Source organism: Algibacter sp. L1A34 (genome assembly GCF_009796805.1).
Classification (GTDB): domain Bacteria; phylum Bacteroidota; class Bacteroidia; order Flavobacteriales; family Flavobacteriaceae; genus Algibacter.
In genome coordinates this window covers 576,716-692,058 of record NZ_CP047029.1, presented here as the reverse complement: position 1 = coordinate 692,058, position 115,343 = coordinate 576,716, and the positions used below count along the sequence as shown (strand labels likewise).

The window sequence follows — 115,343 nt, the reverse complement described above, 5'->3', positions numbered from 1 at the left end:
TATACCGATTTAATGCGTATTAGCATCCCTAAAGCTATTGCAGATAATAATTACAGCTTAGATAGTGTAGTGCCTAATAACTTTACTATAGAGCAGGTTATGGAGAAAAATGTAGTTACAGTAACTCCAGAAACATCAATTAAAGATGTAGCTTTAATTTTGGCTAGTAAAGGGTTTCATTCTTTACCAGTTGAAAAGGATGGAGTGTTACTAGGTATTATTACAACTAGGGATTTATTAAACTATTTTATTAAAGAATGTTAAGAATTAGCTAAAGCTTTCAATTGTTTTATTGTTTCTATTTGGTTTTCACTTTTAAATACGTGACTTCCAGCAACAAAAACATCTGCGCCAGCTTCAACTAGTTGTTTGATATTTTTATCGGTAACACCACCATCAATTTCAATTCGTGTATTTAAACCTTGTTCGTTAATCATTTTTCGAAGCTTTTTTACTCTGTTGTAAGTCATGTCCTCAAACTTTTGGCCACCAAAACCTGGATTTATTGACATAAGTAAAACCATATAGCACTTAGGTAGAATATCTTCTAAAACAGAAACAGGTGTTGTAAGGTTTAAAACCACGCCTGCTTTACAGCCTGCATCTTCTATTTGAGTAAGTGTGCGGTGTAGGTGTACTGTAGATTCATGATGAACAGTAATAATATCTGCTCCAACTTTTGCGAATTCTTCAATATAACGTTCTGGTTTTTCAATCATTAAATGCACATCTAAAGGTTTTGTAGCATGCTTTTTAATAGCAGCAATAACAGGCATACCATAAGAGATGTTTGGTACAAAGTGACCATCCATTACATCAATATGAAACCAATCGGCTTCACTGTTATTAACCATTTCTGTATCACGTTGTAAGTTGCCGAAATCGGCAGCAAGCATGGAAGGTGCAATTAATTTAGAAGACATTTTATTTGATTTTGCGTTGTTTCCGCAAATCTAATGTTTTTTATTAGTTGGTAGTTAATAGGTCTTCAATAATTTTTAAAAAGAGACTACTGTTTTCAAAATTGTTTTGCTCTAAGTTTGTAATGTATTTTTGTAAACCGTAAAGTGCATTAATATCTTCAATAACCATATAATTGGTACCGAAGGCATTAAAGCTTAATTGAGAAATGGGATTGTTTAATATTTCGATAATATTTGTATGTCTCGAATCTTTTTTGATTTTTAGATAAACTTTATCTACGGCAGTAGATTGGCCTTCAGTTATTTGAAAAAAAGTATTTTCTTTTTTTACTAAAACTCCCGTAATGTTTTCGGTGTCATTTTTGTTTTGGGTTTCATTGAATAAGGCTTCGAGTTCTAAAATATTTAGAGTTGATTTTATCTTACTTTTATAGCAAATGGTTTTTAGCATTTACCAAATATAGTAATATAAATTTTGTAAATATAAAGAGACGGGTTTTGACAGATTAATCTTTTGTTTATAAAGATGGTAATTCTGTAGTTAAATATTCTGTCTTTTAGTTATTGAGAAACGTTAATAAAGTTTTCAACCATAACAATAATTTGATTTGCGAGCTTGTTTTCTGCTCCACGAAGCCATTCTAAATAGTTATGAAGGTTTTTTATTGCTTGCTTGTTATCTACTATTGTAAAGCCAAAATGATAATCTTGAAAAATAATTTCTTCAATCGAAGTGTCTACTACTTTAAGAACGTGCTGGTGCCTTGGGTCGATTTTAATTCTTTCAAAAACCTCATTAACAGTGTTTTTTTCGCCTTCAAGAACTTGTAAAAAGGTTTGATTTTTGTATATAAGAATACCTGTTATACCTTGCTTTGAATTGTTTATTTTAGCTTTATTATATAATGTTTTTAGTTTTTCTTGGGATTTATGTTCTACAGAATGACTTATATAGCAAATGGTTTTCATAGTTGAGTTGGTTAAACTTTATAGTGGTTTTGCTAAAGTATAAAAAAAATAGTATGAAATAAGAAAATCTCAAATACATAAAAAAATAAACCCGCGGTAATCAGCCGCGGGTTCTTTCATCAATCAAAAAACGAACAGTTATTTTTGTAACTGTTTGTAGTCATTATTTAGTCGTAAAAAAATGATTTTACTAACCTAAATATGTTTTAAGTATTTTACTTCTAGACGTATGTTTTAATCTACGAATAGCTTTTTCTTTAATTTGGCGCACACGTTCTCGTGTAAGGTCGAAAGTTTCACCTATTTCCTCTAAAGTCATTGGGTGTTGGTTTCCTAAACCAAAGTATAAACGAATAACATCAGCCTCACGAGGTGTTAATGTTTCTAAAGCACGTTCAATTTCTGTACGTAATGATTCGTGTAATAATTCACGATCTGGATTTGGAGATTCACCTGAATTTAATACATCGTATAAGTTAGAATCTTCTCCTTCAACTAAGGGAGCATCCATACTTACGTGACGTCCAGAGTTTTTCATCGACTCCTTAACATCATTAATCGTCATATCCAATTCTTTTGCAATTTCTTCAGCAGAAGGAGGACGCTCATGGCTTTGCTCTAAAAAGGCAAATGTTTTATTAATTTTGTTAATCGAACCAATTTTATTCAATGGTAAACGCACAATACGAGATTGTTCTGCTAATGCTTGAAGAATAGATTGACGAATCCACCAAACAGCATAAGAAATAAATTTAAAACCACGTGTTTCATCAAAACGTTGTGCAGCTTTAATTAAACCTAAATTACCTTCATTAATTAAATCTGGTAATGTAAGACCTTGGTTTTGGTATTGTTTAGCAACCGATACTACGAAACGTAAATTAGCTTTTGTTAACTTTTCTAAAGCGATTTGATCTCCCGCTTTAATACGTTGTGCTAATTCAACTTCTTCGTCTGCAGTAATTAAATCAACCTTTCCAATTTCTTGAAGATATTTATCCAGCGATGCGGTCTCTCTATTGGTAACCTGCTTGGTAATTTTAAGTTGTCTCATTATAAAGTATGTTGTTTAGGTTCTCTGTTAAGGTATTCAATAGTTATACGTTTATATAGCAATAAATGTTACAAAAAAAACAAACTATTTTTTAATACCTATATTATATAGACTCGAAAAGGAATAAAAAGTCACATTTTAGCTTCTTAAATTAGTTGGTGGAATGTATTTTTGTTAAATATTATAGCTCAAGATTAAAATTAATTTAAGTTTATAATTTAGATGTCATCTTATGTGTTTTTAGGTCTGAAAATAAATGTAATTTAAACATATAGATGTAAATTTAATGAGGTAATTCATACTTCATTGAAGAGTGATCTATATGGGTTATTTCATTTTGTTGATTCACAAGGATTTAGGTGCGGTCTGGTTTTTTTCAAAATTTAAGAAAGTGTTAATAAATTTGATGAGATTTTCATATATTACGATGTTTTATCAGTTGTATAAAATAAATAGTTACATGGTAATAGTTTAATATTATCCAAGATAATATTGAATACGCAATATTTGCCACCAAATCACTTAAAAGTCTCAATTGGATACGGGCTTTTTAAACTTTAATAATAGAATAAATATTAAATTTGGAGTGCTAGGTAATCAATAATATATTTCTGTTTGAAAACCTTGTTCTGATAAATATTTTAAATTAGAATACCAATGAAAAATAATGTACTTATTGAAGATCAGTATAAAAGAACTAGTTTATTTGAAAAAGAAAATGTGAATTATCTGGTTCACGTTTTAAAAAGATTTAATACGGTACCAAAGATAAATAACATAAACATTATTACCTCTACAAGTGAGCCTAATGCATTTAAAATTGTACCTAACAAATCTATTATAATTGGAACATCATTTTTAAAAAAACCTGTTTTAGCTTTAGTTTATTTAAGATATGGTATTGAATGGCAGCTTTGGTATAAAGCTTTGGGTAGCGAAAAGCATGATACTGTTTTATGCGATATAGCAGCACTTAAAGTAACTAGGATATTTTATAAATTATTGCCAAAAGATGATAAGGAAAAATTAGAATCTCTTGATTCATTTTTAATTAATTTAATTAAAAGTGATGAAGAATTAAATACTGAATCGTTATTGAAGTATGACGAACTGCAAGCTTTTCATGGTTTAAATAATACCAACAAAGTTTTTAAGGATTCTTGGATACCTATTATTGAAAATCTTGCAAAACCAACGGAATATTTATTAATGGACGGTGGTGATCTAAGATTGAATATAGACGAAATTAATTTATTAAATAAATATGGTTGTCGTCCGTTTCCTAGGCCTGATGCATTTACTTTTGCTTCATCTACGGCTTCAAGTGTTTCTAATTTTGCATTTGATAAAACCGATAAAGTTAGAAGTATATTAATAAGAAATAGCTTGAAAAATGGTTTTAGAAATGCCACTATTGAGTTTTCTGAGTTACTAAAAAACAACCTTAAAAAAATATTTAAATTAAATGACGAATGTCAAATAATTTTTTCCCCATCAGGTACCGATTCGGCACTTCAAATAGCGGCCATAACTCAAATTATTTCGAATAAAGATATTACACATGTTTTAGTCGCTTCTGATGAAACGGGTAGCGGTGTACCTGCCGCATTAAAAGGATGTCATTTTGAAAACACAACAGCTTTAAATCATCCTGTTAAAAAAGGTGATAGAATTGAAGGCTTTAGAGATATTGATTTAATTAAAGTTCCTTTTAGAGATGAAAAAGGAGTGTTAAAATCGTCTAGTCAATTAGATGAAGAAGTTTTTAATGCAATTTCTAAAACCAATGAATTGGGAAGGCATGTGGTATTGCATACCATGGATCAATCAAAATTGGGCTATCAATCTCCTAGTGACGAACTTATTCAAAGATTAAATACATTTGATAATTTATCAATGCAAGTTATTGTAGATGCGGCCCAACTTAGGTTAGACCCTACAGATATAAAAAATTATTTAAGCAAAGGATATATTGTAACTATAACAGGAAGTAAATACTTTACTGGCCCTCCATATTCTGGTGCATTAATTCTGCCTAAAAACGTTAGTAAAGTAATAGATTCTTTAAAGGATACGTTACCAAAGGGGTTAACTGAATATTACCATCATTCCGATTGGCCAACTTCATGGTGCTGTTCAAATGATTTATCTAGTGGATATAATTACGGTTCTTACATGCGTTGGAATGCTGCCATTGTTGAAATGGATAGGTATTTTAAAACACCAATTCTTTATAGAAATATGGGTATTGAAATGTTTTGTGATTTTGTTGATGAATCAATAAAGGAAGCTTCATTTTTAGAGCCAACTTATAGTGATGAAACAAAAACTAATAGTTATAATAGTAAAGAGTTTGGAATAAGAAATATCCGTACTATTTATCCTTTCTTTATTCTTAGAAACAATAAAGCATTATCCATAGACCAAGTAAAAAAGGTTTATACATTATTGAATTCTGATTTATCTGATCAATTTCAAGGTTCACCTTTAGAAATTATTAGGCTGGCTGGTCAAAAATGTCATATAGGACAAGCAGTTAATGTAAAGTATAGTAATGATATTGAAAGTGCTATATTAAGAATTAGTTTAGGAGCAAGAGTAATTTCAGAAAGTTGGGTAAATAGGGATATTAGTCTTTACTTTAGAAATATAGAATTGCAAATGAATCAAATTACAGTAATTATTAAAAAGATAGAATTGATTCTTAATAATCCTGAATTATTGAATTAGATAAGATTGTCTTTATATCTGTCTCATAAAAAAAGCCCAGTAAATGTAAATTACTGGGCTTTTTATGTTTTTTAGAAAATTAAAAAATAGTTATTTAATTTCTCTCATTCTAACTATTTATATTTTTGAAGTAATAAATGTTCCGTTGTTTTCTTGAGCTAACGTTCTCATAAAATCTAAATCGGCATCTTCTCCAAAGGCAATAGTGTGAATTATTACATTGTTTGTGTTTACTTTGCGTATTTCTTCAAGTACAGCTTCAGGGCCACTATTTGGTAGACCATCACTCATTAATACTATTTCTTGTACATCATTCATAGATAAAGCTTCTAGAAGGCCTTTTAAAGTATCTGTGCCTCCTTTGGCTTTTAGGTTTTTTACAAAAATATTTGAAGAGGTTCTCGACATATTGTCGGCGATCCTAAATTCTGTAGACTGTTTTGTAACCTCATTACTAAAAGTAAATACAATGAATTTTTTACCGTCAGGCAGGCCTTTTATTGCAGGTATTAATTTACGTTTTACAGCACCTAGTTTAGTCGCTTCTTTAGAGACTTGTTTGCCAAGAAGGCTCCCTACTTTTCCACCAATAATTTTACTTACCTGATTGCCTGCTGTGTCTCCAACTTCTCTCATAACTTGGTCTTTTACGGAGCCTTCGTCTATGCCTTCCATGCTACCAGAAACATCAATAAGGTAAAGGGTGTTAAGGTTTGATGTTTCAATTTTGTAAAAATCATCAGATTTTTTCATAACATAACACGATTGAAATAGCGTGCAAATAGTAATTAGAGTAAATACTGTTAAAGTTTTTTTCATTTTGATTATAATTTTTTTTATTAGTGTTTAGAAATATGTCTTTCCCTAATTATCTTTTAGGTCGAAACGTATTCAGTCAGTTTATTGTTTTGGGTTATTTATATCTTTTTTGCAGGAAAGCAATAGTGTAATGGATAGTATTGATATAATGGTGTTCTTATTTTCTAGAAGTAAAGTTAAATCTTTTAAAGATGAATATTTCTACAAATGAGAATTTAACGTGAAGCATCTAGAAATAGAGCCTTATTGAAGAGAATTCTAGCTAATGCGTTTAGAATAATTCATCAATATAAGTAAGTAAATTCTTTTTTCTGCTTTGAGCTACAGGAATAGAATGATTACCGTTTAGAATAACTTCTTCATTACGTTTGTTAAATGAAGTGATATAGTTTAAGTTAATTAAAAAACTTTGATGTACACGGAAAAAATTATAATTTTTTAGTTTCTCATCAAATGATTTAAGGGGTTTAGAAACTAATATGCTTTTACCATTTGTTAATAAAAAAGAGGTGTAATTATTATCTGATTTTGCGTATAAAATATCTTTTATATCTACAACATGAATAGCATCTGCATTTTTTAGAACTAATTTTTTAGATTCATCTTTATGAGAAATATTATGCATTAATGTGTTTAACTGCGACTGGTAGTTTGTTTTACTAATATCATTTATAACTTTATTTATAGCCGAAATTAATTCTTTTTCCTTATAAGGTTTCAATAGATAATCTATAGCGCTAAACTTAAAAGCATCTATAGCAAACTTGGCATAAGAGGTGGTAAAAATAATTTTAAAATCAATGGTATCAAATAAATGAAGAAATTCGAAAGCATTACCATCAATAAGAAAAACATCTAAAATTATAAAGTCGGGTTTTAGTTTCTTTATTAGATTTGCGGCTTCTTTAATAGTGTTGGAGTTCCCAGCTATATTTATATTTTTATAGCTTTTTATAATGGACGAAGCATAGGAAAATGCTTGAGGATCGTCTTCTACAATAAAACAAGATATAGCGTTCATAGTAGGGCAAAGATAATATATTTATGCGGTTGTAAAACTTAAAAGAACTTGGGTGCCTTTAAGTGTTGTACTAATCGCAATATCGCCTTTAAAATGTTTTGATGTTTTATTAAGGTTTTTTAATTGTTCTTTTATAATTGCCATACTCATAGATTTATGTAATCGATTAGAATCTTCTTTTCTAACTTCAAAACCTTTACCGTTATCGGTTATGGATACATATAAAATGGTGTCATGCTTATAATATTTTATACTAATAATACCGTTAACATTCTCTTTTAGTCCATGTAATATGGCATTTTCCACAAAAGGTTGGGTAATTAATGTTGGTAGCATATCAAAATCTTCATCTATAGAGTCTTCAACGTTTATTGTGAATGAAAACTTATTATTGTAATTAAGTAGTTGTAGAGTAAGATAAGATTCTAGAGCAGTTTTATCATCTTCAACAGTGATAAAATCATCATCAGATTTTTCTAAAACCAATCGTATTAATTTGGAATAACTAGTAAGATAACTGCTGGATTTCTCCTTGTCATTTTGGTATATGAAATTTTGAATACTTTGTAAAGCATTGAATAGGAAATGTGGATTCAATTGAGTTTTTATCAATTTTTGTTGCAATAATACTTTATCTAATTGTTGCTGCATTTTATAATTTTTGAATCCGAAATAACCTAAAACAGCAATTAGTAAAACAAAAAATATCAAGGCTACAAGTAAATAATTTTGTTGCCTTATTGTAAGTGCTTGAAGTTTGTTTTTTGTATCTAGAATATGAATACGTTGCTCTTTTTTCTCCGATTCATATTTTTCGGTTAATTCTGCTACACTTTCTTTTTGTTGCTCATTGGTAATGGAATCCTTAATTTTATCTTTTAAATCGGCATAATGTAAAGCTGTTTTATATTGTTTTAATCCTAAGTAAGATTCTTTCAGGTTGTTGAATATATATGATTTTAAAAGGCCTTGAGCATCAAGACTTGCGCTATCTAGAAAATTTATAGCTTTGGTGTATTCCTTTTTTTTAAGATAAGCATTGCCTACATTATTGTAAGTAACGTTGATTGTGTTAGTGCTGTTGAGTTCTTTTTTTAATGAAATTGCTTTTTTTCCATAAATAATAGCTCGGTTATAATCTGCCCCTTCATTTGTGAAATATATGGCTAAATTGGTATATATTGTAGATAATGTATTTTTGGAGTTGTACTTTATAGCGAGTTTTTCTGCTTTAAAAATACTTTGTGTATATTTTTCAAAAAGTTTTTGGCTATAGTAAATGTTACATAGGTTAACTAAAATTTGAAGTTTTATTACTTCGTTAAAATCACTTAAGGCAAGAGCTCTTTCTAAGTAAGTTTGTGCATTTTTATAGTTTTTTAATGAAGCATTAATAGCGCCAATATTAGAATAAGTACTAACGAGTTGTTTTGTTTTTTTTGTTTGTTCAAGAATTTCTGCAGCTTCTAAATAAAGAGAGAGAGCTTTAGGGAAATCTTGTTTATAGTACTGTATTGTTGCTAGGTTATGCAGTGTGAGTCCTTTAATGTGTTTAGGTAAATTTCGTGTAAGATTTTCTTGGAGTAAGGAATCTGATTTAGAAAACTCTTTTTTGAAAATGAAAAGACTGCTCTGTTGTAAGTGAGATTTTGCTAGTAGTGTATCATTACTTATCAATTTTGATTCTTTTACAGCTTTTTCTGCATAAGAAAGTGAACTATCAATATTTGTTTGGGCTAATTTTTTAGATTTTAATAAAAGGGTTTCTATCTGTTGATATTTGTTAGTCTTTTCTTGAGCATTTATGGTTGAAGGATTAAATACTATTGTGAAAAAGATAATAACGTAACATAACGTTGCATTAATAGAATAATGCCTTTTTTGTTTAATATAGTGAGTGAGCATATTAGGGTTTATAAACTTGATGCAATATAGAAAAAGCCCAATAAAATTAATTATTGAGCTTTTTTTATTTTGAGAAAAATTAAAAATTAATCTTCTTTTTTATCTTCTCTTGGTTTTCTATCGTCACGACGGTTATCACGACCTCTATTGTCACGAGCACCTCTGTTATCACGTCCACCAGAACGTTTGTCATCTCTTGGTGGTCTTGCAACATAACCTTCTGGTTTTGGTAAAATTGCTTTACGAGATACTTTTTCTTTGCGTGTTCTTGGATCTTGTCCAAAATACTTCACATCAAAAATATCACCCATGTTAACAACATCAGATACGTTTTCAGTACGTTCCCAAGCTAATTCACTTACGTGTAATAAAACCTCGTTTCCTGGCGCATCCATATATTCTACAACGGCTCCAAAATCAAGCATTTTAATAACTTTTACTTCGTAAACGTTACCAACGGTTGGTTTAAATAATAAAGAATCTATTTTTGCCATAACAGCATCAATACCTTTACTACCAACTCCTAATATTTCAACAATACCTTCTTCAGTCACTGGATCTTCGTTAATAACGATAGTAGTCTCAGTTTCTTTTTGCATTTCTTGAATTACTTTTCCTCCTGGTCCAATTAATGCACCAATAAATTCGTTAGGAACTCTACGCGTTACCATTGTAGGCGCATGATCTTTAACACTTTCTGCAGGAGCTGCAATTGTATCAGTAATTTTACCTAAGATATGTAAACGACCTGCACGAGCTTGTTTTAGTGCATTCACTAAAATCTCGTAGCTTAATCCTTTAATTTTAATATCCATTTGGCAAGCAGTAATACCTTCAGTAGTACCAGTTACTTTAAAATCCATATCTCCTAAGTGATCTTCATCACCTAAAATATCAGATAATACAGCATAACGATCACCATCAGAAATTAATCCCATAGCAATACCAGAAACAGGTCTTGTCATTTTAACACCAGCATCCATCATAGCCATTGTACCAGCACAAACTGTTGCCATAGAAGACGAACCGTTAGATTCTAATACTTCTGATACTACACGTACAGTGTAAGGACAATCTGCAGGAATCATTCCTTTTAATGCACGTTGCGCTAAGTTACCATGACCAACTTCTCTACGAGATGTTCCTCTTAATGGTCTAGCTTCACCTGTACAAAAAGGAGGGAAGTTATAATGTAAATAGAAATTCTCCTCACCTTCGTAAGATGGCATATCTATTTTGTTAGCATCTCTAGATGTTCCTAAAGTTACTGTTGCTAAAGCTTGCGTTTCTCCACGTGTAAAAATAGAAGAACCGTGTGTAGATGGTAAGTAATCTACCTCACACCAGATTGGTCTAATTTCATCAGTCTTTCTTCCGTCTAAACGTAAACCTTCGCTTAACGTTAATTCACGAACCGCTTCTTTTTCAGCTTTACTGTAGTATCCTCCAACAAGGTGGCCAAATTCAGCCATTTCTTCTTCAGTAAAAGAAGCTTTAACTTCTTCTTTAACTTCAGCAAATGCATTAGTACGTTCTACTTTAGAAGTTCCCTTCTTAGCAATAGCGTAGCATTTATCGTAAGCTAAATCGTGTATTCTTTTTTGTAATTCTTCGTTAACTTCTGCAGTAGCGTATTCACGAGTTTCTTTTTTACCAAAAGCCTCAGCTAAACGTAATTGTGCAGCAATTTGAACTTTAATCGCTTCGTGAGCAAATTTGATAGCATCTGCCATCTCTTCCTCAGAAATCTCATCCATTTCACCTTCAACCATCATTACAGAATCGGCAGAAGCTCCAATCATCATTTCAAGATCAGATTCTGCTAATTGAGCACGTGTTGGGTTAATTACAAATTCACCATTAACACGACCAACTCTTGCTTCAGAGATAGCACATTCAAATGGGAAATCTGATAATTGAATAGCAGCACTCGCCGCTAAACCAGCCATAGCTTCTGGCATAACATCATCGTCATGAGACATTAATTGAATCATCACTTGTGTTTCTGCGTGATAATCTTTTGGGAATAACGGACGTAAAACACGATCTACTAAACGCATAGTTAAAACTTCACCATCACTAGGTCTTGCTTCTCTTTTAAAGAAACCACCTGGGTAACGTCCAGCAGCAGCAAATTTTTCTCTGTAATCTACCGTTAAAGGTAAAAAGTCAACATCTGCTTGTTTGTAATTGGAAACAACTGTACATAATAACATACATTTTCCTGATTGAACAACAACAGAACCATGGGCCTGTTTTGCTAATTTTCCGGTTTCAATAGAGATTTCTCTACCGTCCCCAAGGTCAATAACCTCCTTAAAAACTTTTGGAATCATAAATTTTTTCTTGTAATTCAAGCATAAATATACTCAAATTATGTTAAACAATGGTCGTTGTGTTGTTGTGTGTAGTTGTTGTGTGCGACCAATGAAAAACCTTTTGTCCCAAACTCATTTTGGGATCTAGCTTCTTCTAATTTGAAAGTTATACTCGTTCAAATTGAGTTAATATATAATAAAAAACCACGCTGAAAAGCGTGGTTTTTGTATTGAGATTATTTTCTTAATCCTAATTCTTTTACTATAGCACGATATCTTAAGATATCTTTCTTAATTAAGTAATCAAGTAAGCTTCTTCTTTTACCTACTAACATAACTAAAGAACGCTCAGTATTATAATCTTTACGGTTCTTTTTTAAGTGTTGCGTTAAGTGCTCAATTCTTTGTGTAAATAAAGCGATTTGCCCTTCTGCAGAACCTGTATCGTTTTTGTCATTACCATGTTTTGCAAACATGGTTTGTTTTTCTTCTTTTGATAAGTACATTCTAATATTATTGTAAATGATTGTTATGTAAACTCGAAAGTTTTTCTTTCAAGCGTGCAAATATAGTGATTTTTAGAAATAAAATAAGGTAACAATAAAAGAATTACTGTTAGATTGATGAATTTTGTTTATGTAGTGTTTCGTCTCTATATATTTTAGTTTTAATGTCTGCTCATTTTTTAAGTTTTAGATTTTGATGTTTTTTAGATAATAAACGAGCTGTTTAAGCTTTTATAGTTCTTATAATTAGCTATTTAAATGGCAAATAATAGATGAAAGGTAATTTGTCGGCATTTTATAGTATTTTTCCTCGTTTTTATGATTTAATTAAAAAAAAACATTTAACTTTTATCCTTGTATAAATTAACTTGCATTGTATGGCTATTAGTTTTTCACGACATAAATTATTTGAGAACATTTTTAATTATGCCATGGGCGGTCTTGCCATTGTGGGTATGCGTGGCGAATGGATTAAAGTTAATGATAGTATCGTGAAATATTTAGGGTATTCAAAGGAAGAACTCTATGAAAAAACCTTTCAAGATATTACGCATAAAGACGATCTCTATAAAGATTTAGGAGCTATGCGTGCTTTACTTCGTGGCGATATTTCTAATTATACTATAGAGAAGCGTTATTTTCATCAAAACGGCTCTATTGTTTGGGTGCGGCTTTCTGTGTCGCTGGTAAGAGATGATAATGGGAATCCTGAGTATTTTATCTCTGAAATACATGATGTTTCTCAACAAAAATCTGATCAAGAAGAGTTGAAAATTTTACTAGATTTAAGTAAAGAACAAAATAATAGATTATCAAACTTTGCCGATATCGTTACACATAATTTAAGAACGCATTCTTCTAATTTAGAAACATTAGTTGGTTTTATTGCAGAGGAAGAAGCTACATCTACAGCCTGTAAAAGTGAGAATTTCGAGTATTTAAAGGAATCTATAAAAAACTTAAATGATACGGTATCTCACTTAAGTGAAGTAGCTAAAATAAAATCAATGAATAAGGAGGAAGTGAAGCCTTTAAACCTTCACGAGTATTGCAGTAAAGCAATCTATAATGTTAGTGGTTTAGCAAAAAATATAAAATGTAAGATAGCCAATAATGTAAATCCTAAACATGAGGTTATGGCTATACCGGCTTTTTTGGATAGTATAATTTTAAATTTTTTAACAAATGCTTTAAAGTATAGAGCTAGTGATAGGTTAGCGGAAGTGTTTTTATTTAGTGAAGTAAGTGAGGCTTTTGTTGTAATAACTTTTAAGGATAATGGTTTAGGTATCGATATGAAGACTCATGGAGACGATATTTTTAAAATGTATAAAACATTCCATAAGCATAAAGATGCGAGAGGTGTTGGTTTATTTATAACTAAAAACCATATAGAATCGTTAGGAGGAAGAATTGATGTGAAAAGTGAATTGGGTAAAGGAACGGAGTTCTCAGTATCCCTTAGGAAAGCTGTATAAGGCGTTTTTTAAATTTAAAGAGAATATAAGGTTTTAGTCTATAATAAAAAAGCGAGCCATTTGGCTCGCTTTTTTATTTATGCTCTTAAAGGTTGATTTGTTATTAAATCAACATATTGATTAACTCTGTTTTTTAAATCTTTTCTTAGTGTTATAAAATCTAAGAAACCGTGTTCTAGTAAAAATTCTGAAGTTTGAAATCCTTCTGGTAATTCTTTTCCAGTGGTATCTCTCACAATTCTAGGGCCAGCAAAACCAATTAAAGCTCCAGGCTCTGCTATATTAATATCTCCTAACATGGCGAATGATGCCGTTGTTCCTCCTGTTGTAGGATCTGTACATAAAGAAATATATGGTATTCCAGCATCGGCTAACTGTGCAAGCTTAACAGATGTTTTGGCTAATTGCATTAAAGATAATGCGGCTTCCATCATTCTAGCTCCTCCAGATTTCGAAATAACCATTAATGGTAATTTATTTTTTAAAGAGTAATCTGCAGCACGTGCAATTTTTTCTCCAACAACACTACCCATAGATCCGCCAATAAAAGCGAAGTCCATACAGGCTATTACAATGTCTTTTCCTTTAGATTTACCAACAGCACAACGCACAGCGTCTTTTAGTTTTGTTTTATCTTGAGCAGCTTTTAAACGTTCTGGGTATTTTTTAGTATCCTCGAATTTTAAAGGATCTTTAGAATCTAGATTTTTATCTAGTTCTTTAAATTTATTATCATCAAAAAGGATTTCGAAATATTCTTTACTTCCTATTCTAACGTGGTATCCATCTTCTGGACTTACGTAAAAGTTTTTTTCTAATTCTTCGGCATCTACAATTTTACCTGTTGGAGATTTGTACCAAAGTCCTTTTGGAGTGTCTTTTTTCTCTTCCGTAGTTGTAGTAATACCTTTTGTTTTTCTTTTAAACCAAGACATAGTAATGTGTGTTTTAAAGTTTAAAGCTTTAATATTAAGCCGTTAACTGCGTTAAGGATTGATGCGGCATCCTTTTTGTTTTTAATTGAAATGCAAAGCAATTTTAAGTAAAAATAAAAAGATACAGCGGAAAGCCTGACGGCAAAATTAAACCTTTTTTTAATTTTGTGGTAACGCCTAAGTGATTTTATTGACTTTTACCTTTTAATTATTTGATTTAGAGTATAATACATAAAAAAAGGCTCCGCTAAATGCAGAGCCTTAATGTATGTTAAAAAATAACCTATAATTATAGAGTATTTACGTTGTTTAAATCTTCAAAAGCTTTCTTTAAACGTGCAATAAAAGTTTTTTCACCTTCACGTAACCAAACTCTTGGGTCGTAATATTTTTTGTTTGGAGAATCAGATCCATCAGGATTTCCAATTTGTGCTTTTAAATATTCAGATTTTCCACCCATGTAATTTCTAATACCTTCCATGAAAGCGTATTGTAAATCTGTATCGATGTTCATTTTAATTACACCGTAGCTAATTCCTTCTCTAATTTCTTCGACTGTAGAACCAGATCCACCGTGGAATACAAAATCGATATGGTTTTCTTCAACACCATATTTTTTTGTGATGAATTCTTGAGAATTTCTTAAAATTTTCGGAGTTAATTTAACGTTTCCTGGTTTGTAAACACCGTGTACATTTCCAAAAGCTGCTGCAATAGTAAATTGTGGACTTACTTTGCTTAATTCTTCGTAAGCATAAGCTACTTCTTCTGGTTGTGTGTATAATTTAGAATCATCAACATCAGAATTATCTACACCATCTTCTTCACCACCTGTAATACCTAACTCTATTTCTAAAGTCATGCCCATTTTAGACATTCTTTCTAAGTATGTTTTACAAATTGCGATATTTTCTTCGATTGGTTCTTCTGAAAGATCAATCATGTGAGAACTGAATAATGGTTTTCCTGTTTCTTTAAAGTGTACTTCACTTGCATCTAATAAACCATCAATCCAAGGTAATAATTTTTTAGCACAGTGATCGGTATGTAAAATTACTGGAACACCGTAAGCTTCGGCTAAAGTATGTACATGTTTTGCGCCTGCAACACCACCTGCGATAGCTGCTTTTTGACCTTCGTTACTTAAACCTTTTCCTGCATTAAATTGCGCACCACCATTAGAAAATTGAATAATTACTGGAGCATTTAAATCTGCTGCAGTTTCTAAAACACCATTAATAGTGTCCGATCCAATAACGTTTACTGCTGGTAAAGCATATCCGTTTTCTTTAGCGTGATTAAAAATTGCTTGTACTTCTAGGCCTGTAGCTACACCTGGTTTTATATTGTGTCCCATTTTTAATTTATTGATTAATAATTACTAGTTACCAAAAGTAATCAATTTTTAAATAAAAAACTGCGATTTATTATGTTGAAAATACTAAAGTTATACTAAAACGTTATAGTGAAATCGAAAATAAAAAGGGGTTAAAAAGGGTAGTTTATACCTATGTTATATACAGCATTTGAGAAGTTATATTCTTGAAACCAACGGTTTTGTGTTTCGTTGGATGGATTGTAGGTTTTAAAGCCTACATCGAATCTAAAAACAAAAAAGCTAAAATCGTAGCGTAAACCAGTACCAGAACCTACAGCGATATCTTTTAATGAACTGAAGCTGTCGAAAGTGGCTCCTTCGGTTTCAACATCGTCAAAAATATTCCAAATATTTCCTGCATCGATAAAAAATGCGGCATTTAAATTACCAATTAAATTAAAGCGATGTTCTAAGTTAAAAGCAATTTTTAGGTTAGCTTCATTAAATTCGTTTGTGGTTTGCGAACTCCCTGGCCCTAAGCCATAGGCCGACCAAGCTCTGTTGTCGTTAGGTCCACCAGCATAGAAACTTTTAGAAAATGGTATACTTGTTGAGTTTCCGTAAGGAACAGCGATACCTAAAAAGCTACGCATAGCGATTACGTTTTTAGTACCTAAATCCCAATGTTTTGTGTAATCTAATTCTGTTTTTAAGTACTGAGAAAAAGCAACACCTAAGAGCTCATATCGATCTTGATCGTCTTTTTTAAGACCAATAAAATCCGATGCACTTGCTAATATGTTTCCTGCCGCTTCTAATTTAAATTTAAATATTGAAAAATTTTCATCAAAAATATTGGTTCTACCATCTTTAGTAAAGCTGAAACTGGATGAAAGTATTAAGTTGTTTTCGGTAAGTCTTGTTTTCCGTTCGTCTATGCCTTGAATGGTTGAAACTTCACTGCTAGATATTTCAGATGGTGTAGTATCGGCCAAAGCATAGGCTATAAACTCATCGGCTTGATTATTTGGGTTATCGGAGTTAGGAATGTTTAATTCTTCATCTGGACCAACATAACCAACTTCTTGGGCAATATTGTTTAGTGTTGTGAAAGATGTTGTATAAACTCTAAAATAATTTTTTATGTTCAGGTTGTTGATGTATTGCATATTGAAAATATCCAATTTATCAGTCACTTTACTATTAGGTTGCCATTTAAAACTAAACGCTCCACTAAAGGTTTCTTTATCTAAACCAATATTAGTTTGGCTTGTTGTAGATAAGTTAATGCTAGTGCTTGGCGACATGTATTTTGGAATAATACGCTCGGTATAAAATGGAGAAAACAATCTAGGAATAGTTAGTTTTAAATCGAGACCATATTCGTTAATATCAAAAAAAGGATCGCCTGGGTCGTTTTTATCTTTTGAAGAGCCAATAGATGCAATTCCCGATATTTCAAAAGTTTCGGCACCTCTAAAAATATTTCTTATTTGTAAACTTGGGCTAAGTGAAAAACCGAAATTTTGAATATTACTTTGAGAAACATCCGTACTAAAACCAAAATTAAACTTTTTTAAAGGTGTTAAGCGTATAGTATCTGTTAAGGTGTTGTCTTCATGCTCGTAATACTCAATATTAGGATATTTAAAGGTGCGTAATTCGTTGAGGTGTCTATAAGTTCTAGTTCGGTCTAAATCTTTAAAAATAGTGCCAGCGTTGGTAAACATGGCATCGGTAAGTGCGCGTGGTCTGTATTTTATTTTATCGTAAGCATAAATATTGTAACCGTTGTATTTTATAGAATCTAGAAAAGGTTTATCTCGGTTTTCAAAAGAATAATCGGTAATAATGTTTACATCTCTAATGGTGTAAATTTTAAAAGGTACACGTGTAATTGAATCTTGATTTTTAATAGCTCGATCTTGAATATGGATGCCAACATTCATTTTTTTATTAGTGCCAATGGTATCAATATCCATGGTAATGTAATCTTGAGAGAAATGATACACACCCGAATTCCTTATTTCTGTAGCGATGCGTTCTCGTTCTTGCTCAAAATTAACAGTTCTGTATTGGTCGTTGTGTTTTATTAATGCGTCCTTTTTTATTTTTTGATAAATAGTATCGATAATTGGCGATTTAATGTTTGGAGTAATCGTATCGATAATAAAAGGCTCACCTGTTTCTACTTGATATTCAATTTTAGCGCGTTTATCGTCTGTTTTTGTAATATCATAATCGGTTTTTACATCGAGCCAACCATTGTTAATGTAATAATCATTGAGACGGATTATCGATTTTTTGGTTTTTAACTCATTAACAATAATAGGAGCTTCTCCTGTTTTTTTTAGCCAAGCATTAAATTTTGTCTTCGATTCAATATATTTATTTAACTGCTTTTTTGATAGAAAATTTTCGAGATGTTTTTTCTTGTTTGGTCTTTTATTTAAATCAGCATTTATAATAGAATCAATATTTGGACGTGCTAAATTGTAGACGTGTAACCGCAACGGAACTCCTAATATTGGAATCTTCGTGTTAGGTTTTTGGTAAAGTAAATTATTTAATATTTCGGTGTTTTCTTTTTTACCGTTAACAAGAATGGTGTTTTCAGAAAGTACATGGTCTTCTTCTGCAACGCGTTTTAAACTATCACATGCGGTAATGCAAATAAAGCAAACTAGTAAAATTAATATATTGTTGAATTGAAGTTTCAAAATGTACTCGTCCTTTAATCTTGGTTAAATTTGTTTAAAAATTTTGTTTCAACTGAAAAAATAATTGAAATATACGTTACGCGTTCAAAAATACATTTTTTTCAACTGAAAAATTAATGTCGAGGCCAATGTTACTAATATTTTCTTTTTCTTTATAAAAAATTAGAAAAAGGCATGCTTAGTAAAAGCCAAATAAAATTAATAACGAGTTTAAAGCAAAAAAAATATAGACAAGACCTAGGTTTTTTTGTTGTTGAAGGTGTTAAAACAATAAAAGAATTGTTGGCGTCTAGTTTAAAGCTTCATACATTATATACAACGGAATCTTTCAATATTGATGCCACAGATGAAGTTTTAATTTCTGAAACCGATTTAAAACGTATTAGTTTCTTAAAAACACCTAATAAAGCATTGGCGGTTTTTGAAATCCCTAAACAAACACCTATAGAAACCAAAGGACTTATTGTGGCTTTGGATGATGTTCGTGATCCTGGGAATTTAGGAACCATTATTAGACTTTGTGATTGGTTTGGTATAAAACAATTGGTTTGTAGTAAAGCAACTGTAGATTGTTTTAACCCTAAAGTGATACAAGCTACTATGGGCTCTATTACAAGAGTAAATATTAGTTATGTTGATTTGGAAACGTTTTTAAACGATGTTGATTCGCCTATTTTTGGTGCTTTTATGGATGGTCAAAATGTTTATAAAAAACAATTGCCACAACATGGCATTTTAGTAATGGGTAATGAAGCTAATGGTGTATCGAAAGATGTAGAAGCTTTAATTACTGAAAAAATAAGTATCCCAAGATTTGGAGATTTACAAGCTACAGAGAGTTTGAATGTGGCTATGGCAACTTCAATTTTGATAAGTGAATTTAGACGAGGTTAGCGTTTAGGTATATTATTTATTCTTCGTTCAAATTTTATTTTTCTAACGCCGTGGTCTGTGTCCCATTGTTTAACTTCTTTGAAATTAAATTTCTTATATAATTCAGTGGCTGGTCCATTTTCTAATCCAGTTTCTACAACAAAAAGTTTTGAATTAAATCTTTCAAAAATGAATTCCATTAGTTTTCTTGCAATTCCTTGTCTGAAAAAACTTGGAGCTACAACCAAGCTATTAATATGTGTAAAGTTATTGTTATGTTTAATTTCAATGACCCCAGCAAGTTCTTTATCTTTTAAGTATCCAAAAAACTCTGTTTCACTATTTATATAATTTTCAAGGGGTCTTTTTAAGGGAGGGAAATCAGTAGCATTTAATAATTTTGCCTCTATCTTATATGAAAGTTGAAAAACTGAACGTATTTTTTTAGATACTTCTATATCATTATTTTGGAGTCTTTTAATCATTTTTTTGCAGTAGTTCATTTTAATTAAGCACAACAAAAGAATAACTTAATACTTTCTACTGAAAAGTAAAATTAACAAAAACACCACGAGTTTTCATGCTGTTTATGTTACTTGTCCATGCACTATCTGGATCCTCATCTCTTACCAACTCATCATTTAATCCAAATACTCCACGAATGGATGGTGTGAATTTAAAGTTATATAAATAAAAATCGATGCCAAAACCTAATTCGTAAAATAGAGAATTTTTTACAGTTCTAAATTGTCCGTTTGAATTATCGTTTGGGTTGTCTTCATTGCTTGAAAGATTTAAAGCTGTAGAGAAGCCTCCAACAACAAAAGGTTTAAAATTATTTATCCGTTTGGTAGAAACCTTTAATAATAGGGGTATATGAATGTATGTGGATTTTACTTCACGTATTAAATCACTCGCTCTTGGTTCCGATTCTGTAAAATATGTTGAGCTGTAATTTAATTCTCTTGTAGTAATTAGTAAACCAGGTTCTATACGGATGTCTAAAAATTTATTAATTCGTAAGTTTCCAATTAAGCCTACATTAAAACCGGTAGTGCTTTTTACATAAATATCTTGTAAATCTTGGTTGTAATCAAAATTGAAGTCGTAGTTGTTAAAACCTAAATAATAACCCCATCGAAGCAGTTTGTATTCCGTAGTTCCTCGACCCTGATTGGCATCATAGGTTATCTTCTCTTTTTTGAAAAGCTGTGCATTCGATGTTTGAATTACAAATAAAAATGCTAATAATGCAAAAACCTGCTTCATATTATTACTTCCTAGATTTATAAATTGTTGCCACACCTAAAGTTTGTGGTAAATCTTCAACATCTATAAACCCAATTTTACGTAAAATATTGTTCAAAGCTTCTCCATAAGGAAAAACAGAAGCCGATTCACACAAATATTTATAAGCACTTCTATCCTTAGAAAATAGTTTCCCGATAAGTGGTAAAATATTTTTAGTGTAAAAATTGTAACCTTGTTTATAAGGTGTTTTGTCTGGCATAGAGGTTTCTAAAATTACAAAAGTACCGTTGGGTTTTAAAACTCTGTAAATTTCCTTTAAACCATTTTCTAACGATTCAAAATTACGAACACCAAAAGCTACCGTTATAGCATCAAAGCTATTATCTTCAAAAGGCATACTTTCGCTATCGCCTAAAATCATTTCAATTTTAGAATCTAAAGCCTTCTTTTTAATTTTTGTTTTACCAATTTCGAGCATACCGCTGCTTATATCGAAACCAACAATTCTAGTGGCATTAGTTTCGGCTAAATTAATAGCTAGATCACCAGTACCTGTCGCAACATCTAAGATGCTATCAGGATTAGAGTCTTTAACTATTTTAACAACTTTTTTTCTCCATTTTATATCAATTCCAAAAGAAATCACACGGTTTAGTCCGTCGTAATCACCAGAAATGGTGTCAAACATTTGGGTAACCTGTTCTTTCTTACCTAAATCGCTATCTTTATATGGTTTAATTTTCGACAAATCTTTATTTTTTTTGGCAAACCTACATAATTTATTTCTACTTTATAATATATTAGATAAAGTGAAAAGAAGGTTATACTGTTTTATGTTGTCAAATTTATTAAATTTATCGATATCATTTGGTTAGATTTAAGTTTATAATGCAGATTTCGAATGGATTTCTGCTTTGTTATAAAGTTTTATTTTAAATAACTAATATTAATTTTGCACTATCTTTGCAGCACTTTATAATGAAGAATTACAAATGAAAATAATTATAGCAGGAGCTGGCGAAGTTGGATTTCATCTAGCAAAACTCCTATCATACGAGTCTCAAGAAATCACTTTAATAGATACCCAGAAGGATAGTTTAGCTTACGCAGACACTCATTTGGATATTAGAGTTATTAAGGGCGATGCTACTTCTATTGCTATTTTAAAAGAATCTCGAGTAGAGTCTAGCGATTTATTAATAGCGGTAACAGCAAGCGAAACCACCAATATTACAATTTGTGTTTTGGCAAAGCAGTTAGGTTCTAAACGTACTATTGCTAGAATTTCCAATACCGAATTTATACATCATAAAGATGAGGTCGGTTTTACCAAATTTGGTATAGATGAGTTAATTTCTCCGGAAGCATTGGCAGCATCAGAAATTGAGTTATCACTTAAGCAATCTTCATTTAATGATACTTACGAGTTTGAAAACGGTGCATTAACCATGATTGGTTTAAACTTAAGAAGTTCTGCCTCTTTTGTTGGAAAAACCGTAAAAGAAGCGGCCAGAATATTTCCAGAATTACATTTTGTACCCATTGCTATTCAGCGTTTTGGTACACAATTTACTATTATTCCACGTGGCGATACTAAATTTAAACGTGGTGATCATGTGGTTTTTATAACTTCTAAAGAGGGAAATGAAGAGTTGTGTCGTCTTACAGGTAAGCCTAATCGTGTTATTAAAAATGTGATGATTTTAGGCGGAAGTCAAATCGGTTTTAAAACAGCGAGGTCTCTTTCCGAAAAAGGATTTAATGTAAAGCTTTTAGAAGAAAATAAGGAACGTGCTTTCGATATTGCCGACGAGTTACCTAAGGTTTTAGTATTGCATAGTGATGGCCGAAAGGTCGATTTACTAGAGGAAGAAAATATTAGCGACATGGATGCTTTTATTGCGGTTGGTAAAAACTCCGAAACCAATATCATGACCTGTTTAGTCGCTAAATCTAAAGGTGTTAAAAAAACAGTAGCACTAGTAGAAAATATGGATTATTTCGAATTATCACATTCTATTGGTATCGAAACCTTAATAAATAAAAAGCTGTTAGCTGCAAATAATATTTTTAGATATATTAGAAAAGGTGAAGTCGTTGCCATGACGAAGCTTAGTAACATGAACGCCGAGCTTTTAGAATTTGAAGTTAAGCCAACATCTGCCATTTGTAACAAGGTTATTAAAAATGTCGACTTTCCGCGTTCTGCTATTATAGGAGGTGTTATTCGCGACGGATTGGGAGTTATTGCATTAGGCGATTTTAAAATACAAGCAGGCGATCGCGTGGTGGTTTGTAGTTTATTACAATCTATAAAAGGTGTCGAAAAATTATTCCTTTAAAAATGAAATTTCTGCTAAGTCAGATTTTACATTAAAACAATATTAAAATCCCACATGAAATTAAATTACAAAATCATTTTTCATTTCTTAGGACTATTACTTTTGTTCAATGGCGGGTTCATGTTGTTGTCGGCATTAGTTAGTCTGCTTTATAAAGATGGAGTAACGTTTCAAATCTTTTTAGCGGGTATGGCAACCCTTATTATTGGTGTTGTAGCTATGTTTTTAACAAAAGATCACAACAAAGAAATGAACAAGCGTGAGGGTTACATAGTTGTAACCTTTGGTTGGATTATTATGTCGCTCTGCGGTGCCTTACCATATGTTTTTACAGGTAGTATTCCGAGTTTTACAAATGCATTTTTCGAAACCATGTCTGGCTATACCACAACAGGCGCGTCTATTTTAAATGATATTGAAGCCGTACCAAAAGGTGTTTTATTTTGGCGAAGTTTAACACACTGGATAGGTGGTATGGGAATTATTGTTCTTGCCATTGCTATTCTTCCATTACTAGGTATTGGAGGTATGCAACTTTTTGCTGCAGAAGCACCAGGGCCAAGTGCCGATAAATTACACCCAAGAATTACAGACACAGCAAAACGTTTATGGCTTATTTATTTTGGCTATACAGCAGCCGAAACTTTGCTTTTAAAGTTAGCAGGTATGTCTTTTTTTGATGCCATAAATCATGCTATGTGCACGCTATCTACGGGTGGCTTTTCAACTAAAAATGCCAGTGTTGCCTATTGGAACGATCAGCCTTTAATACAATACATCATTATTTTATTTATGTTTTTGGCAGGTGTTAACTTTGTACTTAGTTACTTTGCTTTTAAAGGAAAGTTTTCAAAAATTATTGAAGATGAAGAGTTTCAAATCTATACAAAATTCATTATAATATTCACCTTAATAGCAGCGGTAATTATTTATTTTCAAGCCGATCCTTCTATATCAAGTATTAATCATCCTATGGTTTGGGGAGAAGCAGAAAGTGCCTTTAGGCATGCGCTTTTCCAAGTATTATCTGTAATTACAACAACAGGTTTTGTATCAGCAGATTATACGCTTTGGACCCCCTTTTTAGTCGTTTTCTTTTTCGGACTCATGTTTCTTGGTGGTTCGGCAGGAAGTACCTCTGGAGGTGTAAAAGTAGTTCGCCATTTAATTTTAATTAAAAACGGGTTTTTAGAGTTTAAACGTACGCTGCATCCCAATGCTATTTTGCCTGTTCGTTATAATAAACGTGCCGTTTCGGGGAATATCGTATTTAATGTGCTTGGCTTTTTTATCCTCTATATGCTGTCTTTTATTATCGGTGCGCTTGTGTTTTCTATGTTCGGAATTCAGTACGATTCAGCAGTAGGTTTAGCCGCGTCTAGCCTCGGAAACGTTGGTCCAGCCTTAGGCGATTTTGGTCCTGTAAACAATTACGCTGCATTACCGCCACTTGCAAAATGGTGGGCATCATTTTTAATGCTTATTGGGCGTTTAGAACTTTTTACAGTACTTATTTTATTCACACCATTTTTCTGGAGAAACCGATAAACATCGTCTTTATTTTATAAATAATTTGGCGTTACCCGAAAAGGGTCGGGCTTTCACTACTCAATCTTTTTGCGAAGCTTTCTGAGTTTTTTCAGGACTACTGCATATATTTAAGTAGGCGTTTAACCTAGTGTTCCGTTTTAATGTTTTTCGCAAAAAGGATTTCAAACATGCCGTTCAATCCCTAACGCGAGTTTTTGCTGAGGTAATTTTTATTACTTTAACTTAGCCTTCAACGCATTCGTTAATTCTTTAACCAATTCAGGATTGCTATCTGCTATATTTATAGCTTCATTGTCTCCACTTAAATAGCTATACAATTCAGCGAAACCATCCTTATGGAGAGTCAATCTATGCGTAGCAGTTCTTATCGTCGAAACATTAGCTTTGTAAGCAACAGCATTATGGCCCGTTGTATTCGGTTTTTCTAATATATTTTCGAGAGATACGCCTTGTGTAAAGTCAGGGATTTTAATTCCGGTTAACTCGCATAACGTAGGGAAAATATCAAGAGTTTCTACAATAGCATTAGACTTAAACCCGTTGTTTTTCATTCTTGGATCAAAAATAATTAATGGAGAATGTAGAGATTCTTCGAACAAACTATGCTTTCCCCAAATGCCATATTCTCCCAAGTGCCAACCATGATCTCCCCAAAGAACAACGATAGTGTTTTTGTCTGCTCCTGTGCGTTTCAATTCATCTAAAATCTTCCCAACTTGGGCGTCGGCATAACTTACACATGCTGCATAATGGCGGCGTAACTCATAAGCAAATTGCGAATCTGTATTTGCATCTTTTCCCCAATTGTTATATTTCATGAATTCAGAAGAATTATGCCAAGTTGTTCTTCCTTTTGGTTTTTGCGGATGTTCTATTTCCGGGAAGGTTATACTATCATAACTATCGTAATAAGATTTTGGAGCTCCGAAGGGTAGGTGTGGTTTAATTATTCCAATAGCTAGAAAAAAGGGGTTTTCAGTATTAGTTGATAAGTTACCGAGTTGTTTTAAAGCTTCATTTGTAATTGCGCCATCAGGATACAGATTATCATTTCCTTCTACAGTTTGATACACATCCATGTTACTAGCGTTTACTCGAATTTCTCCGTTGGCAAGCCCATGCATTGCGCCACGAGGATGTTCCCATTCTGCAACAGGCATTAAATGTTTATTCCAAGCGTTAGGCATTTCAATAATAGTACTGTCATTCCAATCGTCTCCACCTCTTCCTCCCGGATGATGAGATACTTTTCCAACAGAAACGGTAGTGTAGCCTTGTGTTTTAAACCATTCGGGCATACTTGGTTTTACGGTTTCTTTGCCTTGTGTTATTTTTTTGGACCGTATGAATAACGCATCATTACTAGGTGGACCATATAAACCTGTTAGTAAGGTATAGCGAGAAGGTCCGCAACTGGGAGCATTTGCAAAATGATTTTGAAATGAAACACCTGCATTTGCTAACTCATCAATATTTGGGGAGATAATATAATTTGCGCCAAAGCTTTTTAATTCCGGACGCAGATCATCAATACAAATAAGTAGAATATTTGGTTTTAGGTCGGGTTGAGGTTTTTTACAGCTGGTTATCATTACGATGCCTAAAACCATAAATGAAAGAGATGCGATTTTACTTATTTTCATTATTGAAAATTGTTTGTCTGTTATGTTTTTTTTGAAGAGATTTTAACTCATTTAACTTCAGTTGGAAACTATTTTTAATCCTACAATAGAAGCTATTAAAGTTGAAATAAGGAACAAACGCAAAAATATGGTGGGTTCTTCAAATATAAGAGTTCCTATGAATACAATTTCAAGGGGTCTATTCCTGTCCAAATCGCATATCAACCCATTATGAGGATTTTTTAAGTTTAATTCTCTTTTTCTGGTTTTTTTAAATTGCTTATGTTTAGGCTATGGCTAGTAAGGGAATTAAAAGTACAGAACCCCTTATTAGATATAGGTATTGTGTGTGCCCAGCATGGGCATGCTTTTATTTGCGGAAAGGTAAATAATTAATCTATAGGGTGCAAGTCCCTTATGTGCAGGAGTAACGTCTTGAAGCATTAGTAAGTTGCAAGGGTGAAAACCGTGAGGTTTTATCTGAAGGTTATTTGTGATTGATTAATGAGCAAATACCACTACAAAACTCGGTACTGACGAACATAAATTGTATAGAGAGGCATATTTACTCGGGTAAGCAAGCACATCATTGTAACGCCCTAAGACTATCAAAAGTGTAAGTATGTAGATACGGCAGTGATTTAGAGAAAGAAGATGTCATTACCTGGGAGGATTTCCAAAACTACGAGTTGGTTATTTGGAGAAGTCAACAGAGGTTATAGTGCCTATAGGAAACGAGTAGAGTTAATACCTCCGATGGACTCACAAGTAGGGAAGGACTGAACGAAATTCTCTTCAAAATTTGCATAGGAGCACTAGTGGTAGCTTATGTTTAAAGTAGAAAATAGTGCCAAGGGAGAAAAGAGCTTTGGTGTGATGATTTACGAACCGCCGTATACGAGACCCGCACGTGCGGTGAAATGAAGGGTTCACTCCGTCATTTGATGACGGAGCCATCCACCCGATTGTGTGTATGTACTTTTTAATTAACCATTTCTAATACTTCTTTCATGTTTTCTTTCATTTTACGATATTGGAAAATGTCTTCAATAGAAACTACGGTCATATTGTGCTTTTCTGCGAAGCTACAAACCTCGGGTAATTTCGAAATTGTGCCATCTATAATTAGTCAATTCATATAAAACTGAAGATTCTCCCAATCCTGAAATTTTCATTAAGTCAATACTTCCTTCTATAAGTACTCTTCTTTCAAATACTCCATTTTTTCTAGCTAACAAGGGAAATGCGTGACCTAGATGCGACAAGTCTTCAGGTGTTGCATTATGAGAAATAGCAGCTTTAATTGTCGTTAATCTATCTTGCGCAGAAACTCCCGTAGTTACATCATTTTTTGCTTCAATTGATATTGTAAATGCCGTTTGGTTTTTACTCGTATTCTCCCTTACCATTTGATTTAAACAAAGATTCTTACATTTTTCCTCTGTCAAACAAAGACACACTATGCCACTACATTCTCTAATCATCAAAGCCATATCTTTTTCTGTCATTTTCTCGGCAGAAAAATAATATCTCCTTCATTTTCTCGATGTTCATCATCTACTAGTAGAATTCCAAAACCCTGTTGCAACTTTTAAACAGCTTTTTCAACTCTGTCTTTACTGTTCTTTCCAAATTAATTTAAACTTTTCATCATTACTCCTTTAGTTTATTAATATTAAATCTTCGGAGCAAAGCATACATCAATTATACAAGTGAGTTTATTTTAATTGTATAGTTAAGTTTTTTTCTTCTCACATCCAGACTTTAACTGTCGGTTTTGGCGTTTCGCCAAATCAATCCTTTTTCAAGGAGTCGCGGACTCTAACCGCCGGTAAGGAATTACACCCTGCCCCGAAGAAAATTTAATCAAAAATATATCTTATTTTATCATTCTTGTTAATTTACAAACACTTTTGCTCGGCTCTCACTCATTTTTTTGCATTACACAAAACGGCTGGTGTAAGAAGCATTTCTCTGTGAAACCGCTACAAACTTTATTAAATGTAACTCCCTTGAAATTAGGACTATTTTTGCTAGAGACTTTTCATAATTGCCATTACGTCTTCGTTACCCAAACCCATATCATGCGCATGATTAAAACTGTCGAACAAAGGATTTATTAACGGCGCATCCAGTCCGGCTTCTTTTGCCAATCGTAAATCTTTGACCAGATGTTTTAGCGCAAAAGCGGCGGGAAAAGAATTATTTATAATTGATGAAGATTTCAATTTGGTAATGCCGTTGCCGCAGGCTCCTTCATTAACAATGGCAAGCATATCTTCACGACTCACGCCGTTCTTTTCAGCAAACAGAACGGTTTCGGCCAGCCCCTGAAGGTTAAGTCCAAGCAGGTAATTAATCGCTAGTTTTGCAGAACTTCCTACACCAATAGCTCCCAGATGATGCGAAAATTTCCCAAGAACATCAAATATTGGCTTGGCTTTATTGTAGCTCTCTACAGTTCCGCCAACCAGAATAATCAGGGTTCCATCTTGAGCCGGTTTGACACTTCCGGAGACAGGTGCCTCCAAAAATTCAAGCTGATGTTTACTGCTGATTTTGGACAAATAACGGGAGGTATCGGGAGATACCGTACTCATATTGATAATGAGTTTTCCAGGTTGCTCTTTAGCCAGTAATCCCGACTCTCCTTCGAAAACCGCTTTTACCGCCTCATCATTCGACAACATGGTGAAAACCACATCGCAAATTTCAAGCAGATGTTGCGGGCTGTCTGCTGACTTTGCCCCAGACTCTATGAATTCTGTTTCCTTTTCTTTTGTCCGGTTAAATACGACCACCTCAAAGCCGGCTTTTATCAGATTCTTTGCCATTGGATTGCCCATATTACCAAGACCAATCCAACCTAATTTTAATTTATTCATAATTTATGTTTATTATTTGTAATTGGTGCGTGTTGCCTAATGCGTTTATACTGCCATGTATATCTCCAATTGCGTAAATTACCATAATTACTTTTATTTTTATACTGTGTAACCCAAAGCTTATATTAAGTTTGTTTGACTGTTGATATTCATTTAAATTCTAGTATTCTACCTTTGACTTATTCTTTAATTTATTTTCTATGATAGGATATAAGTTGTACGTTGGATAAATATCTGTTGTAAAAGCTTTCCATGCGGTTCTCTCAATAGCTAAATTTACAGCTGATAATTTTGAAGCAGGAAGCTCTAATACAACCACTTGGCCAAGTCCCATAACCACAAACCAATTAACTACAGAAACTCCTTCTGGAGGGAGATTTTCATAAAACCTTTGATTGGTTCTTATTTTTTCAATCTCATTTAAATTCATACTCTGATCATGTTTAAGAAAGACCGTTAATAACAACTTATCATCTTTTTCTTTTTCAAAAATAGGTTTTGAATTAAGTGTCACCTTTGACTTATTTTTCAACTTATTTTCTATGATAGGATACAAATTGTACGTTGGATAAATTTCTGTTGTAAAAGCCTTCCATGCGGTTCTCTCAATTGCCAAATTCACAGCTGATAATTTTGAAGCAGGAAGTTCTAATACAACCACCTGGCCAAGTCCCATAACTACAAACCAATTAACTACAGAAACTCCTTCTGGAGGGAGATTTACATAAAACCCTTGATCCGTTCTTATTTTTTCAATCTCATTTAAATTCATGCTTTGATCATGTTTAAGAAAGATTGTTAATAGCAACTTGTCATTATCTTTGTTAGAACTCGATTTTTGATCAAGTGATTGTGAATAACCGGTGAATTGTAATAAGAATAGTCCGAGTAATAAAATGTATTTCATATTTTATAATTTTTTAGATGTATTGTGGTTTTTTATCAAATTAATCCACCTAGAAATAGAGGAAATGGTTGGCAACGGTTTAGTATAACCAAAGTTGTACTCTGCTAATTTATTACCTCAAGCTTTTCCATTTTTTTCTCAGTTATCATTCTATACTGAAAAATATCTTCAATAGTAACAACCGTCATATTATGCTTGTTTGCAAATTCACAAATTTCAGGAAGTCGTGACATTGTGCCATCAATATTTGTTAATTCACACAAAACAGCAACATCTCTTAAACCTGATATTTTCATTAAATCTATGCTTCCTTCTGTATGACCTCGTCTTTTAAAAACGCCATCACTTTGCGCTAATAGAGGAAATACGTGACCTGGATGTGATAAATCTTCTGGTTTAGCTTTTTCTGAAATAGCTGTTTTTATTGTTTGTAATCTATCCTTTGCCGATACACCTGTAGTTACTCCTTTTTTTGCTTCAATTGATATGGTAAATGCTGTTTGGTTTTTACTTGTATTATTAGTAACCATTGGTTTTAATTGAAGACTTTTACTTTTTTCTTCAGTTAAACAGAGACATACTATTCCACTACATTCTCGGATCATTAAAGCCATATCTTTTTCTGTCATTTTTTCGGCAGAAAAAATAATATCACCTTCATTTTCTCTATTTTCATCATCTACAAGTAATATTCCGAAACCTTGTTGTAATTTTTCAACAGCATTATTAACTCTTTCTACGCTGTTTTTTCCAAATGTTTTTAAACTATTCATCTTTGCTACTTTTAAATTATTAGTATTAATTCTTCTGAGCAAAGTGTACAGCAATATAATACACAACTGATTTATATCAATTGCATAGTTAAGTGATAGACTTTTTCTTCTCTCATCCAGACTTTAACTGTCGGTTTTGGAGTTTCACCAAATCAGTCCTTTTTCAAGGAGTCGCGGACTTTTACCGCCGGTAGAGAATTGCACTCTGCCCCGAAGAAATTCAACTCAAAATTAGTAAATAATTTTCTATTTTAATGAGGATATCAAAACTTTGGGATTTTTTTTGCATTGCACACAAAGTTTGTGTATAGAAATAGTAACTGACTGCGTAGCGCTTTACTTTTAAGTTATCAAGAAAGCTGAAGCGGGATAAAACTCTTGAATTTACGGCTATTATTTTTATACATTATTGGTAACAGTTTGTTTTTTAAAGTAAATAAACAATAATGACAATTTTTTAACTATTTAATCTTTGACTAAATAAATATCAGGTATTTTTAATGAGAATAAATATTAAAGAACTGTTCTGTATCTTTAAATGTTTTGTATTCCCAAAATCCAACAAACTTCAGAAAAGTATGAGAAGTCTAATCCTCCAACCGAAATAGCCTTGTTATTATAGCGTCCGTCTTTTCCATTGTATTTATTTGATAAATCTGTTGCAAGCTGCCATACTTCAATCAACTTTTGATTTATGATTTTATCATTTCAATAGGTATATTCAGGGTCACGAAATCCAGGAGTTCCATTTCCAACAGTATTTCCATCGGAAATTTTCTGATCGTTAGAATTTTCTTTTACAAATTGAAGACTCTCCGTAGAAGTGGGGTTTTCATTCCAATCGCTATGTTGTATTACATGAATACGTTTTGAAACATTTATTTCAGGTAAGTCTAATTGAATAGCTTTTATTAGTCTAGCCGTAAAATCAGATTGACCTGCTTCTGCAATCCAAATATTCCCTTGCTTTATAAGCGTTTTTAAGGCAATAACCTTAACTTTTTCAATTGCGTCTTTAAAATTTTCAATTGCGTCTGTCCAGTTATTTCCAAAGGAGAGTTGAAATAAATCATTAGACGGAACATATAAACCTTCCTGAGTGTCATATGTACCGGCAACTGCATGGTATTGTGTTTTTGAAAATTCGGGATCAGACATCAAAGTTACTAAGGCAGCTACAGTATGAAGGTCATCTACATCTGTTTTACAATCAAATTGTACTAGATAATAAATCTCTTTCTTTTTAGCAACTGATTTAGTAAACAGAAACGAACACAAGAAAAAATCCTGAAGGAATTTTCCAAATAAGTACTTGCCATAGCAATTAATTATACACGTTGGCAGTAGTTTTTATTTTAAATTTTCGAGTAATTTATATTTTTTATTTATAAGTTCTGATCTCTTTTTACCTACAGGTTCTGTTATTAGTTTTGATTGAATTTTAATTAATGTATTAGCGAAACTATAAAATGTTTCCGTTTTGGTAAAGTTTTCGATCCATTTAGCGAAATCATTGAGTTCTTCTTGGCTTTTCGAATATTTTAAATTTTCTACTAGGCTTGAGCATTCCCAATTTGAATTTTCAGATTTACTAAAATCTAGTATGTCATTTCCTAAAAATATATCAATTAAATAATTATTAGAATAAAATGTTTCCAAGGCTTTTTTTTCAGCTAGGTGGATTTTCTTCTTTTTGAAAAGTGTAATTGTCCATTCAAAAAGAAATATTGGAAATCCAGAGTCTTCAGGAAAATTTTTATCAAACCAGTTAAAGTATCTCAAAGCTCCTGAATAATCGTTTAATTTTAAATATAATTCTGGTGGCAGATATCTAAGTCCTCTACCGTCATGATAAAATCCGCCCCAATGCTTTTTGTCTGCTGCAAGTTCACGTTTTATTTTTCCGATTTTATTTTTTATTCTTTCAATCTGTTTTGGGGTCATTTTTTGTTCAGAATTTAATCATGTTTAACGTTAATTTCATTTTTGACATTCAGTTAATTAGCTTTTTTGTAAATCTAATAATTTTATCAAAATTCCGATAGGCTTTTACTGGTAAGCTTAAGGAATTACCGTTTTTTTTGCATGTGGAATTATTGCTAAGGTTGTTGCCAATAGTTTTTTATTCCGATTTCTTACTTATTTCTCGTTTGTAAAATGAATTCAAAAAGGTTTCATCGTATTCCACTCGATTTAACACAGTTTGTTTCATTTTCCTGAATTCATATTCTATATCCTCAACGTTATTCAATTCGAAGTCAAATAGATAAGAATCTCTTTCAAACACACTATAGTTTTTCTTGTTTTCTTTGTTCAAGGTCTCACTATATCTTCTATTAAAATATTGAGTTGCATAATATTTACCATTGTCATTAATTTGAGAATAAGTACAAATATTTTCCTCTTTAATAGTTGTTTCAACTATATCTTTATGGTTCTAATATCCTTCGAAATGTTTTTTAATTTCATCCTTTTTAAGTGTAGTTTCCCGATTTTCAACCACTTTCGTAATTGCAAAATTTTCTTTGGTTAGTTGCGTGTTTGAGCAACTAATTTAGTAAACAGAAACGAATACAAGAAAATCTCGAAGGAATTTTTCAAATAAACAACGACCAAAGCAATTAATTATAGATGGCATTGTGGTGTCGTTTTTTATTCTATTCATAACTATGTTCAACTCGGGTTGCATAAAAGTCATTGGTTGTTTTCAATAAGGCTAAAACTTCGGTTTCTATAAAAACCTGAAGATCTGTTAAATAGAAGTTAATTAAGATGAAAATAAAAGTTAATTAAGGTTTAATTAAGATAGCCTTCTTATTTAACTACTAGTTTTGGGTTATAACATAAAAACAATCTTACCATGAAAAAATTATTACTTACAAGTCTTATTTTAGTTTTAGCAATATCAAGTTTGAGTGCTCAAACCGAATTTGGAGTTAAATCAGGATATTTTAAATCTTTAAGAGAAACTAATACATCATTTGAAGGTGATGGATTAAAAACTGACAAAAATTATAATGATGGTTTCTACATAGGTGCATTCGTAGAATTTTCCATTTCTGAAAGATTTTATATTCAGCCTGAAGTTACTTATGTGAAAATTAAAAATGATTTTGACCAACTTCAAATTCCTATTTTAGCTAAGTATAGAATCGGAAAAAAGTTTAAGGTATTGGCTGGTCCAAATTTGGGATTTTTATTAAACACTAATGAAAATTTTCATTCTTATAATCTTGGTGTTTCTTTAGGTGTATCCTATGATATTACAGATAGGCTTTCCATCGAAGCAAGGTACAATTTAGCATTGTCAAATTCTCTAAAGGATGATTTTAGTTCATCGTCTGATTTATTCGCTGAATTTAATGGATTCCAGTTTGGTCTAGTTTATAGATTTGACTAAAAAATATTACTTTATTTAGGGAAGAGGGAATTAATAAATTATTATTGTCCGACAATTTACTTTACAAGTCAAACTCCAAAATCCGTTGTCTATTTTTTTCCTTTTCCCTAATCGTGAAAGTTAAATCTTTCCAACCTTCTCTAAATACATTGTTTTCCCCATAAGAGACATATTCTGCCGACTTCGTCAACACAATATTCAGCTCTGGCCTATCGGCGAGCCGAATACTTAGTTATTAGCCACAGTTTTTCTTTCAGAATATATTTTCCATATAAAATAAGTAAGTCCTAAAAACCTAACTGAATAATTTAGTGACTTTGACCAACTGAATCGTGATAGAAGTTTATAATATGAATAATCTAAGTCAGTATTGTTATAAAAGTATTGTGTAACTAAAGACGTGTTTGCCATAGTTAAAAATATTAGTAAAATACCCACAGTTAATAGAATATAAATTATCTTTTTAGAAGGGTTTTTGTTTTTTAATATTTGATTATATACTGATACAAAGATTAAAACTGAATTTAATCCAAATATGATATTAATGCTTAATATTATAAATTCATTTTCTATTTTCAAGAGTGTGTATATAGAAGTAAGAATTGAAGTCAAAAGCAGATAGACCCTTTCAAAGACTAAATAACATAATACACTTGATATCTCAATTATTAAAAAGTCAGATTTGTTTTTTTGATTATCTCTTTCATAAACTCTTATCTTTTGCATAAGTATAATTAGTATGAAGGGAGAAAAATATAAGTATAAAACACCTTACTTTTTAAAGCTTAATAGTCACTGGTGTTTGAAATTAAATACCTTTCAACTATGTGTTTTTGGGAGGAATGATGAAGTTTTTGCTGTATGAAAAAAATATACAGAAGAAGGAAAAGCACTTTAATTGATTGAGTTGAAAACTTAATGTTTGTTCTTTGTAAGAAAAATATTTTAAATTTGTTTCTCAATAGATTTCATGAAGCCAATTATTCCAAACGTTGTTTTTATTGTATTAATAGTTTTGTCAACTCTATATTTGACATTCTTAACTTCTAAAGGAGGATTAACAAACAATAAGTATAAAGGATTTTTAAAAAGAATTACCTATAGAGGGAAATTAGTTTTTGTAGTGTCATTATCTATGTCATTGATATTAATTGTTCAAGATTACAATAATTCTAATTTAAACAGAAATGGAGAGTTATTACTTCATGAAGAACAATTTCAAAGAGATTCTTTGATAACAGATGGAATTAAAAAAGGGGTTGATGATTCTAGAAAAAAATTGTTTAAAGATGTATCTGAAGCATTTGCAAATCAAGGGTTAAGAATTGACACATTAAATAAACGTATAGAGAATATAGTAACTACAACAAATATTCTTCCCGTTGAAAAAGACCCTATTCTTCATTTAGATATGGGAGGTAAAGGGATTCATATAATTATGTATGAAAATGATCCTTATTTTAGGGTAGATTTTAGGTGTGATGATGCTGGTTCGACAAATTTCAATATTAAAAGTTACGTTTTAATTCAATTTGAAAATGACAATTATATTCTGGAAAAGCCATATCTATTTTATAAATCCTTAAAATTATCTAACACTTCAACAGCTAGTATGCCTTTAAGTAAAACTGTTGAGAATGTTAAAGAAATGTATTTATATATTTCGGGGACATATACCAATTTAAGTCAATCCAAAAGTTATAATATAGACGATGTTTACCGTTATGAATCTATGACAAAGAATACTAGGGGAATGGTTTTTTCTGATAAGCAAAGAGTTATAAACTTAATAAATCAAGCATTAAAAAAAGATAAATAAAAAATTATCAATTAATAGAATACGTTATTTTCGAAAAGTGATTATTGAATCGATTAAAAATTTTATTTAAAATCCACTTATAATGAAATTTTATATTTTATGTTATTCGGACTTGTTTTTTTCCAAAACTCTATATTTTATAGATGTTTTTGAAGATTTAGGTAGTTCAGTTTTGTTTACTGAACAACCAATATTTAAACCCAAAATCAATATTAATATCAGAAATTAATTCATTTAATCTTGGTGTTTTCAAATGTTTTACAACAATCGAATATAGTTAATAGCCATATTCACACCATAAGGGTAATATAATTATATTTTAATCTATATTAATGATTTATTAAAATTCTAGTTTTGTTTTAAGCTTATTTAAGATGGAAATATGTGAAAGAGATAGGGTTATATAAAAATAATAAAGCTTCCTTTTTAAATCATCAAAAAGGAGGAATACGTTAAAGATGATATTAATATAGTCTCGAATCAAGTTCATCTAAAATCGAATTAATTACTAATTTTCAGAAGAAAATATAATTAACAAAGAGCAACCTTCAAGTTAATTATTCTGTTTAATAAACTGTTAGGCTCAGCAGTGTATTCTTTTATTATAGTTACATTTAAATAATCAAACAATTTTCTTAATCAACACTTCAGCAATTCAGTACAAAAAAGTATCTTTGAAACATTCAAAAATCAACAGATGAACGTACATTTTATAGCCATTGGCGGCTCGGCCATGCACAATTTAGCCTTAGCGCTTCATAATAAAGGATATCAAGTAACAGGGAGCGACGATACAATTTTTGAACCTTCTAAATCTAGATTGGAAGCAAAAGGTTTGTTGCCAGAAATGTTTGGTTGGTTTACTGAAAAGATATCGGAAAATCTAGATGCTGTTGTTTTAGGAATGCACGCGAAAGCCGATAATCCAGAGTTACTAAAAGCACAAGAATTAGGCTTAAAAATATATAGTTATCCAGAGTTTTTATACGAACAATCTAAAAATAAAACCCGTGTAGTTATAGGTGGAAGCCATGGTAAAACGACCATTACTTCCATGATTTTACATGTAATGCATTATCATGATCGTGATGTTGATTATATGGTTGGTGCACAATTAGAAGGTTTTGACGTCATGGTGAAACTTACGGAAGACAATGATTTTATTGTTCTTGAAGGAGATGAGTATTTAAGTTCGCCAATAGATAGACGTCCAAAATTTCATTTATATAAACCTAATATTGCTTTATTGAGTGGTATTGCTTGGGATCATATTAACGTGTTTCCTACCTATGAAAATTATGTAGAGCAATTTAGCATATTTGTAGACTCTATTGTAAATGGTGGAAGTGTAAATTACAATGAAGAAGATCTTGAAGTAAAGCGGGTAGTAGAAGCCAGCGAAAATACGATTAGAAAAATAGCTTACCATACTCCAGAATATACTGTGGAAAATGGTGAAACCTTTTTAGAAACACCCGAAGGGCCATTACCAATAGAAGTTTTTGGTAAACACAATCTTAATAATTTGGCAGGTGCAAAATGGATTTGCCAACACATGGGTATTGATGAAGATGATTTTTACGAAGCCATTGCTACTTTCAAAGGAGCTAGCAAACGTTTAGAAAAAATAGCAGAAAGCAAAAATAGCGTAGCATTTAAAGACTTCGCGCATTCGCCGAGTAAAGTAGAAGCTACTACAAATGCGGTAAAAGAACAATATGCGAACCGAACTGTGGTTGCTTGTTTAGAACTACATACATATAGCAGTTTAAATGCTGAGTTTTTAAAGGAATATAAAGGCGCTCTCGATGCTGCAGATGTTGCTGTGGTGTTCTATTCTCCACATGCCGTAGAAATTAAAAAACTTGCGGCAGTAACTCAAGAACAAATAGCTGCGGCTTTTGAGCGAAAAGATTTAATTATTTATACTAATCCAGATGATTTCAAAACATTTCTTTTTGATCAGAATTTTGAGAATAAAGCATTGCTTTTAATGAGTTCGGGGAATTATGGGGGTTTAGATTTTGATGCTGTAAAAGCTTTGATTGAGTAGCTTTGTAGTTTAAATATAAATTTATATACGTTTAAAACAGTGCCATTTTATAATTATAAAATGGCACTGTTTTTACATAGCGACTAATTTTTTAATGCTTTTAGAATTACAAATTTGTTTAAACTGGAGTTTCTCGCATAGTACATTTATTACTAATAAAAACCAAAGAAGATTTCGTTTTACTTTATCGATGTATAGCTGTTTTTAAGGCCTTAACGAAAGAATTGTTTGCAAAAAGTTTTTTATTACAAAATTTCGCTTTAATTTAATGGCTATCTTTTCTTACATACAAGGGGAAGGGTTTCTTTTTTTAAGAGCCTATTACTAAAAATCTATACATGAAAGTTAATCAAATTTCGTTAAACGAAAACAATTGGTCTCATGGTTTGGCTTCAATAACTGTTGATCCAAATTTAATATTACTTTTTGTGTCACCAGACTTCACCTTAAAACAACAAGTTTTATCGCAATTAAATAGAGATTACCCAAAAAGCACGATAATAGGTTGCTCTACGGCTGGAGAAATTTCGGATGTTACCGTAAAAGATAAATCAATATCTCTAACAGCTATTCAATTTAACAAAACATGCTTAAAATTGGTTTCAGTAAAAGTAGACCAAATGGAATATAGCCAAAAAGCAGGCGAAAAAATTGGTATTATGCTTAATCAAGATGGTTTAAAACATGTTATGGTTTTAAGCGATGGATTAAATATTAATGGTGCCGATTTGGTAATGGGGTTAAAATCTAATTTACCAAATATTAGTATTACAGGAGGTTTAGCTGCAGACGGAGAGGATTTTGGGAATACTTTTGTAATTAGAAATAATGAGATGTTAGAAAAAACAGTTTTAGCTTTAGGCTTTTATGGTGATAGTCTTAAAGTTAATTATAGTTCCAAAGGCGGATGGGATGGTTTTGGAATTGAGCGGTTGGTAACAAAAGCTGATAAAAATGTTTTATACGAATTGGATGGAAAGCCCGCATTAAAAATATATAAGCATTTATTAGGTGAGGATGCCAAAAAACTACCAAGTTCAGGTCTTTTGTTTCCTGTAAGTATGAGGCAAGGAGGAAGTGCCATTGCTGTAGTTCGAGGTATTTCTGGTATTAGCGAAGATGATCAAAGTTTAGTTTTTGGTGCTAATATTCCAGAAGGAGCCTATTTACGCTTAATGAAAGGTAATATTGATAAGTTGATTACTGGGGCAGAGGAATCGGCCATTTCTGTTAGTCAAGGTGTAAAAGAGACTTTAGAATTAGTGATATTAATTAGTTGTATAGGCCGCCGTTTGGTCTTAAAGCAATTGGTGGAGGAAGAAATTGATGTGGTTCGCCATATAGTAGGCGATAATCCAAAAATAACAGGGTTTTATTCTTACGGAGAAATTGCTCCATTAAGCGAGTCTTTATGTGAACTACACCACCAAACTATGACTATAACAACGCTTTGGGAATGTTGAATAAAGATTACCATAGATTGTTAAAGCGACAGCTTACAAAAGCAGGTTTTAACACAATAGATAATCCCGAGATGGTTAGTTTTATACAAACCGTAAATGCCGCATATAATAGTTTTGATAAAGATATTTATCACCTAGAAAATGTTTTGGAACTTAGTTCTACAGAGCTTTTTGCACTAAATGAAGAATTAACTAAGGAGCGTGATAACACGAAATCTAAATTAGAACATGTTGTAGACCATATTGGTGGAATAATATTTGAAACTGATCTTGAAGGAAACTTTACTTACTTAAATACAGCTTGGGAGAAATATATAGGATATTCTTTAAAAGAGACATTAGGACGAAATTATAAAGAGTTTATTCCGAAAAAAAATGTAGAAGAAAACAAAAAGCATTATAATTTTTTCAATAAAAAGAATACCGTTTTTATATTTAAATTACTACGGGATAATAAAACCATGTGGTTTGAATTAAGAGCGAAGCTTTTTAAGAACGCAGAAAAAAAAGCATCTGGGTTTATAGGCACTATAACCGATATTACTAATTTAAAAGAAACAGAAATAGAGCTTCATAAAGCGAGTATTTCTAAAGATGAGTTTCTATCAACCATGTCTCACGAGATTAGAACACCATTAAATGCCGTTACAGGCTTGTCTAATATTTTGTTAATGGAAGATTATTTGCCAGAGCAGGTCGATACGCTTAAGGCTTTAAAATATTCTAGTGAACATCTGCTTGGTTTAATAAATGATTTATTAGATTTTAATAAAATTAAATCGGGTAAGGTTGATGTTGTTGAAAAAGAATTCAGTTTAATTTCTTTTTTAGATCATATAGTTGATCAATTTTCTTTACAAGCTATTAAAAAAGGAATACGTTTTGAGTTGATTAAGGAAAATGAAATACCCGAAAATATTATAGGTGATAAACTTGTGCTTACTCAAATAATCCAAAATTTATTAAGCAACTCGTTTAAGTTTACCAAAAAAGGAAGTATCACTCTTAGTGTTAAAAATCAAGGTGTTATTAATGATATAATTACGCTTGGATTTAAGGTTATAGATACTGGTATAGGGATAACTAAAAGTAGGCAAGTAACTATTTTTGAAAGTTTTGTACAGGCAAGTTCAGAAATTGCTGTTAAATACGGTGGCACAGGATTAGGACTTTCTATTTGTAGACGATTATTGCGGTTTAAAAATAGTGATTTACAGCTTAGTAGTAAATTAGGTAAGGGGTCAACATTTTTCTTTAATATAGATTTTAAGATAAATAATAAAAGTAGTTCTCTAGTCAATAATAAAGTAAATTTAAAACCCGTATTTAAATCATTAAATATAAATGTATTAGTTGCTGAGGATAATAAAATGAATGTTCTTATCTTAAAGAAGTTCTTTTTAAATTGGAATGTGAATTTTACTGTTGTTGAAAATGGTGAAGAGGCTTTCAAGCTATTTAAAAAAGACCAATTTGATTTCGATTTGGTGTTAATGGACTTGCAAATGCCTATCTTAAATGGTTATCAGGCTACAAAGCGTATTAGAAAATTAGAAGATCCTATAAAAGCTAATATTCCAATTATTGCTTTAACCGCATTAGCACAAACCGATGTGAAAGAAAAAACAGAACTTTATAAAATGAATGGGTTTATGGGAAAACCCTTTGAACCAAACAAACTCTATGCCCTTCTAGAAGTATATAGTCGTTCTTCCTAGTTTAAAAAAGCATGTTACTTTATGTTTTACAAAGGTTTTTTTTAAATTCGAAAAAACTAGTTTAAAAAAAATATGTAGATTTATCGAATGGTGGATAAAAAAGAAACGTTTTCTATAAAAAATTGGAGTCAAGACGATCAACCACGTGAAAAATTATTATACAAAGGTAAATCTGCTTTAAGTGATGCTGAATTGGTTGCTATTTTAATAGGTTCAGGAAATCGAGAAGAAAGTGCTGTTGCCTTATGTAAACGGATTTTGGCTAGTACCGAAAATAATTTAAGTGCCTTAGGTAGGCTTTCCATAAAGCAACTTATAGGATTTAAGGGAATAGGAGAAGCCAAAGCCATAAGTATTATTGCTGCTCTAGAATTAGGGAGAAGAAGGCGAGGGGAAGAAGCTCTTGAGAAAAAGAAAATAACTTCAAGTAAATCTGTTTTCGAGCTCATGCAACCTATAATTGGTGAACTTGAGCACGAGGAATTTTGGATTATTTACTTAAATAATTCAAACAAGGTTATTCATAAAAATCAGTTAAGTAAGGGCGGGATTACCGGCACTTTAGTAGATGTGAGATTAGTACTTAAAAGCGCTCTCGAAGTAGGTGCTTTGGGGCTAATTCTCTCTCACAATCATCCATCTGGGACATTAAAGCCTAGTGAAGCCGATAAAAATATCACTGAAAAATTAAAAATTGCCGCACAAAGTTTAGATATAAAAGTGCTAGACCACTTAATTATTACCGAAAAAGCATACTTTAGTTTTGCAGATGAAAATATATTGTAGATTGTCATTTTTAAAAAAATGATTTTCATTAAATATTTGCGTTTTAAGTTCGAAGTATAAAAAACACAGGAGTAAAACGGAAATTAGAAACAATTTGAAATGAGGATTAAAAAGTTATGTTATTAGTATATACCCATAAAATATCACCACGATTAAAGTATGTTTTTAAACATATATGTACAAGAGTATTAGGTATCGAGGTCACTTTTACCACTAAAATCGAAAGTTTTATTGCGCACGATAGTATTAAAATGTCGTACACAAAACAGCCACTTGGTAATGAGTTTTTTATAAAAAGTAACGATTTATTATTTGAGCAAGGTTTAAACGATATCGATATTAATATTATGGATTGGGGACATAGCAAATGCTTTTTTTTCAATGGAGATAAAAGTGCGATTCCTTTTGATGTTTTTGCAGCCTCATTTTATTTGCTGTCTAGGTACGAAGAGTATTTGCCACATGTAAAAGATGAGTTTGGCAGGTTTACAGCATCGGAAAGTTTAGGTTTTAAACATAAGTTCCTCCACCAACCTGTTGTAGATATTTGGGCCTATAAATTTAAAGAAGCTTTAGAGAATCAATTTCCAGATTTCGAATTTCCTGTAAAAACATACAGGATAAAGCCTGTAATAGATGTGCCTAATCCGTATTGCTATAAGTTAAGCGGTATTATGCGAACTTTTGGAGGGACAATAAAAGATGTTTTAAAATTAAGATTAAAAAGTCTTTATATGCGTTTTATGGTTCTCATGAACTTTAAGCACGACCCGTTCGATACTTTTAAATATTTTATAAATAAGCAAAAACAATCAAAGTTTAAGTTTGTTTTCTTCTTCTTATTAGGTGAGTATTCTACTTACGATAAAGGAGCTAATCCTAACAATAAGGCATTTATATCGCTAATAAAACATATAGGAGACTATAGTGATGTGGGGTTGAAGATATCTTTTTTGGCTATTGATGATGCCGATATTTTGAAAAAGGAAAAAATAAAAATCGAAGAAATTATCAATAGGCCATTAAGAGCTTCGAGACAATCTTTTTCTAAATTAAATTTACCCGAAACTTATAGGAATTTAATTGAGTTAAATATAAAGGAGGATTATACCATGGGTTATATAAACGAAATAGGATTTAGAGCCGGTTCGTGTACACCTTTTTTGTTTTACGATTTAGATCATGAAGTACAAACACCACTTAAAATTTGTCCTTATCACGTTATGGATTTTGCTTTGCTCAAAAATAAATCTTTATTAGATAAAAAGAGAGTTTTGAACAATGTGATAAATGAAGTTAAAAGAGTTAACGGTGAGTTTGTTCCTGTTTTTCATAATTATACTTTGGGAGATCTTGCTATATGGAACGGCTTTAAGGAATTGTTTAATGTTATTTTAGATTCAGTAGATAATGAAAATTAAAAATATTACAGATGTATTTTTCGATTTAGATCATACACTTTGGGATTTCGATAGAAACTCTGCACTTACATTCGAGAAAATATTCGAAATAAATAAAATAGAGGTTGAAATAAATCAGTTTTTGGAAAGCTATGTTCCTATAAATTTAAAATACTGGAAACTTTATAGAGAAGACAAAGTATCTAAAGAATCTTTGCGTTTTGGTAGATTAAATGAAGCTTTTTCGGTTTTAGGAGTTGAGGTAGAACACGGTTTGATTAATAAGCTGTCCGATGATTATATTGAATATTTATCAAGCTTCAATTACCTGTTCGATAATACTTTAGAAATTCTTGATTATTTGAATGAAAATTATCGATTACATGTCATTACCAATGGTTTTGACGAAGTTCAGCATAAAAAAATGGCGAAATCGAATATTTTGCACTATTTTGAAACTGTTACAAACTCTGAAATGGTTGGTGTAAAAAAGCCCAATCCTAAAATTTTTAAACATGCTTTGGAATTAGCTAATGCTAAAGCAGAAAATAGTATTATGATTGGTGATAGTTTCGAAGCCGATATTATCGGTGCAAAAAACATAGGTATGGATGTTATTTTTTTTGATATAAATAACATAGTTTTAGAAGAAGATATAAAACAAATAAGTGAGCTTTTGAGTTTAAGGCATTATTTATGATACTCATATACACTAAGGAACGTTTTAAAACCGTTTTAACTCAATATGATAAAAAATATAAAAAGTAAAATAAGTTTATTGCTCGTTATGGGGTTAATAGCGATGTCTTGTACGGAAGCTATAGATCTAGATCAAGTTAATGATTTAGTTTTAACACCAGCGGTAGAAGCTAGTTTAGTTTATTTCGATGAACCTGCAAGTCGTTTTATAGATAGTGGTGCGAATGCTAGTACTATTCAAGATTTTATATCTGTAGAGCTTTTTAACGACCAATTTATTGCTGATAATTTAGAAAAAGCAGAGTTTGTTTTTGAGACTAAAAATACAATAAATAGAATTTTTGAATTACAAGTAGATTTTTTAGATGATACAGGTACGGTACGGCATACTATTATAGTAAATGAAGATGCTGCTCCCGATAATACAGATAGCACAACTACTTATATAGAAGCTTTTGAGGGGAGCTCACTTACTGCCTTAAAACAAACAGTTACTATCAATTTTTCATTACGTTTATTACCAGGAGAAACTATAGACGAAAACACACCTGGAAGAATTCAGTATATATCGTATGCGTCATTTTATTTTAACATAAGCAAATAGAGATATGCGGAAACTAATTTTAGTGTTTACATTACAATTATGCTTGTTTTCGTTTTCTCAAAACAAACAATTGCTTTATGGATTTTCAGAAATTCCACAATCCCTGCTACAAAATCCGGGGGGTAAAGTAACTAACGATTGGTATGTGGGTATTCCTTTGCTTTCACATATTCATTTTAATGCAGGAGTAGTAGGAAGTACGGTTTATGATGTTTTTGCAGATAATAATGTTGATTTTAATGTAAAATTTAGAAAAGCTGTTAATAGCATGGATTCAAACGATTTTTTTAACATCAATCAACAATTAGAAATTTTTTCGGGAGGTTTTGCTTTTGGTAGTAGTTATCAAAAAAACAAATATATAAGTTTTGGGATGTATCAAGAATTTGATATTATTATGTATTTCCCTAAAGATTACGCTACACTTGCAATAGAAGGAAATAAAAGTAATATAAATAGATTGTTTGATGCTAGCGATTTAAGCGTTTCCGCAGAAGCCGTTACTGTGCTTCATGTAGGTTATAACAAAAAGGTGAATGAACAGTTTACTTATGGTGTTCGTGGAAAAATTTATTCAAGTTTAGCAAATATAAATTCAACCCAAAATAAAGGTAGTTTTGTAACCGTTCCTGGCGAAAATAATTATTACGATCACATATTCGATCTCGATTTAAAACTTCAAACTTCGGGAATAGCTAGTTTAACCGATGATGAGAACTCTGACGTAAGTAATGATATTGATGAATTTAAAAAAAGGATTTTATTAGGAGGTAATTTAGGCTTGGGCGTAGATTTAGGTTTTAATTATCAATTAACCGACCAATGGAGTGTTGATGCAAGTTTACTTGACGTTGGGTTTATAACCCATTCTAAAGATGTTGAAAATTATGCTATTAAAGGTAAGTACACTTATAATGGAATAAATCCACTTTTTTCTGAAGCGGAAAATGGACAAACGGCAGATGAATACTGGAGTGGTATTGAAGATGAGTTAGACGAAATATTTACAGTAGATACAACTAAAACAAAATACACCAAATGGCGACCTGTAAAATTTAACGCATCCCTTAATTATGCCTTTGGTGAAAAGCAAAGTAAAGATTGTAATTGCACTATAGACGATACCGGTTACCAAAACGCTGTTGGTGTACAACTCTACGGAATAAAACAACCTAAAAGACCTCAAATGGCTTTAACGGCTTATTATTACAGACGCGTGTTTAATGGTTTGCGCTTAAAAGCTTCATATACGGTAGATTCTTATTCGTTTAATAATCTCGGGCTTGGCATGTCGGCACACATTTGGGGCGCCAATTTTTATGTTATGGCCGATAATTTATTGCAATATAAAAATGTATATGATGCGCAAAGTGTATCTTTACAATTAGGATTTAATTATATATTTAATAAGAAATGAAAACTAGATTTTTAACCACAATTTTTGCTTGTTTATTTATAGCAAGTGCATTCTCTCAAACCGAATTAGATAATTACAAGTACATTATAGTTTCTAAGAAATTCGATTTTTTAAAATCTGCCAATCAATATCAATTGAATGATTTATCGAAATTTTTACTTAACAAATATGGTTTTCAAGCATTAATTGAAGGTGATGCTTATCCAGAAGATTTATCCAGAAACCGATGTTTAGCGCTAGATGCCGATGTGCAGAAAGAGCCAGGTATGTTTAAAACGAAGCTGAAAGTAGAACTAACTAACTGCAATGACAAAATAGTTTATACTTCTAAAATTGGTGAAAGTCGTGAAAAAGAATACAAAAAATCTTATACAGAAGCTATTCGTGATGCCTTTTCTTCGTTTGAAACTTTAGGGTATAAATATATGCCTAAAGCAGGTGCCTTATCTGCTTCAGAACCTAATGTTACCGTAACACCTGCTACATCAAATGAAATAGAAAAATTAAAAGAAGAAATTAAAACGCTTAAAGAAGAAAAAGTGGTTGAGGTTGTTGAAACAAAAGAAGTTCTGGTAGAAACTCCAATTGCTATAACGGAACAAGTAGCGATTACTGAGGTTTCAGCGTCTGGTGTTTTATATGCACAGGCTATTAAAAATGGATTCCAGTTAGTAGATAGTTCTCCAAAGGTACTTTACCGTATGTATAACACGCAATTAAGTGATGTGTTTTTAGTTGAAAATAAATCGGCTATTATCTTTAAGAAGGATAATAAATGGTTCATTGAGCATCATGAAAATGGCTCATTAAAACTCAATCTTTTAAATATTAAGTTTTAAAAAATCTAAAACATTTATATTCAAGTCCGGTTAATTATTAGTCGGTGATAAAAAAAACAGCAACAATATTTTATAAAATATTGTTGCTGTTTTTTTATTTAATAATATCTTTTAATTTTTAAAACCAATTTCATTTAAAAATTTCAAACTAAAACAATGAAAATATTATTTACATCATTCCTTTTTCTCTATTGTTTTAATGCTATTTCTTAAGACGGTAAGCCAAGAGAGATTAGTTTTTCTGTAAAAGAAGAGAAGGCCATATTTACTGGTTGTGAAAAAATTAGTTTAGGTTATAAACGAGATGCGTGTACAAATCAAAAGATTTATGAATTTATCAGTAAGCATATTGATCCTGAAATTGCTGTAAAGGAAGGGCTAAAAGGTAGACATCGTGTTAGAGTATTTATTACGATAGACGAAAACGGAAAGGTTTCTAAATTAGAATCAAATTCTGATAACAAGAAAATTACTAAAGCCATCAAAAAAACATTTAAAAAATTCCCAAGGATGATACCTTATAAAATTAGGAATAAACCAACATCTACCAGACTAATTCTTCCAATAACCTTCATGGGAATATCATAAGGTTTCAGTAAAGTTTCTATATTAAAAGCCTTGTTTTGTGGTGTTAAATTTCATGCAAAAAATTAAATTTTTCTTAAATATAAGTTTTTAAACGTCTAAACTTTTGTTTGTAGCGTAAATCCGGTATTACTTCAATTTAATATCAACTTATTATATGGAATTTAAAACAGACACAAATACTATAATTAATACTTCAAATAAATCATTTACTAGTAAGTTAAATAATCTATTCCATAGTAACGGAAAGACAGGAAGCCCTCAAAACCGAATTGTATTAGCAAGTACGTTTTTAACGTTACTTTTAGGCGTTTGGTTTTTTTCTGTTTTTCATAACGATTTCGAAGAGTTTAACTTAGTAAATATGGGGTCTACGCTAGGTGTTACTTTTGTTTTCACTGCAATGGCATTATTTATTTACAGGGCTTTGTTTTTTATCTATACCGGATATAATTATTTAAAATATAAACCAGTTGAATCTGTTGTAGATTATGAACTCCCTACGGTTACAGTAATTGTACCAGCTTACAATGAAGGTAAACAAGTTTGGGATACTTTAATGAGTTTAGCAGAAAGTGACTATCCTGAAAATAAAATGCAACTTTTAGCTATAGATGATGGTAGCTTAGATGATACTTGGAGTTGGATGCAAAAAGCCAAAGAAAAACTTGGGGATCGTCTTGAAATATGCAAGCAACCAGAAAATAAAGGAAAACGTCATGCTTTATACCGTGGTTTTCATTTAGGTACAGGAGAAATATTTGTAACCGTTGATAGTGATTCTATTGTAACGGAAGATACGCTTAGAAACTTAGTTAGTCCATTTTTAGAAGATGAAGATTGTGGAGCTGTTGCTGGTAATATTAGAGTTTTAAACAATAAAAAAGCAATATTACCAAAAATGCTCGATGTAAGTTTCGAGTTTGTTCGTTCTGCAGAAAGCAATTTAAAATCGGTTTTATGTACACCTGGCGCATTAGCAGCCTATAGAGCTAAAGCTGTTTTTAAATGTTTACCAGAGTGGATTAACCAACAGTTTATGGGACAACCATCGGATATTGGGGAAGATCGAGCTATGACCAACATGATTTTAAAACAAGGTAAACATGTATTGTTTCAAAAAAATGCAGTAGCTTATACCAATGTGCCAGAGGAATATTTAGGCTTATATAAAATGTTTATCAGATGGGGACGTAGTAATGTGCGCGAAAACTTAGCAATGGCTAAATATGTATTTACAGATTTTAGAGAAGGACCAAAATTTGGAACAAGATTATTGTTTATTAGTCAATTTTCGAAACTGTTAATGAGTTATCCATTATTAATTTTTATGCTGTTTTTTGTACTAGTTCATCCTTTATTATTTTTAGGGTCTACACTAGTAAGTATTTTGATTTTATCAACATTTTCGTTGTTATTCTTTACAAAACAGTATAAAACATCTCAAGGTTTTTGGGCATATACATATAGTATTTTGTACACTTTTGGTTTGTTCTGGATAACACCATACGCTATAGCAACAGCCAATAGAAGAGGCTGGTTAACACGTGGTTTAGCCGAGAAGAAATAAGTAAAGTAATACTTTTAATAATATACAATCCTGTTGGGCTTTTATAGTCCGGCAGGATTTTTTGTTTAGAGAAGTTTTTTTAATAACCGTATTTATCCTTCCAACGTTGCTTTAAAAAGTCGCGGTGTGCATTTTCTCGAGCATTGTTTCCAGGTTCATAAAACTTGGTATTTTCAATCTCTTTTGGTAAAAATTCTTGCTCAGCAAAATTATTTTTGTAGTTGTGTGCGTATTTATAATTATCGCCATAACCAAGCTCTTTCATTAGTTTGGTTGGCGCATTCCTAAGTTCAATAGGCACACCCAAATCTCCAGTTTGTTTTACTAATTGTTGGGCGTTTCCAATAGCCATATAAGCCGCATTACTTTTTGCCGAACAGGCTAAATAAGTAGCGCATTGGCTAAGTATAATTCGCGATTCTGGATGCCCAATAGTGCTCACAGCCTGGAAGGTATTATTAGCAATAACCAATGCCGTAGGGTTGGCATTCCCAATATCTTCAGATGCCGAAATAAGCAACCGTCTAGCAATAAATTTCACATCCTCACCACCTTCAATCATTCTAGCCAACCAATAAACAGCTCCGTTTGGGTCGCTACCTCGAATAGATTTTATAAAGGCCGAAATAATATCATAATGTTGCTCACCCGTTTTATCGTAGCGCGCCGTATTGTTCTGCACTCTGTCTAAAACCACTTCATCTGTAATGATAATTTTATCTTCGCCAAAACTATTTACAAGCAACTCGAAAACGTTTAATAATTTCCGTCCATCACCACCCGAAATGCGTAACAAAGCACTTGTTTCTTTTAAGGTAATGTCTTTTTTAGATAGAAAGGCGTCTTTTTCAATAGCACGCGTCAGCAACGTTTCTAAATCCGTTTTATCAAAAGCATTTAAAATATATACTTGGCAACGCGATAAAAGTGCCGGAATCACCTCAAAACTTGGATTTTCAGTAGTGGCACCAATAAGTGTAATCCATCCCTTTTCAACCGCTTGTAACAACGAATCTTGCTGAGATTTACTAAACCTATGGATTTCATCAATAAATAAAATAGGATTTTTTGTAGTAAATAATCCACCACTTTGTTTGGCTTTATCAATAACCTCTCGAATATCTTTAACGCCCGAGTTTATGGCGCTCAATGTGTAAAACGGACGCCCAGATTCGGCAGCAATTATATTCGCCAACGTGGTTTTTCCCGTGCCGGGTGGTCCCCAAAATAACATCGACGGAATTAATCCCTGTTTTATATGTTGTGTTAATGCTCCATTTTTGCCCACCAAATGTGCTTGACTCACGTAGTCTTCCAAAGTATGTGGGCGTAATCGTTCTGCTAAAGGTGCGTTCATAACTGTAAAATTAAAGTAAATTCTCGTCAAATTAGAATACTTCAATAGCCAATTTTTACATTTTTTGGGCGTGCCCCGAAAAGGGTCGGGCTTTCACTACTCGCTCCTCCTAAGGTCGGGAGCTCAAACATACCGTTCAATCCCTCACGCGAGCCAATCTGCCAATTTAGCACATCACCATAAGTTGGTTAATTATTTGCTATATTCATCATCATGAAAGAGCACGAACATTTTAAATTCTCACCAGGAGTTATTGCATACCCGGTGTTTTTTGTGCTTATTATTTGGCTCGTATTCTGGTTCGAAGTCCGTTTCGGATTCAATTTAAGTAAATATGGCATCTATCCACAAACCTTAAAAGGACTTCGAGGTATTGTTTTTAGCCCGTTTTTACACGGTAATATCGAACATATTTACCATAACACTATTCCGCTTTTTGTGCTATCCACAGCGTTGTTTTATTTTTATCGCCCAATAGCTTGGCGTGTTATATTGTTAGGTATTCTAATATCAGGATTTTTAACTTGGTGTATTGGGAGACCTTCATACCATATTGGAGCGAGCGGACTCATTTATGTTTTAGTGAGTTTTACCTTTTTTAAAGGCGTATTTGCAAAACATTATAGACTTATTGCATTGTCGCTTTTAGTTATTTTTCTTTATGGTAGCATGATTTGGTATGCCTTTCCTTTAGAAGATGGTGTGTCTTGGGAAGGTCATCTTTCTGGATTAATAACAGGTTTAGCCTTTGCACTTTTCTTTAGAAAAGAAATAGCAAAACCAAAGGGATACGCTTGGGAACAAGAAAATTATAACGAAGAAAACGATCCGTTTTTACAACATTTTGATGAAAACGGAAATTTCGTAGAAACTCAAGAAGAACCAGAAGCAGAGGAGGAGCCACTAACAATAACTTATATTTTTAAAGAAAATAAAGAATTATAGCCACTATCAATATTTTTAGTGTTCATTTTTTTCAGCTGCATTAATAAGTTTTAATGCAGATTTAGCTAGCCCGCTTTCTGGAAATTCCATTAGTGTTTTTTCGTAGTAAACTTTAGATTTTTTTCCATTACCAATTTGTCCATAACAAAAACCAATATTTGCTAATGCCATCTCTGGGTAAGACATTTTAGAAGGACTTAATAGAATTATAATACGATACTTGTCAATCCATTCATGTTTTTTGAAAAAAGCATAACTATTTTCAAAGTAGGGTATGGCTTCTTCAAATTTCTCTAATTTAGTTTCCTTTACACCTTTTCTATGATCTCTAGGTATAAAATTTCTTAATAAATAGGAAATTAATAAATAGGTTAAAGCTCCATAAAAAATGCCGTTTTTAGGATCTAATAGATACCAAAGAAGTATTATCACACCCATTATTAAAAAATGAATAACCGATGCGATCCAGTTGGTTTGTTTTATTATTGGTGTTTTCGAACTCATTAAAAGTAGAATAGCTTTATTTTACCATTCTCTGTCTAACAGCTTCATATAAAAAAGCACCACAAGCCACAGAAACGTTTAGCGATTCAATTTCACCTAATAGAGGTAATTTTGCTTTAGCATCAACAACTTTTAAAGTTGAAGGGTTAATTCCTCGACCTTCCGAGCCCATAATAATGGCACAAGGTTCAACAAAAGAAACATCGTAAATAGTATCGTTTGTTTTTTCGGTTGCAGCAATTACTTTTATATCCGATGCTTGCATGTAGAATACAGCATCTTTAATATGGTCTACTTTACAAATTGGGATTTTAAACACAGCGCCAGCACTGGTTTTAATAGTGTCGCCATTTACTGGTGCGCCACCTTTTTTCTGAATAATTATACCGTTAACCCCAGTACATTCAGCCGTACGGATAATAGCACCAAAATTACGCACATCACTTATTTGATCGAGCAATAAAAAGAGAGGTGTTTTTCCCGATTGCTTAACCTCTTCAATTAAAGTTTCCATATCATGGAATTCAATTGGAGATATTTGGGCAACAGCACCTTGGTGATTTCCTTTGGTTAATCTATTCAGTTTTTCTACAGGAACATAAGATTTGTTAACCGATTTTTTATTCAATAAAGATTCTAACTCATTAAATAAATCGCCGTCCAACCCTTTTTGAAGAAATACTTTATCAATAGTTTCGTTAGCGTTTATGGCTTCAATAATGGCTCTAATACCAAAAATTTGTGTTTGTTCTTGCATGATGCAAAGGTATAAAAAAAGCCGTCTTAAATGGTGTGTGTTTTATAAATCATTCTTCAAAATAATAGAAAAATCTTGTTCTTAAATGTTAAAGAAAGAGAAACAGGTAAATTGAACTTTAGTTTTTTGTAATTTTGCGCAGTGATAAAATTATTTTTACATAAATGCTTTTCGATACTAATGACATTTTTAGTATTATTTTCAACGGTATCTTTTACCATTGAAAAGCACTTTTGTGGCGATGTTTTAATTGATGTGTCTTTGTTTTCTGAGACTCAAAAATGCGGCATGGATTCCGGAGTAATTCTGAAAAATAAATCCTGTTGTAAAGATGAGGTTGATGTTGTAAAAGGGCAAAAAGAATTAAAATTTTCATCTTTCGATGATTTAGATTTTAGCCATCAGCAGTTTATTACAGCTCTAAGTTTTTCGTTTATTAATCTTTTTGATGGTTTAGAAAAACAAATTATTCCTCATAGAAATTATTCTCCACCCAATTTGGTTACCGATATTCTGGTATTAGACCAAGTTTTTATTATTTGATAAACCGGATCATTGTTTTTTCCGCGAAAGCGTATAATTCATTACGCGCTAGAATTACTCAAATAAATTCAAAAAATAACACATACTTATAAAGTTACGGGTGTTTTTTGTCTACAAAAAAACTTTTTTCTTGAAAACAGCATTGTGATTGTTATGCTAATTATGACTGTTTAAAGGATTGATGTTTTCAAAATTCTTATAAAAATAAATATGAAAAATATAATATATATCATGTTATACTTTCCGATAGTTCTGTTTTCGCAAGAAAAATTAACAGGAACTATTTTGGAAGCAAACGAAAATAATTCGCCACTAGGCTTAGCGGGAGCTAATGTATATTGGCTTAATACGAGTATTGGTGCGGTTACTAATATTGATGGTGAATTTAGTTTGCCTTATGAAACTAATTATAAAAAATTGGTGGTAAGCTATGTGGGTTTTAAAACGGATACAATTTTAGTGAATTCCGCTAAACCTATTAAGCATTGGTTAAACCCAACAAGTGATTTAGATGTGGTTACATTAACATCTAGAAATCAGGCTACTTCTAAATCTTATATGCAATCGCAGAATGTGTTTACGGTTAGTAGCGACGAGCTTTTAAAAGCGGCTTGCTGTAATTTGGCCGAAAGTTTTGAAACCAACCCGTCTATAGATGTTAATTTTGCAGATGCCGTTTCTGGTACGCGACAAATTAAAATGCTCGGACTTACAAGTCCTTATATTTTGATTGCAACAGAAAATATACCATCTATTCGTGGAGCATCGCAAGCTTTTGGATTAAGTTTTATTCCAGGAACTTGGGTAGAAAGTATACAAATTACCAAAGGAGCCGGTTCTGTGGTTAATGGTTACGAAAGTATTGCAGGCCAGATTAATGCTGAATTGGTTAAGCCAACTACAGATAGTAAGCTTTTTGTAAACTTGTTCGGAAATATTGCTGGGCGTTTTGAATTGAATACGCATATTAACACCCAAGTGTCCGATAAGTGGAGTACAGGGTTGTATATACACGGAAATACGCATAACGAAAAACATGATGTTAACCATGATAATTTTTTGGATATGCCACTCTATAACCAGATAAACGTGATGAATCGTTGGCAGTATACAGATTTGGAAAAAGGATTTGTGAGTTTTATAAACTTGAAGGTTTTAAACGACGAAAAGCAAATGGGGGAAATTAATTATAATCCCGATACAGATAGGCTAACATCAAGCCACGTTTTAACGGGTAATGAAGTTTGGGGAAGTGAAATTAATACAAAGCGTTACGAGGTTTCAGCAAAGTTGGGTTATGTAAATCCAGAAATTCCGTACCAAAGTATTGGAGTTCAAACAGCATTTAGTCACCATGTTCAGGATTCGTATTTCGGATTGAATCAATATGATATTACACACAATAGTTTGTATGCGAATGCTATTTATAACACTATTATTAGCGATTCTAGGCATAAGGTAAAAACAGGAGTTAGTTATACTTATGATCATTATGATGAGCTGGTTAATTTAACAGATTATGGACGCAAGGAACATTCGGTTGGTGCTTTTTTTGAATATAATTTTGACAATTTAGATAAATTGAACTTAACCGCTGGCTTGCGTGTTGATCATCATAATCTTTTAGGTAACTTTGTAACACCACGAGTACATGCGCGCTATACACCATGGGAGAAATCGGCTTTTCGAGCTTCTTTTGGACGAGGCAAGCGAAGTGCTAATATTTTTACCGAAAATCAGCAAATGTTTGCAACTTCTAGAAATATAAATATTTTAAGTTCGGGAGGAAATATATACGGCTTGGATCCCGAAGTGGCATGGAATTACGGCGTATCATACCTTCAAGGGTTTAATTTATTTGGACGAAAAGCAGATATTACTTTAGATTATTATAAAACCGATTTTAAAAATCAAGTAGTTGTGGATTATGAAAATCCTCAGGAAATAAGTTTTTATAATTTGGAAGGGAAAAGTTATGCTAATAGTTTTCAGGTAGAATTAAATTACAACATATTTGAAAGTTTTGATTTACGTTTGGCTTACAAATTTTATGATGTTAAAACCGCTTATAAAGCTGGAGAGTTAGAAAAACCGCTAGTTCCAAAAAATCGTTTTTTTGCAAATGCATCATACGAAACACTTAAGAAGGGTGAAAACAGTTCGCATTGGAGATTCGACGCTACTTTTAACTGGATAAGCCAGCAACGTTTTTCATCTACATTATCAAATCCTTTGCAATACCAGTTACCCGAATACTCGCCAACGGTTGGAACTTTAAACGCACAAATAACACATGTGTTTTCTCCAAAGTTTGAAGTCTATTTAGGTGGCGAAAATATAACTAATGTTAGGCAAGATAACCCTGTTCTGGGGGCAGACGATCCATTTGGACCTAATTTTGATTCAACTTTTGTTTATGGTCCAATTTTTGGTTCTAATTACTATATGGGATTACGATTTAAAATAATTTAATAAAGAACAACTTTTTAAAAATAGATATTATGAAAAAACTACTAATTATTGCATTACTGGTAACAACAACATTAACCTTTTCACAGAATAAAAATGAAAGAGCTTCTATAGAAGTGGATGGAGTTTGTACGATGTGTAAAGCTAGAATAGAAAAAGCAGCTATTAGAACAAAGGGTGTTAAGTCTGCAGTTTGGAGTGTGAAAACTCACGAATTGAGTTTAATTTATGACGCGAGGAAAACGAATTTAGACTCTATTAAATCTCATGTTTTAGGAGTTGGCCATGATATTATGGAACTTAAAGCAACAGACGAAGCTTACGCAACCGTTCATCCTTGCTGTCGCTATAGAGATAATGATGTTATTGATGAACATAAGGATGAGAAAGAAGATAGTGATCATGACGAGGATAAACATTAAACATTAGTTTTATAGTGTTTATTTAAAAAGTTCAGCTTAAATTTAAGCTGAACTTTTTGCTTTTGGACTATGCAAGAATTTTAATTTCATCCAATTAACTGTTTTAATTTTATGCCTTATAGAATTTATGTTATCGAATTATCAAAACGTGCTTATACAGAAAACGCGAAATTTAGAGCGGCAAATCCTCAGTTTAATGGGGTGTTGCAATGTGTGTATGTTGGTATGACAAGTAAAACACCTAAAGAGCGTTTTATACAGCATAAAACGGGTTATAGAAATAAGAAAGGGCACAAGCTGTCTGCTAATATTGTAGAGAAGTATGGCGCTTATTTACGGCCGAGTTTATATAATCATATAGATCCAATTACTACACGAAGTGATGCTTTAAAAATGGAGCGTGTTTTAGCTTTAGAATTGCGCCGCCAAGGCTATGCAGTGTGGTTTAATTAGACCTAAAAATATTATTGTTCCATTAAAATTTAAGCATAAAAAAACCTGTAAAATTTAATTTACAGGTTTTTTTATAGTTTTAAAAAGAATTTAGATACCTAAATCTTTCTTTACGTCGTTTAATAAATCTTTACCGTCGGCAAGAATAGTTACGCCAACTCCTGAGTCTAAAACATAATCAAATCCTTGTGCTCTTGACACTTTTAAAATAGCTGCTTTAGCTTTTTCTGTTATAGGTTGTAACAAAGCTATTTCTTTTGCTTGCAAATCTTTTTGCGCATCTTGTTGAAAAGTTTGTAAACGTTGTTGTTTTTCTTGTAATTCTAAAATACGTTTTTGGTTTTCTTCGTCCGTTTTAGTTTTAGCTTCAGCTTCGTATTGTTTTTGTAGATTTTGAAATTCAGTAACAGAACCTTGCATATCTGTTTGGTATGTTTTGCTTAAAGCTTCTAATTCTGCTTGAGCCGTTTTCATCTCTGGCATCGCTTTAATTAATTCTTGTGTGTTTATATGGGCAACTTTACTTTGAGCTTGTGTGAAACTTATTGTTCCAATACATAATGCAGTTGCTAATAAAAGTGTTTTAAAATGTTTCATTTGTAAATAGTATTTGTGTGTTATAAATTATTAATTTTTGTTTATACTGTCTTTTGCTTTTTGGCGATCTTCTAGTATTTTTTGTCTTTTCGCCTCTAATGCTTTTTTACGTTCCTCGCGGTCTTTTAATTTTTTTAATCTGTTTTCTTCAAGTAATTCAGCTTTCGTTTTTGTTTCTCCCTCGACAACTTTTGTAGCTGTACTTTTTGCTTCACCTTGAATACTTTCTGTAGTGGCTTCTGTTTCTTCTTCAGTTCCTGATCGTGCTTGTTTTGCTTTTTCTCGATCATCTAATATTTTTTGTCGTCTATCAGCGGCAGCTTTTACTTTAGCTTCTCTAGCGTCTAATTTCTTTTTTCTTGCGGCTTCAAGAGCACTTTCTCTTTCAACCTTTTTTTCGTCTAATATTTTTTGTCGCTCTTCCAGTTCTAAATTCACTTCTGGAACAGTATCTTCTTGTTCTGCAGCTCTACGCTCAGCTTTAGATTGTGCTTGTGTTCTTTTTGATGTTCTAGTTATACTTCTTAATACTTGGTCGCTAATATCTAAAGAATTTGCGACATATAGCATACCACCGTTTGCTTTATCTAATACCAATTGATATTTTCTTGCGGCAACTATAGTTTGTACTGCTGCAAATATTTGATCTTGAACCGGCTGCATCAATTGTCTTTTTTGAATAAATAAATCGCCATTAGGTCCAAATCTTTTTTGCTGGTAGTCTAAAATTTCATTTTCTTCAAACGAAATATCTTCTTCACGCTCTTTAATTAATTCAGCTGTTAAAAGGGCTTTTTCGTTACTCAAGTCTTTGCGCTTTTGTTCAACAGTAGCTAATTGTGCTTGAATTTCATTTTTCCACTTGTCAGCTTTCTCATTTAATTGAGCGGTCGCTTCTTGATATTCCGGTACGTTTTCTAAAATATATTCACTATCGATATAGGCAAGACTTACACCTCGTTGCGCATGTACGGATAGAGTCAACATAAAAACTAGGGTCAATAAAAAAAGAACGTTGTTTTTCATCTGTTTAAAATATTTTTATCATTTATGTGTTATAAATTCTAAAAACGACAGACTATTACTTTTGTTGCTGTCACTCCTTGAATTGTTGTTTTATCTGATTAATTTCTAATTGTTCAGATGGAACTCGCAAAATAAACATTTTCACCGTTATGGAAAATTTTTAATTGCTCATTTCAAAATTAACGAAATTTAATCTTAAAAATTTCAATTCTTATTCAAATCATTAAAGTGTTAATAGAAAATATCGTGCCAAAATAATTTATGGGTTAAAATTGTTGACCAATAATGAAGTGTGTTTCCCATCCGTTTTTAACACCGCTATCATCAATTGAATCAAATCCATGACCAAAATCGATACCTAATAATCCGAATGCAGGCATGAAAATACGAATACCTAAACCAGCGGAACGTTTTAAATCGAACGGGTTGTAATCTCTAAAATTATCAAATGATGCTCCACCCTCTACGAATCCTAAAGCATAAATTTTAGCAGATGCTTTTAATGTAATTGGGTAACGTAATTCTAAAGAGAATTTATTGTAGATAGAACCACCATCTTCACTAGAAAGTGATTGGTTAGGATAACCACGTAGTTGCACAGTTTCTCTACCATCTAAGCTATAGTTTGCTAATCCATCACCACCTAAAAAGTATCTTTCGAAAGGAATGACACCTCTGTCTTGGTTATAAGCACCTAAGAATCCGAATTCAACATTAGGTCTTAATACTAAATCTTTAGCAACTTGAGTATACCAAGTTCCTTTAAAGTTTACTTTGTAAAATTCTAACCAGTTATAACGTTCTTGGTCTATTTCTCCAGCTCTTTCAAAGTCGTCAGCATCTGTAAGGTCTAAATCGTCATATTCTTCTTTTAACTCCGAGTAATCTGTTCCGTTAAATAAAGAGTAAGGTAAAGATGCTTTTGCCGTTACAGAGAAGCTAGACCCTTCTATAGGGTAAACAGGGTCTACACTTGTATTATTTCTACTTAAACCAATAGAATAAGATAAGTTATTTGAAAAACCATCTCCAAAGGTAAATAAACCTGTGTTGTAATTATTTAAATCGTAACGTTGGTAAGATACAGATTGAGATAATACGAAGAAATCATCTGGAACAGTTAAACGTTTAGCTAAACCAAAAGTAATACCTGTAATATTGAAACTTCTGCTTTTATCTGCTCTAAAGGTAGAGTTATCGTATAAAAATTGTTTAGTATGTGATAAAGATGTCGAGAATTGTACCGGGCGTTTTCCTCCTAACCATGGCTCAGAGAATGAGAAACTATACGTTTGATAAAATTGACTGGCTTGTAAACGTAACGCTAATTTTTGACCATCACCCATTGGTATTGGTTTATATGCATCTTTCTTAAAGATATCTTTTATTGAAAAGTTGTTGAATGATAATCCTAAAGTTCCAATAAAGCCTCCGCCACCATAACCACCTTGTAATTCAATTTGGCTAGATCCGGTTTCTTTAACTACATATTCCATATCGATAGTACCTTCGTTTGGATTAGGGTTGTTAAAATTTGGAGTAATTTCTTGAGCATCAAAGAACCCTAGTTGCCCAAGCTCTCTTACTGTACGCACCACGTTGGCTTTACTATATAATTGGCCAGGACGTGTACGGATCTCGCGATATACTACGTGATCGTTTGTTTTATCGTTTCCAACAACAGATACACTATTAAAATAAGCAGGTTTTCCTTCTGTTATTCTAATTTCCATATCGATAACGTTGTTATCGGCGCTAACTTCTACGGCGTTAATATTTGAGAATAAATAACCGTTGTTCTGGTATAAGTTTGTAATATCGTTAGCATCTGGTTTTGTATCATCTGCTATACGTTTTGCAAGTGTAACACCATCATAGGTGTCACCTTTATCAATTCGTAATAAACGACTTAATTGTTGGTTAGAGTATATTGTGTTACCAATAAAAGTAATATCACCAAACGTGTATTTTTCTCCTTCTTCTAAATTGATTTTAAGAGAAACCGTTTTGTCATTTTTAATAATAATACTATCTGATAATACACGAGCATCTCTATAACCGTTCTCTTTATAAGTATCGATTAAGCTAACTAAATCTTCTTTATAATCTTCTTCAATATATTTTGAGCGTTTTAATAAACGAATTGGGTTTTTCTTCTTCGTGTTTTTCATGCTTTTTCTAAGCTGTTTTTCGCTTAAAACAGAATCGCCACTAAAAATAATATCGTCAATTTTAACTTTTTCACCTTTATCAATGTTAAGTACCATATTTACTCTACTCGTTTGGATAGAATCTTTTACATCAATGGTGTTAATATGTACTTTGGTGTTTAAAAAACCATCCTTTTTGTATTTACTTGTTAGGTAGTTTTTTGTAGTCGTTAAAAGGTTTTCGGTAACTTTTACACCTCTTTTAAGTTTGTTGTCTTCTATAATCCCTTCTTTTTTACCGTTTTTAACGCCATTGATTTTCAGGTCGTTTAGTTGTGGTAAATCAGATAGATGAATTTCTAAAGTTGCTACATCGTCTTCAATATTGGTGATAAAAACCTCGATATCACTAAAAAGGTTAGATTTCCAAAGCTTTTTAATAGCATCACGAATGTCTTCACCAGGAATTTTAATGTCTTTTCCTTTACTTAAACCGGAATAGGCAACAATAGTTTGCTCACTAAAGCTGGTGTTTCCGGAAACGGTAATTTTTCCTAAAGTATACGTTTTACCGTTTTTGTAATCTAAATCTTGAGCCTGGATATTAAAACAACTTACTAAAAGTAATAATGCTAAATAGCATTTGGCGGATGTTTTAAAAGCTAATAAATTAACTAAGTTGTTCACTTGTTTTCCCAAATCGTCGTTCTCTTTTTTGATATTCAATAATAGCTTCATACAAATGTTGCTTTGTAAAATCGGGCCAAAGTACATTTGTAAAATATAATTCGGCATAAGCAATTTGCCAAAGCAAAAAATTACTTATGCGTTGCTCCCCACTGGTTCTTATTAACAAATCTACGTCGGGTAAATTTTGCGTGTAAAGATGCTCATTAATAATTGATTCTTCAATATTTTCGGGCGAAATTATATTATTTTTAACTTTAATACTAATCTCCTTAACAGTATTTATGATTTCTTCGCGAGATCCGTAGCTAAGTGCTAAGGTTAAGGTCATGCGAGAGTTGGTCTTGGTCTTATCTATTACCTCATGCAATTCTTTGTATGCTTTTTTCGGTAATGTAGTTAAATTCCCAATTGCTGTAAGCTTAATATTATTATCTTGAAGTGTTTTAATTTCTTTTCTTAATGCGGAAACTAAAAGCTTCATTAAAGTTTGTACTTCTAGTTTTGGTCGGTTCCAGTTTTCTGTAGAAAAGGCATATAGTGTTAGGTTTTCTACACCTAATTCTGCGCAAGCTTCTACCGTGGTGCGTACAGATTTTGTGCCATTTTCGTGGCCAAATGCTCTAAGCATACCTTGTTGTTTAGCCCAACGCCCATTACCATCCATAATTATGGCAATATGCTTAGGTAATTTTTTGAGTTGTATGTTTTCTTTTAAGTCCATTTTAATCGTAACAATAGCAGGGTTTAATCCCGAATGTGTAAGTTAATGTAATTCCTGTAAAGGTATACCAATCGTTATTATTAATATTTCCGAATTGATATTGTTGGTTGTTAGAGCTTTCAGGGAAACTACCATCTATATTGTCTGTAAAGGTGTACCGAGCTCCAACTTCAAAACCAAGGATAAAGTTACCTAGTATATTTGTTTTGTAGCCTATTGCCATTGGTATTGCCATGGTCCAGTCTTTACCGCTTTGGGATCCGTTTGAGAAAGAAGTTAGGCTGTATTGTGTAGCTGCTATACCGCTAAATAAGTAAGGTGTTCCTATTGTTTCTCCAGAATGAAGGTTGAAATCCATAAAAGTAAATTCCATACCTGCCGAAATTTCTAATAGGTTTGAATCTATTGAATAATCACGCTGTATACGTCGAGGATCGTCAGAATCACTGTCTTTTGCCTTTAAATCGGAATATATTACGGAAAACCTGTAAGAGTGTCGTCTACTTCTGTTCCATTTATATAGAAGTCCTAAACTAGGTGTGTTTGGTGCTATGAATTTGGTTGGCCCAACGTCTCCTATTAAATTACTGCCCCCAACAAATACGCCAATTTCGTTAATTTGAGCGAAGTTTATTTGGGTGCTTAGTAGGCTTAATGTCAATATGATTAAATATCTCATAGATGTTTAAAAGTTTGCAAATATAATAAATAAGTATGGACTGTTATAATTTGAGGTTAACAGTATGGTTGTAAAACTGTTTTAATTTAAAATTATTGTTTTGGTTGGAGATGATATTCATTTTGCTGCTATGCACAAAAACATATATTTTAAGCTTGAGAATAAGTGGCTATTGTAAAGTTGCGCTAACTTTAAAAAAAAACAAACAATGGCAAATATGTGCGTTAGGGATTGATGCGGCATACTTTTTTGTGCTAGCCTTAATTCATATTAATATGGACTTAACTTATTTTGTTGACTAGGCTTTAATGGTATGCAGAAATGAATGAGGCACAAACAAAGATATAGCGGAAAGCCCGACCCTTGTGGTAACGCCAAAAAAATTATTGATTCCGCTTATCTTCTCCCCAAAGTAGTTTTTTTCTAAGGGTAACAAGGAAACTTTCGCTTGGTAAATCAATCATTTTTATTCTGAAATCTGCTTTTTTTATGGTGATTACCGTGCCATTGTCTAGGGTTGCAATTCTAGAATCTAGGGATACTAAATGTTGCTCTTCGCGACCGTTTACTTTTAGGCGTATTTCTGTAGAGTCTGGTATTATTAAAGGTCTTGCACTTAGATTATGTGGTGCAATAGGTGTTAGTGCAAAACTGTTGGCTCCTGGTGTTATTACTGGCCCACCACAACTTAGTGAGTAGCCTGTAGAACCTGTTGGTGTTGATACAATGAGGCCGTCGCTCCAATAGGAGGTTAGGAGTTCGCCGTCTAAATAAGTTTCTACGGTTATCATTGATGTGGTATTTTTTCGACTTACTGCAATTTCGTTTAATGCGAAATTCATTGACAGTATATCGTCGTTTTCCGGGGATGTTTCTACAGATAATAAGGTGCGCTCAGAAATTTTATAGTTGCCATCAATAATATTTTGCATGGCGTTTTCTATTTGGTTTACTTGTATGGTGGCTAGAAAACCAAGACGTCCTGTGTTGATACCTATTATAGGTATATCCAGATTTTTAACATAGGTTATGGCACGTAAAATAGTACCATCGCCACCAATGCTTACTAGCAAATCGAATGAGTTATCGAGTTTGTCGAAGGTTTTAAAAGATGTATAGTCGCTTTCGTTTTCTGATTCACTTTTAACGAGGTTCGAAAATTCGGTTTCTATATAGGCATCGAATTCTTTTTTCAGTAAATAATGTAGCAGTGTTTCTACTGAAGTTGTAGTGGTTTTGTTGTAAAAGCGTCCAAAAATTGCAACTTTCATAAATTATATGTCTAAGTACTTGTTTAAATAATCCGATCGTTCTTTTAGGCTTTCAATATAACTGTCTTCCGCATGGCCAGAAATAATATTGTAGCTGTACCGTCTAAAGGTTTGAATGATATCGTTTAGTCCCGTATTACCTACTTTTAGTGTAACTTGAATTAAATCACTATTCATTTTTGAAACAAAAGCACCAAGTAGTTTACCGCCATTAGATTCTACAATTTGGCTAATTTCGCTAAAAGAATAATCGTTAATCAATTTTTCGACTACTAAAATACCTCCAGGTTCAGAGAAAAAAGGCGATTCGCTAAACATGTTGATAACATCGTTAAGTTCGTAATAGCCTAAGTATTTGTTTTGTTCACTTAAAATGGGCATGATGTTGGTTGAGTTTTTAGCAAATGCTTCTAAAACATCTAGCCAAACGGTAGTGTCTCGCACAAAAAAATCTCCGAATGTATATTGATATTCCGATAATGGTTTTTCACTATCGAAACAATGGGCATCGGTTTCTGAAAAACAGCCTAAATAGGTGCCGTTTTCATCTGACACTGGAATATGTGAAAACGTTAACTGATTAAACAGTAATTGTAGTTCACTAATTTTACTAGTGTTTTTAAGTGGTTTTATATCGTTTATAATATATTCTGAAAGTTCCATAACGCCTTTTAATAGGTATGCAAATTAATCAAAAAAATAGCAATTATGCTTGTTCTACTTTGTATTTTTGTTTTTTAAAATGTATTTATGACAAAGTTAAGTGTTAATATAAATAAGATAGCGACATTAAGAAACTCTAGAGGTGGTGATGTGCCTAATGTTGTTGAGTTTGCTAGAGATGTACAACGATTTGGTGCAGAGGGTGTTACTATACATCCAAGACCAGATGAACGCCATATTCGATATCAAGATGCACGTGATTTAAAACCAGAAGTTTACACGGAATATAATATTGAAGGCAATCCTGTGGAATCATTTTTAAAACTAGTTTTAGAAGTGAAACCTACACAGGTTACCTTAGTGCCCGATGCGGTTGATGCTATAACGAGTAACGCAGGTTGGGATACTATAAAACATAAAGATTTTTTAGTTGATATGATTAAGGAATTCCAAAATAACGGTATTAGAACCTCCATTTTTGTAGATCCTGTTTTGGAACAAATTGAAGGAGCGAAAGCCACAGGTACCGATCGAGTAGAACTATACACCGAAGCTTTTGCGCACCAATATGGTTTAGGAAATAAAGGAGCTATTAAACCTTATTTTGAAAGTGCCGAATTGGCTAATAATTTAGGTATGGGTATAAATGCTGGTCACGATTTATCTTTAGAGAATATTGAGTTTTTTAAACAAAATATCCCAGGATTATTAGAGGTGTCTATTGGTCATGCTTTAATTGCCGAAAGTTTATATTTGGGTGTAGAGAATGTAATCCAGATGTATTTAAGAAAGCTTAAATAGGGTTTAGTTACAGTCGCAGTTTATTTTTAATTTGTTAAGCAATGAAATAATAGTTTTCTGTTTTAAGGATTAATAGTAGTTTATGGAAGAAAAAGAGTTGTTATATTCAAATATATTAGGAGAAGGAAAGCCATTTGTAATTCTACATGGTTTTTTGGGTATGAGTGATAATTGGAAAACACACGGAAAACATCTTTCCGAACAGGGTTTCGAGGTTCATTTGGTAGATCAAAGAAATCACGGTAGAAGTTTTTGGGATGCTAATTTTAGTTATGAAGTGCTTGCGGAAGATTTAAATAAGTACTGTGAAGCGCATAATTTAAAGGATATTATATTACTTGGGCATTCTATGGGAGGTAAAACTGCTATGCTTTTTGCTTGCGAATATCCAGAATTGGTTTCAAAATTAATAGTAGCAGATATTTCTCCGCGTTTTTATCCGGTGCATCACGATGGAATTTTAGAGGGATTAAGTGCCTTAAATTTTGATGTTATTAAAAGTAGAGGCGAGGCCGATAAAATGTTAAGTGGTTATGTTGATGATGTTGGGACACGGCAGTTTTTATTGAAAAATCTATATTGGATTGAAAAAGGGAAATTAGCATTAAGAATAAATCTTGATGTTTTAAAAGAAGAAGTTGCAGAAGTCGGTGAAGCTTTACCAAGTTATTCTAATTTTAATAAACCAACATTGTTTATGCGTGGTGATCGCTCTGAATATATTGGTGTTGGTGATGAAGCAATAATTAAAAATCATTTTTCTGATTTTGAAATCGTTACTATTGCAAATGCAGGCCATTGGTTGCATGCAGAAAACCCAAAAGACTTTTTTGCGGCTTTGATAAAATTTGTTGAATCTTAAAATAAAAATACTATGAACACAATAATTAAACTTTTAGTAAATGCTATCGCTGTATTTGTGTTAGCAAATGTGCTTTCGGGCGTTCAGGTAGATGGTTATATGTCTGCTATAATTGTAGCTTTAGTATTATCGATTTTAAACCTTTTAGTAAAACCTATTTTAGTCATCTTTACACTGCCAGTAACCGTTATAACATTAGGCTTGTTTTTGTTAGTGATTAATGGATTAATTATTCTTCTGGCCGATGAGTTTATTAGTGGTTTTTCTGTAGATAATATTTGGTGGGCTATATTGTTTAGTGTGCTTTTATCAATCCTTCAATCTATATTGCAATCCTTTTTTACTACCGATAAAAAGGCATAATAGAACCTTGATAATAATAAAATAAGCACAAATAAAAACTCTAGTATCGAAAATGGCTTGAGGTAATGTCTTGTGTGTAAAGGAAACGTCATAAAATCAGCAAATTAAAAACTTTGTTGGGATGTAAAAATATTGTACTTTTGCATGCCGATTTTAGTTGCAAAAATATCTAATAATTAATCAGATTATTTTTTTATTAAAATTCGGTTTTCCTATTAAATAAGGGAAACTAAAAGAAATGTAAGGTTTTAAACCTAATTGTTAAATGCCTTTTCAGGCTTATATCATTAAAAATGAATATTACAAGAGAAAACGTTGATGCATTAAATGCTGTGGTAAAAGTAGATATCGCTAAAGAAGATTATAGCGATAAAGTTGAAAAAATATTACTTGATTACCGTAAAACAGCAAATATTCCTGGATTTAGAAAAGGGCATGTGCCAATGGGAATGGTGAAAAAACAATACGGTAAATCCGTTTTAGTTGATGAAGTAAACAAGCTTTTACAGGATGCTTTAAATAAGTATTTAACTGAAGAGAAATTAGATGTTCTTGGACAACCCTTACCAAAAACTCAAGACGAAATTGATTGGGATGGTGATAAATTTACATTCGAATTCGAATTAGGCTTAGCTCCAGAATTTGAGGTTGAGTTAAAAGGTAAAAAAGCAATCACGCAATATAATATTATTGCTGATGATAAAATGATTGATGAGCAAATTGAGCGTATTCAAAAACAATATGGAAAATTAATTCCTCAAGATGTTGTTGATGCAGATAGCGAAATTACTGGAACTTACACAAACGAAGAAAAAGAAGTTAATAATACAGTAACTTTAACTTTAGATAAATTTAAAGGAAAAGCAACTGCTAAGCAATTTGTTGGAGCTAAAGCTGGAGATGTTATTGTATTAAAAACAAAAGGTCTTTTTGAAGATGATCATGATTTAATGCATGCATTAAAATTAGGTCACGATGAAATCCATGGTTTAGATATTGAAGTATCTTTTACTATTACTGAAGTTAACCAAAGAGAATTAGCCGATTTAGACCAAGAGTTATTCGATAAGCTTTTTGGAGAAGGTACAGTTAAATCTGTTTCAGAAGTAAGAGAAAAAATAAAAGAAGATGCTGAAAAGCAATTCGTGCAACAAGCAGATCAGAAGTTATTAAACGATGTAACTGAACATTTAGTTGAAAATACTAAATTCGATTTACCAGCTGAGTTTTTAACTAAATGGATGCAAACTGCAGGTGAGCAACCTATAGATGCGGATCAAGCTAAAGAAGAGTATGAGAAGTCTGAAAAAAGCTTACGTTACCAATTAATAGAAGGTAAATTAATTGAGGCTAATAACGTGCAAGTTACTATGGACGATATTAAAAATCATGCAAGAGAGATGATTAAAGGGCAAATGGCTCAATTTGGTCAAATGAATCCTTCAGATAAAGAATTGGATGATATTGCTGCTCGTGTGTTATCAGATCAAAAAGAAGCACGTCGTATTTCAGAACAATTAGTAAGTCAGAAATTATTATCTGTTTACAAAGAAAAAGCAAATCTTGAAGTTAAAGAATTGAGTTACGAAAACTTTGTTAAAGAAGTTTATGGCGACAAATAAATAAATAAATAATGTTTATCTTTAGGCGCTTAAATCTATTAGATTTAAGCGCCTTTTTATTAAAAACATACTTTTTATCACATCATAGATATATCTGTCTATAACGTGTTAATCGAAATAAATAATATAATAGATATGGATTACGCAAAAGAATTTGAAAAATTCGCGATAAAGGATCAAGGAATAAGCAGTACATATTACAATAAAATTGTTAGTAGTATGATGCCTCAAAACATGACGCCTTATATTATAGAAGAACGTCAATTAAACATCTCTCAACTAGATGTGTTTTCAAGATTAATGATGGATCGTATCCTTTTCTTAGGAACAGGAATTGACGATAATATTGCTAATATTATACAAGCACAACTTTTGTTTTTAGAAAGTGTAGATGCTAATAAAGACATTCAAATGTACATCAACTCTCCAGGAGGAAGTGTATATGCAGGTTTAGGTATTTACGATACTATGCAATTTATTAAACCAGATGTAGCAACTATCTGTACAGGTATGGCGGCTTCAATGGGTGCTGTTTTATTGTGCGCAGGAACAAAAGGAAAACGTAGTGGATTAACGCATTCTCGTGTTATGATTCATCAACCTTTAGGTGGTGCTCAAGGGCAAGCGAGTGATATTGAAATTACGGCTAGAGAAATTTTAATTTTAAAAGAAGAACTTTATAAAATTATAAGTAAGCATTCTGGTCAGGATTACGACAAAGTATATGAAGATAGTGATAGAGACTACTGGATGAAATCGGATAAAGCGAAAGAATACGGTATGATCGATGAGATTTTAGCACGTAATTAATAAAAAATCACTAACTTTAAATTATTGATACAAAGAGGCTTGAGGTTTTAGAGCGTCAAAATAAGGAAGATTGAATGGCAAAAGAAGAATTAGAATGTTCGTTTTGTGGTCGTAAAAAACCTGAAACAAACCTATTAATAGCGGGATTAGATGCTCACATCTGTGATAGATGTATAGAGCAAGCGCATGGTATTGTTATAGAAGAATCTAAACAAAGCGATAGTAGCGATTTATCTGCAGAATTAAAGTTACGCAAGCCTTTACAGATAAAGGGGTTTTTAGATGAATATATTATCGGGCAAGACATGACTAAAAAAGTAATGTCTGTTGCTGTGTATAATCACTATAAGCGTTTGTTGCAGCCGCCAACAAATGATGATATTGAAATACAAAAAAGTAATATCATTATGGTTGGGCAAACCGGTACAGGTAAAACCTTAATGGCAAAAACCATTGCTAAAATGCTTAATGTACCTTTAGCTATTGTAGATGCTACTGTTTTAACAGAAGCTGGTTATGTAGGTGAAGATGTTGAAAGTATTTTAACGCGTTTATTACAAGCTGCGGATTATAATTTAGAAAAAGCTGAAAAGGGAATTGTTTTTATTGATGAAATCGATAAAATTGCCCGAAAGAGTGATAATCCATCAATAACTAGAGATGTTTCTGGTGAAGGTGTTCAACAAGCTTTATTAAAGTTATTAGAAGGTACAGTTGTTAATGTGCCACCAAAAGGCGGACGTAAGCATCCAGATCAAAAATTTATAGAGGTTAACACCGAAAATATTTTGTTTATAGCTGGTGGTGCTTTCGATGGTATTGATCGTGTAATTTCTAATAGATTAAATATGCAAGCGGTAGGGTATAGCGCATCAATTTCTGATGATGTTGTAGATAAAGACCACTTATTACAATATATTATTCCGAAGGATTTAAAAGATTTTGGATTAATTCCAGAAATTATTGGCCGTCTTCCTGTATTAACATACATGGATCCTTTAGATGCTAAAACATTAAGAGCGATTTTAACTGAACCTAAAAATGCTATTATTAAGCAGTATAAAAAACTGTTTAAAATGGATGAAGTAGATTTCGTTATAACCGATGGTGCTTTAGATTTTATTGTAGGTAAAGCTATCGAATATAAATTAGGAGCTAGAGGGTTACGTTCTTTATGTGAAGAAATTTTAACTGATGCTATGTTTGAATTGCCAAGCAGCGATGATAAAAAATTAAATGTAACTAAGGCTTACGCCGAAGGAAAACTAACAAAAACAACTATTAAGAAATTGAAAGCAGTTTCTTAATCTGTTACTTGTTATAATAATAAAAAACCATTTGTAAATTTATTTACAAATGGTTTTTTGTTTTATAAAAGGACCCTTTCTTTTATGTTTTTCGTGAAAGTATTTAAAGAGGCTCTTCTTAAATAAGAAACCGACACAACTAAAAGTTGGTGTCGGTTTCAAAATTAACTAGTCTTAGGGAGTCGTTTTGTTTTAGTTATTAATCATCACTTTGTTAATAACGTGTATTACTCCATTTCCAGCTTGAACATCAACAGCTATAATACCAATATCCGTAGCTCCAGATCCATCTGTTATATTTGCAATGTTACTACCAGTTCCAGGAAGTGTAATAGTAATATTATCACCTTCAATAGTTTCTGCTGTAGTTTCACCAGGATTATTAAGCATACTTGCCGTAATGTTGGCTTCTTTAATTACATGGTGTAATAATATTTGCGTTAATGCATTTTCTGCAGGAATTACAGATAATGCAGAGAAAGCATCATTGGTTGGCGCAAATACAGTAAAGGTTGGGTCTAAATTATCTGAATTTCCAGTTTCTGTTCTAGCTAAAATAGCGGCAAAATCCGTAGCAGGGGTTAGAGATGTTAAAGCTTGCACTAAAGTTGAAAAAGTTGGATCTGCAACAGCAAAAGTAACTACAGTTGGTATGTCTATCACAGTATCTATTGCGTGTATAATACCATTTGTTCCAACTATATCTGCTTGCGTTACTGTAGATATTCCATTAAACATTACACCATTAGATGTGTTATAATACAAACTCAAGGCATTATCGCCTGGGCCTGTTGCTCCTGTATTAGTGTATCCCGCTCCTGCATCTACTAAAGCAGTCGATGTTACTGTAGAACCTATAATCACATGGTTAAGTAGTATTTGGGATAGTGCGGCAGTGTCTACATCGCCTAAAGCTGTACCGTCTAAAAACGTACTAAAAGCGCTATTGTTTGGTGCTAATACTGTAAAAGGTCCATCGGCACTAAGTACATTAACTAAGTCTCCATCTGCAGAGCCTAAAGCAGCTACTAAACTTGAGAAATCTGAATTTGCCGCAGCAAGATCTACAATATTTGGTAAGTCCAAAACAGCGTCAATAATATGTATAGTTCCGTTTGAAGCATTTATATCTGCGGTGGTTACTGTTGCTACATTATTAAATGTAACACCATTAGAAGTATCAAAATAAATACTGATGTTTAAGTCGTCGGGACCGCTTGCGCTTCCTGGTGTGTAACCAGCACCTAGTGATAATAAATCACTTGAAGTTACATCGGCCATGATTACGTGGTTTAAAAGAACTTGTGATAATACATCTGTTGGCACATCTTCAAGAGAAGCAAACCCATTATCAGATAGAAAATTTGCAAAAGCGGTATTTGTTGGTGCTAACACTGTAAAGGGACCATTTCCGCTTAAAACGGTTGCTAGATTTCCATCTGCTCTAGTAAGCGCTGCTACTAATGAGCTTAAGTCGGTTGTTGTTTGCGCTAATTCTACAATGTTTGGTGTTGCATTGTTGGAATTATCATCATCACTACTGCATGATGTTGTTAATAGTGATAGACTAAAAATTGTGATAAAAAAAAGTTTCGTTTTCATAATGTCTAATTTATTTAGTTTTTCTTTAGACAAATATATATAAAATATTGTAATTGTCAAACAATATACATATAAAGGTTAGACAATTTAATTTTTATGATTTATTAATTTATATTATTTTGTTTAACTTTGTTTAGTAAATATTTAGACATGAGTAAATATACAATGGCACAAATTGTAGCCTTAACAGGAATAAAAGCGCATACTTTACGAAAGTGGGAAACTCGATATAATTTCTTGGACCCTGAGCGTACGGATACAAATATTAGGTATTATTCTGATGATCAATTAAAGAAATTATTAAATATAGGTGTGTTAACTAGAAATGGTTACCGGATTTCTAAAATTGATAAAATGTCGGATACTGAAATTCATGAAACTATTTCAGATCGGATTATCGAGGGTAATTATGAAGATGAAATTAGCGGGCTAGTTATTAGTATGCTAAATATGGACGAAGTATCGTTTAATGAGATTTTAAGAACTCAAATTGTTAAAAAAGGTCTTTTAGCTACCGTTACAGAACTTGTATATCCTTTTTTAAACCAGGTTGGCGTACTTTGGGGAATTAATAAAGTGATGCCAGCACAAGAGCATTTTATTTCCAATTTAATAAAAAGGAAAATGTTTGCTTCTATTGATTTGCTTGCCTATCCTAAAAATAATGCGCCAAGCATATTAATGTTTTTAACAGAAGATGAATATCATGAAATTGCACTTCTGCTTGCTTATTATATAGCTAGAGAAATGGGATGGCGCGTGTATTACTTGGGGCAAGATGTTCCTACAGAAAATATTAAACAGGTTATTGAAGAGGTTAAACCTAATTTAATGTTGACTATGTTTGTAACTCCAACGGAACGGCCTACTGGTTCTAAAGTTGAAGCTATACTACAGCAAGGTGATGTGCCACTACTTGTTTCTGGAAACCCAACAAATTTAGCAACTATTGTTGATGATAAACGGATTATTTATTTATCTCATCCAAATGATTTAATTGATAACTTGAAGAAAATAAAATCTTTTTAGCAGGAAGTTTTCTTGCTGTTTTATTTTATAATATTGGTTTGCGATAGGGTATAGGTGTTATATATAACAACATATCTCTTCTTCAATTAAACACATAAAACATTTAATTCTAATAATTCAGTTATATAATCTCTAGTATTCGAAAGCCTTGGAACTTTATGTTGTCCGCCCAATTTATTATTTTGTTTTAACCAATCATGAAATAGGGCTTTTCTGGCAATAACAATTTTCGGTTTATTTAAAGTAATACAGTTATAGCGTTTCGCTTCGTAATCGGAGTTTAGAGCTTTTAAAGCATTATCAAACAATTCATTAAAATGATCAATATCTGTTGGTGGTGTTTTAAACTCAATAAGCCACTCATGAGCACCTTTTTCTTTTCCTTTCATAAAAATGGGAGCAGCAGTATAATCTACTATTTCGGCTTGTGTTTTAAGGCAAGCATTTTTTAAAGCTTCTTCAGCATTTTCAATAATAAGCTCTTCACCAAAAACATTAATATGATGTTTTGTACGTCCAGATACTTTAATCCTGTAAGGACTTAAAGAGGTGAATCTAATGGTGTCTCCAATTTTATATCGCCACAATCCGGCATTTGTAGTAATAATAACCGCATAGTTTTTAAACATTTCTACTTCACTTAACGGAATTGCTTTTTCTTCGGAAGTAGCATAGATATTCATGGGTATAAATTCATAAAAAATACCATAATCCAACATCAATAGTAATTCATCAGAATCATTTCGATCTTGAATAGCAAAGAAACCTTCCGAAGCATTATAGATTTCATAATACTTAAAGTCCGATTTTGGTAATATCTTCTGGTATTGGTCTTTGTATGGAGTAAAGCTCACGCCACCATGAAAATAAACTTCTAAGTCTGGCCAAACCTCATGTAAGCTTTGTTTGCCGGTAGTTTCTAAAACATTATTTAAAAGGACTAACATCCAAGATGGTACGCCCGCTAAACTTGTTACTTTTTCGGTTATAGTTTCATTAACTATCGCTTGCATTTTATGTTCCCAATCGCTCATTAGCGACACTTTATTACTTGGTGTGCTGCTATATTCGGCCCAAAAGGGCATGTTGTCAATTAAAATTGCCGACAAATCACCAAAAACTGTTCCTTTAGATCTGTATAACTCTTTACTTCCGCCTAGACGTAAACTTTTTCCTGTAAACAATTGCGAATCTTCATTGTTATTTAAATACATGCACAATAAGTCTTTGCTTGCCGCATAATGGCAATCTTCCAAAGATTCTTGACTTACTGGAATAAATTTACTTTTTGCTCTGGTGGTACCGCTAGATTTTGCAAACCATTTTATTGGTGTAGGCCAAAATAAATTATTTTCTCCATTTCTAGAGCGGTCAATGATGTCCTGCCAGCCATCATAGTTTTTTATAGGTACACGTTCGGCAAATGTTTTGTAGTTTTTTATAGACTTAAAATCGTATTGTTTACCAAGTTCAGTGTCTTTAGCCATATATATAAGGCTTTGTAGTAATTCATCTTGTACTTCGTTAGGGTATTTTAAAAACAATTCAATTTGATGAAATCGTTTTTTTAAAAACCAAGAAGCAATTGAATTTACTATAGGGATTGGCATATTTATTTTTATCTTTAATTTTTTAAAAATAAGACTTTTTTTTATGACTTACCAAGGTGTTTTGACAAAAATGGAAACGGAATTTTCTAATCCGATTCAGTATTATTTGGTTTTTGATTCTGATTTTATAAATATGAATCAATTATTAGGAAAAACTATTTCTATAGAGTTTATAAAATTCCAATGTTTAAACTGTGGATTAGATAAGCCTATATTTCGTCAAGGTTATGATAAACAGTGCTTTTACAATACTGCACATACAGGAGACTGGATTATGCGTCCCGAACTAAGTACGGCGCATTTAGGTATAGAAGATCGCGATTTAGGATACGAAAAAAAGGCTCAGTTACAACCGCATATTGTGTATTTAGCAAATTCCAGTAATGTTAAAGTTGGTGTTACTAGAAAAACACAAGTACCAACACGTTGGATAGATCAAGGAGCACACGAAGCACTAGAAATTGTTGAAGTGCCAAATAGGTACTTAGCGGGCGTTACAGAGGTTGCGTTAAAGTCTTACGTTGCAGATAAAACAAACTGGCGTAAAATGCTTAAAAATGATATTGAGGACGAAAATTTAGTGGAATGGCGTGAACGTTTAAAACAATATATTCCAGATGAAGCTAGAGATTACTTTATTGAAAATAATAGTGAAACACATTTAGAGTTTCCTGTTAATAAATACCCTGAGAAGCCAAAAAGTTTAAATATTAAAAAAGATTTAAAATATACCGGGAAATTAGTAGGGATAAAAGGGCAGTATCTCATTTTTGAGGATGATACCGTTTTTAATATACGTTCTAACGAAGGTTTGGTGGTAAAAATATCTATATAATAAAAAATCCCATTACGATTAAATCGAATGGGATTTTTTATAAGCTTCAAACTATTAAAGACTAAACTTCTTCTTGGTCTCTTAAGTTTTGAATGTAAGCTGCTTTTTTAACTTGACGACGTCTTTTTACCGATGGTTTAGTAAAAAACTGTCCTTCACGTAAATTTTGCATTACTTTAATGTTACGGTGTTTTCTCTTGTAGCGTTTTAAGGCACGCTCTATATTTTCACCATCTTTTACAATAATCTTTAACATAGATACTCTTTTAATTAATTGATTTTAAGTTTTAGGCTTATCCTAAATACGTTTTTAGTACTTTACTTTTTGAGTTTTGTCGCAATCGACGAATCCCTTTTTCTTTTATTTGTCTTACACGTTCACGTGTTAAACCAAAAGAGTCACCAATTTCTTGGAGGCTCATAGGTTGCTTTTTACTAATGCCATAATAATGACGAATAACTTCTGCTTCTTTTTCCGAAAGGGAATTTAAAGCACGGTTAACTTCTATATTCAATGCATCTTGCATTAAACCAGAATCTGGCCGTGGCGATTCGCTAGAATTCATAACATCGTACAAGTTTGATGTTTCACCTTCTTGAAATGGAGCATCCATAGAAACATGGCGTCCTGAAATTTTCATAGACTGTTTAACATCAGTAAGCGAAAGATCTAACTTGTTTGCAATTTCTTGCGCACTTGGAGGTCTTTCGTTCTCTTGCTCTAAAAATGAGTAGGCTTTATTAATTTTATTAATTGAGCCAATTTTGTTCAAAGGTAATCTAACTATTCGAGATTGTTCGGCTAAAGCTTGAAGAATTGCTTGACGAATCCACCAAACAGCATAAGAAATAAATTTAAACCCTCTAGTTTCATCAAAGCGTTTCGCCGCTTTCACTAGGCCAGCGTTGCCTTCATTGATTAAATCGGGTAGAGTTAGACCTTGGTTTTGATATTGTTTTGAGACTGAAACTACAAACCTTAAGTTAGCAGTTGTGAGTGTATCTAGAGCTTTTTGGTCGCCATTTTTTATAAGTTGGGCTAATTCGACCTCTTCTTCGGCTGTAATTAGTGGTATTTTACTAATATCTTGAAGGTATTTGTCTAATGATTTTGACTCGCGGTTGGTAACTTGTTTCGTAATCTTTAATTGCCTCATGTAGTGTTTTTAAAGTTAGACTAATGGGTAATATAATAAGTTTGGGGAGAAAACCTAATTATTTTGGTTTTATATTTTAAAATTGTATATAAATCTAATCTGAAATATTTTTAATATTTAGTACAAAATAAAAGAGACTGCTTTTAAAGGCAGTCTCTTAAATATGTTTGTTAAATTACTAATCTTAGTGATCATCTTCAGAAAACCCAGTTTTTCTGTGACCAGAAATAACATAAATTTCGTCAAGTGTATTATCATAAGTAGCACTATCATAGATCCAATCAAACTCTTCAACTTCAGGATCTGCTCTTTTGTCTACAGGAACACTATAACTTGTGTATTTCACGGTACCACTATATAGTTTGATTTTCACATAAATACTATCAACGGGGTTTCCACTAATTGTAGTCCCTGCATTTTTTAGAATTTTACCTTCCATAATAGTACTTCTAATATAATCAGTGTCTTCTATGCTCTCTTCGTTTAAACCTGTTGGTTTAGTACTTGGTAACGCATCTTCTATTGCTGCTGCATTATCAGTTAAATCAACGAAATCAGAGCTTTTAGAACTAAAAGATTCTGCTGTTCCATCAAAAAAGAATTTACTCTTTAATGGGAACACGTTATCAGTGTCTTCTAACCAAACTTCATTTTCATTATTATCAGCCGTATTGTAGATTAATAATTGTACGTCGTGGTCGTAACCAACATATAGTGAAGACATATCTTCATTATATAATTCCCAAAAATAGGTGCCAGAATAATCTAATGTGTTACTATCCCAAATTTCTAAATCTTCGTCACATGAGCTAAATGTGAAAGATGCAAATACAAGTAATATGTATATTATATTTTTTTTCATATCTATTTTTTTAAATTATTCTTTAATTAGGGTAACGTCAAAACCAAATGTACCTTGGTTTACTTTATGAGACAACGTCGTTCCAGATATACTTGGATTGAGTATGTCCCATGCTCCCCATGGTGAATCTGTCGAGATTGATGTGTAGGTTGTATTGTCTGAGCTAACATAAAAATAGGTTTTTAATCTATATGCTAATCCGTAGTCTCTTGAACCACAGCAGTATACTCCGCCAAAAAAATCAGTAGCTAAGTAAGTGCTAGGAGCTACTTTTGTTATCACACATCCTGAATCCATAATTTCACCTCTGCTATCTCCTGTATAGATACCGCTGTAGTCTATACCAGAATCGGCTACTGGGTGAACTATAACGGTTCTAGTTATTTCTTTCGAAAACCCGTCTGCGTTAACAATAGAATAAGTTATGGAATTTGTTCCTATTGTGCTTGTATCAACACTTCCTGATACCACAACGTTTGCAGTAACGTCTTCTTCTCCTTCAAAAGCAGTTACTCCTGGGTCGCTAAATGCTGATCCTACTGGTAAATACATTGTTTCGTCTCCAACAAATTCGATATCGTTATAGAATGTTATTCTCGATACCCCTTCAGTACTGTCGTCTTGTTCACAAGAGATTACAGCAATAAAGAATAATGGTAATATTTTTATTAATATTTTTTTCATGATCTTTTTTTTAAAATTATTTACCAGCTTTTTTGTTCCACCAAATTTTTTCTAATAAATCTAGTTTTTGGCTTGGAGCATTTACATTTCTATTTAATACAGAAGTTGGATATACGGGGGATGCAGGTAGAAGTCCGTTTGTTCTTTCTCGTCCATTAACAGAAATGGTAAGTTGACCAACAGGGAAGTTTAAGAATGCAGCTTCTCTGTCACTTTTAATGTCAATATCATTTACTGAAGGATACTTTGTTCTGTTACGTTCTAGAAATGATTCAATATGTTGGTAATTAGCGTTTGCTACCCATTTTTGCATTGAAATTTGTTCTATGTTTTCTTCTTGTGTTCCATCTACCCATTGCGCATATCCAGAAGATAATATTGAAGTATCAAGAATTGAGTTTTGAGCTAAAGAGGCTGTAATTGCCATATCATAGTATGCTTTAGCATTTGCTAATTCACTTGCTCTAGCATAAACTTCTGCAATGTAAAAGTTTACTTCCCAATCACTCATTAACATGATATCCATGTCTCCTGAAAAAATTGGTTCACTATAAACTTCATCTTCGTCTAATATTCCATCTGCATCTGAATCTTTTTTAGAATCAAAATCACCAAAGAAAGCACCTTCATGTCCATCTGTTGGAGCTGTAAATAATTCATCCAATCTAGGGTCATCATTTACTTTTAAATAGTCAATGAATGTTTTACATCCAATTACATTTGTAGATAGGTAAAGAGCTCCTCCTGCTTCGAACTCACGCATTGGATGTCTTTTTCCTTCTAAAGAATCATCCCAATAAGTTCCCGCTATTTTTGCAGAACTCGTTAAGAATGAATTGTTTTGTATGAACGACAGAACATCGGCATTACTATAGTTCGTCGTTTCTGATTGACGTAACATAAGTTTTAATTTTAATGAGGCAACGAATTTACTCCATTGAGCCATTTCACCTGCATAGATAAAATCGAAAGTAGAAGTTATAGCATACTCCGAATTATCTATTGCTAAAAGAGCGTCTACACGTTTTTCTAAATCAGTATAAATACTTTCGCTAGAATCGAAAACGGGAGATTTTATAGCATCTCCTTGTAAAGCTTCAGTATAAGGAAGGTCTCCCCATACATCTGTCATTATTTGCCAAGTATAAATAGATAAGGCTTCTGCGATATAATAGTAACCTTGGTTAGCTTCATCTGAAGATAACTCCTTAATTCTTTTTAAATCACTTAGAGTGCCAGATGTTAATCCAGTATATTGGTTACTGAAAGAGTCTTCTTGGTATTCACATAGAGTTTTGAACTGTGATGCCGTATATGATTGAGTCCAATACTCACTATAAAAGCCTCCAGCAAATCCAAAATCCCATCCCATTAGATTGTTAGCTATGCTAACTTGTGCCGTTGGTAAAAGAATTTCGGGAGCGTCTGTTTCTCCTAAAACATCAGGATCCTGATTAACATCTAAATAACTTTCGCAGTTATAAGCGAAGGCTATTAAAACTATCATCGATATTTTTAATATATATTTCTTCATCATTAAATTTTTATAAATTAATATTTAATCCTAATGTAAACGTTTCTTGACTTGGGTTCCCCATAAACTCACCAAACTTAGCGTCAAGGTCAGTTCCGAAAGTCGTATTTTCTGGATCGATATAAGGATTCTCTGCAGGTCTCCAAAGAATAAAGTTACTAGCAGTAAATGAGAAAGTAACATTATTAAAATTAACCTTTTCACAAAGTGATTTTGGTAAATTATATGCTAAAGTTACATTTCTAAGTTTAAGGAAAGATTTGTCTATAACAGCATAATCATCTGCATCTAATCCTCCGTTACTATAAAAAGTATGTAGTGCTGTTGCATCAACAGGAGTAGTGTTTTCAGAATATGTTCCATCACCATTATCTACAACAGAGTTAGGTATAATGAATGAGTTTCTGTCGTTTAATACACTTTCTGGAGAACTACCAGTCCAGTGCATGTAATCTTTAGTACCTGAATAAATACTACCTCCATATCTAAAGTCTAAAGTAGCGGCTAAAGAAATGTTTTTGTAGGAGAATTTGTTTGTTAAACCCATTCTATACTTTTCGTTTATATCTTTTCCAAGAAGTTCTAGGTCTGTTGTATGTTGTGGATTACCACTACCATCAACAATTGTAGATTCAACTCCATTAACCATCGTTGTTTGAGGAACAGAGCTTTTAAACTGACCTAATGCCATTCCTTCTATTGCATAGATACCAGCATCTCCAAAACCAGAAATAAAAACCTCTTCAACATCTAAGCTTTCTACTTTGTTTTTATTTTTTGTGTAATTCCAATTTACATCCCATGTAAAATTATCTGTCACAATTGGTTTAACATTTACACTTACTTCTAAACCTTTGTTTCTAACATCTCCTAGATTGGAGGTGATTGATGTATAACCAGTTGATGGATCTAAAGGTAAAGATGCAATAAGACCTTCTGTTAACTTGTTGTAATAAGAAATTTCAAATCCAAATCGCCCTTTGAACATTCTATTTTCAATACCTATTTCAAACTCTTTTGTTATTTCTGGTTTAAGATCTGAATTACCTAGTACATTAGAATTGGTGTATGAGTTAACCCCTCCTAATGGAAATGTGAGATCATCTACATTTGGGAAACCTGGATTAGTTGAATAACCAGAAACATATCTGTCATATACTTTGTAAACATCAGCATCGTTACCGGTACTACCATATGCAACTCTTATTTTTGTGAAATCGAAAATGCCAGTATCAATATCTTTAGATCTTAAATGATCTGTAAGAATATAACTCATATTTACACCTCCATAATAGAAAGAATTATTGTCAAGTGATAATGTTGAAGACCAATCATTTCTAGCTGTGAAATTAAAGAATAAAAAGTTTTTATAGCTAATATCTGAAGATACGTAAAGGCCTAAAAGTCTTCTTTTTTCATGTTCATGACCAGAAGTAGCAGGTGTTAAACTATTATTTAAGTTGTAAAAACCAGGAATATCAATTGACGAAATCTCTCCGAATAATTCATTATACTTACGTTCGTTAGCATTAAAACCAAATAATGTGTTTATGCTAATATCTTTTGTAACTGTATTGTCAAGAGCTAATGTAAGATCATGATTCATTTGTGTTCTAGTAATACGTTCTTCACGAAAGTTACCAGGGTTAGCTGCGCTAGAACCGGCATTAATTGCTCCATCGCTAAAGGCGATAATACCTGTGTGACTTTCTAGGACAGAAGTTTCGAAATCTCCACCAAGTCTATATGTTAATTTTAAATTGTCAAGGATATCATAATCAATCTGGAATTTTCCAAAAAATTTATTTTTCACTTGATTTGCTGCGTCATTATCTAAAATATAATAAGGATTAACACCGTATGGCGTAAAGTAATTATCTAGATTGTTAAATTTATTATTATAATCCTTTAAATCAACAATTGATATATCGTTTGCTATTTCGTATAAAGATCTTAGCATTGAAGTACCTTGCCCTGTTGGTACAGAATTTGTTAATTCATTACTATAGTTTATAGAAGAGCTTATTTGTAATTTTTTAAATTTATGAGATCCTCTACTTGACAATGTAAACCTCTCGTAAGAGTCAGAATCTGTAGGAACAACACCATCTACTTTATTGTGAGATATAGAGAAGTAGTAATTTGTAACATCAGAACCACCTGAAAGTGAAAGTGAATTAGATATGTTTTCACCGTAATCATAAAAATCTTTAATGTTATCTTCTAAGAATACATAAGGTTTTATATTTTGGCTATTGTCAACAATATTACCCCAAACGCGGTCAACACCGTCGTAAGCTGCGCCCCAGTTACCATTTTCATCTAATGCTCTATCTCCACTCCAACCTTGTCCGAATTGAGATTGTTTAGTTGGTAATGCGCTTATTCTACTAAGACTATATGAGCTATTGAAGTTTACTTGTAAAGCTCCTTCTGACCCGCTTTTGGTAGTAATCATTATAATACCATTTGATGCTCGAGAACCATATAGAGCAGTAGCAGAGGCTCCTTTAAGAATTGTCATTGTAGCAATGTCATTTGGGTTAATGGCATTAATACCAGAACCAAAATCAACTTGTGAATTTAAATCACTTCCAGAACGGTTTTGTTCATTTGTTAATGGTACACCATCAACAACATATAATGGTTGATTGTTTCCAAAAGATGAAGCACCACGAATAATAACATTTTGTGTGGAACCAGGAGCAGGAGCTGCTGTGATTTCAACACCAGCTGCTTTACCTTGAATAGCATCTATTGGGTTAATAGACTTGTTGCTATTAAGTTCTTCAGCTCCAATTGTTTGTATTGATGAACCAACGGTTTTTTTCTCTCTAGAAATACCTAAAGCAGTTATAACAACTTCTTGCAAAGATTCTGCATCTTCCGCCATTGTAACGTTTATAGTTTTATTTGATCCAATAGAAATCTCTTTTGTTGAATATCCAACAAAACTGTATACAAGAACTGCGCCTTGATTAGCTTTAATGGTATAAGCTCCATCGAAATCTGTTGAAGTACCTGTTGAAGTACCTTTTACTAAGACTGTAGCTCCAGGTAACGGTAAACCAGAATCATCTGATACTGTTCCTGAAATTGTCTTTTCTTGTGCAAACGTTAGTTGCACAACAAACGCTAATAGTAGCGTTAGTATTCCACTAAACTTTGTTTTCATTTTATAATTATTTGTATTAGTCAACGTCAAAAATCACAATAAAAAGTTAATAAAACAATAAATAATGGTTAAAATTTGCTTTTTTGTGTTACGATTTTATAGAAGTATTAGAGAAAGAGTTGAAATCTGTAGTTTGATTGAAGTTAATATTTAAGAGGTTTATTTGGTAATTCGTTAATACTTAATTGTTTGAATATTTTTTTCTACTATTAATGTTGAATATTTTTCTTTCAAATTCAAATTCAAATTCAAATTCAAAGAGGAAATATTTCAGTGTTTTTCTGTTTGTTATTAAATAATTAGTAAATGGTTTTAAATGATAGTAAGCATTATTTGTAGTTATTTTTAATAACGAATAATAATGTTTAATTCTAATTAATGGTTTAAATCAATCTCCTTTTTGATATGGATTAATTTTACTTAATTGAAAACTTGAAATGAAGTTGAATGTGAACCTCCTAGATCCGCTTATCTTGAAGTGCAGTCTGTATTTTTGAGAGTTAGAGTAAATGCTTCTGGACTAGCTAAACCATCTCCGTATACATCATATACTACATAGCTGTAACATCTACCTTAGCATAAAGTTATAGGGATGCTAGTTGAAGCAGTTCAATCTAGAAAACCTATACTCGGACCAGAAACACCTATGACCTTCAACGTTAAGAATCTCATAAGATATTTCACTTGTATAGCTATCAAAATTAAAATTAAGAGTACCACTTACTTCTACAGTGCAAGTTTGCTTGATTTTCGATATTAAGTTAAAACGGATGTGTTTCCTGGATTTACACCATTAGGAAGTATTGACTTAAAAGTTACATCATTAAAGCAATTTAGGTTAATATCTGCTATGACTATAGTATATGTTTCTTTATTACTGTTTGTAGGTATAGTGAATGATGTAGGGATGTTGTAAAAGATTAATTGTTAATGGTTTATTTTTGAAAAATACGATATAAAATAAAACGGTCGGTTAAACATTATGTTTAACCGACCGTTTTTTGTACTAAATATAACTTTACTAAAAAATTAGTTTTGTCTCACTAGTTTTTCTAAGAATTCTCTAGTTGCACCTGTTCCTCTATCATACCCTGTAGTTAATTCTACAATATGACTTCCATCAGACATAAGTGTTTGCTTATTTGTGGTATCATCACATATAATCATTTCAAATACACTTTTAGCACAAGTCATAATTGGAGATCCGTTTAATAATGTTGGTTCTCCAGCAAGATCAACATCTAAAACAGTGATAACATTGGTGTCAGGATCTACTGTAAAGTAAAAATCATTGTCATCTGGCCAAAACCCAATTCCAACATGCTTGTATAAATCTGGAGAAACTGCTTGGATAGAAACGGTACCTCCGAAGTCACCTTGGCGACTTCCTGAGTTCCAATACTGTCCAATTTCAACATCGTAAGTTCCTGCTAAAGTAGTTTCAGGAAGCGCTTTTAATGTTAAAGCAATTGAATTAACATCTGATACAGCTTCTGATGATTCAACAATTTCTAGAACAATGTCCTTAAAATCAAAAGGTACAAGGTTACCCGTTAATACAATAATTGCTGCATTTGCAGTTTTTTGACCTGCAGGAATTGTAAATGTAGTTTCACCTAACTCAAACTCAACACCTTCTTGCGCTTGCGAATCAGGACTTGTTGCAATGGTTACAGTTACATCTCTATCTAAAGGAACATTTTTTCCTCCAAAAAAGGTAATTGGAATCATATAATCTATTGATGTTACAGCTGGATCTAAAATAATATTTAGTTCATCTGTTGTATTTTCAAATTGAGCCAATATTGGACCTTGTCCAAAATCAGTTTTTGTGTCGTCTAATAACGCATCACAAGAACTTAGGGTGATAAGACTCCCCAAAGCTAGGACGAAAAATGTCCTGATAAATTTAATGTTTTTCATTTTTATATTTTTTTATTTCCAAAATGGAGCGTTAGTAAATACATCTCCTGCAGCTTGTGTAGGTACGTTGTTGACGTTTCTAGCATATTCTGAAGATGGATATAATAATCTTACTGGTCTAACACCATCAGACTCTGCAGGAATAGGTAAGTTAGCAGGGAAACCTGTTCTTGTTAAATCAATCCAAGACTCTATAGAAGACGTTCCGTTTAATGCTATCCATTTTTGAGTCATGATAGCTTGAATTTTGTCAGTTGAATTATCCCAACTCACGTTGATAATATCTTGATCGTAATAAGTAGCAGCTTCTGCAGCAGCATCTTCTACGCCTAATTGTACAAATGATGCTTCAATAGCAGCTTCATATAAAGCTTGAGCAGCAGCATCTCCACCTGGTAAGTATCCTCTTACAGTAGCTTCTGCTTGTACAAATAAAGCTTCAGCTTCAGACATTACAATTTGATCTTGATCTGCACTTACTAAAAGGCCAGGTCCCACTTTTGATAAATCAGCAGATGTAAATCCTACACCAGGTAAGATAGTAGACTGTTCTGCTCCTTTATAACCACCATTAGCAGCTTCTTCATAAAGTCTTTCAAGTCTAGGGTCATTTGCGTTTGTTAAAAAAGCAAGAGTATAATCTGAAGCAACCGTAAAATCTTTTCTGTTTTGTTCAGCACCATTTGGTTGTACAAAATAATCGTAGAAAGGACTTTGTTGATCTTCATTTGCTGTGTAGCCAGGGTTAACACCCGCAGTAGCATGTATGTAGCCACCACCATTAGCATTTATATCAGCTATTTGAGTAGCAATATAAGCATCTTGACCTGTGTTGCTCATTCTTACAAGCATTCTTAATCTAATGCTGTTAGCAAATTCAACCCAGTAATCCATGTGGCCTTCAAATATAATATCTTGTGTTCCAGGGTCTTCTGCTGTGTCAGTGCTGTTAATTAAAGCTACAGCTGCTCCTAAATCTTCAATTACACTTTTGTAAATAGTTTCAGCATCATCATAAGCAGGAGTTGCATTGTCTCCTCTAAAGTTAGCTTCTGTGTAAGGAATATCTCCATATAAATCAACTAATAATTGATATTGAAAACCTTTTACAATTTTAGAAATTGCTTTATAGTTAGAATAATCAACTGCACCAGAAGGATCTTCGTAATTTTCAATATATGTAAGGTTTTTGAAAATTGTTCCATAAGACGTTTCAAAAATATTTGAAAAATCATCAGCACTGAAGTTGTATCTGCTATATATAGAGTTTGCAGACCAGTTAGATGGTGTTGCCCAGTTAACTACTAATGAGTTACCTAAGTAAGTCATAGTACGACCGTTTAATTCGCCAAAGTCTTCAAGAGCAACAGGTAAAGTTAAACTCGGTGTCGATATTGCCGGGTCATTAGGGTTTTCGTTGACATCTAAAAAGTCATCGCAACTTACACTAACTATCGCTAGTGCAAAAAGGGATAAAATTGCTTTTTTCATTTTTATATTTTTCATTTTTATTTTTTTAGAATGTTAAGTTTACACTCATACCAAACTGTCTTGTAGGAGCTGTTTGATTTTGGTCACCTACACCAACTGCATTTCCAGTAGTAAAGTTGAATTCAGGATCTGTAGTAACATTTGATGCTGGTCTCCAAGTCACTAAGTTTCTTCCAAAAACACCAATAGATAAATCATCCACACCAATAGTTTTTAAAACATCACCATCGAAAGTGTAAGACAATAAAATCTCTCTAAGTTTTAAAGTAGTCGCATCAGAAACGTAGTTTTCTTTAATTTCTCCGTACTCATCCCAGAAAGCGTTACCACCTCCACTTGTTAATCTATTGTCGTTAGCTACATAACCTCCATTACCATCAGAGTAAGAAGAGTTAGGGAAAACGAAAGCTTGTCTTCCTGCAGTTGCACTGTGTTGAGATAAACCTGTAAATTCAATAGCATCTACAATAGCGTTATAAAATACGTGTCCAGTTCTGTAATCTGCAACCGCATATAAATTCCAGTTTTTGTAGCTAATGTTGGTGTTCATTCCTAAGATATAATCAGGAGTTGTTTTACCTTGAATTTGGTTAGTTGGATCTTGAATTGGATCTCCATCGTCACCAACAATAACTCTTCCTTCATCATCTCTTAAATAAGCTGTTGTTCTTAATTGTGGGTAAGGCTCTCCTACTTTAGCAATAACTTGAGCAGAATCAAAACCACCAAGACTTAACTCATCAACACCATCAGCTAAAGAAATAACTTCAGATTTAATTGCTGTCCAAGTTAAACCAACATCCCATTTAAAGTTATCAGACTTTAAAATAACTCCGTTTAAATCTACTTCTATACCTAAGTTTTCAATTTCTCCTACGTTTACTGTTGCTCTAGATGCACCAGATGCATAAGATACATCAGCATTTACGATTTGATCTGTTGAGTTTGTTTTATACCCTGTAAAGTTAGCTGTAAGTCTGTTTTTGAAAAAACCAGTTTCTAAACCTACCTCTAAAGAAGTTGTAAACTCTGGGTTTAAAGAAGGACTTGGTACTGTACTACTTTGAGATAAACCAACTGTAGTTCCGTAAGGGAAACCTGTTGGAGCAAAGAATGTACCTTGAGTTGCATATAGTCCTGGATCATTACCAGTTTTTGTTAAGTTAACTGCAGCTTTTAAATAGCTTAACCCTTTATCAGATGTAATATCAAATGCATCGGTAGCAGCAAAAGATAAACCAACACCATAGTAAAAGAATGAGTTACCGTCTTTTGGTAAAGTTGAAGACCAGTCATTTCTACCAGTACCAGTTAAGAATAAATAGTCTTTATAGCCTAAAGTTAAATCACCATAAACACTCATTCTTCTGTAGTTACGAGTTCTTTGGTTTCCAGAACCAAAATCAGGGAAATCACCACTTTGAATGTTACCTGTTATTGTAGAGATGTTGTAAAAATCAGGAATAATTAAATCGTTACCTGCAACCGCAATCGCCTGGCTATCTTCAATTCTTGTATTTTGACCTGTTGTAAACTTAACATTAAAGTTTTCTGAAAGATCTTTATCAAATCTTAATAAGAAATCTGTGTTCAATCTAGAGGTATTTAGCATAGCATCTGCAGTACGCGCGCCATACTCATCCATTCTTGCATACGTATTTTCTAATTCGAAAGCGTATGTAAATGCTCCGTATTCTCTTTTTGTAGTTGTATTAGATCCTGTATAACCAACATTTAAAGATGCAGTTAACCAATCTGTAATTTCGTAATCTGCAAAAGCAAGAACGTTAAATTCATTGATATCGCTTTTTAGTCTTTGTGTATCTACTATAAAGTAAGGGTTTTCGTAGAATGCAAAGTAAGATGTTTCGTTTCTTGTGAATTTACCAGTTTGCCAGTTTTTTAATTCTTGAATTGGTATGTGTAATGGTGTGTTTATGATATTCCAGTATAATGGTCTATCTTGACGTCCACCTGCACCAACAACATTTGAATGAGATCTAAAGAATGATAAGTTACCACCAACACTTAATTTGTTGTATTTTTTACTTCCTTTTAATCTAAAGTTTGTTCTGTTGTAAGCGTCGTTAGGTACAATACCTGTTGTATTTGTTTGGTCAATAGACATTAAAAAAGTGCTAGTTTCATCACCTCCACTTACTGTTACACCATGTCTAGTAGTGCTACCTTGTTTAAAGAAATCTTTATGATTGTCTTCGATAGCGGTGTAAGGTACTTGCCAAACTTCACCATTATCTAAGGTTTCACTAGCATCTACTAAACGACCATCAAAACGAGGTCCCCAAGCAACATTTTCTAAAGGAAATAAAGTTCCATCAGGAAAACCACCAACACCAAATTCATTTTGGAATTCAGGTAAGTAAGCAGCATTCTCTACTTGAAAAGATCCATTATAAGTCACTTTTAGTTTTCCTTTACCACCTTTTGTTGTCACTAAAACAACACCATTGGTTGCTTCAGATCCATAAAGTGCTGCCGAATTCGCTCCTTTTAAAACACTAATGCTTTCAATATCGTTTGGATTAATACGGTCTAAAACACCTCTGTCTGATGGAAAACCATCAATAACAACAAGTGCTTCATTGTTTCCTAATAAAGATCTGTTACCCCTTAATACAACTCTAGTACTTGGGTTAACACCATTATTAGTTGTGTTAATTTGTAAACCTGCAACTTTCCCAACCATAGCGGTAGCAACGTTGACAGCTTTTGTTTTTGTAATGTCTTCGTTTTTTAAAGTTGATACAGAATAGGAAAGCTCTTTTGCATTTCTTTTAATTCCTAATGCTGTAATAACAACTTCATCTAAAGCAGCGGCATCTTCTGCCATTGTTGCGTTAACTGTTTTGGACGATCCAACAGCAATTTCTTTCTTAGCATACCCAACAAAGCTAAAAACTAAGGTAGCACCTTGTTTTGCTTTAATTGCATATTTTCCATCGAAATCTGTTGAAGTACCTGTTGAAGTACCTTTAACTAAGACTGTAGCTCCTGGTAACGGTAAACCAGAATCATCTGATACTGTTCCAGAAATTGTCTTTTCTTGTGCAAACGTTAGTTGCACAACAAACGCTAATAGTAGCGTTAGTATTCCACTAAACTTTGTTTTCATTTTTATAATTATTTGAATTAGTCAATGCCAAAAATCACAATAAAAAGTTAATAAAACAATAAATAATGGTTAAAATTTGCTTTTTGAGTGCGAATTTTAATGATAATTACGGTTTTAGTTGAAAGATTGTAGTCAAACTTATGTTAATCTTAGAATTTGATAGTTTAAATTTTCAATTCTGCAATTTGCCGTTTGCATAATTTATTTTAAATAAGAGAGATTTCTTTTATAAGTTAGGATTGACGGGGTGTTTGTGTAAGTTTTTTAATACCCATTAATTATCTTTCCGGCTATTTTATTAATCTTTTTATTATTAGAATTAAAAATTTTGGGATATTATTTTTCTATTTGAAGTATATATTATCGGTCTTTTTTACTTAAACTTTTAGCTTAGGAGTTAGAATATATTCTTTTCTCAATAAATTATTGTAGGATATATCTTTGTTTTAACTGTTTTCGAATATAATTTAAACTATCACAAAAAAAGAGACTACCTGAAAAGATAGTCCCTTTTATATAACTTATTAAGTTTTATGTTTGTTATTTTACTTCAGCTTCGCCAAATTCAATATCGATTTCTGTTAAGGTTGTTCCTCCATTAGTGGTAAGAACATCACCAATTTTAATCATACCATACTCAGTAACGTTTGTGTCAGGTTCTCCTTCTTTTGTAACAACTCGAGTTATTCTATAGATATAAAGATCCCCATTTGCTGTGGCGCTAACTTCTGTAGCTTTTGTTCCCGCGTCGTATAATCTTTTTGCTATTAGTAAATCTTTTTCAGAATAAAGTTTTTCTACAGTATTATAGTAATCGCTTTCTCCAGATAAATCTCCAACTTTCACAAAATCAATATCTGTAGTTCCTTCTTTTTCAAAGCCTGTTGGGCTTTTGAATTTAATTTCACCATCATCAGTATTAGAGTCTGTATAAAAAGTAGCAGTATCTAAATTCAATTTGTTTTTAGTAAGGTCTGAGCTTAAAGTTAATTTATTACTAGTTTCAAACGTTTGACTGATTATTGGCATGTAAGTTTCTAATGAATCTGTTAAAGTTCCGCTAGTAGCTATAAATCTATAGTAAAGGGTATCTTTTACAGCTAGGTTGTAACCGTAAGATGCGTCTGTGAAATTAGCAAAAATAATTTCGTCACCATCAACATTTAAAGCTGATCCAAGAGGCATAGTAGGAGCATAGGTTCCTTCTTTACCTTTTTTCCATTCTAAAGATATGTTATCTATTATTGCAGATTTTGTAGCAGCTTCAAATATTAAAGTATCTTCTACTGTAGTATTATAGATAATGGCATCTAACCCTTTTTCTAGAGAAAGTGCTTTATTGATTTTTACAGTAAAATCTTTTGAATAAGGCTTTCCGTTAGAAAGTGTAGAAATTGTATTGGCTTCAACACTGCTAATTTTTTCTTTCGATTCATCTTGACTTGTTTCAGGATCATCTACTTTAAAGCGGTTTAGTGTCCCAAATAATGAAGAGTTAAAGGTAGCTGTGTCTCCAGAAAGAGAAGCATTAACTGTAGTTGTTCCTATTACTACTTCCATATCGGTTACAGTTACATCGTCTGCAGTAATAATCGAAAATTCCATAGTATGGTTTTCGTCTAGATTACTTATGCTAGACGTGTTTAAAATTATATTAGCGCCTAAATCTGCGTAACTGATTTCCCCTTCGTCTTCGTTACACGAAAAAAGAACACATATGGGTAAAATAAAAAATATTTTAAGTTTTTTCATAATTTATATTTTTATGACTGTTTTTAATTAAAGTTTATCAAAAAATAGTTTTGTTTCTAATTCATCTCCACCAATACTTGTACTAGCATCGTTTAAATTAGATCCGTTTAAAGAAAGTTCAACCGTTGGATACGTAAACCTGTAAGGAGGTTGGTTGTTAGTCGTTTTCGCGTCTTCTGGTGCTGTTAATAATGGAAAATCTAATCGTCTCCATTCAGTCCAAGATTCGAAACCTCTATTGTAGAGTGCTAACCATTTTTGAGTTCCTATTTTTTCTTTGTAATTACCAGCTGCACTGCTATATGCGACACTTCCTTGTCCTAAGTAAGTATCAACTTCCGCATCAGTTCCTCCCCAATATTTGATAGAAGCAGCAATTGCATTGTTGTAATGTGTTTCTGCAGTTCCTGTAATAAAACCTCTTTCAATAGCTTCTGCTAATAAAAATTCAACTTCATAATAAGTCATTAATGGTGCTTCTAATGTTGGATCTTGACCTATTTTATCAGATACATGTGAGTACTGACTGAATGAGTTTAGTTCTCCTGAAATACCTCCTTTGTAAACACCGTTATATAATGTAAAATAATCATCTCTTCTGGGATCGTTTAAAGTTGTCATCATGTCTACAATAGTGTTTGTAGGAACATAATCATCACGTCCAGATAATACTAATGCTGCATAAACTGGGTTTGTGTATGGTGCTGCACTTTCAAAAGCAATTTTCATATCATCGTCTGCGGAAGTGAAAACACCAGCAGTTATTGCTTCATTAACTATAGTTTCTGCTTTTGCAGGATCGGAATCGGCTATTAACATACCCATTTGAAGTTTCAAAGAGTTTGCGAATTTTAACCATTCTGATATATCTCCATTATAAACAATATCTTCAGATGTTGAAAAACCAACTTCATCGGTTATAAATTTTGAAATTACATTTTCATCAAGTCTAACAAGTAAATCATTAAAGATTGTTTCTTGTTTATCAAAAACTGGATTTAAAATATCTATATCTAATGCTTCTGTGTATGGAATATCTCCAAATGAAGTTACTAGAACGTAGTAAGTGTAAATCTCATAAAGTTCTATAGTTGCTGTTTTATTTGTTTGCACATCTGGAAGACCTGAAACTAAGCTTTTAGATTCTTTAAAGTTTTTTAGAACATCTCGGTATAATGTTTCCCAATGATACTCATCAATATTCCTTGTTTTTAAATCATAGTTTGCTTCATCTGTATAGGTGGTTTCTGTCCAGTTTTGAACAATGAGGCGGAAAATATTCTCATTAACACTCGTTTCCGTCATTTGATTAAATAACTTGTACTGGGCGCTTGTAAAAAGAGATGCATCAGTCGTTACTGCAAAATCTTTTTTGTTTACGTTAAGCTCTTCTAAATCTTTAGTACAAGAAAGTGAGACTAAAGCTATAAGTGCTATTATTATATTTTTTTTCATTTTTCTTATGTATTAAAATTGAAGTTTAACATTAAGTGCATAATTCTTCGTAGTAGGCAGTGATCCAGATGAAAGACCTTGAATATTACCTGCACCAAAACCTGTTTCAGGATCTGCGTCAGGTATATTTTTGTGGATAATCCATAAGTTCGAACCTACAACTGTTACAGATAGGTTATCTAATGATAATTTAGAAGCAACATCTTTAGGGAAATTATAAGATAAACTAGCCTCTCGTAATTTAACGAAAGAAGCATCGTAAACAAATTCACTTAAAGGAAGTGTTTGGTAACCCGTGCTACCGAAACCACTAGCGTCTAATCTTGTGGTATTAGGTGTACCATCGGCTAAAACGCCATCATAAATAAATCCACCACCATTGGCAAGTGTGTTTCTTACAGGGTTTCCTAAATCGTTAATAAAATCTGAGCTAGCTAAAACTCCCGTAGCTTGCCCATAACGTTGATCTAAAGAGAACATATCTCCACCATGTCTAATATCTATAAAGAAACTAAAAGTTAAGTTTTTATAAGAAAACGTATTTCTTACACCAGCTAACCAATCTGGATTACCGTTACCGATAATCTGATCTGAGCTACTAGCAACAGGAACACCATTTGCACCTATTATTTTTTCACCGTTTTCGTTATATGTATAATCACTTCCTTTTAAAGCTCCGTAAGATTCTCCTATTCTAGCAACTACTTGTGCGTTAAAAGAACCTAATAATAATTCATCTAATCCATCCGCTAAAGACACTACGGTGTTTTCGTTTTTAGACCAGTTTACATTCAACTTCCATTTAAAATCTTTAGTAATATCGAATTCAGAGAAGGCAGATAATTCGATACCTTTATTTTCTAATTCTCCTGCGTTTATAATTTTACTAACATATCCTGTGCTCTCACTTACTGAAACAGGTACAATTTGATCTGTAGTGTTTGTTTTATATAAAGCGATATCAAAACCAAGGTTTGCGTTTTTTAAAAACTTCATTTCTAAACCTACTTCGTAAGATTTTGAAATCTCAGGTTTTAAATCTGGATTTTTCTTTGAATTACTAACAGCAGCAGCAGCATTTCCTTGAAAAGATGTTAAACTGGTGTATGTGTCGTTTATTTGATCAAAACTAGTAGCGTTTCCAATTTGCGCCCAGTTAGCTCTTAATTTACCAAATTTGATAAAAGGAATGTTTAAGTTTTGAGAAAAGATATAAGATCCTGAAACTGCAGGGTAGTAGTATGAGTTGTTTTCAGTAGGCAGTGTAGACGTTTTATCCCGACGTATTGTACCTTCTAAAAATAGGTAGTTTTTATACCCAAAAGTTGTTCCAGCAAAAAAACTTTGAACTTCTATAGTTTCGTCTCTTTCTTTAGGGTTAGGTAATGCATCCGTTGAATTTTGAAGCGAATATACACCGGGTACTTTAAGGCCTCCATTAGTTGCGGCTGTTACCATGTTTAAAGTACTGTTCCTGATATTTCCACCTAAAAATGCGCTAAAACTTAAATCATCAGAGAAGTCTTTAGAGTAGTTCATTAATGCATCTAAGTTTGTTTCTCTTGAGTTTATGTTTCTTCTTAAGTATCCTGAGGTTTGATCATTTCTATTATAACTACCATCGCTTCCTTCATTAATGCCAAAGGCAGTAGCTACAGATCCAACAGCTCTTCGTTCTTCTTGTATTTCGCTATATTGATCTACAGAGGCTTTACCTGTTATGCTAAGGTTTTCTATAATTTCGTATTTTAATTCAGCATAACCTGTAAATCTGTTTCTACCATCATTTTGGTAGTTTTCATAACGTGTCCAATATGGGTTATCCCAATATATAGGTGTTAGATTTGTAGGAGACTTAGGATTCCATGTAATATTTTCACGTGTTAAAAAGTATGCGTCTTTTTGTTTTTTGAAATCTACATTGTTTTGTCCCCATTGGCGCATAAAACCAACTATATTATCATTATATCCTGTCGAGTTTCTACCTACAGTTGCTGTGTTTATATAAGTGGCGTAACCAGTAGCTTCTAATTTTTCTGTTAATTTAGCAGTTGCAGCTAAAGAAAAAGTATTTTTGTTTTGTGAGCTATTTGGTAGTATGCCGCTAGCGTCATAGTTAGAGTATGATAGTCTAAAAGACCCAGCATCGAATCTTTTAGCTACAGAAACTGAGTTTGTAAAAGAAGTAGGAGTTTGAAAAAATGTAATAGGACCATTTTTAGTGGCTTCCCAAGGTCTTGCTACTCCATAGGTATCTGTTAATTGTGGGTATAATGCATCCCATTGAGTTAAATATAAGCTAGAATCAAATTTAGGTCCAAAAGAAGCATCGTCGTTTACGTTAGCAAAGTTATCAATAGTTCCATCTCCATTAAAATCTTCTGATTTGAAATTATAATCGTTTCCGCCATAACCAGCTCCGTATCCTGTTTGGAATTCGGGAAAAGTACTTTTGTCTATACTTCCAGTACTAACATTAGAAGATATTGTTACCGAGTAATCTTTAGAATTAGATCCTTTACCTTTTTTAGTATTAATTACTATAACACCGTTTGATGCTCTAGAACCATATAACGCTGTCGCAGCAGATCCTTTTAGAACATTCATAGACTCAATATCATCAGGGTTTAAATCTGATACAGGATTACCGTAATCGTAACCAGTAGATCCTTGAGATTGTGTTCCTGTGTTTGTGTTTCTGTTAGAAATTGGCACGCCATCAATAACAAATAATGCTTGATTTGAACCTGTTAGCGAAGTTTGGCCTCTAATTACAACATTGGTAGAACCACCAAGGTTGTTCGTTCTTTGTATAGAAAGACCTGAAACTTTACCAGAAAGTTGATTAAGGACATTTGCTTCCTTTACAGTAGCGATTTCTTCATTTCCAATTTCTTGTGTTGCGTATCCTAAAGATTTTTTACTTCTTTTAATACCCAAAGCAGTTACAACAACTTCATCTAGAGTTGCTGCATCTTCGTCCATTGTTACATTAATAATTTTGGAAGCTCCAATAGTTATTTCTGTTTTGGTGTATCCAACAAAACTAATAACAAGAGTAGCTCCTTGATTAGCTGTTATTGAATATTTACCATCGAAATCTGTTGAAGTTCCTGAGGAGGTTCCTTTTACTAAGACAGTAGCTCCAGGTAAGGGTAAGCCAGCATTATCCGAGATTACTCCTGAAATTGTCTTTTCTTGTGCAAACGTTAGTTGCACAACAAACGCTAGTAATAGCGTTAGCATTCCACTAAGCTTTGTTTTCATTTTATAGTTATTTGAATTAGTTAATGTCAAAAGTGGCCATAATATGCAGATAAAACAATAAATAAGAGTTAAAAATTAAGAATTATATTACAGTTTTATAGATATGTCAAAAAAATACTAAAAAACTGTAGTCAAACTTATGTGAATCTTAGAATTGGATAGTTTAAATTTTTGATTCTGCAATTTGCCGTTTGCATAGTTAAATTTAAAAATGCCAGCTTTAGTTAAAATACCAAATCCAAAGCCGTATCCAAACAGTTTTTCTTTGGTTTTTAAAATTTTGTTCTCAAAATATGCAGCATCTGTTATTGAGTGAATGTAGATTGAGTTGCTTACTTGGTAACGGTACTCTGTGTTAAGTAATCCGTATAAGGAAGCATAAAGACTATTTTCTTCAAAACCTCTAATGGAATTAATACCTCCAAATCGAGAAAGTTCGTTTTCGAGATAATCATCAGATGATAGTAGCGACCCGTTTATTCGTGTATAAAAACTGTTTTTATGGTTTAAATTAAAAATTTTAGACGCATCAATAAAAAATTGTGTTTGTTTTTGTGATAAACTACTTTGCTTTCGAGTTCCAAAGTCAGTTTCAAAATACAATTTACTGTTCACGGGAAAGAGTAAATTGTCCGATTGTGGCTTTATGTATTCATAAGCCAAGGTGTAATAGGATGTATTATAATCAACAATGTTGGGTGTGGTATTTAAGGATAGTAAATTGTTGGATTCTAAATTTGTTAGACCAACGTAAATTTTATGTTTAGAATTTATTTGATAATGAAGTTTTACAGATTGATTTACGGTAGTGAAGGAAGAATCTCGTTTAAAAATGCGTAATTGAAAATCGACTCCAATCGGTGTTTTAAATAAATAAGGTAGAGACGCGTTGATGTCAAATGTTTTTTGATCGTTCTCGTCGCTCTTATAAAGTAACTGAAAAGATTCTCCAAAATTTAAATTATTTGTTAGACTTAGATTTAAATAGCCATCAAATTCAATGTTATTGGTGTCTTCATTCGTTCCAAAACCTAAAAAACCGTCGAAATTATTACTTTGAGATTTTTTGAGGTATAGATATAATGATGTTGAATCTTTTGAAAACAGAACCTCAGGCGATTTTATTTGGTTAGCAAAACGTAAATCATTAAGCTGTTTTGTTTTATTTTTTATTGAGTTTAAATCGAAAACCTGATTTTTCTTTATTTTTAAATAGTGTTTTAAATAGGAGCGAGGAAATTTTTTGTAACCTTTAATAATGATATTACTAATGGTTCTTTTTTCTTCGGAAGAATTAATAACCAAATCTGCCTTTAATATGGTTTTGCTTTTAGTTGAAATATTTGACAGATTTAATTTTGAAAAAGGAAACCCATCTTTAGTTATTTTTGAATTAATAAAATTTAAAGCATTTTCTACTTGCTGAAAAGGTAATTCAAAATAATCATCAAAAACTTTATTCGAAATTTGATTTAAAATAGATGTTTCAATTAAGCCGTTATCATAATAGATGTTTATCGAATTGAATTTTGTTTTTAAATTGATAGAGGTAGCAAAGACAGAATCGTTAATTTTTGAAATTTCAGAAACTTCATTTTCAATATATCCTTTTTTAAAGAGTGTATTTTGAATAAATTCAACTTCCGATTTAATCGAAAAAAAATCTTTGTGCGTTTTTATATAGTTTAAAGAATCTATTACTTGGGTTTCATTCTTATTTTCTCCATCAATATTTAAATATAAAGTTTGGCAAAGCACTTCCGTAGAAAAGAATAAAAATATAATAAGAAAAGAAATAAAAGTTTTTTGCAAAATGATTTAAAGAATTGATGTTTTTTGTTGAATACCTAAATAATTTATTAGGTTTATTTTAATGAAATGTTTCTTGTTTATGTACTAAAACTGTTTCTATTATGGTTGTATTCTTTTTTAATTTTATAAACTTAATCTCCATGTAAATCTAACGGAAAAAGTACAAATTTAATATCTAGATGGCTTCTTTTTTCTAAAACTCTTAAAAATTAACGAATTACGATTTGAATAATTAATTTTAATTACTACATTTGCACCCCTCTAAGAAGAGGATTAACAAATATTATATAGAAATATATGCCAACAATTTCACAATTAGTACGAAAAGGAAGAGCCAAAATAACCAAGAAGAGTAAATCGGCTGCTTTAAATTCGTGTCCACAAAGACGTGGTGTGTGTACTCGTGTTTACACAACGACACCTAAAAAACCTAACTCAGCAATGCGTAAGGTAGCAAGGGTTCGTTTAACAAACGGTAACGAGGTTAATGCATACATCGGTGGTGAAGGACACAATTTACAAGAGCACTCGATAGTATTGGTTAGAGGTGGAAGGGTAAAAGATTTGCCAGGAGTTAGATATCACATCGTTCGTGGTGCCTTAGACACAGCAGGTGTTGCAGGTAGAACACAACGTAGATCTAAGTACGGAGCAAAACGCCCTAAGAAGTAATTAAAACTTTAAGAAGAAGAAATGAGAAAAAGAGCAGCGAAAAAAAGACCGCTTTTACCAGACCCTAAATTTAACGACCAGTTAGTAACTCGTTTCGTTAACATGATGATGTGGGATGGAAAAAAGTCGGTAGCTTTTAAAGTATTCTATGATGCAATCGCAATAGTAGAAGAAAAGAAAACAGACGAAGAAAAAACAGCTTTAGAGATCTGGAAAGATGCCTTATCTAACGTTATGCCTCACGTAGAAGTACGTAGTCGTAGAGTTGGTGGAGCAACATTCCAAATTCCAATGCAAATTCGTCCAGACCGTAAAGTATCTACGGCAATGAAATGGTTAATTAGCTATTCACGTAAAAGAAACGAAAAATCTATGGCTTTACGTTTGGCTTCAGAAGTTTTAGCAGCAGCTAAAGAAGAAGGGTCAGCAGTTAAGAAAAGAGTAGATACTCACAAAATGGCAGAGGCAAATAAAGCATTCTCTCACTTTAGATTCTAAAACATGGCAAGAGATTTAAGATTAACAAGAAATATTGGTATTGCTGCACATATTGATGCAGGAAAAACCACTACTACAGAACGTATTCTTTATTATACAGGAGTTTCTCATAAAATTGGTGAAGTACATGATGGTGCTGCAACAATGGACTGGATGGAGCAAGAGCAAGAACGTGGTATTACTATTACGTCTGCTGCTACAACTTGTGAGTGGAAATTCCCTATGGAAAATGGTGAGCCAACAGCGGAAGCTCAGGACTACCATTTTAATATTATTGACACACCAGGTCACGTAGATTTTACTGTAGAGGTAAATAGATCTTTACGTGTACTTGATGGTTTAGTATTCTTATTTAGTGCAGTGGATGGTGTTGAACCACAATCTGAAACTAACTGGAGACTTGCTGATAACTATAAAGTGCCAAGAATAGGATTCGTTAATAAAATGGACCGTCAAGGATCTGATTTTATGATGGTTTGTGGCCAAGTAAAAGAAATGTTAGGTTCTAATGCAGTGCCTATTGTTTTGAATATTGGTGACGAAGAAAACTTTAAAGGTATTGTCGATTTAGTTAAGAACAGAGCTATTGTTTGGCATGAAGAAGGAATGGGTTCAACATTTGATGTTGTTGATATTCCTGAAGAGCTTAAAGAAGAAGCAAAAATTCTACGTGCTAAGCTAATTGAAGAAGTAGCTAGTTATGATGAAGACTTACTAGAGAAATTCATGGAAGATGAAGATTCTATTACAGAAGATGAAGTGCATGCTGCACTTAGAGCTGCTGTAATGGATATGGCTATCATTCCAATGATTTGTGGTTCTGCTTTCAAAAATAAAGGTGTACAATTCTTATTAGATGCTGTATGTCGTTATTTACCTTCTCCTATGGATAAAGAAGGTATTGTAGGGATGAATCCTGATACAGAAAAAGAAGAATTGCGTAAGCCAAGTGTAGACGAACCTTTCGCTGCATTAGCATTTAAAATTGCTACCGATCCTTTCGTAGGTCGTTTAGCTTTCTTTAGAGCGTATTCTGGTCGTTTAGATGCGGGTTCTTACGTTTTAAATAACCGTTCTGGTAAAAAAGAGCGTATTTCTCGTATCTACCAAATGCATGCTAACAAGCAAAATGCAATTGATTTTATAGAAGCTGGAGATATTGGAGCTGCTGTTGGATTTAAATCTATCAAAACAGGAGATACACTTTCGGCTGAAAAATTCCCAATCGTTTTAGAATCTATGGACTTCCCTGATCCCGTAATTGGTATCGCAGTGGAACCTAAAACTAAAGCTGATGTTGATAAATTAGGAATGGGCTTAGCTAAATTAGCTGAAGAAGATCCTACATTTACTGTACGTTCAGACGAAGCTTCAGGACAAACTATTATTTCTGGAATGGGTGAATTACACTTAGATGTAATTGTAGATCGTTTAAGACGTGAGTTTAAAGTAGAAGTTAATCAAGGTCAACCACAAGTTGAATATAAAGAGGCTATTACAGCTGTAGCGGATCATAGAGAAGTTTATAAGAAACAATCTGGTGGTCGTGGTAAATTTGCTGATATCGTATTTACGGTTGGACCAGCAGATGAAGGCGTTGTAGGACTTCAATTTGAATCTGTAATTAAAGGTGGTAACGTTCCTAAGGAATTTATACCTTCAATTGAAAAAGGATTTAAAATGGCGATGGTTAACGGACCTTTAGCAGGTTACGAAATAGATGCTATGAAAGTAACATTGAGAGATGGATCTTACCACGATGTGGATTCGGATCAACTTTCTTTCGAATTAGCAGCTAAATTAGGATTTAAAAACTGTGCTAAAGCTGCAAAAGCTGTAATCATGGAACCTATTATGAAACTTGAGGTAATTACTCCTGAAGAAAATATGGGTGACATTGTTGGAGATTTAAACAGAAGACGTGGACAAATGAGTGATATGGGTGATAGAGCTGGAGCAAAAACTGTAAAAGCTACTGTGCCATTATCAGAAATGTTTGGTTATGTTACTACATTAAGAACATTATCTTCTGGTAGAGCAACATCAACTATGGAATTTTCACACTATGCTGAAACACCTTCTAATATATCTGAAGAAGTGATTAAGGCTGCTAAAGGAGAACAATCTTAAAAAGTTAAGAAAATGAGTCAAAAAATCAGAATAAAATTAAAGTCTTACGATCATAACTTAGTAGACAAGTCTGCTGATAAGATTGTAAAAACCGTAAAAAGTACAGGTGCTGTTGTAACTGGTCCAATTCCATTACCAACACACAAGAAAATTTTCACTGTATTACGTTCACCTCACGTTAACAAGAAGTCGAGAGAACAATTTCAATTAAGCTCTTACAAGAGATTATTAGATATTTACTCTTCATCTTCTAAAACTATCGACGCTTTAATGAAATTAGAGTTGCCAAGTGGTGTTGAAGTAGAGATTAAAGTATAGTTTAATTACAAGTTTATACTTGTATAGATAAAAATTAGAGGCATCAGGATAATTATTTTATTCTGATGCTTTTTTTTTTGAAATCGAAATTTTACATTGATTTCATCAGGTTTTACTATGTTTTTGGAGGGTGATAGAAATATTGGATTTTGAGACAAAATAGATTAATAATATGGTTATGATGTTTTTATACAGAATTAATTGAAAATCATTTTTTTAAACCGAAATAAAACTCTACATTTGCATGCTCAAAATAGGGAGTTTTGCTCCATATTTACATGTCCCACCAATGCGGTTGCGGGAAAAACGGTAAAAATACACTTCAAGGCTGAAACGTATTTTCAGCCTTAAATGTTTTTAATAAATAGTAAATCATTAATAAATAATTAAATATGTCTGGGTTAATTGGAAAGAAAATCGGTATGACCAGCATCTTCGATGAAAACGGGAAAAACATTCCTTGTACAGTAATCGAAGCTGGACCATGTATCGTTACCCAAGTCAGAACTGAAGAGGTTGACGGCTATGCAGCTATTCAACTTGGTTTCGATGACGCGACAGAAAAAAGCGCTACTAAAGCAGACTTAGGTCATGCTAAAAAAGCGGGTACTTCTGTGAAACGCAAAATCGTTGAATTCAAAAGTTTTGATTCGGAGTACAAATTAGGTGATGCAATCACTGTTGATCATTTCGCCGAAGGCGAATTTGTTGACGTTGCTGGTACATCAAAAGGTAAAGGATTTCAAGGTGTTGTAAAACGTCATGGTTTCGGTGGTGTAGGTCAAGCTACTCACGGTCAACATAACCGTTTAAGAGCGCCGGGGTCTATTGGAGCTGCATCTTACCCTGCTCGTGTTTTTAAAGGCATGAAAATGGCAGGTAGAATGGGTGGAGACACAGTTAAAGTTCAAAATTTAAAAGTTTTAAAAGTAGTTGCTGAAAAGAACCTACTTGTGGTTAAAGGATGTGTTCCTGGCCATAAAAACTCTTATGTAATTATTAGAAAATAATGAAAGTAGCAGTTTTAGATATAAACGGAAAAGACACAGGTAGAAAGGCAGACCTTTCTAGCGATGTGTTTGCTATTGAGCCTAATAATCACGCGGTATACTTGGATGTTAAACAATACTTAGCAAACCAACGTCAAGGAACTCACAAGGCTAAAGAAAGAGCTGAGATTTCTGGATCTACCCGTAAGATTAAAAAGCAAAAAGGTACTGGTACAGCTCGTGCAGGTTCTATTAAGTCTGGTGTGTTTAGAGGTGGTGGTCGTATGTTCGGTCCAAGACCAAGAAATTACAGCTTCAAACTTAATAAAAACCTTAAGAGACTAGCTCGTAAATCAGCATTTAGTATTAAGGCAGGAGAGAAGTCTATTGTAGTTTTAGAAGACTTTAGTTTTGAGTCTCCAAAAACTAAAAACTTTACAGCTGTTTTAAAAGCTCTAGATTTAGAGAACAAAAAGTCACTGTTTGTGTTGGGTGAGGCTAATAAAAACGTATATTTGTCGTCACGTAATTTAAAAGGCTCTGAGGTGATAACTTCTTCAGAAATAAGTACTTATAAAATACTGAACGCAAATCAAGTGATTCTTTTAGAAGGCGCTTTAGCAGGAATTGAAACAAATTTAAGTAAATAGAAACAATGAGTATCTTAATTAAACCTATAATCACAGAAAAAGCGACAGCTAATAGCGAGTTGAGAAACTGCTATACGTTCTCGGTGAAGACTAAGGCGAACAAGGTAGAAATCAAAAAAGCGGTGGAAGCTGCTTATGGTGTTTCTGTTGAAAAAGTTCGTACTATAAATGTCCGTCCAGATCGTAGTACCAAGTTTACTAAAACTGGTATTCAACATGGTAAAACAAATGCAGTTAAAAAAGCAATTGTACAACTGGCGGAAGGTGAAATGATTGATTTATACAGTAACATGTAATTAAAGACAAATGTCAGTAAGAAAATTAAAACCAATCACCCCAGGACAGCGATTTAGAGTAGTAAACGGCTATGATGCTATTACTACTGATAAGCCGGAAAAGAGTTTACTCGTTCCGAACAAAAGATCTGGTGGTAGAAACAGTGAAGGAAAAATGACTATGCGCTACATTGGTGGTGGTCATAAAAGAAAGTATCGTATTATCGATTTTAAAAGAGACAAAGCTGGTATTCCTGGTGAAGTTGCTTCAATTCAATACGATCCAAACAGAACAGCTTTTATTGCATTATTGAATTATCAAGATGGCGAAAAAAGATACATTATTGCACAAAATGGACTTCAGGTTGGGCAAAATGTAGTATCTGGTCAAGAAGGTGTTGCTCCAGAAATTGGAAATGCAATGCCATTAAGTGAAATTCCATTAGGAACTATAATTTCTTGTTTAGAGTTACGTCCAGGTCAAGGTGCTGTTATGGCTCGTAGTGCTGGTGCATTTGCTCAATTAATGGCAAGAGATGGTAAATTTGCTACGGTAAAATTACCTTCTGGTGAAACAAGATTAATTCTTGCTAACTGTATGGCAACTATTGGTGTTGTATCTAATTCTGATCACCAATTATTAGTAGGTGGTAAAGCAGGTAGAACAAGATGGTTAGGTAGAAGACCACGTACTAGACCAGTAGTTATGAATCCAGTCGATCACCCAATGGGTGGTGGTGAAGGTAAATCTTCTGGTGGACATCCTCGTTCTAGAAACGGTATTCCAGCTAAAGGTTACAGAACCCGTTCTAAGACTAAAGCAAGTAATAAATATATTGTAGAACGTAGAAAGAAATAAGACATGGCAAGATCACTAAAAAAAGGACCTTACGTTCATTATAAATTAGAAAAGAAAGTAGCTGTAAATGTTGAAGCTAACAAGAAAACGGTAATCAAAACATGGTCTAGAGCCTCTATGATTACTCCGGATTTTGTTGGACAAACTATCGCAGTACACAATGGCCGTCAATTTGTTCCAGTATATGTTACTGAAAACATGGTAGGTCATAAATTAGGAGAATTTTCACCAACACGTTCATTCCGTGGACATGCAGGTGCTAAAAATAAAGGTAAAAAGTAGTAAGCTATGGGAAGTCGTAAAAAACAAATGGCAGACGCTATTAAGGAAGCAAAAAAACACGTTGCTTTTGCTAAACTTAATAACTGTCCTACATCACCGAGAAAAATGCGCTTAGTAGCCGATTTAGTAAGAGGCGAAAAGGTAGAACATGCACTTAATATTTTAAAATTCAACCAAAAGGAAGCTTCTGGACGTTTAGAGAAATTGTTACTGTCTGCAATTGCAAACTGGCAAGCTAAAAACGAAGAAGCTAACATTGAAGAGGCTGAATTGATCGTGAAAGAGATAACTGTTGACAGCGGATCTATGTTAAAGAGATTACGTCCAGCACCTCAAGGTCGTGCACACAGAATCAGAAAACGTTCTAACCACGTAACAATCGTAGTAGGAGCAAAAAACAACACACAAAGCTAAGATAGATATGGGACAAAAAACAAATCCAATCGGAAATCGCTTAGGTATTATCAGAGGATGGGAATCTAACTGGTACGGAGGTAATGATTATGGAGATAAGCTTGCCGAAGACGATAAAATTAGAAAATACGTTCACGCGCGTTTATCTAAAGCTAGTGTAAGTAGAGTAATTATCGAAAGAACTCTTAAACTTGTAACCGTTACTATCACTACTGCTAGACCTGGTATTATTATCGGAAAAGGTGGCCAAGAGGTAGACAAGTTAAAAGAAGAGCTTAAGAAGATTACTGAAAAAGAAGTTCAGATTAATATCTTTGAAATTAAAAGACCTGAACTTGATGCATTTTTAGTAGGATCAAGCATCGCTCGTCAAATTGAAAATAGAATTTCATACAGACGTGCAATTAAGATGGCTATTGCTGCTACAATGCGTATGAATGCTGAAGGAATTAAAATCCAAATTAGTGGACGTTTAAACGGGGCAGAAATGGCACGTTCAGAACACTACAAAGAAGGACGTATTCCTTTATCAACCTTTAGAGCCGATATTGATTATGCTTTAGTTGAGGCACACACTACTTATGGTAGATTGGGTGTAAAAGTATGGATCATGAAAGGTGAAGTATATGGTAAAAGAGAACTTTCTCCGCTTGTTGGATTATCTAAGAAGCAAGGAAAAGGTGGAGCCGGAGGACGTGGCGGAAACAGAGATAACAAACCTCGTCGTAGAAAGTAATTTTTTATAAATAAAGAAAAATGTTACAGCCTAAAAGAACAAAATTTCGTAAGCAACAAAAGGGACGTATGAAAGGTAATGCCGGAAGAGGGCACCAACTTTCAAGTGGAACTTTTGGAATAAAATCGTTAGACTCGAATTTTTTAACATCACGTCAAATTGAAGCAGCTCGTATTGCCGCTACACGTTACATGAAAAGAGAAGGGCAACTTTGGATAAAAATATTTCCAGATAAGCCTATTACAAAGAAACCTCTTGAAGTACGTATGGGTAAAGGTAAAGGTGCCGTTGAATATTGGGTAGCTGTTGTTAAGCCAGGAAGAGTATTATTTGAAATAGGTGGAGTGCCTTTAGACGTTGCAAAAGAAGCATTACGTTTAGCAGCACAGAAACTACCTGTACAAACTAAGTTTTTAATCGCTAGAGATTACGAAGCATAATTTATTTGATATTATGAAACAATCAGAAATTAAAGAATTATCTGTAGCCGAGTTACAAGAGAAACTTGGTGAAACAAAAAAGAGTTATTCAGACCTAAAATTGGCTCATGCAATATCTCCTTTAGAAAATCCAATTCAATTACGTTCTATAAGAAGAAGTGTAGCTAGAATTGCGACCGAATTAACTAAAAGAGAATTACAATAATTCTGCTGAAAGATGGAAACAAGAAATTTAAGAAAAGAACGTATAGGAGTTGTTACTAGTAACAAAATGCAAAAATCAATAGTTGTTGCAGAGGTTAAAAAAGTAAAACATCCTATGTATGGAAAATTCGTATTAAAAACGAAAAAGTACGTAGCACACGACGAAACAAACGACTGCAACATTGGTGATAAAGTAAAGATCATGGAAACAAGACCTTTATCTAAGTCTAAATGCTGGAGATTAGTAGAAATCCTAGAAAGAGCTAAATAATTATGTTACAGCAAGAATCAAGAATAAAAGTAGCAGACAACACTGGAGCAAAAGAAGTTTTAGTTATCCGTGTTTTAGGAGGTACTAAAAGAAGATATGCTTCTGTAGGAGACAAAATAGTTGTTTCTGTTAAAGATGCAACTCCTAATGGAAACATTAAGAGAAAAGCCGTGTCTACAGCAGTAGTTGTGCGTACAAAGAAGGAAGTAAGAAGACCAGACGGATCTTATATAAGATTTGACGATAATGCATGTGTTTTATTAAACCCAACGGGTGAGATGAGAGGAACTCGTGTTTTTGGTCCTGTTGCTAGAGAGCTTCGTGATAAATCATTCATGAAGATTGTATCATTAGCACCAGAAGTGCTTTAATACAGAAAATATTAAGATGGGAAAGCTTAAAATAAAAACAGGAGATACTGTAAGAGTTATTGCTGGAGATCACAAGGGATCTGAAGGTACAGTTCAAAAAGTATTGATTGAAAAGAACAAAGCGATTGTTGAGGGTGTAAACATGGTGAAGAAACATACTAAACCAAGTGCACAAAATCCTCAAGGAGGAATCGTAGAAAAAGAAGCAGCTATTCATATTTCTAACTTATCTTTGCTAACTTCGAAAGGAGAAGCAACGAGAATTGGATACCGAGTAGAAGGCGACAAAAAAGTAAGATTTTCATTAAAATCTAATGAAGTAATATAGTTATGGCATATTCACCAAGACTTAAAGAAGAGTATAAAAGCAAAGTAATTGCAGCTCTTACAGACGAATTTGGATATAAAAATGTAATGCAAGTTCCTAAACTTTCTAAGATAGTAATATCTAAGGGTGTAGGTGCGGCCGTTGCAGATAAGAAACTAATCGACTACGCAGTAGAAGAGTTAAGTACTATATCCGGACAAAAAGCTATTTCAACATTATCTAAAAAGGATGTTGCATCGTTTAAATTACGTAAAGGTATGCCAATTGGGGCAAAAGTTACTTTACGTGGTGAGCGTATGTATGAGTTTTTAGATCGTTTAGTTACTTCTGCACTTCCACGTGTTAGAGATTTCAACGGAATAAAAGCTACAGGATTTGACGGACGTGGTAACTACAATTTAGGAGTTACTGAACAAATTATATTTCCAGAGATAAACATTGATAAAGTGAACAAAATCTCAGGTATGGATATTACATTTGTAACGACTGCTGATACTGATAAAGAAGCAAAATCATTATTAACCGAATTAGGATTACCTTTTCAAAAGAACTAAGATATGGCTAAAGAATCAATGAAAGCCCGTGAGGTAAAAAGATCAAAAACGGTAGCTAAATATGCAGAGAAACGTAAAGCTTTAAAAGAAGCTGGCGATTATGAAGCATTACAAAAGTTACCAAAAAATGCATCTCCTGTTCGTCAACATAATAGATGTAAATTAACGGGTAGACCAAAAGGTTACATGAGAACTTTTGGACTTTCACGTGTAACATTCAGAGAAATGGCCAATCAAGGTCTTATCCCTGGTGTAAGAAAAGCTAGTTGGTAATATTATTTAAATAATCAGATTTTAGGTTCAACACCAACGTTGAAAACCAAGATCACAAAATCAATTCATTATGTACTCAGATCCAATTGCGGATTATTTGACAAGAATTAGAAATGCCGTGCGTGCTAACCACAGAGTGGTAGAGATCCCAGCATCTAATTTAAAGAAAGACATTACTAAAATATTATTCGAACAAGGATATATTTTAAGTTACAAATTTGATGACACTTCTGTACAAGGTTCTATTAAAATAGCACTTAAGTATAATAAGGACACGAAAGAGCCTGTAATTAAAAAACTTCAACGTATTAGTACGCCAGGTTTACGTAAGTATTCTGGTTCTAATGATATGCCTAGAATCTTGAATGGACTTGGTGTTGCTATTGTTTCTACTTCTCACGGAGTAATGACAGGTAAACAAGCCAAAAGAGATAATGTAGGTGGCGAAGTATTATGTTACGTTCACTAATTTTTAAACCAGAAAGAAATGTCAAGAATAGGAAATAATCCAGTAGCCATTCCAGAAGGTGTAACAGTAGACGTTAAAGATAACGTAGTAACTGTAAAAGGAAAATTAGGAGAGTTATCACAAAATTACGATTCTATCGAAATTAAAGTAGAAGATGGTAAAGTGATGGTAGCACGTTCTTCAGATACTAAAGATCAAAAAGCTAAACATGGTTTATATAGATCTTTAATGAATAACATGGTAGAAGGTGTATCAAAAGGGTGGACTAAAGAATTAGAATTGGTTGGTGTTGGTTATAGAGCATCAAATCAAGGACAAAAATTAGATTTAGCCTTAGGATTTTCTCATAATATTGTTTTAAATATTGCTCCAGAAGTAACGTTAGAAACAATTTCAGAAAAGGGAAAAAACCCAATTATAAAATTAACATCATTCGATAAACAATTAGTTGGTCAAGTAGCTGCAAAGATCCGCGGATTTAGACCACCAGAGCCTTATAAAGGAAAAGGTGTGAAGTTTGTTGGTGAAGTATTAAGAAGAAAAGCAGGTAAATCAGCTTAATAAATTAGTTATGGCATTGACAAAGAACGAAAGACGACTAAGAATAAAAAACAGAATTCGCAAGGTAGTTTCTGGAACAGAAGCTAGACCTAGATTAGCTGTTTATAGAAGTAATAAAGAAATTTATGCTCAAGTGGTTGACGATGTAACGGGTAAAACCTTAGCATCTTCATCTTCAAGAGATAAAGACATAATTGCTAAAGGTAATAAATCTGAAATAGCTGAACTAGTTGGTAAGGCAGTAGGAGAAAAAGCTTTAAAAGCGGGTGTTGAAACTATTGCTTTTGATAGAGGTGGATATTTATACCACGGAAGAATTAAATCATTAGCTGATGGCGCTAGAGCCGCAGGACTTAAATTTTAAGAAATTATGTTGAAAAAATTTAAAAGTGCAGAATTAGTAAAACCAGGTGGATTAGATCTTAAGGATCGTTTAGTTGGTGTACAAAGGGTTACTAAAGTAACTAAAGGTGGTAGAGCATTTGGTTTCTCGGCAATCGTTGTGGTTGGTGATGAAGCTGGTGTTGTAGGACAAGGTTTAGGTAAATCTAAAGATGTTGCTAGTGCAATCGCAAAAGCAGTTGAAGATGCTAAGAAAAATCTAGTTAGAATTCCTATCATTAAAGGAACTTTACCTCACGAACAAAAAGGTAAATATGGTGGAGCAAGAGTAAATATTATTCCTGCTGCTCCTGGTACAGGTGTAATTGCTGGTGGTGCTGTACGTACAGTATTAGAGGCTGTTGGGATTCATGATGTATTATCAAAATCTCAAGGTTCTTCAAACCCTCATAATGTAGTAAAAGCAACTTTTGATGCTTTATTACAATTAAGAGATGCGAATGCCATTGCAAGAGATAGAGGTATTTCACTTCAACAAGTTTTTAACGCTTAATAACGACAGAGATGGCAAAAATTAAAGTAACAAAAGTTAAAAGCGCAATCAATCGTACGCTAAGACAAAAAAGAACTTTAGAAGCTCTTGGTCTTAAAAAGATTGGTCAGGTAAAAGAGCATGAGGCTACACCAAATATTCTTGGTATGGTTGCTAAAGTTTCACATTTAGTTTCTGTTGAAGAAACAAAATAATATAACTGAAAATGGATTTAAGTAATTTAAAACCTGCAGAAGGTTCAGTAAAAAATCAAGGAAAAAGAATAGGTCGTGGACAAGGTTCTGGTAAAGGTGGTACCGCTACACGTGGTCACAAAGGAGCTAAATCTCGTTCTGGTTATTCTAAGAAATTAGGTTTTGAAGGTGGTCAAATGCCTCTTCAAAGACGTGTTCCTAAATTTGGTTTTACTAATATTAATCGTATTGAACACCAAGGTATCAATTTAGATACTTTGCAACAATTGGTTGATGACAAGAAAATTGAAGGTACAGTTGATTTTGCAACTTTATTCACAAACCGTTTAGTAGATAAAAACGATTTAGTTAAAATCTTAGGACGAGGAGAATTAAAGGCAAAATTAAAAGTAACTGCTCATAAGTTTACTGCTTCAGCAAAAGCTGCTATTGAAGCTGCTGGAGGAGAAGCTGTAACGTTATAAGACTTATTTTAAGTATGAAATTTATAGAATCGTTAAAAAATGTTTGGAAAATAGAGGAGCTAAGAAACAGAATTCTTATTACATTAAGTCTGTTATTAGTTTATCGTTTTGGAGCTCAAATAGTTTTACCAGGAATTGATGCTACGCTATTAGGTAGTTTAGCAGATAAAACTGATAGTGGAATATTAGGGATTCTTAATGCCTTTACAGGTGGTGCTTTTGCTAATGCTTCGGTATTTGCTTTAGGTATCATGCCTTACATTTCGGCTTCTATTGTTGTTCAGTTAATGGGAATTGCGATTCCTTATTTGCAGAAATTACAAAAGGAAGGCGCAAGTGGTCAAAAGAAAATCACTCAAATTACACGTTGGTTAACTATAGCGATCTGTTTACTACAAGCACCAGGGTATTTAGCTAGCTTACCAGCTTTAGGTATTCCTGAAGCAGCGTTCTTATTAGGACAAGGACCATTATTTTATTTCTCATCTGTATCAATTCTAGTTACTGGCTGTATATTTGCTATGTGGTTAGGAGAAAAGATTACGGATAAAGGTATTGGTAATGGTATTTCTCTTTTAATTATGGTTGGTATTATCGCAAGATTACCGCAAGTGTTTTTACAGAATGCTGCTACTAGATTAGAAGGAAACAATGTAATGCTTATTCTTTTTGAATTAGTTATTTGGTTTGTAATTATTCTTGGCTCTATCATGTTAGTTATGGGGGTTAGAAAGATTGCAGTGCAATACGCTAGGAGAACTGCGACTGGTGGTTATGAAAAAGCTGCTATGGCTGGATCAAGACAGTATATTCCTTTAAAGCTTAATGCATCTGGTGTAATGCCAATTATATTTGCTCAGGCTATTATGTTTGTTCCTAGTTTAATTGGTGGTTCTTCATTCCTTAAGGAAACAGCAACCGGCATATGGATGCAGACTAACTATTCGGATATATTTGGTTTTTGGTACAACGTGACTTTTGCTTTATTAATTATTGTTTTTACATATTTTTATACGGCAATTACTGTTCCAACGAACAAAATGGCAGACGATTTAAAACGTAGCGGTGGATTTATTCCCGGTATACGTCCAGGATCAGAAACATCGGAGTATTTAGATAAAATAATGTCTCAGATAACTTTACCGGGTTCTATATTTTTAGCAGTTCTAGCTGTATTTCCAGCTTTTATTGTTAAGCTAATGGGTGTGCAACAAGGTTGGGCTTTATTTTTCGGAGGTACATCACTGTTAATTATGGTTGGTGTTGCGATTGATACTATGCAACAAATAAATTCTTATTTGTTAAATAGACATTATGATGGTTTGATGAAGACAGGTAAAAATAGAAAAGCAGTAGCTTAATATATACTATGGCAAAACAAGCAGCAATAGAGCAAGACGGAACAATTATTGAAGCATTATCTAATGCGATGTTCCGAGTGGAATTAGAAAACGGTCACATTGTGACAGCACACATCTCAGGTAAAATGCGTATGCATTACATTAAGTTATTACCAGGAGATAAAGTGAAATTAGAAATGAGTCCTTATGATTTAACTAAGGCTCGAATAACTTATAGATACTAATACGAATACGATGAAAGTAAGAGCATCAATTAAAAAAAGAAGTGTAGATTGCAAGATCGTACGCAGAAAAGGCAGACTTTACGTGATAAACAAAAAGAATCCTAGATTTAAACAAAGACAAGGGTAATTATGGCAAGAATTGCAGGTGTAGACATACCGAAAAACAAGAGAGGAGTAATTTCCTTAACTTATATCTACGGAGTAGGTAGAAGTAGATCAAAAGAAATTTTAGCTGAAGCTAAAGTTGATGAAAGTATTAAAGTTCAAGATTGGAATGATGACCAAATAGCAGCCATTCGTGATGCTGTTGGAACGTTTACAATTGAAGGTGAATTACGTTCTGAAACACAATTAAACATTAAGCGATTAATGGATATTGGATGTTACAGAGGTATTCGTCATAGATCTGGTCTTCCTTTAAGAGGACAACGTACTAAGAACAACTCTAGAACCAGAAAAGGTAGAAGAAAAACTGTTGCTAATAAGAAGAAAGCAACTAAATAATAATTAGTCTTTGGTATTTAGACGTTGGAAGGAATCTGTTTGAAATTATAATAGTTTAGGATTCTAGCGACTATCACTAAAACTAAAAGCTAAAAGAAAATGGCAAAAACAAGCACAAAAAAACGTAAAGTTATTGTTGATGCGGTTGGAGAAGCACACGTTACAGCTTCTTTCAATAACATCATTATTTCACTTACCAACAAAAAAGGAGACGTAATTTCATGGTCTTCAGCTGGTAAAATGGGATTTAGAGGATCTAAGAAAAACACACCTTATGCTGCTCAATTAGCTGCTGAAGATGCTGCAGGAGTAGCAACAGAAGCTGGCTTAAAGAAAGTTAAAGTTTATGTTAAAGGACCAGGAAATGGTAGAGAATCTGCTATTCGTTCTATTCATAATGCAGGTATTGAAGTAACAGAAATTATTGATGTTACACCATTACCACATAATGGATGTCGTCCTCCAAAAAGAAGAAGAGTTTAATCACGTTTTAAATAGCGTGCTTTAAATTAAGCAAGTATAAAAAATTGATATCACCTTGTATGTAGGTGGTATTAATTTTTTGTGTAAATTTGCAAACTGAAATTATTAACAAGTATCAATAAAAGAGATCAACGATTATCGAAGGATAAGATTAAGACCTTAATTCATAATCACTCTTAAAATCAATTTATTATGGCAAGATATACTGGTCCTAAAACTAAAATAGCTCGTAAATTTGGCGAGGCAATTTTTGGAGAAGATAAATCTTTTGAAAAAAGAAATTATCCTCCTGGACAACACGGAAACGCAAGACGTCGTGGAAAAAAATCTGAATATGCAATCCAATTAATGGAAAAGCAAAAGGCTAAATATACTTATGGTATATTAGAACGTCAATTTAGAGGTTTATTTAAGAAAGCAAGAGCTGCTCAAGGTATTACAGGTGAAGTTTTATTACAACTTTGCGAGTCTAGATTAGACAACGTAGTATTTAGAATGGGAATTTCTCCAACAAGAAGTGCTGCTAGACAATTAGTATCTCACAGACACATTACAGTTAATGGTGAATTGGTAAACATACCTTCTTACTCTTTAAAATCTGGAGATGTTGTTGCTGTTAGAGAAAAGTCTAAATCACTTGAAGCGATCGATAGATCACTTTCAAACTCAAGTCAAGTATTCGAATGGATTACTTGGAATACAGCTACTATGCAAGGTACTTATGTTTCTGTTCCTGCTAGAATCCAAATTCCAGAAAACATCAACGAGCAATTCATCGTCGAATTATATTCTAAATAATAATTAATTATATTGGTATTTAGCCAAAGGATTTGTTAGTCTTCTTCATACTTTTAAATCGCGCAACTAAATAACAATTAAAACGAAGAAAAATATGGCAGTATTTAATTTTCAGAAACCTGATAAAGTAATCATGATTGATTCTACTGATTTCGAAGGTAAATTCGAATTCAGACCATTAGAACCAGGTTACGGTCTAACAGTTGGTAATGCACTAAGAAGAGTTTTATTATCTTCTTTAGAAGGTTTTGCTATAACGTCTGTTAGGATAGAAGGTGTAGATCATGAGTTTTCAGCAATTCCTGGAGTAGTGGAAGATGTAACAGAAATCATCTTAAACTTAAAACAAGCTCGTTTTAAAAGACAAATTGAAGATATTGATAACGAGTCTATCTCTATTTCAATTTCTGGTCAAGATAAAATTACAGCTGGTGATTTTCAGAAGTTTATCTCTGGTTTCCAAGTATTAAATACAGAATTAGTTATCTGTAACTTAGATCCAAAAGTAAATTTCAATATGGAAATTACAATTGAAAAAGGAAGAGGATATGTTCCTGCAGAAGAGAACAAAAAAGCTTCAGCACCAGTTGGCACTATTTTTACCGATTCAATATATACACCAATAAAGAATGTTAAGTATAGTATAGAAAATTATCGTGTTGAACAAAAAACTGATTACGAAAAATTAGTTTTTGAAATCATTACAGATGGATCTATTACTCCACAAGACGCTTTAACGGAAGGAGCTAAAACATTAATTCACCACTTCATGTTATTCTCTGATGAGCGTATCACTTTAGAAGCTGATGAAATTGCACAAACTGAAACTTATGATGAAGAATCTCTTCACATGCGTCAGTTACTTAAAACTAAGTTAATCGATATGGATTTATCTGTACGTGCTCTTAATTGTTTAAAAGCTGCCGAAGTAGATACTTTAGGTGATTTAGTATCTTTCAATAAAAACGATTTAATGAAATTCAGAAACTTTGGTAAAAAAGTCTTTAACAGAGCTTGAAGAGCTTGTAAATGTTAAGGGTTTAAACTTCGGAATGGATTTAAGTAAATACAAATTAGATAAAGATTAATTAATCATTTTTTGCTCCTCGATGTCGAGTTTAGTAGCAAGATGATAAAACAAATGTCATGAGACACGGAAAAAAAAATAAACCACTTAGGTAGAAAAACTGCCCACAGAAAATCAATGTTAGCTAATATGGCTTGTTCTTTAATAGAGCACAAACGTATTAACACAACAGTTGCAAAAGCAAAAGCTTTAAAGCAATTTGTTGAGCCAATGATTACTAAGTCTAAAGTTGATACAACACATAACAGACGTATTGTGATGGCTCGTTTAAGACAAAAGGAAGCTGTAGCAGAATTATTTAGAGATGTTGCTGCTAAAATAGCTGACAGACCAGGTGGATATACAAGAATTATTAAACTTGGAAATCGTTTAGGTGATAATGCTGATATGGCAATGATAGAGCTTGTTGATTACAACGAGATTTATAACGCAGATAAAGGCAAGAAGAAAACA

Annotated in this window: 109 protein-coding genes, 3 pseudogenes and 2 riboswitches (2 of these 114 running past the window's edge); of the genes and pseudogenes, 64 read left to right on the top strand and 48 right to left on the bottom strand. The window is 32.6% G+C overall.

Annotation, left to right across the window (positions count from 1 at the left end; translation table 11 throughout):
* Positions 1-264, top strand: partial view of an HPP family protein gene (locus tag GQR97_RS03035; RefSeq protein ID WP_158845147.1) — the 3' portion only. The gene continues 156 nt to the left of window position 1, outside the view; 264 of the gene's 420 nt are visible here — the last part of the coding sequence; its start codon lies beyond the left edge, outside the window; its stop codon occupies positions 262-264.
* Here the strand turns inward: GQR97_RS03035 and rpe are convergent.
* The 4 genes from rpe to GQR97_RS03015 all read right to left on the bottom strand — a co-directional run bounded on the left by rpe (position 261) and on the right by GQR97_RS03015 (position 2,946).
* Positions 261-923 carry a ribulose-phosphate 3-epimerase gene (rpe, locus tag GQR97_RS03030; RefSeq protein ID WP_158845144.1) on the bottom strand — a complete coding sequence of 221 codons (663 nt, stop codon included), beginning with the start codon at positions 921-923 and terminating at the stop codon, positions 261-263. The two genes, GQR97_RS03035 and rpe, sit on opposite strands and share 4 nt — an antisense overlap.
* 43 nt (positions 924-966) lie before the next feature.
* A complete protein-coding gene (locus tag GQR97_RS03025; RefSeq protein WP_158845141.1) occupies positions 967-1,374 on the bottom strand; it encodes a BLUF domain-containing protein in 408 nt (135 codons plus the stop codon).
* A gap of 110 nt (positions 1,375-1,484) precedes the next feature.
* The gene (locus GQR97_RS03020) at positions 1,485-1,892 is read right to left on the bottom strand and encodes a BLUF domain-containing protein (RefSeq protein WP_158845139.1); all 408 of its coding nucleotides are present in this window, start codon (positions 1,890-1,892) and stop codon (positions 1,485-1,487) included.
* A gap of 190 nt (positions 1,893-2,082) precedes the next feature.
* Complete coding sequence (locus GQR97_RS03015) at positions 2,083-2,946, bottom strand: RNA polymerase sigma factor RpoD/SigA (RefSeq protein ID WP_034041378.1); 864 nt, start codon at positions 2,944-2,946, stop codon at positions 2,083-2,085.
* A 657-nt stretch (positions 2,947-3,603) separates the two neighbouring features.
* Here GQR97_RS03015 and GQR97_RS03010 point away from each other — a divergent pair.
* Positions 3,604-5,676, top strand: coding sequence for a hypothetical protein (locus GQR97_RS03010; RefSeq protein ID WP_158845135.1), 2,073 nt, complete (start codon positions 3,604-3,606; stop codon positions 5,674-5,676).
* Between the two features lie 117 nt (positions 5,677-5,793).
* Here GQR97_RS03010 and GQR97_RS03005 read toward each other — a convergent pair whose 3' ends face one another.
* From GQR97_RS03005 to rpsO, 5 genes are all read right to left on the bottom strand, one after another.
* A complete protein-coding gene (locus GQR97_RS03005; RefSeq protein ID WP_158845132.1) occupies positions 5,794-6,495 on the bottom strand; it encodes a VWA domain-containing protein in 702 nt (233 codons plus the stop codon).
* 271 nt (positions 6,496-6,766) lie between these two features.
* Positions 6,767-7,516 (bottom strand): LytR/AlgR family response regulator transcription factor, encoded by a 750-nt coding sequence (locus GQR97_RS03000; protein WP_158845129.1) that lies wholly within the window; start codon positions 7,514-7,516, stop codon positions 6,767-6,769.
* 21 nt (positions 7,517-7,537) lie between these two features.
* Positions 7,538-9,421 (bottom strand): histidine kinase, encoded by a 1,884-nt coding sequence (locus GQR97_RS02995; RefSeq protein ID WP_158845126.1) that lies wholly within the window; start codon positions 9,419-9,421, stop codon positions 7,538-7,540.
* 86 nt (positions 9,422-9,507) lie between these two features.
* Positions 9,508-11,757, bottom strand: a complete 2,250-nt coding sequence (locus GQR97_RS02990; RefSeq protein WP_158845124.1) for a polyribonucleotide nucleotidyltransferase — start codon at positions 11,755-11,757, stop codon at positions 9,508-9,510.
* Positions 11,758-11,975: 218 nt separating this feature from the next.
* Positions 11,976-12,245: a 30S ribosomal protein S15 gene (gene rpsO / locus GQR97_RS02985; RefSeq protein WP_158845121.1), complete on the bottom strand. Its 270-nt coding sequence runs from the start codon at positions 12,243-12,245 to the stop codon at positions 11,976-11,978.
* A 377-nt stretch (positions 12,246-12,622) separates the two neighbouring features.
* Between rpsO and GQR97_RS02980 the strand changes: the two genes are divergently transcribed.
* Positions 12,623-13,723, top strand: a complete 1,101-nt coding sequence (locus GQR97_RS02980; RefSeq protein ID WP_158845118.1) for a sensor histidine kinase — start codon at positions 12,623-12,625, stop codon at positions 13,721-13,723.
* A 77-nt stretch (positions 13,724-13,800) separates the two neighbouring features.
* Here GQR97_RS02980 and accD read toward each other — a convergent pair whose 3' ends face one another.
* From accD to GQR97_RS02965, 3 genes are all read right to left on the bottom strand, one after another.
* Positions 13,801-14,658 (bottom strand): acetyl-CoA carboxylase, carboxyltransferase subunit beta, encoded by an 858-nt coding sequence (gene accD / locus GQR97_RS02975; protein WP_158845115.1) that lies wholly within the window; start codon positions 14,656-14,658, stop codon positions 13,801-13,803.
* A 289-nt stretch (positions 14,659-14,947) separates the two neighbouring features.
* Complete coding sequence (gene fbaA / locus GQR97_RS02970) at positions 14,948-16,015, bottom strand: class II fructose-bisphosphate aldolase (protein WP_158845112.1); 1,068 nt, start codon at positions 16,013-16,015, stop codon at positions 14,948-14,950.
* 131 nt (positions 16,016-16,146) lie between these two features.
* Positions 16,147-18,696, bottom strand: a complete 2,550-nt coding sequence (locus GQR97_RS02965) for a BamA/TamA family outer membrane protein (protein WP_158845110.1) — start codon at positions 18,694-18,696, stop codon at positions 16,147-16,149.
* 174 nt (positions 18,697-18,870) lie between these two features.
* Here GQR97_RS02965 and GQR97_RS02960 point away from each other — a divergent pair, with 174 nt between their 5' ends.
* On the top strand, positions 18,871-19,590 hold the full coding sequence (locus GQR97_RS02960) for a TrmH family RNA methyltransferase (protein WP_158845107.1): 720 nt from the start codon (positions 18,871-18,873) through the stop codon (positions 19,588-19,590).
* On the opposite strand, the gene GQR97_RS02955 is transcribed toward GQR97_RS02960, so the two are convergent.
* From GQR97_RS02955 to ubiE, 3 genes are read right to left on the bottom strand one after another with little or no spacing between them, the layout of a single operon-like run.
* On the bottom strand, positions 19,587-20,054 hold the full coding sequence (locus GQR97_RS02955) for a GNAT family N-acetyltransferase (RefSeq protein WP_158845104.1): 468 nt from the start codon (positions 20,052-20,054) through the stop codon (positions 19,587-19,589). The genes GQR97_RS02960 and GQR97_RS02955 overlap by 4 nt on opposite strands.
* Positions 20,055-20,109: 55 nt before the next feature.
* Positions 20,110-20,838, bottom strand: a complete 729-nt coding sequence (locus GQR97_RS02950) for a porin family protein (protein ID WP_158845101.1) — start codon at positions 20,836-20,838, stop codon at positions 20,110-20,112.
* Positions 20,839-20,842: 4 nt separating this feature from the next.
* Positions 20,843-21,568 carry a bifunctional demethylmenaquinone methyltransferase/2-methoxy-6-polyprenyl-1,4-benzoquinol methylase UbiE gene (gene ubiE / locus GQR97_RS02945; RefSeq protein ID WP_158845098.1) on the bottom strand — a complete coding sequence of 242 codons (726 nt, stop codon included), beginning with the start codon at positions 21,566-21,568 and terminating at the stop codon, positions 20,843-20,845.
* 244 nt (positions 21,569-21,812) lie between these two features.
* On the opposite strand from ubiE, the gene trkA reads away from it, so the two are divergent.
* Both trkA and GQR97_RS02935 read left to right on the top strand, forming a co-directional pair.
* Complete coding sequence (trkA, locus tag GQR97_RS02940) at positions 21,813-23,162, top strand: Trk system potassium transporter TrkA (RefSeq protein WP_158845096.1); 1,350 nt, start codon at positions 21,813-21,815, stop codon at positions 23,160-23,162.
* Between the two features lie 54 nt (positions 23,163-23,216).
* On the top strand, positions 23,217-24,710 hold the full coding sequence (locus tag GQR97_RS02935; RefSeq protein WP_158845093.1) for a TrkH family potassium uptake protein: 1,494 nt from the start codon (positions 23,217-23,219) through the stop codon (positions 24,708-24,710).
* Between the two features lie 215 nt (positions 24,711-24,925).
* Here the strand turns inward: GQR97_RS02935 and GQR97_RS02930 are convergent, their stop codons facing one another.
* From GQR97_RS02930 to GQR97_RS02895, 8 genes and pseudogenes are all read right to left on the bottom strand, one after another.
* Positions 24,926-26,356: a sulfatase gene (locus GQR97_RS02930; RefSeq protein ID WP_158845090.1), complete on the bottom strand. Its 1,431-nt coding sequence runs from the start codon at positions 26,354-26,356 to the stop codon at positions 24,926-24,928.
* A 961-nt stretch (positions 26,357-27,317) separates the two neighbouring features.
* Positions 27,318-27,968: pseudogene (gene ribB / locus GQR97_RS02925) on the bottom strand (3,4-dihydroxy-2-butanone-4-phosphate synthase); the annotation flags it as partial.
* 108 nt (positions 27,969-28,076) lie between these two features.
* Positions 28,077-28,198: riboswitch (FMN riboswitch) on the bottom strand.
* Positions 28,199-28,368: 170 nt separating this feature from the next.
* Positions 28,369-29,220, bottom strand: a complete 852-nt coding sequence (locus tag GQR97_RS02920; protein WP_158845087.1) for an NAD(P)-dependent oxidoreductase — start codon at positions 29,218-29,220, stop codon at positions 28,369-28,371.
* Between the two features lie 160 nt (positions 29,221-29,380).
* A complete protein-coding gene (locus GQR97_RS19650) occupies positions 29,381-30,127 on the bottom strand; it encodes a hypothetical protein (RefSeq protein WP_199269905.1) in 747 nt (248 codons plus the stop codon).
* A 104-nt stretch (positions 30,128-30,231) separates the two neighbouring features.
* Entirely contained in the window at positions 30,232-30,900 is a 669-nt protein-coding gene (gene ribB, locus GQR97_RS02910; protein WP_158845084.1) for a 3,4-dihydroxy-2-butanone-4-phosphate synthase, read from the bottom strand.
* A gap of 100 nt (positions 30,901-31,000) precedes the next feature.
* Positions 31,001-31,122: riboswitch (FMN riboswitch) on the bottom strand.
* Between the two features lie 312 nt (positions 31,123-31,434).
* Positions 31,435-31,584 carry a hypothetical protein gene (locus tag GQR97_RS02905; protein ID WP_158845081.1) on the bottom strand — a complete coding sequence of 50 codons (150 nt, stop codon included), beginning with the start codon at positions 31,582-31,584 and terminating at the stop codon, positions 31,435-31,437.
* 24 nt (positions 31,585-31,608) lie between these two features.
* Positions 31,609-32,058, bottom strand: a complete 450-nt coding sequence (locus GQR97_RS02900; RefSeq protein WP_158845078.1) for a hypothetical protein — start codon at positions 32,056-32,058, stop codon at positions 31,609-31,611.
* A gap of 192 nt (positions 32,059-32,250) precedes the next feature.
* Positions 32,251-32,844, bottom strand: a complete 594-nt coding sequence (locus GQR97_RS02895; protein ID WP_158845077.1) for a hypothetical protein — start codon at positions 32,842-32,844, stop codon at positions 32,251-32,253.
* A 916-nt stretch (positions 32,845-33,760) separates the two neighbouring features.
* On the opposite strand from GQR97_RS02895, the gene GQR97_RS02890 reads away from it, so the two are divergent.
* The 13 genes from GQR97_RS02890 to GQR97_RS02835 all read left to right on the top strand — a co-directional run bounded on the left by GQR97_RS02890 (position 33,761) and on the right by GQR97_RS02835 (position 49,253).
* Positions 33,761-34,300 (top strand): porin family protein, encoded by a 540-nt coding sequence (locus GQR97_RS02890; protein ID WP_158845073.1) that lies wholly within the window; start codon positions 33,761-33,763, stop codon positions 34,298-34,300.
* 970 nt (positions 34,301-35,270) lie between these two features.
* Positions 35,271-36,119, top strand: coding sequence for a hypothetical protein (locus GQR97_RS02885; RefSeq protein WP_158845070.1), 849 nt, complete (start codon positions 35,271-35,273; stop codon positions 36,117-36,119).
* A 697-nt stretch (positions 36,120-36,816) separates the two neighbouring features.
* Positions 36,817-38,172: a UDP-N-acetylmuramate--L-alanine ligase gene (locus tag GQR97_RS02880; protein WP_158845067.1), complete on the top strand. Its 1,356-nt coding sequence runs from the start codon at positions 36,817-36,819 to the stop codon at positions 38,170-38,172.
* A gap of 338 nt (positions 38,173-38,510) precedes the next feature.
* Positions 38,511-39,635, top strand: coding sequence for an FIST signal transduction protein (locus tag GQR97_RS02875; protein ID WP_158845064.1), 1,125 nt, complete (start codon positions 38,511-38,513; stop codon positions 39,633-39,635).
* Complete coding sequence (locus GQR97_RS02870) at positions 39,629-41,353, top strand: PAS domain-containing hybrid sensor histidine kinase/response regulator (RefSeq protein ID WP_158845061.1); 1,725 nt, start codon at positions 39,629-39,631, stop codon at positions 41,351-41,353. Before GQR97_RS02875 ends, GQR97_RS02870 begins: the two co-directional genes overlap by 7 nt.
* 87 nt (positions 41,354-41,440) lie before the next feature.
* The gene (gene radC, locus GQR97_RS02865) at positions 41,441-42,139 is read left to right on the top strand and encodes a RadC family protein (protein WP_158845058.1); all 699 of its coding nucleotides are present in this window, start codon (positions 41,441-41,443) and stop codon (positions 42,137-42,139) included.
* A 116-nt stretch (positions 42,140-42,255) separates the two neighbouring features.
* Positions 42,256-43,560 carry a polysaccharide deacetylase family protein gene (locus tag GQR97_RS02860; protein ID WP_158845055.1) on the top strand — a complete coding sequence of 435 codons (1,305 nt, stop codon included), beginning with the start codon at positions 42,256-42,258 and terminating at the stop codon, positions 43,558-43,560.
* Positions 43,550-44,239: a YjjG family noncanonical pyrimidine nucleotidase gene (locus GQR97_RS02855; protein ID WP_158845052.1), complete on the top strand. Its 690-nt coding sequence runs from the start codon at positions 43,550-43,552 to the stop codon at positions 44,237-44,239. The genes GQR97_RS02860 and GQR97_RS02855 overlap by 11 nt, the downstream gene beginning before the upstream one ends.
* Positions 44,240-44,284: 45 nt before the next feature.
* Positions 44,285-44,842, top strand: a complete 558-nt coding sequence (locus tag GQR97_RS02850; protein WP_158845048.1) for a hypothetical protein — start codon at positions 44,285-44,287, stop codon at positions 44,840-44,842.
* A 4-nt stretch (positions 44,843-44,846) separates the two neighbouring features.
* A complete protein-coding gene (locus GQR97_RS02845) occupies positions 44,847-46,259 on the top strand; it encodes a DUF5723 family protein (RefSeq protein WP_158845045.1) in 1,413 nt (470 codons plus the stop codon).
* The gene (locus GQR97_RS02840; RefSeq protein ID WP_158845042.1) at positions 46,256-47,098 is read left to right on the top strand and encodes a hypothetical protein; all 843 of its coding nucleotides are present in this window, start codon (positions 46,256-46,258) and stop codon (positions 47,096-47,098) included. Before GQR97_RS02845 ends, GQR97_RS02840 begins: the two co-directional genes overlap by 4 nt.
* Positions 47,099-47,329: 231 nt before the next feature.
* Positions 47,330-47,686, top strand: a complete 357-nt coding sequence (locus GQR97_RS19935) for a TonB C-terminal domain-containing protein (protein WP_410488944.1) — start codon at positions 47,330-47,332, stop codon at positions 47,684-47,686.
* Positions 47,687-47,840: 154 nt separating this feature from the next.
* Positions 47,841-49,253, top strand: a complete 1,413-nt coding sequence (locus GQR97_RS02835) for a glycosyltransferase (RefSeq protein WP_158845040.1) — start codon at positions 47,841-47,843, stop codon at positions 49,251-49,253.
* A gap of 79 nt (positions 49,254-49,332) precedes the next feature.
* On the opposite strand, the gene GQR97_RS02830 is transcribed toward GQR97_RS02835, so the two are convergent.
* Complete coding sequence (locus GQR97_RS02830; protein WP_158845037.1) at positions 49,333-50,610, bottom strand: replication-associated recombination protein A; 1,278 nt, start codon at positions 50,608-50,610, stop codon at positions 49,333-49,335.
* Between the two features lie 213 nt (positions 50,611-50,823).
* On the opposite strand from GQR97_RS02830, the gene GQR97_RS02825 reads away from it, so the two are divergent.
* A complete protein-coding gene (locus tag GQR97_RS02825; protein ID WP_158845034.1) occupies positions 50,824-51,555 on the top strand; it encodes a rhomboid family intramembrane serine protease in 732 nt (243 codons plus the stop codon).
* Between the two features lie 15 nt (positions 51,556-51,570).
* Here GQR97_RS02825 and GQR97_RS02820 read toward each other — a convergent pair whose 3' ends face one another.
* A complete protein-coding gene (locus GQR97_RS02820) occupies positions 51,571-52,059 on the bottom strand; it encodes a tetratricopeptide repeat protein (protein ID WP_158845032.1) in 489 nt (162 codons plus the stop codon).
* A gap of 16 nt (positions 52,060-52,075) precedes the next feature.
* Positions 52,076-52,816 carry a 23S rRNA (guanosine(2251)-2'-O)-methyltransferase RlmB gene (gene rlmB, locus GQR97_RS02815; RefSeq protein ID WP_158845030.1) on the bottom strand — a complete coding sequence of 247 codons (741 nt, stop codon included), beginning with the start codon at positions 52,814-52,816 and terminating at the stop codon, positions 52,076-52,078.
* Between the two features lie 141 nt (positions 52,817-52,957).
* Between rlmB and GQR97_RS02810 the strand changes: the two genes are divergently transcribed.
* From GQR97_RS02810 to GQR97_RS02795, 4 genes are all read left to right on the top strand, one after another.
* On the top strand, positions 52,958-53,359 hold the full coding sequence (locus GQR97_RS02810) for an HYC_CC_PP family protein (protein ID WP_410488933.1): 402 nt from the start codon (positions 52,958-52,960) through the stop codon (positions 53,357-53,359).
* Positions 53,360-53,569: 210 nt separating this feature from the next.
* Positions 53,570-55,831, top strand: coding sequence for a TonB-dependent receptor (locus GQR97_RS02805; protein ID WP_158845024.1), 2,262 nt, complete (start codon positions 53,570-53,572; stop codon positions 55,829-55,831).
* Positions 55,832-55,860: 29 nt separating this feature from the next.
* On the top strand, positions 55,861-56,250 hold the full coding sequence (locus tag GQR97_RS02800) for a heavy-metal-associated domain-containing protein (RefSeq protein ID WP_158845021.1): 390 nt from the start codon (positions 55,861-55,863) through the stop codon (positions 56,248-56,250).
* Positions 56,251-56,361: 111 nt separating this feature from the next.
* A complete protein-coding gene (locus GQR97_RS02795; RefSeq protein ID WP_158845018.1) occupies positions 56,362-56,703 on the top strand; it encodes a ribose-5-phosphate isomerase in 342 nt (113 codons plus the stop codon).
* Positions 56,704-56,793: 90 nt separating this feature from the next.
* Here GQR97_RS02795 and GQR97_RS02790 read toward each other — a convergent pair whose 3' ends face one another.
* The 7 genes from GQR97_RS02790 to GQR97_RS02760 all read right to left on the bottom strand — a co-directional run bounded on the left by GQR97_RS02790 (position 56,794) and on the right by GQR97_RS02760 (position 64,500).
* On the bottom strand, positions 56,794-57,300 hold the full coding sequence (locus tag GQR97_RS02790) for an OmpH family outer membrane protein (RefSeq protein ID WP_158845016.1): 507 nt from the start codon (positions 57,298-57,300) through the stop codon (positions 56,794-56,796).
* 30 nt (positions 57,301-57,330) lie between these two features.
* A complete protein-coding gene (locus GQR97_RS02785) occupies positions 57,331-58,326 on the bottom strand; it encodes an OmpH family outer membrane protein (RefSeq protein ID WP_158845013.1) in 996 nt (331 codons plus the stop codon).
* Between the two features lie 266 nt (positions 58,327-58,592).
* Positions 58,593-61,214, bottom strand: coding sequence for an outer membrane protein assembly factor BamA (gene bamA, locus GQR97_RS02780; RefSeq protein WP_158845010.1), 2,622 nt, complete (start codon positions 61,212-61,214; stop codon positions 58,593-58,595).
* Positions 61,147-61,887, bottom strand: a complete 741-nt coding sequence (locus GQR97_RS02775) for an isoprenyl transferase (protein WP_158845007.1) — start codon at positions 61,885-61,887, stop codon at positions 61,147-61,149. The genes bamA and GQR97_RS02775 overlap by 68 nt, the downstream gene beginning before the upstream one ends.
* Before the next feature lies 1 nt (position 61,888).
* Positions 61,889-62,566: a DUF6089 family protein gene (locus GQR97_RS02770; protein WP_158845004.1), complete on the bottom strand. Its 678-nt coding sequence runs from the start codon at positions 62,564-62,566 to the stop codon at positions 61,889-61,891.
* Between the two features lie 383 nt (positions 62,567-62,949).
* Positions 62,950-63,837 (bottom strand): NAD kinase, encoded by an 888-nt coding sequence (locus tag GQR97_RS02765; protein WP_158845001.1) that lies wholly within the window; start codon positions 63,835-63,837, stop codon positions 62,950-62,952.
* A gap of 3 nt (positions 63,838-63,840) precedes the next feature.
* The gene (locus GQR97_RS02760) at positions 63,841-64,500 is read right to left on the bottom strand and encodes an acetoin utilization protein acuB (RefSeq protein ID WP_158844998.1); all 660 of its coding nucleotides are present in this window, start codon (positions 64,498-64,500) and stop codon (positions 63,841-63,843) included.
* A gap of 87 nt (positions 64,501-64,587) precedes the next feature.
* Between GQR97_RS02760 and GQR97_RS02755 the strand changes: the two genes are divergently transcribed.
* The 6 genes from GQR97_RS02755 (at position 64,588) to clpX (ending at position 70,265) form a co-directional block, all read left to right on the top strand.
* Positions 64,588-65,301, top strand: a complete 714-nt coding sequence (locus tag GQR97_RS02755; RefSeq protein ID WP_158844995.1) for a pyridoxine 5'-phosphate synthase — start codon at positions 64,588-64,590, stop codon at positions 65,299-65,301.
* Between the two features lie 82 nt (positions 65,302-65,383).
* A complete protein-coding gene (locus tag GQR97_RS02750; RefSeq protein WP_158844992.1) occupies positions 65,384-66,163 on the top strand; it encodes an alpha/beta fold hydrolase in 780 nt (259 codons plus the stop codon).
* A gap of 12 nt (positions 66,164-66,175) precedes the next feature.
* Positions 66,176-66,526, top strand: a complete 351-nt coding sequence (locus tag GQR97_RS02745) for a phage holin family protein (protein WP_158844989.1) — start codon at positions 66,176-66,178, stop codon at positions 66,524-66,526.
* A 293-nt stretch (positions 66,527-66,819) separates the two neighbouring features.
* Positions 66,820-68,148: a trigger factor gene (tig, locus tag GQR97_RS02740; RefSeq protein WP_158844987.1), complete on the top strand. Its 1,329-nt coding sequence runs from the start codon at positions 66,820-66,822 to the stop codon at positions 68,146-68,148.
* Positions 68,149-68,283: 135 nt separating this feature from the next.
* Positions 68,284-68,958, top strand: coding sequence for an ATP-dependent Clp endopeptidase proteolytic subunit ClpP (gene clpP / locus GQR97_RS02735; protein ID WP_158844984.1), 675 nt, complete (start codon positions 68,284-68,286; stop codon positions 68,956-68,958).
* A 74-nt stretch (positions 68,959-69,032) separates the two neighbouring features.
* Complete coding sequence (gene clpX / locus GQR97_RS02730) at positions 69,033-70,265, top strand: ATP-dependent Clp protease ATP-binding subunit ClpX (RefSeq protein ID WP_158844981.1); 1,233 nt, start codon at positions 69,033-69,035, stop codon at positions 70,263-70,265.
* Between the two features lie 192 nt (positions 70,266-70,457).
* Here clpX and GQR97_RS02725 read toward each other — a convergent pair whose 3' ends face one another.
* Positions 70,458-71,867 (bottom strand): fasciclin domain-containing protein, encoded by a 1,410-nt coding sequence (locus GQR97_RS02725; RefSeq protein ID WP_158844978.1) that lies wholly within the window; start codon positions 71,865-71,867, stop codon positions 70,458-70,460.
* A 150-nt stretch (positions 71,868-72,017) separates the two neighbouring features.
* Here GQR97_RS02725 and GQR97_RS02720 point away from each other — a divergent pair, with 150 nt between their 5' ends.
* Positions 72,018-72,896, top strand: a complete 879-nt coding sequence (locus GQR97_RS02720; RefSeq protein ID WP_158844976.1) for a MerR family transcriptional regulator — start codon at positions 72,018-72,020, stop codon at positions 72,894-72,896.
* Between the two features lie 86 nt (positions 72,897-72,982).
* Here the strand turns inward: GQR97_RS02720 and GQR97_RS02715 are convergent, their stop codons facing one another.
* The gene (locus GQR97_RS02715) at positions 72,983-74,506 is read right to left on the bottom strand and encodes a GH3 auxin-responsive promoter family protein (protein ID WP_158844973.1); all 1,524 of its coding nucleotides are present in this window, start codon (positions 74,504-74,506) and stop codon (positions 72,983-72,985) included.
* Between the two features lie 43 nt (positions 74,507-74,549).
* On the opposite strand from GQR97_RS02715, the gene GQR97_RS02710 reads away from it, so the two are divergent.
* The gene (locus GQR97_RS02710; RefSeq protein WP_158844970.1) at positions 74,550-75,341 is read left to right on the top strand and encodes a DUF2797 domain-containing protein; all 792 of its coding nucleotides are present in this window, start codon (positions 74,550-74,552) and stop codon (positions 75,339-75,341) included.
* A gap of 61 nt (positions 75,342-75,402) precedes the next feature.
* Here GQR97_RS02710 and rpsU read toward each other — a convergent pair whose 3' ends face one another.
* The 13 genes from rpsU to GQR97_RS02645 form a co-directional block, all read right to left on the bottom strand.
* A complete protein-coding gene (gene rpsU, locus GQR97_RS02705; protein ID WP_158844967.1) occupies positions 75,403-75,597 on the bottom strand; it encodes a 30S ribosomal protein S21 in 195 nt (64 codons plus the stop codon).
* Between the two features lie 37 nt (positions 75,598-75,634).
* The gene (locus GQR97_RS02700) at positions 75,635-76,498 is read right to left on the bottom strand and encodes an RNA polymerase sigma factor RpoD/SigA (RefSeq protein ID WP_158844964.1); all 864 of its coding nucleotides are present in this window, start codon (positions 76,496-76,498) and stop codon (positions 75,635-75,637) included.
* 184 nt (positions 76,499-76,682) lie between these two features.
* Complete coding sequence (locus GQR97_RS02695) at positions 76,683-77,360, bottom strand: lipid-binding protein (RefSeq protein ID WP_158844961.1); 678 nt, start codon at positions 77,358-77,360, stop codon at positions 76,683-76,685.
* A 15-nt stretch (positions 77,361-77,375) separates the two neighbouring features.
* Positions 77,376-77,912 (bottom strand): immunoglobulin-like domain-containing protein, encoded by a 537-nt coding sequence (locus GQR97_RS02690; protein ID WP_158844959.1) that lies wholly within the window; start codon positions 77,910-77,912, stop codon positions 77,376-77,378.
* Between the two features lie 148 nt (positions 77,913-78,060).
* Entirely contained in the window at positions 78,061-79,578 is a 1,518-nt protein-coding gene (locus GQR97_RS02685) for a SusD/RagB family nutrient-binding outer membrane lipoprotein (RefSeq protein WP_158844955.1), read from the bottom strand.
* Positions 79,579-79,588: 10 nt separating this feature from the next.
* Complete coding sequence (locus GQR97_RS02680; protein WP_158844952.1) at positions 79,589-82,753, bottom strand: SusC/RagA family TonB-linked outer membrane protein; 3,165 nt, start codon at positions 82,751-82,753, stop codon at positions 79,589-79,591.
* 1,029 nt (positions 82,754-83,782) lie between these two features.
* Positions 83,783-84,676 (bottom strand): hypothetical protein, encoded by an 894-nt coding sequence (locus GQR97_RS02675; RefSeq protein WP_158844949.1) that lies wholly within the window; start codon positions 84,674-84,676, stop codon positions 83,783-83,785.
* 12 nt (positions 84,677-84,688) lie between these two features.
* Positions 84,689-86,182 carry a SusD/RagB family nutrient-binding outer membrane lipoprotein gene (locus tag GQR97_RS02670; RefSeq protein ID WP_158844946.1) on the bottom strand — a complete coding sequence of 498 codons (1,494 nt, stop codon included), beginning with the start codon at positions 86,180-86,182 and terminating at the stop codon, positions 84,689-84,691.
* Positions 86,183-86,192: 10 nt separating this feature from the next.
* Positions 86,193-89,300 carry a SusC/RagA family TonB-linked outer membrane protein gene (locus tag GQR97_RS02665; protein WP_158844943.1) on the bottom strand — a complete coding sequence of 1,036 codons (3,108 nt, stop codon included), beginning with the start codon at positions 89,298-89,300 and terminating at the stop codon, positions 86,193-86,195.
* Between the two features lie 540 nt (positions 89,301-89,840).
* On the bottom strand, positions 89,841-91,052 hold the full coding sequence (locus GQR97_RS02660) for a hypothetical protein (RefSeq protein ID WP_158844940.1): 1,212 nt from the start codon (positions 91,050-91,052) through the stop codon (positions 89,841-89,843).
* A 27-nt stretch (positions 91,053-91,079) separates the two neighbouring features.
* On the bottom strand, positions 91,080-92,507 hold the full coding sequence (locus tag GQR97_RS02655) for a SusD/RagB family nutrient-binding outer membrane lipoprotein (protein ID WP_158844937.1): 1,428 nt from the start codon (positions 92,505-92,507) through the stop codon (positions 91,080-91,082).
* Between the two features lie 12 nt (positions 92,508-92,519).
* Positions 92,520-95,774 carry a SusC/RagA family TonB-linked outer membrane protein gene (locus GQR97_RS02650; RefSeq protein ID WP_158844934.1) on the bottom strand — a complete coding sequence of 1,085 codons (3,255 nt, stop codon included), beginning with the start codon at positions 95,772-95,774 and terminating at the stop codon, positions 92,520-92,522.
* 117 nt (positions 95,775-95,891) lie between these two features.
* On the bottom strand, positions 95,892-97,586 hold the full coding sequence (locus tag GQR97_RS02645) for a POTRA domain-containing protein (protein WP_158844931.1): 1,695 nt from the start codon (positions 97,584-97,586) through the stop codon (positions 95,892-95,894).
* A gap of 297 nt (positions 97,587-97,883) precedes the next feature.
* Here GQR97_RS02645 and rpsL point away from each other — a divergent pair, with 297 nt between their 5' ends.
* The 32 genes and pseudogenes from rpsL to rplQ form a co-directional block, all read left to right on the top strand.
* Positions 97,884-98,258: a 30S ribosomal protein S12 gene (gene rpsL / locus GQR97_RS02640; protein WP_042499114.1), complete on the top strand. Its 375-nt coding sequence runs from the start codon at positions 97,884-97,886 to the stop codon at positions 98,256-98,258.
* 21 nt (positions 98,259-98,279) lie between these two features.
* Positions 98,280-98,756 carry a 30S ribosomal protein S7 gene (rpsG, locus tag GQR97_RS02635; protein WP_042499115.1) on the top strand — a complete coding sequence of 159 codons (477 nt, stop codon included), beginning with the start codon at positions 98,280-98,282 and terminating at the stop codon, positions 98,754-98,756.
* Positions 98,757-98,759: 3 nt separating this feature from the next.
* On the top strand, positions 98,760-100,886 hold the full coding sequence (gene fusA, locus GQR97_RS02630) for an elongation factor G (RefSeq protein WP_158844929.1): 2,127 nt from the start codon (positions 98,760-98,762) through the stop codon (positions 100,884-100,886).
* Positions 100,887-100,898: 12 nt separating this feature from the next.
* The gene (rpsJ, locus tag GQR97_RS02625) at positions 100,899-101,204 is read left to right on the top strand and encodes a 30S ribosomal protein S10 (RefSeq protein ID WP_007650482.1); all 306 of its coding nucleotides are present in this window, start codon (positions 100,899-100,901) and stop codon (positions 101,202-101,204) included.
* A 392-nt stretch (positions 101,205-101,596) separates the two neighbouring features.
* Positions 101,597-102,214, top strand: a complete 618-nt coding sequence (gene rplC / locus GQR97_RS02620) for a 50S ribosomal protein L3 (RefSeq protein ID WP_158844926.1) — start codon at positions 101,597-101,599, stop codon at positions 102,212-102,214.
* The gene (gene rplD / locus GQR97_RS02615; protein ID WP_158844923.1) at positions 102,214-102,843 is read left to right on the top strand and encodes a 50S ribosomal protein L4; all 630 of its coding nucleotides are present in this window, start codon (positions 102,214-102,216) and stop codon (positions 102,841-102,843) included. The genes rplC and rplD overlap by 1 nt, the downstream gene beginning before the upstream one ends.
* Positions 102,844-102,848: 5 nt before the next feature.
* Positions 102,849-103,139 carry a 50S ribosomal protein L23 gene (gene rplW / locus GQR97_RS02610; protein ID WP_042499124.1) on the top strand — a complete coding sequence of 97 codons (291 nt, stop codon included), beginning with the start codon at positions 102,849-102,851 and terminating at the stop codon, positions 103,137-103,139.
* Between the two features lie 10 nt (positions 103,140-103,149).
* Positions 103,150-103,977, top strand: a complete 828-nt coding sequence (gene rplB, locus GQR97_RS02605) for a 50S ribosomal protein L2 (protein ID WP_158844921.1) — start codon at positions 103,150-103,152, stop codon at positions 103,975-103,977.
* A gap of 3 nt (positions 103,978-103,980) precedes the next feature.
* Positions 103,981-104,259 (top strand): 30S ribosomal protein S19, encoded by a 279-nt coding sequence (gene rpsS, locus GQR97_RS02600; RefSeq protein ID WP_044399704.1) that lies wholly within the window; start codon positions 103,981-103,983, stop codon positions 104,257-104,259.
* Positions 104,260-104,265: 6 nt separating this feature from the next.
* On the top strand, positions 104,266-104,673 hold the full coding sequence (gene rplV / locus GQR97_RS02595) for a 50S ribosomal protein L22 (protein ID WP_158844918.1): 408 nt from the start codon (positions 104,266-104,268) through the stop codon (positions 104,671-104,673).
* Between the two features lie 7 nt (positions 104,674-104,680).
* Positions 104,681-105,409, top strand: coding sequence for a 30S ribosomal protein S3 (gene rpsC, locus GQR97_RS02590; RefSeq protein ID WP_042499130.1), 729 nt, complete (start codon positions 104,681-104,683; stop codon positions 105,407-105,409).
* 20 nt (positions 105,410-105,429) lie between these two features.
* On the top strand, positions 105,430-105,849 hold the full coding sequence (gene rplP / locus GQR97_RS02585) for a 50S ribosomal protein L16 (RefSeq protein ID WP_158844916.1): 420 nt from the start codon (positions 105,430-105,432) through the stop codon (positions 105,847-105,849).
* 13 nt (positions 105,850-105,862) lie between these two features.
* Complete coding sequence (rpmC, locus tag GQR97_RS02580) at positions 105,863-106,054, top strand: 50S ribosomal protein L29 (RefSeq protein WP_069831954.1); 192 nt, start codon at positions 105,863-105,865, stop codon at positions 106,052-106,054.
* 12 nt (positions 106,055-106,066) lie between these two features.
* Entirely contained in the window at positions 106,067-106,324 is a 258-nt protein-coding gene (gene rpsQ, locus GQR97_RS02575) for a 30S ribosomal protein S17 (RefSeq protein WP_034043311.1), read from the top strand.
* 2 nt (positions 106,325-106,326) lie between these two features.
* On the top strand, positions 106,327-106,695 hold the full coding sequence (gene rplN / locus GQR97_RS02570) for a 50S ribosomal protein L14 (RefSeq protein WP_158844913.1): 369 nt from the start codon (positions 106,327-106,329) through the stop codon (positions 106,693-106,695).
* A gap of 16 nt (positions 106,696-106,711) precedes the next feature.
* A complete protein-coding gene (gene rplX, locus GQR97_RS02565; protein WP_158844911.1) occupies positions 106,712-107,023 on the top strand; it encodes a 50S ribosomal protein L24 in 312 nt (103 codons plus the stop codon).
* A gap of 2 nt (positions 107,024-107,025) precedes the next feature.
* Positions 107,026-107,577: a 50S ribosomal protein L5 gene (rplE, locus tag GQR97_RS02560; protein ID WP_158844908.1), complete on the top strand. Its 552-nt coding sequence runs from the start codon at positions 107,026-107,028 to the stop codon at positions 107,575-107,577.
* Positions 107,578-107,580: 3 nt separating this feature from the next.
* Positions 107,581-107,850 carry a 30S ribosomal protein S14 gene (rpsN, locus tag GQR97_RS02555; protein ID WP_158844905.1) on the top strand — a complete coding sequence of 90 codons (270 nt, stop codon included), beginning with the start codon at positions 107,581-107,583 and terminating at the stop codon, positions 107,848-107,850.
* Positions 107,851-107,920: 70 nt separating this feature from the next.
* Positions 107,921-108,319 carry a 30S ribosomal protein S8 gene (gene rpsH / locus GQR97_RS02550; protein WP_158844902.1) on the top strand — a complete coding sequence of 133 codons (399 nt, stop codon included), beginning with the start codon at positions 107,921-107,923 and terminating at the stop codon, positions 108,317-108,319.
* Positions 108,320-108,337: 18 nt separating this feature from the next.
* Entirely contained in the window at positions 108,338-108,880 is a 543-nt protein-coding gene (gene rplF / locus GQR97_RS02545; protein ID WP_158844899.1) for a 50S ribosomal protein L6, read from the top strand.
* A gap of 10 nt (positions 108,881-108,890) precedes the next feature.
* On the top strand, positions 108,891-109,244 hold the full coding sequence (rplR, locus tag GQR97_RS02540) for a 50S ribosomal protein L18 (protein ID WP_158844897.1): 354 nt from the start codon (positions 108,891-108,893) through the stop codon (positions 109,242-109,244).
* 6 nt (positions 109,245-109,250) lie between these two features.
* Positions 109,251-109,775 (top strand): 30S ribosomal protein S5, encoded by a 525-nt coding sequence (rpsE, locus tag GQR97_RS02535; RefSeq protein WP_158844894.1) that lies wholly within the window; start codon positions 109,251-109,253, stop codon positions 109,773-109,775.
* Positions 109,776-109,786: 11 nt separating this feature from the next.
* Positions 109,787-109,969, top strand: coding sequence for a 50S ribosomal protein L30 (gene rpmD / locus GQR97_RS02530; RefSeq protein WP_042499151.1), 183 nt, complete (start codon positions 109,787-109,789; stop codon positions 109,967-109,969).
* Between the two features lie 11 nt (positions 109,970-109,980).
* Positions 109,981-110,433, top strand: a complete 453-nt coding sequence (gene rplO / locus GQR97_RS02525; RefSeq protein ID WP_158844891.1) for a 50S ribosomal protein L15 — start codon at positions 109,981-109,983, stop codon at positions 110,431-110,433.
* Between the two features lie 14 nt (positions 110,434-110,447).
* Positions 110,448-111,794 carry a preprotein translocase subunit SecY gene (gene secY, locus GQR97_RS02520; protein ID WP_158844888.1) on the top strand — a complete coding sequence of 449 codons (1,347 nt, stop codon included), beginning with the start codon at positions 110,448-110,450 and terminating at the stop codon, positions 111,792-111,794.
* 8 nt (positions 111,795-111,802) lie between these two features.
* Positions 111,803-112,018: a translation initiation factor IF-1 gene (gene infA / locus GQR97_RS02515; RefSeq protein WP_007094967.1), complete on the top strand. Its 216-nt coding sequence runs from the start codon at positions 111,803-111,805 to the stop codon at positions 112,016-112,018.
* Between the two features lie 10 nt (positions 112,019-112,028).
* On the top strand, positions 112,029-112,145 hold the full coding sequence (gene ykgO / locus GQR97_RS02510) for a type B 50S ribosomal protein L36 (protein ID WP_083243899.1): 117 nt from the start codon (positions 112,029-112,031) through the stop codon (positions 112,143-112,145).
* Between the two features lie 2 nt (positions 112,146-112,147).
* Positions 112,148-112,522 (top strand): 30S ribosomal protein S13, encoded by a 375-nt coding sequence (gene rpsM / locus GQR97_RS02505; protein WP_042499155.1) that lies wholly within the window; start codon positions 112,148-112,150, stop codon positions 112,520-112,522.
* A 99-nt stretch (positions 112,523-112,621) separates the two neighbouring features.
* The gene (gene rpsK, locus GQR97_RS02500; RefSeq protein ID WP_042499157.1) at positions 112,622-113,005 is read left to right on the top strand and encodes a 30S ribosomal protein S11; all 384 of its coding nucleotides are present in this window, start codon (positions 112,622-112,624) and stop codon (positions 113,003-113,005) included.
* Positions 113,006-113,197: 192 nt separating this feature from the next.
* A complete protein-coding gene (gene rpsD, locus GQR97_RS02495; RefSeq protein WP_158844885.1) occupies positions 113,198-113,803 on the top strand; it encodes a 30S ribosomal protein S4 in 606 nt (201 codons plus the stop codon).
* Positions 113,804-113,897: 94 nt separating this feature from the next.
* A pseudogene (locus GQR97_RS02490) lies at positions 113,898-114,891 on the top strand (DNA-directed RNA polymerase subunit alpha).
* 58 nt (positions 114,892-114,949) lie between these two features.
* Positions 114,950-115,343: pseudogene (gene rplQ / locus GQR97_RS02485) on the top strand (50S ribosomal protein L17); it runs 78 nt beyond the window's last position.

Coding starts and splice junctions, on each gene's coding strand:
- rpe (WP_158845144.1), bottom strand. CDS start 923: ATGTCTTCTAAATTAATTGCACCTTCCATGCTTGCTGCCGATTTCGGC.
- GQR97_RS03025 (WP_158845141.1), bottom strand. CDS start 1,374: ATGCTAAAAACCATTTGCTATAAAAGTAAGATAAAATCAACTCTAAAT.
- GQR97_RS03020 (WP_158845139.1), bottom strand. CDS start 1,892: ATGAAAACCATTTGCTATATAAGTCATTCTGTAGAACATAAATCCCAA.
- GQR97_RS03015 (WP_034041378.1), bottom strand. CDS start 2,946: ATGAGACAACTTAAAATTACCAAGCAGGTTACCAATAGAGAGACCGCA.
- GQR97_RS03010 (WP_158845135.1), top strand. CDS start 3,604: ATGAAAAATAATGTACTTATTGAAGATCAGTATAAAAGAACTAGTTTA.
- GQR97_RS03005 (WP_158845132.1), bottom strand. CDS start 6,495: ATGAAAAAAACTTTAACAGTATTTACTCTAATTACTATTTGCACGCTA.
- GQR97_RS03000 (WP_158845129.1), bottom strand. CDS start 7,516: ATGAACGCTATATCTTGTTTTATTGTAGAAGACGATCCTCAAGCATTT.
- GQR97_RS02995 (WP_158845126.1), bottom strand. CDS start 9,421: ATGCTCACTCACTATATTAAACAAAAAAGGCATTATTCTATTAATGCA.
- GQR97_RS02990 (WP_158845124.1), bottom strand. CDS start 11,757: ATGATTCCAAAAGTTTTTAAGGAGGTTATTGACCTTGGGGACGGTAGA.
- rpsO (WP_158845121.1), bottom strand. CDS start 12,245: ATGTACTTATCAAAAGAAGAAAAACAAACCATGTTTGCAAAACATGGT.
- GQR97_RS02980 (WP_158845118.1), top strand. CDS start 12,623: ATGGCTATTAGTTTTTCACGACATAAATTATTTGAGAACATTTTTAAT.
- accD (WP_158845115.1), bottom strand. CDS start 14,658: ATGTCTTGGTTTAAAAGAAAAACAAAAGGTATTACTACAACTACGGAA.
- fbaA (WP_158845112.1), bottom strand. CDS start 16,015: ATGGGACACAATATAAAACCAGGTGTAGCTACAGGCCTAGAAGTACAA.
- GQR97_RS02960 (WP_158845107.1), top strand. CDS start 18,871: ATGCTTAGTAAAAGCCAAATAAAATTAATAACGAGTTTAAAGCAAAAA.
- GQR97_RS02955 (WP_158845104.1), bottom strand. CDS start 20,054: ATGATTAAAAGACTCCAAAATAATGATATAGAAGTATCTAAAAAAATA.
- GQR97_RS02950 (WP_158845101.1), bottom strand. CDS start 20,838: ATGAAGCAGGTTTTTGCATTATTAGCATTTTTATTTGTAATTCAAACA.
- trkA (WP_158845096.1), top strand. CDS start 21,813: ATGAAAATAATTATAGCAGGAGCTGGCGAAGTTGGATTTCATCTAGCA.
- GQR97_RS02935 (WP_158845093.1), top strand. CDS start 23,217: ATGAAATTAAATTACAAAATCATTTTTCATTTCTTAGGACTATTACTT.
- GQR97_RS02930 (WP_158845090.1), bottom strand. CDS start 26,356: ATGAAAATAAGTAAAATCGCATCTCTTTCATTTATGGTTTTAGGCATC.
- GQR97_RS02920 (WP_158845087.1), bottom strand. CDS start 29,220: ATGAATAAATTAAAATTAGGTTGGATTGGTCTTGGTAATATGGGCAAT.
- GQR97_RS19650 (WP_199269905.1), bottom strand. CDS start 30,127: ATGAAATACATTTTATTACTCGGACTATTCTTATTACAATTCACCGGT.
- ribB (WP_158845084.1), bottom strand. CDS start 30,900: ATGAATAGTTTAAAAACATTTGGAAAAAACAGCGTAGAAAGAGTTAAT.
- GQR97_RS02900 (WP_158845078.1), bottom strand. CDS start 32,058: ATGTCTGATCCCGAATTTTCAAAAACACAATACCATGCAGTTGCCGGT.
- GQR97_RS02895 (WP_158845077.1), bottom strand. CDS start 32,844: ATGACCCCAAAACAGATTGAAAGAATAAAAAATAAAATCGGAAAAATA.
- GQR97_RS02890 (WP_158845073.1), top strand. CDS start 33,761: ATGAAAAAATTATTACTTACAAGTCTTATTTTAGTTTTAGCAATATCA.
- GQR97_RS02885 (WP_158845070.1), top strand. CDS start 35,271: ATGAAGCCAATTATTCCAAACGTTGTTTTTATTGTATTAATAGTTTTG.
- GQR97_RS02880 (WP_158845067.1), top strand. CDS start 36,817: ATGAACGTACATTTTATAGCCATTGGCGGCTCGGCCATGCACAATTTA.
- GQR97_RS02875 (WP_158845064.1), top strand. CDS start 38,511: ATGAAAGTTAATCAAATTTCGTTAAACGAAAACAATTGGTCTCATGGT.
- GQR97_RS02870 (WP_158845061.1), top strand. CDS start 39,629: ATGTTGAATAAAGATTACCATAGATTGTTAAAGCGACAGCTTACAAAA.
- radC (WP_158845058.1), top strand. CDS start 41,441: ATGGTGGATAAAAAAGAAACGTTTTCTATAAAAAATTGGAGTCAAGAC.
- GQR97_RS02860 (WP_158845055.1), top strand. CDS start 42,256: ATGTTATTAGTATATACCCATAAAATATCACCACGATTAAAGTATGTT.
- GQR97_RS02855 (WP_158845052.1), top strand. CDS start 43,550: ATGAAAATTAAAAATATTACAGATGTATTTTTCGATTTAGATCATACA.
- GQR97_RS02850 (WP_158845048.1), top strand. CDS start 44,285: ATGATAAAAAATATAAAAAGTAAAATAAGTTTATTGCTCGTTATGGGG.
- GQR97_RS02845 (WP_158845045.1), top strand. CDS start 44,847: ATGCGGAAACTAATTTTAGTGTTTACATTACAATTATGCTTGTTTTCG.
- GQR97_RS02840 (WP_158845042.1), top strand. CDS start 46,256: ATGAAAACTAGATTTTTAACCACAATTTTTGCTTGTTTATTTATAGCA.
- GQR97_RS02835 (WP_158845040.1), top strand. CDS start 47,841: ATGGAATTTAAAACAGACACAAATACTATAATTAATACTTCAAATAAA.
- GQR97_RS02830 (WP_158845037.1), bottom strand. CDS start 50,610: ATGAACGCACCTTTAGCAGAACGATTACGCCCACATACTTTGGAAGAC.
- GQR97_RS02825 (WP_158845034.1), top strand. CDS start 50,824: ATGAAAGAGCACGAACATTTTAAATTCTCACCAGGAGTTATTGCATAC.
- GQR97_RS02820 (WP_158845032.1), bottom strand. CDS start 52,059: ATGAGTTCGAAAACACCAATAATAAAACAAACCAACTGGATCGCATCG.
- rlmB (WP_158845030.1), bottom strand. CDS start 52,816: ATGCAAGAACAAACACAAATTTTTGGTATTAGAGCCATTATTGAAGCC.
- GQR97_RS02805 (WP_158845024.1), top strand. CDS start 53,570: ATGAAAAATATAATATATATCATGTTATACTTTCCGATAGTTCTGTTT.
- GQR97_RS02800 (WP_158845021.1), top strand. CDS start 55,861: ATGAAAAAACTACTAATTATTGCATTACTGGTAACAACAACATTAACC.
- GQR97_RS02795 (WP_158845018.1), top strand. CDS start 56,362: ATGCCTTATAGAATTTATGTTATCGAATTATCAAAACGTGCTTATACA.
- GQR97_RS02790 (WP_158845016.1), bottom strand. CDS start 57,300: ATGAAACATTTTAAAACACTTTTATTAGCAACTGCATTATGTATTGGA.
- GQR97_RS02785 (WP_158845013.1), bottom strand. CDS start 58,326: ATGAAAAACAACGTTCTTTTTTTATTGACCCTAGTTTTTATGTTGACT.
- bamA (WP_158845010.1), bottom strand. CDS start 61,214: ATGAAGCTATTATTGAATATCAAAAAAGAGAACGACGATTTGGGAAAA.
- GQR97_RS02775 (WP_158845007.1), bottom strand. CDS start 61,887: ATGGACTTAAAAGAAAACATACAACTCAAAAAATTACCTAAGCATATT.
- GQR97_RS02770 (WP_158845004.1), bottom strand. CDS start 62,566: ATGAGATATTTAATCATATTGACATTAAGCCTACTAAGCACCCAAATA.
- GQR97_RS02765 (WP_158845001.1), bottom strand. CDS start 63,837: ATGAAAGTTGCAATTTTTGGACGCTTTTACAACAAAACCACTACAACT.
- GQR97_RS02760 (WP_158844998.1), bottom strand. CDS start 64,500: ATGGAACTTTCAGAATATATTATAAACGATATAAAACCACTTAAAAAC.
- GQR97_RS02755 (WP_158844995.1), top strand. CDS start 64,588: ATGACAAAGTTAAGTGTTAATATAAATAAGATAGCGACATTAAGAAAC.
- GQR97_RS02750 (WP_158844992.1), top strand. CDS start 65,384: ATGGAAGAAAAAGAGTTGTTATATTCAAATATATTAGGAGAAGGAAAG.
- GQR97_RS02745 (WP_158844989.1), top strand. CDS start 66,176: ATGAACACAATAATTAAACTTTTAGTAAATGCTATCGCTGTATTTGTG.
- tig (WP_158844987.1), top strand. CDS start 66,820: ATGAATATTACAAGAGAAAACGTTGATGCATTAAATGCTGTGGTAAAA.
- clpP (WP_158844984.1), top strand. CDS start 68,284: ATGGATTACGCAAAAGAATTTGAAAAATTCGCGATAAAGGATCAAGGA.
- clpX (WP_158844981.1), top strand. CDS start 69,033: ATGGCAAAAGAAGAATTAGAATGTTCGTTTTGTGGTCGTAAAAAACCT.
- GQR97_RS02725 (WP_158844978.1), bottom strand. CDS start 71,867: ATGAAAACGAAACTTTTTTTTATCACAATTTTTAGTCTATCACTATTA.
- GQR97_RS02720 (WP_158844976.1), top strand. CDS start 72,018: ATGAGTAAATATACAATGGCACAAATTGTAGCCTTAACAGGAATAAAA.
- GQR97_RS02715 (WP_158844973.1), bottom strand. CDS start 74,506: ATGCCAATCCCTATAGTAAATTCAATTGCTTCTTGGTTTTTAAAAAAA.
- GQR97_RS02710 (WP_158844970.1), top strand. CDS start 74,550: ATGACTTACCAAGGTGTTTTGACAAAAATGGAAACGGAATTTTCTAAT.
- rpsU (WP_158844967.1), bottom strand. CDS start 75,597: ATGTTAAAGATTATTGTAAAAGATGGTGAAAATATAGAGCGTGCCTTA.
- GQR97_RS02700 (WP_158844964.1), bottom strand. CDS start 76,498: ATGAGGCAATTAAAGATTACGAAACAAGTTACCAACCGCGAGTCAAAA.
- GQR97_RS02695 (WP_158844961.1), bottom strand. CDS start 77,360: ATGAAAAAAAATATAATATACATATTACTTGTATTTGCATCTTTCACA.
- GQR97_RS02690 (WP_158844959.1), bottom strand. CDS start 77,912: ATGTATTTACCAGTAGGATCAGCATTTAGCGACCCAGGAGTAACTGCT.
- GQR97_RS02685 (WP_158844955.1), bottom strand. CDS start 79,578: ATGAAGAAATATATATTAAAAATATCGATGATAGTTTTAATAGCCTTC.
- GQR97_RS02680 (WP_158844952.1), bottom strand. CDS start 82,753: ATGAAAACAAAGTTTAGTGGAATACTAACGCTACTATTAGCGTTTGTT.
- GQR97_RS02675 (WP_158844949.1), bottom strand. CDS start 84,676: ATGAAAAACATTAAATTTATCAGGACATTTTTCGTCCTAGCTTTGGGG.
- GQR97_RS02670 (WP_158844946.1), bottom strand. CDS start 86,182: ATGAAAAATATAAAAATGAAAAAAGCAATTTTATCCCTTTTTGCACTA.
- GQR97_RS02665 (WP_158844943.1), bottom strand. CDS start 89,300: ATGAAAACAAAGTTTAGTGGAATACTAACGCTACTATTAGCGTTTGTT.
- GQR97_RS02660 (WP_158844940.1), bottom strand. CDS start 91,052: ATGAAAAAACTTAAAATATTTTTTATTTTACCCATATGTGTTCTTTTT.
- GQR97_RS02655 (WP_158844937.1), bottom strand. CDS start 92,507: ATGAAAAAAAATATAATAATAGCACTTATAGCTTTAGTCTCACTTTCT.
- GQR97_RS02650 (WP_158844934.1), bottom strand. CDS start 95,774: ATGAAAACAAAGCTTAGTGGAATGCTAACGCTATTACTAGCGTTTGTT.
- rpsL (WP_042499114.1), top strand. CDS start 97,884: ATGCCAACAATTTCACAATTAGTACGAAAAGGAAGAGCCAAAATAACC.
- rpsG (WP_042499115.1), top strand. CDS start 98,280: ATGAGAAAAAGAGCAGCGAAAAAAAGACCGCTTTTACCAGACCCTAAA.
- fusA (WP_158844929.1), top strand. CDS start 98,760: ATGGCAAGAGATTTAAGATTAACAAGAAATATTGGTATTGCTGCACAT.
- rpsJ (WP_007650482.1), top strand. CDS start 100,899: ATGAGTCAAAAAATCAGAATAAAATTAAAGTCTTACGATCATAACTTA.
- rplC (WP_158844926.1), top strand. CDS start 101,597: ATGTCTGGGTTAATTGGAAAGAAAATCGGTATGACCAGCATCTTCGAT.
- rplD (WP_158844923.1), top strand. CDS start 102,214: ATGAAAGTAGCAGTTTTAGATATAAACGGAAAAGACACAGGTAGAAAG.
- rplW (WP_042499124.1), top strand. CDS start 102,849: ATGAGTATCTTAATTAAACCTATAATCACAGAAAAAGCGACAGCTAAT.
- rplB (WP_158844921.1), top strand. CDS start 103,150: ATGTCAGTAAGAAAATTAAAACCAATCACCCCAGGACAGCGATTTAGA.
- rpsS (WP_044399704.1), top strand. CDS start 103,981: ATGGCAAGATCACTAAAAAAAGGACCTTACGTTCATTATAAATTAGAA.
- rplV (WP_158844918.1), top strand. CDS start 104,266: ATGGGAAGTCGTAAAAAACAAATGGCAGACGCTATTAAGGAAGCAAAA.
- rpsC (WP_042499130.1), top strand. CDS start 104,681: ATGGGACAAAAAACAAATCCAATCGGAAATCGCTTAGGTATTATCAGA.
- rplP (WP_158844916.1), top strand. CDS start 105,430: ATGTTACAGCCTAAAAGAACAAAATTTCGTAAGCAACAAAAGGGACGT.
- rpmC (WP_069831954.1), top strand. CDS start 105,863: ATGAAACAATCAGAAATTAAAGAATTATCTGTAGCCGAGTTACAAGAG.
- rpsQ (WP_034043311.1), top strand. CDS start 106,067: ATGGAAACAAGAAATTTAAGAAAAGAACGTATAGGAGTTGTTACTAGT.
- rplN (WP_158844913.1), top strand. CDS start 106,327: ATGTTACAGCAAGAATCAAGAATAAAAGTAGCAGACAACACTGGAGCA.
- rplX (WP_158844911.1), top strand. CDS start 106,712: ATGGGAAAGCTTAAAATAAAAACAGGAGATACTGTAAGAGTTATTGCT.
- rplE (WP_158844908.1), top strand. CDS start 107,026: ATGGCATATTCACCAAGACTTAAAGAAGAGTATAAAAGCAAAGTAATT.
- rpsN (WP_158844905.1), top strand. CDS start 107,581: ATGGCTAAAGAATCAATGAAAGCCCGTGAGGTAAAAAGATCAAAAACG.
- rpsH (WP_158844902.1), top strand. CDS start 107,921: ATGTACTCAGATCCAATTGCGGATTATTTGACAAGAATTAGAAATGCC.
- rplF (WP_158844899.1), top strand. CDS start 108,338: ATGTCAAGAATAGGAAATAATCCAGTAGCCATTCCAGAAGGTGTAACA.
- rplR (WP_158844897.1), top strand. CDS start 108,891: ATGGCATTGACAAAGAACGAAAGACGACTAAGAATAAAAAACAGAATT.
- rpsE (WP_158844894.1), top strand. CDS start 109,251: ATGTTGAAAAAATTTAAAAGTGCAGAATTAGTAAAACCAGGTGGATTA.
- rpmD (WP_042499151.1), top strand. CDS start 109,787: ATGGCAAAAATTAAAGTAACAAAAGTTAAAAGCGCAATCAATCGTACG.
- rplO (WP_158844891.1), top strand. CDS start 109,981: ATGGATTTAAGTAATTTAAAACCTGCAGAAGGTTCAGTAAAAAATCAA.
- secY (WP_158844888.1), top strand. CDS start 110,448: ATGAAATTTATAGAATCGTTAAAAAATGTTTGGAAAATAGAGGAGCTA.
- infA (WP_007094967.1), top strand. CDS start 111,803: ATGGCAAAACAAGCAGCAATAGAGCAAGACGGAACAATTATTGAAGCA.
- ykgO (WP_083243899.1), top strand. CDS start 112,029: ATGAAAGTAAGAGCATCAATTAAAAAAAGAAGTGTAGATTGCAAGATC.
- rpsM (WP_042499155.1), top strand. CDS start 112,148: ATGGCAAGAATTGCAGGTGTAGACATACCGAAAAACAAGAGAGGAGTA.
- rpsK (WP_042499157.1), top strand. CDS start 112,622: ATGGCAAAAACAAGCACAAAAAAACGTAAAGTTATTGTTGATGCGGTT.
- rpsD (WP_158844885.1), top strand. CDS start 113,198: ATGGCAAGATATACTGGTCCTAAAACTAAAATAGCTCGTAAATTTGGC.